The organism is Actinomadura sp. ATCC 39365 (genome assembly GCF_054392275.1).
Genome location: NZ_CP184335.1, coordinates 1,159,978 through 1,273,794, shown reverse-complemented (window position 1 = coordinate 1,273,794; position 113,817 = coordinate 1,159,978). Strand labels below are relative to the sequence as shown.

Annotated in this window: 97 protein-coding genes (2 of these 97 cut by a window edge); 52 read left to right on the top strand and 45 right to left on the bottom strand. The window is 72.5% G+C overall.

The annotated features are described in order from the left end of the window. Both ACNF49_RS06650 and ACNF49_RS06645 read left to right on the top strand, forming a co-directional pair. A protein-coding gene (locus tag ACNF49_RS06650; RefSeq protein WP_482943101.1) for an APC family permease crosses the window boundary here: on the top strand, positions 1-493 show its 3' end. 992 nt of this gene lie to the left of the window's left edge; only the last 493 of its 1,485 coding nucleotides appear in the window; its start codon lies off the left edge, out of view; its stop codon occupies positions 491-493. Further along, a complete protein-coding gene (locus ACNF49_RS06645; RefSeq protein ID WP_482943100.1) occupies positions 490-1,098 on the top strand; it encodes a GNAT family N-acetyltransferase in 609 nt (202 codons plus the stop codon). Before ACNF49_RS06650 ends, ACNF49_RS06645 begins: the two co-directional genes overlap by 4 nt. Here ACNF49_RS06645 and ACNF49_RS06640 read toward each other — a convergent pair. Further along, positions 1,088-3,058 carry a hypothetical protein gene (locus ACNF49_RS06640; protein ID WP_482943099.1) on the bottom strand — a complete coding sequence of 657 codons (1,971 nt, stop codon included), beginning with the start codon at positions 3,056-3,058 and terminating at the stop codon, positions 1,088-1,090. The two genes, ACNF49_RS06645 and ACNF49_RS06640, sit on opposite strands and share 11 nt — an antisense overlap. Before the next feature lie 229 nt (positions 3,059-3,287). Between ACNF49_RS06640 and ACNF49_RS06635 the strand changes: the two genes are divergently transcribed. Together ACNF49_RS06635 and ACNF49_RS06630 are read left to right on the top strand one after the other, a co-directional pair. Then, positions 3,288-4,418: an alkaline phosphatase PhoX gene (locus ACNF49_RS06635; RefSeq protein ID WP_357975451.1), complete on the top strand. Its 1,131-nt coding sequence runs from the start codon at positions 3,288-3,290 to the stop codon at positions 4,416-4,418. A gap of 76 nt (positions 4,419-4,494) precedes the next feature. Further along, complete coding sequence (locus tag ACNF49_RS06630; RefSeq protein WP_357974977.1) at positions 4,495-5,349, top strand: SGNH/GDSL hydrolase family protein; 855 nt, start codon at positions 4,495-4,497, stop codon at positions 5,347-5,349. A 50-nt stretch (positions 5,350-5,399) separates the two neighbouring features. Here the strand turns inward: ACNF49_RS06630 and ACNF49_RS06625 are convergent, their stop codons facing one another. Both ACNF49_RS06625 and ACNF49_RS06620 read right to left on the bottom strand, forming a co-directional pair. After that, entirely contained in the window at positions 5,400-6,605 is a 1,206-nt protein-coding gene (locus tag ACNF49_RS06625; RefSeq protein ID WP_357974980.1) for a PucR family transcriptional regulator, read from the bottom strand. Between the two features lie 85 nt (positions 6,606-6,690). Beyond that, on the bottom strand, positions 6,691-7,185 hold the full coding sequence (locus ACNF49_RS06620; RefSeq protein WP_357974983.1) for a hypothetical protein: 495 nt from the start codon (positions 7,183-7,185) through the stop codon (positions 6,691-6,693). 167 nt (positions 7,186-7,352) lie between these two features. Between ACNF49_RS06620 and ACNF49_RS06615 the strand changes: the two genes are divergently transcribed. From ACNF49_RS06615 to ACNF49_RS06570, 10 genes are all read left to right on the top strand, one after another. Next, positions 7,353-10,979 (top strand): ATP-binding protein, encoded by a 3,627-nt coding sequence (locus tag ACNF49_RS06615; RefSeq protein ID WP_482943098.1) that lies wholly within the window; start codon positions 7,353-7,355, stop codon positions 10,977-10,979. A gap of 195 nt (positions 10,980-11,174) precedes the next feature. After that, a complete protein-coding gene (locus tag ACNF49_RS06610; RefSeq protein WP_482943097.1) occupies positions 11,175-13,703 on the top strand; it encodes a glycoside hydrolase family 9 protein in 2,529 nt (842 codons plus the stop codon). A 111-nt stretch (positions 13,704-13,814) separates the two neighbouring features. Continuing rightward, positions 13,815-14,138, top strand: coding sequence for a PadR family transcriptional regulator (locus tag ACNF49_RS06605; RefSeq protein ID WP_189651648.1), 324 nt, complete (start codon positions 13,815-13,817; stop codon positions 14,136-14,138). 14 nt (positions 14,139-14,152) lie between these two features. Then, positions 14,153-15,040: a hypothetical protein gene (locus ACNF49_RS06600; protein WP_482943096.1), complete on the top strand. Its 888-nt coding sequence runs from the start codon at positions 14,153-14,155 to the stop codon at positions 15,038-15,040. 33 nt (positions 15,041-15,073) lie between these two features. Continuing rightward, a complete protein-coding gene (locus ACNF49_RS06595) occupies positions 15,074-15,967 on the top strand; it encodes a hypothetical protein (RefSeq protein ID WP_357974994.1) in 894 nt (297 codons plus the stop codon). A gap of 7 nt (positions 15,968-15,974) precedes the next feature. Further along, on the top strand, positions 15,975-17,735 hold the full coding sequence (locus tag ACNF49_RS06590; RefSeq protein ID WP_357974997.1) for a peptidoglycan-binding protein: 1,761 nt from the start codon (positions 15,975-15,977) through the stop codon (positions 17,733-17,735). Continuing rightward, positions 17,728-18,402 (top strand): ABC transporter ATP-binding protein, encoded by a 675-nt coding sequence (locus ACNF49_RS06585; RefSeq protein WP_482943095.1) that lies wholly within the window; start codon positions 17,728-17,730, stop codon positions 18,400-18,402. Before ACNF49_RS06590 ends, ACNF49_RS06585 begins: the two co-directional genes overlap by 8 nt. Continuing rightward, positions 18,402-19,580: an ABC transporter permease gene (locus ACNF49_RS06580; protein WP_482943094.1), complete on the top strand. Its 1,179-nt coding sequence runs from the start codon at positions 18,402-18,404 to the stop codon at positions 19,578-19,580. Before ACNF49_RS06585 ends, ACNF49_RS06580 begins: the two co-directional genes overlap by 1 nt. A 30-nt stretch (positions 19,581-19,610) precedes the next feature. Continuing rightward, positions 19,611-20,864, top strand: coding sequence for a sensor histidine kinase (locus ACNF49_RS06575; protein ID WP_357975008.1), 1,254 nt, complete (start codon positions 19,611-19,613; stop codon positions 20,862-20,864). Beyond that, a complete protein-coding gene (locus tag ACNF49_RS06570) occupies positions 20,861-22,915 on the top strand; it encodes a sensor histidine kinase (RefSeq protein WP_482943093.1) in 2,055 nt (684 codons plus the stop codon). The genes ACNF49_RS06575 and ACNF49_RS06570 overlap by 4 nt, the downstream gene beginning before the upstream one ends. On the opposite strand, the gene ACNF49_RS06565 is transcribed toward ACNF49_RS06570, so the two are convergent. Then, positions 22,912-23,556, bottom strand: coding sequence for a hypothetical protein (locus tag ACNF49_RS06565; RefSeq protein ID WP_357975014.1), 645 nt, complete (start codon positions 23,554-23,556; stop codon positions 22,912-22,914). The genes ACNF49_RS06570 and ACNF49_RS06565 overlap by 4 nt on opposite strands. 221 nt (positions 23,557-23,777) lie before the next feature. Between ACNF49_RS06565 and ACNF49_RS06560 the strand changes: the two genes are divergently transcribed. The 6 genes from ACNF49_RS06560 (at position 23,778) to ACNF49_RS06535 (ending at position 30,360) form a co-directional block, all read left to right on the top strand. Then, a complete protein-coding gene (locus tag ACNF49_RS06560) occupies positions 23,778-25,784 on the top strand; it encodes a sensor histidine kinase (protein ID WP_482943092.1) in 2,007 nt (668 codons plus the stop codon). Beyond that, positions 25,777-26,433 (top strand): response regulator transcription factor, encoded by a 657-nt coding sequence (locus tag ACNF49_RS06555; protein ID WP_357975020.1) that lies wholly within the window; start codon positions 25,777-25,779, stop codon positions 26,431-26,433. The genes ACNF49_RS06560 and ACNF49_RS06555 overlap by 8 nt, the downstream gene beginning before the upstream one ends. Before the next feature lie 31 nt (positions 26,434-26,464). Continuing rightward, positions 26,465-26,884 (top strand): hypothetical protein, encoded by a 420-nt coding sequence (locus tag ACNF49_RS06550; RefSeq protein ID WP_482943091.1) that lies wholly within the window; start codon positions 26,465-26,467, stop codon positions 26,882-26,884. Between the two features lie 61 nt (positions 26,885-26,945). Then, positions 26,946-27,575, top strand: coding sequence for a TetR/AcrR family transcriptional regulator (locus ACNF49_RS06545; protein ID WP_357975026.1), 630 nt, complete (start codon positions 26,946-26,948; stop codon positions 27,573-27,575). Continuing rightward, the gene (locus ACNF49_RS06540) at positions 27,572-28,942 is read left to right on the top strand and encodes an MFS transporter (protein WP_482943090.1); all 1,371 of its coding nucleotides are present in this window, start codon (positions 27,572-27,574) and stop codon (positions 28,940-28,942) included. Before ACNF49_RS06545 ends, ACNF49_RS06540 begins: the two co-directional genes overlap by 4 nt. Continuing rightward, complete coding sequence (locus ACNF49_RS06535; protein ID WP_482943089.1) at positions 28,939-30,360, top strand: pyridoxal phosphate-dependent decarboxylase family protein; 1,422 nt, start codon at positions 28,939-28,941, stop codon at positions 30,358-30,360. The genes ACNF49_RS06540 and ACNF49_RS06535 overlap by 4 nt, the downstream gene beginning before the upstream one ends. Positions 30,361-30,365: 5 nt before the next feature. Here the strand turns inward: ACNF49_RS06535 and ACNF49_RS06530 are convergent, their stop codons facing one another. After that, positions 30,366-30,500 carry a DUF397 domain-containing protein gene (locus ACNF49_RS06530; RefSeq protein ID WP_482943088.1) on the bottom strand — a complete coding sequence of 45 codons (135 nt, stop codon included), beginning with the start codon at positions 30,498-30,500 and terminating at the stop codon, positions 30,366-30,368. Between the two features lie 66 nt (positions 30,501-30,566). After that, the gene (locus tag ACNF49_RS06525) at positions 30,567-30,848 is read right to left on the bottom strand and encodes a Scr1 family TA system antitoxin-like transcriptional regulator (protein WP_498703795.1); all 282 of its coding nucleotides are present in this window, start codon (positions 30,846-30,848) and stop codon (positions 30,567-30,569) included. A 64-nt stretch (positions 30,849-30,912) separates the two neighbouring features. Here ACNF49_RS06525 and ACNF49_RS06520 point away from each other — a divergent pair, with 64 nt between their 5' ends. Further along, on the top strand, positions 30,913-31,518 hold the full coding sequence (locus tag ACNF49_RS06520; RefSeq protein ID WP_357975037.1) for a TetR/AcrR family transcriptional regulator: 606 nt from the start codon (positions 30,913-30,915) through the stop codon (positions 31,516-31,518). Between the two features lie 5 nt (positions 31,519-31,523). Then, positions 31,524-32,012 carry a cupin domain-containing protein gene (locus ACNF49_RS06515; protein WP_357975040.1) on the top strand — a complete coding sequence of 163 codons (489 nt, stop codon included), beginning with the start codon at positions 31,524-31,526 and terminating at the stop codon, positions 32,010-32,012. Between the two features lie 4 nt (positions 32,013-32,016). On the opposite strand, the gene ACNF49_RS06510 is transcribed toward ACNF49_RS06515, so the two are convergent. Next, positions 32,017-33,987, bottom strand: a complete 1,971-nt coding sequence (locus ACNF49_RS06510; RefSeq protein ID WP_482943086.1) for a family 10 glycosylhydrolase — start codon at positions 33,985-33,987, stop codon at positions 32,017-32,019. Between the two features lie 227 nt (positions 33,988-34,214). On the opposite strand from ACNF49_RS06510, the gene ACNF49_RS06505 reads away from it, so the two are divergent. From ACNF49_RS06505 to ACNF49_RS06475, 7 genes are all read left to right on the top strand, one after another. After that, positions 34,215-35,735 carry a golvesin C-terminal-like domain-containing protein gene (locus ACNF49_RS06505; RefSeq protein ID WP_357975046.1) on the top strand — a complete coding sequence of 507 codons (1,521 nt, stop codon included), beginning with the start codon at positions 34,215-34,217 and terminating at the stop codon, positions 35,733-35,735. Positions 35,736-35,920: 185 nt separating this feature from the next. Beyond that, the gene (locus tag ACNF49_RS06500) at positions 35,921-36,928 is read left to right on the top strand and encodes a LacI family DNA-binding transcriptional regulator (protein WP_352358770.1); all 1,008 of its coding nucleotides are present in this window, start codon (positions 35,921-35,923) and stop codon (positions 36,926-36,928) included. After that, entirely contained in the window at positions 36,925-38,427 is a 1,503-nt protein-coding gene (locus ACNF49_RS06495; RefSeq protein WP_482943085.1) for a sugar ABC transporter ATP-binding protein, read from the top strand. The genes ACNF49_RS06500 and ACNF49_RS06495 overlap by 4 nt, the downstream gene beginning before the upstream one ends. Further along, positions 38,417-39,394: an ABC transporter permease gene (locus ACNF49_RS06490; RefSeq protein WP_352358766.1), complete on the top strand. Its 978-nt coding sequence runs from the start codon at positions 38,417-38,419 to the stop codon at positions 39,392-39,394. Before ACNF49_RS06495 ends, ACNF49_RS06490 begins: the two co-directional genes overlap by 11 nt. Before the next feature lie 18 nt (positions 39,395-39,412). Continuing rightward, positions 39,413-40,357: a substrate-binding domain-containing protein gene (locus tag ACNF49_RS06485; protein WP_352358764.1), complete on the top strand. Its 945-nt coding sequence runs from the start codon at positions 39,413-39,415 to the stop codon at positions 40,355-40,357. Continuing rightward, entirely contained in the window at positions 40,354-40,743 is a 390-nt protein-coding gene (rbsD, locus tag ACNF49_RS06480; RefSeq protein WP_357975052.1) for a D-ribose pyranase, read from the top strand. The genes ACNF49_RS06485 and rbsD overlap by 4 nt, the downstream gene beginning before the upstream one ends. Positions 40,744-40,811: 68 nt before the next feature. Beyond that, positions 40,812-42,107, top strand: a complete 1,296-nt coding sequence (locus ACNF49_RS06475) for an MFS transporter (protein WP_482943084.1) — start codon at positions 40,812-40,814, stop codon at positions 42,105-42,107. A gap of 1 nt (position 42,108) precedes the next feature. Here ACNF49_RS06475 and ACNF49_RS06470 read toward each other — a convergent pair whose 3' ends face one another. The 5 genes from ACNF49_RS06470 to ACNF49_RS06450 are packed head-to-tail and all read right to left on the bottom strand — an operon-like array spanning position 42,109 to position 44,985. Further along, entirely contained in the window at positions 42,109-42,861 is a 753-nt protein-coding gene (locus tag ACNF49_RS06470; protein WP_357975057.1) for an SDR family NAD(P)-dependent oxidoreductase, read from the bottom strand. 24 nt (positions 42,862-42,885) lie between these two features. Beyond that, entirely contained in the window at positions 42,886-43,464 is a 579-nt protein-coding gene (locus ACNF49_RS06465; RefSeq protein WP_352320698.1) for a TetR/AcrR family transcriptional regulator, read from the bottom strand. Between the two features lie 42 nt (positions 43,465-43,506). Beyond that, entirely contained in the window at positions 43,507-43,890 is a 384-nt protein-coding gene (locus ACNF49_RS06460; protein ID WP_357975060.1) for a hypothetical protein, read from the bottom strand. Further along, positions 43,883-44,332, bottom strand: coding sequence for a glycosyltransferase family 9 protein (locus ACNF49_RS06455; RefSeq protein ID WP_482943083.1), 450 nt, complete (start codon positions 44,330-44,332; stop codon positions 43,883-43,885). Before ACNF49_RS06455 ends, ACNF49_RS06460 begins: the two co-directional genes overlap by 8 nt. After that, the gene (locus tag ACNF49_RS06450; protein WP_482943082.1) at positions 44,299-44,985 is read right to left on the bottom strand and encodes a glycosyltransferase family 9 protein; all 687 of its coding nucleotides are present in this window, start codon (positions 44,983-44,985) and stop codon (positions 44,299-44,301) included. The genes ACNF49_RS06455 and ACNF49_RS06450 overlap by 34 nt, the downstream gene beginning before the upstream one ends. A 191-nt stretch (positions 44,986-45,176) precedes the next feature. Between ACNF49_RS06450 and rfaE2 the strand changes: the two genes are divergently transcribed. Continuing rightward, entirely contained in the window at positions 45,177-46,640 is a 1,464-nt protein-coding gene (gene rfaE2, locus ACNF49_RS06445; protein WP_482943081.1) for a D-glycero-beta-D-manno-heptose 1-phosphate adenylyltransferase, read from the top strand. Here rfaE2 and ACNF49_RS06440 read toward each other — a convergent pair. The 6 genes from ACNF49_RS06440 to ACNF49_RS06415 form a co-directional block, all read right to left on the bottom strand. Then, positions 46,612-47,382 (bottom strand): hydrogenase maturation protease, encoded by a 771-nt coding sequence (locus tag ACNF49_RS06440; RefSeq protein WP_357975069.1) that lies wholly within the window; start codon positions 47,380-47,382, stop codon positions 46,612-46,614. The genes rfaE2 and ACNF49_RS06440 overlap by 29 nt on opposite strands. 1 nt (position 47,383) lies before the next feature. Next, entirely contained in the window at positions 47,384-48,277 is an 894-nt protein-coding gene (locus tag ACNF49_RS06435; RefSeq protein WP_357975071.1) for a hypothetical protein, read from the bottom strand. Then, positions 48,265-48,681 (bottom strand): NifU-related iron-sulfur-binding protein, encoded by a 417-nt coding sequence (locus ACNF49_RS06430; RefSeq protein ID WP_482943080.1) that lies wholly within the window; start codon positions 48,679-48,681, stop codon positions 48,265-48,267. The genes ACNF49_RS06435 and ACNF49_RS06430 overlap by 13 nt, the downstream gene beginning before the upstream one ends. Before the next feature lie 247 nt (positions 48,682-48,928). Continuing rightward, positions 48,929-50,038 carry an L-dopachrome tautomerase-related protein gene (locus ACNF49_RS06425; RefSeq protein WP_357975077.1) on the bottom strand — a complete coding sequence of 370 codons (1,110 nt, stop codon included), beginning with the start codon at positions 50,036-50,038 and terminating at the stop codon, positions 48,929-48,931. Between the two features lie 39 nt (positions 50,039-50,077). Next, complete coding sequence (locus tag ACNF49_RS06420) at positions 50,078-50,926, bottom strand: alpha/beta fold hydrolase (protein ID WP_482943079.1); 849 nt, start codon at positions 50,924-50,926, stop codon at positions 50,078-50,080. A gap of 55 nt (positions 50,927-50,981) precedes the next feature. Beyond that, on the bottom strand, positions 50,982-52,571 hold the full coding sequence (locus tag ACNF49_RS06415) for an IucA/IucC family protein (RefSeq protein ID WP_357975082.1): 1,590 nt from the start codon (positions 52,569-52,571) through the stop codon (positions 50,982-50,984). Positions 52,572-52,652: 81 nt separating this feature from the next. Between ACNF49_RS06415 and ACNF49_RS06410 the strand changes: the two genes are divergently transcribed. Both ACNF49_RS06410 and ACNF49_RS06405 read left to right on the top strand, forming a co-directional pair. Further along, entirely contained in the window at positions 52,653-54,254 is a 1,602-nt protein-coding gene (locus ACNF49_RS06410; protein WP_482943078.1) for an IucA/IucC family protein, read from the top strand. A gap of 104 nt (positions 54,255-54,358) precedes the next feature. Then, entirely contained in the window at positions 54,359-55,444 is a 1,086-nt protein-coding gene (locus ACNF49_RS06405) for a PAS domain-containing protein (protein ID WP_482943077.1), read from the top strand. Here the strand turns inward: ACNF49_RS06405 and ACNF49_RS06400 are convergent. The 3 genes from ACNF49_RS06400 to ACNF49_RS06390 form a co-directional block, all read right to left on the bottom strand. Then, on the bottom strand, positions 55,430-56,194 hold the full coding sequence (locus ACNF49_RS06400) for an SDR family NAD(P)-dependent oxidoreductase (protein ID WP_357975092.1): 765 nt from the start codon (positions 56,192-56,194) through the stop codon (positions 55,430-55,432). The two genes, ACNF49_RS06405 and ACNF49_RS06400, sit on opposite strands and share 15 nt — an antisense overlap. A 14-nt stretch (positions 56,195-56,208) precedes the next feature. Beyond that, positions 56,209-57,318 (bottom strand): alanine racemase, encoded by a 1,110-nt coding sequence (locus ACNF49_RS06395; protein ID WP_482943076.1) that lies wholly within the window; start codon positions 57,316-57,318, stop codon positions 56,209-56,211. 243 nt (positions 57,319-57,561) lie between these two features. Then, on the bottom strand, positions 57,562-58,521 hold the full coding sequence (locus ACNF49_RS06390; RefSeq protein WP_482943075.1) for an endo alpha-1,4 polygalactosaminidase: 960 nt from the start codon (positions 58,519-58,521) through the stop codon (positions 57,562-57,564). 159 nt (positions 58,522-58,680) lie between these two features. On the opposite strand from ACNF49_RS06390, the gene ACNF49_RS06385 reads away from it, so the two are divergent. From ACNF49_RS06385 to ACNF49_RS06375, 3 genes are read left to right on the top strand one after another with little or no spacing between them, the layout of a single operon-like run. Next, positions 58,681-59,967 carry an ABC transporter substrate-binding protein gene (locus ACNF49_RS06385; RefSeq protein ID WP_482943074.1) on the top strand — a complete coding sequence of 429 codons (1,287 nt, stop codon included), beginning with the start codon at positions 58,681-58,683 and terminating at the stop codon, positions 59,965-59,967. Then, positions 59,964-60,884 (top strand): carbohydrate ABC transporter permease, encoded by a 921-nt coding sequence (locus ACNF49_RS06380; protein ID WP_358004000.1) that lies wholly within the window; start codon positions 59,964-59,966, stop codon positions 60,882-60,884. The genes ACNF49_RS06385 and ACNF49_RS06380 overlap by 4 nt, the downstream gene beginning before the upstream one ends. Beyond that, the gene (locus ACNF49_RS06375) at positions 60,881-61,696 is read left to right on the top strand and encodes a carbohydrate ABC transporter permease (protein WP_357975107.1); all 816 of its coding nucleotides are present in this window, start codon (positions 60,881-60,883) and stop codon (positions 61,694-61,696) included. Before ACNF49_RS06380 ends, ACNF49_RS06375 begins: the two co-directional genes overlap by 4 nt. Here ACNF49_RS06375 and ACNF49_RS06370 read toward each other — a convergent pair. The 3 genes from ACNF49_RS06370 to ACNF49_RS06360 form a co-directional block, all read right to left on the bottom strand. Further along, positions 61,686-62,516 (bottom strand): SMP-30/gluconolactonase/LRE family protein, encoded by an 831-nt coding sequence (locus ACNF49_RS06370; protein ID WP_482943073.1) that lies wholly within the window; start codon positions 62,514-62,516, stop codon positions 61,686-61,688. The genes ACNF49_RS06375 and ACNF49_RS06370 overlap by 11 nt on opposite strands. A 188-nt stretch (positions 62,517-62,704) precedes the next feature. Further along, on the bottom strand, positions 62,705-63,463 hold the full coding sequence (locus tag ACNF49_RS06365; protein WP_357975113.1) for an IclR family transcriptional regulator: 759 nt from the start codon (positions 63,461-63,463) through the stop codon (positions 62,705-62,707). Between the two features lie 142 nt (positions 63,464-63,605). After that, a complete protein-coding gene (locus tag ACNF49_RS06360; protein ID WP_357975115.1) occupies positions 63,606-64,700 on the bottom strand; it encodes a sialidase family protein in 1,095 nt (364 codons plus the stop codon). 178 nt (positions 64,701-64,878) lie between these two features. Between ACNF49_RS06360 and ACNF49_RS06355 the strand changes: the two genes are divergently transcribed. After that, entirely contained in the window at positions 64,879-66,285 is a 1,407-nt protein-coding gene (locus ACNF49_RS06355) for a dihydrolipoyl dehydrogenase family protein (RefSeq protein ID WP_482943072.1), read from the top strand. On the opposite strand, the gene ACNF49_RS06350 is transcribed toward ACNF49_RS06355, so the two are convergent. The 4 genes from ACNF49_RS06350 to ACNF49_RS06335 all read right to left on the bottom strand — a co-directional run bounded on the left by ACNF49_RS06350 (position 66,273) and on the right by ACNF49_RS06335 (position 70,375). Then, positions 66,273-66,683: an STAS domain-containing protein gene (locus ACNF49_RS06350; protein WP_357975121.1), complete on the bottom strand. Its 411-nt coding sequence runs from the start codon at positions 66,681-66,683 to the stop codon at positions 66,273-66,275. The genes ACNF49_RS06355 and ACNF49_RS06350 overlap by 13 nt on opposite strands. A 126-nt stretch (positions 66,684-66,809) precedes the next feature. Beyond that, complete coding sequence (locus ACNF49_RS06345) at positions 66,810-67,808, bottom strand: hypothetical protein (RefSeq protein ID WP_357975124.1); 999 nt, start codon at positions 67,806-67,808, stop codon at positions 66,810-66,812. Further along, positions 67,805-68,974 carry a hypothetical protein gene (locus ACNF49_RS06340; protein WP_357975126.1) on the bottom strand — a complete coding sequence of 390 codons (1,170 nt, stop codon included), beginning with the start codon at positions 68,972-68,974 and terminating at the stop codon, positions 67,805-67,807. Before ACNF49_RS06340 ends, ACNF49_RS06345 begins: the two co-directional genes overlap by 4 nt. 105 nt (positions 68,975-69,079) lie before the next feature. After that, positions 69,080-70,375, bottom strand: a complete 1,296-nt coding sequence (locus ACNF49_RS06335; RefSeq protein ID WP_357975128.1) for a cytochrome P450 — start codon at positions 70,373-70,375, stop codon at positions 69,080-69,082. A gap of 204 nt (positions 70,376-70,579) precedes the next feature. Between ACNF49_RS06335 and ACNF49_RS06330 the strand changes: the two genes are divergently transcribed. The 3 genes from ACNF49_RS06330 to ACNF49_RS06320 all read left to right on the top strand — a co-directional run bounded on the left by ACNF49_RS06330 (position 70,580) and on the right by ACNF49_RS06320 (position 75,205). Next, the gene (locus tag ACNF49_RS06330; protein WP_482943071.1) at positions 70,580-72,772 is read left to right on the top strand and encodes a transglycosylase domain-containing protein; all 2,193 of its coding nucleotides are present in this window, start codon (positions 70,580-70,582) and stop codon (positions 72,770-72,772) included. A 227-nt stretch (positions 72,773-72,999) separates the two neighbouring features. Beyond that, positions 73,000-73,971 (top strand): LacI family DNA-binding transcriptional regulator, encoded by a 972-nt coding sequence (locus ACNF49_RS06325; protein ID WP_357975132.1) that lies wholly within the window; start codon positions 73,000-73,002, stop codon positions 73,969-73,971. Then, a complete protein-coding gene (locus tag ACNF49_RS06320; protein WP_482943070.1) occupies positions 73,958-75,205 on the top strand; it encodes a serine/threonine-protein kinase in 1,248 nt (415 codons plus the stop codon). The genes ACNF49_RS06325 and ACNF49_RS06320 overlap by 14 nt, the downstream gene beginning before the upstream one ends. Positions 75,206-75,243: 38 nt before the next feature. On the opposite strand, the gene ACNF49_RS06315 is transcribed toward ACNF49_RS06320, so the two are convergent. Beyond that, complete coding sequence (locus tag ACNF49_RS06315) at positions 75,244-76,608, bottom strand: glycoside hydrolase family 12 protein (RefSeq protein ID WP_482943069.1); 1,365 nt, start codon at positions 76,606-76,608, stop codon at positions 75,244-75,246. A 270-nt stretch (positions 76,609-76,878) separates the two neighbouring features. On the opposite strand from ACNF49_RS06315, the gene ACNF49_RS06310 reads away from it, so the two are divergent. Beyond that, complete coding sequence (locus tag ACNF49_RS06310) at positions 76,879-77,952, top strand: lytic polysaccharide monooxygenase (RefSeq protein ID WP_482943068.1); 1,074 nt, start codon at positions 76,879-76,881, stop codon at positions 77,950-77,952. Beyond that, the gene (locus tag ACNF49_RS06305) at positions 77,949-78,470 is read left to right on the top strand and encodes a hypothetical protein (RefSeq protein ID WP_482943067.1); all 522 of its coding nucleotides are present in this window, start codon (positions 77,949-77,951) and stop codon (positions 78,468-78,470) included. Before ACNF49_RS06310 ends, ACNF49_RS06305 begins: the two co-directional genes overlap by 4 nt. A gap of 232 nt (positions 78,471-78,702) precedes the next feature. Here ACNF49_RS06305 and ACNF49_RS06300 read toward each other — a convergent pair whose 3' ends face one another. From ACNF49_RS06300 to ACNF49_RS06290, 3 genes are all read right to left on the bottom strand, one after another. Further along, positions 78,703-80,292, bottom strand: coding sequence for a cellulase family glycosylhydrolase (locus ACNF49_RS06300; protein ID WP_482943066.1), 1,590 nt, complete (start codon positions 80,290-80,292; stop codon positions 78,703-78,705). Between the two features lie 67 nt (positions 80,293-80,359). Beyond that, positions 80,360-83,119 (bottom strand): glycoside hydrolase family 9 protein, encoded by a 2,760-nt coding sequence (locus ACNF49_RS06295; protein ID WP_482943065.1) that lies wholly within the window; start codon positions 83,117-83,119, stop codon positions 80,360-80,362. 11 nt (positions 83,120-83,130) lie between these two features. Then, on the bottom strand, positions 83,131-86,076 hold the full coding sequence (locus ACNF49_RS06290; protein ID WP_482943064.1) for a glycoside hydrolase family 48 protein: 2,946 nt from the start codon (positions 86,074-86,076) through the stop codon (positions 83,131-83,133). 309 nt (positions 86,077-86,385) lie between these two features. Between ACNF49_RS06290 and ACNF49_RS06285 the strand changes: the two genes are divergently transcribed. Continuing rightward, positions 86,386-88,698 (top strand): glycoside hydrolase family 6 protein, encoded by a 2,313-nt coding sequence (locus tag ACNF49_RS06285; protein ID WP_357975153.1) that lies wholly within the window; start codon positions 86,386-86,388, stop codon positions 88,696-88,698. Between the two features lie 130 nt (positions 88,699-88,828). Here the strand turns inward: ACNF49_RS06285 and ACNF49_RS06280 are convergent, their stop codons facing one another. The 5 genes from ACNF49_RS06280 to ACNF49_RS06260 form a co-directional block, all read right to left on the bottom strand. Further along, entirely contained in the window at positions 88,829-89,227 is a 399-nt protein-coding gene (locus ACNF49_RS06280; protein ID WP_482943063.1) for a DnaJ family domain-containing protein, read from the bottom strand. A gap of 14 nt (positions 89,228-89,241) precedes the next feature. After that, positions 89,242-90,141 (bottom strand): dihydropteroate synthase, encoded by a 900-nt coding sequence (gene folP / locus ACNF49_RS06275; protein ID WP_482943062.1) that lies wholly within the window; start codon positions 90,139-90,141, stop codon positions 89,242-89,244. A 68-nt stretch (positions 90,142-90,209) separates the two neighbouring features. Beyond that, positions 90,210-90,674, bottom strand: a complete 465-nt coding sequence (locus ACNF49_RS06270; RefSeq protein WP_482943061.1) for an ATP-binding protein — start codon at positions 90,672-90,674, stop codon at positions 90,210-90,212. 97 nt (positions 90,675-90,771) lie between these two features. Further along, a complete protein-coding gene (locus ACNF49_RS06265) occupies positions 90,772-91,821 on the bottom strand; it encodes an NAD-dependent epimerase/dehydratase family protein (RefSeq protein WP_357975166.1) in 1,050 nt (349 codons plus the stop codon). 41 nt (positions 91,822-91,862) lie between these two features. After that, entirely contained in the window at positions 91,863-93,044 is a 1,182-nt protein-coding gene (locus tag ACNF49_RS06260) for a zinc-dependent alcohol dehydrogenase (RefSeq protein ID WP_357975169.1), read from the bottom strand. 165 nt (positions 93,045-93,209) lie between these two features. On the opposite strand from ACNF49_RS06260, the gene ACNF49_RS06255 reads away from it, so the two are divergent. Together ACNF49_RS06255 and ACNF49_RS06250 are read left to right on the top strand one after the other, a co-directional pair. Next, complete coding sequence (locus ACNF49_RS06255) at positions 93,210-93,386, top strand: hypothetical protein (RefSeq protein ID WP_482943060.1); 177 nt, start codon at positions 93,210-93,212, stop codon at positions 93,384-93,386. Next, complete coding sequence (locus ACNF49_RS06250) at positions 93,383-94,588, top strand: carbohydrate-binding protein (protein WP_482943059.1); 1,206 nt, start codon at positions 93,383-93,385, stop codon at positions 94,586-94,588. Before ACNF49_RS06255 ends, ACNF49_RS06250 begins: the two co-directional genes overlap by 4 nt. 113 nt (positions 94,589-94,701) lie before the next feature. On the opposite strand, the gene ispG is transcribed toward ACNF49_RS06250, so the two are convergent. Next, a complete protein-coding gene (gene ispG, locus ACNF49_RS06245; protein ID WP_357975175.1) occupies positions 94,702-95,805 on the bottom strand; it encodes a flavodoxin-dependent (E)-4-hydroxy-3-methylbut-2-enyl-diphosphate synthase in 1,104 nt (367 codons plus the stop codon). Further along, complete coding sequence (locus tag ACNF49_RS06240) at positions 95,793-97,541, bottom strand: 1-deoxy-D-xylulose-5-phosphate synthase (protein WP_482943058.1); 1,749 nt, start codon at positions 97,539-97,541, stop codon at positions 95,793-95,795. Before ACNF49_RS06240 ends, ispG begins: the two co-directional genes overlap by 13 nt. Before the next feature lie 128 nt (positions 97,542-97,669). On the opposite strand from ACNF49_RS06240, the gene ACNF49_RS06235 reads away from it, so the two are divergent. From ACNF49_RS06235 to ACNF49_RS06215, 5 genes are read left to right on the top strand one after another with little or no spacing between them, the layout of a single operon-like run. After that, positions 97,670-98,713 carry a polyprenyl synthetase family protein gene (locus ACNF49_RS06235; protein WP_357975182.1) on the top strand — a complete coding sequence of 348 codons (1,044 nt, stop codon included), beginning with the start codon at positions 97,670-97,672 and terminating at the stop codon, positions 98,711-98,713. An 11-nt stretch (positions 98,714-98,724) separates the two neighbouring features. Then, positions 98,725-99,666 (top strand): 4-hydroxy-3-methylbut-2-enyl diphosphate reductase, encoded by a 942-nt coding sequence (locus ACNF49_RS06230; RefSeq protein ID WP_482943057.1) that lies wholly within the window; start codon positions 98,725-98,727, stop codon positions 99,664-99,666. Between the two features lie 27 nt (positions 99,667-99,693). After that, positions 99,694-101,103 (top strand): family 2B encapsulin nanocompartment shell protein, encoded by a 1,410-nt coding sequence (locus tag ACNF49_RS06225; protein WP_357975188.1) that lies wholly within the window; start codon positions 99,694-99,696, stop codon positions 101,101-101,103. A 43-nt stretch (positions 101,104-101,146) separates the two neighbouring features. Continuing rightward, positions 101,147-102,517, top strand: a complete 1,371-nt coding sequence (locus tag ACNF49_RS06220) for a family 2B encapsulin nanocompartment shell protein (RefSeq protein ID WP_482943056.1) — start codon at positions 101,147-101,149, stop codon at positions 102,515-102,517. Continuing rightward, positions 102,517-104,712: a terpene synthase family protein gene (locus ACNF49_RS06215; RefSeq protein WP_482943055.1), complete on the top strand. Its 2,196-nt coding sequence runs from the start codon at positions 102,517-102,519 to the stop codon at positions 104,710-104,712. The genes ACNF49_RS06220 and ACNF49_RS06215 overlap by 1 nt, the downstream gene beginning before the upstream one ends. Here ACNF49_RS06215 and ACNF49_RS06210 read toward each other — a convergent pair. Together ACNF49_RS06210 and ACNF49_RS06205 are read right to left on the bottom strand one after the other, a co-directional pair. Next, a complete protein-coding gene (locus ACNF49_RS06210; protein WP_357975197.1) occupies positions 104,679-105,026 on the bottom strand; it encodes an STAS domain-containing protein in 348 nt (115 codons plus the stop codon). The genes ACNF49_RS06215 and ACNF49_RS06210 overlap by 34 nt on opposite strands. A 411-nt stretch (positions 105,027-105,437) precedes the next feature. Beyond that, positions 105,438-105,704 (bottom strand): hypothetical protein, encoded by a 267-nt coding sequence (locus ACNF49_RS06205; RefSeq protein WP_352322994.1) that lies wholly within the window; start codon positions 105,702-105,704, stop codon positions 105,438-105,440. A gap of 415 nt (positions 105,705-106,119) precedes the next feature. Here ACNF49_RS06205 and ACNF49_RS06200 point away from each other — a divergent pair, with 415 nt between their 5' ends. Beyond that, on the top strand, positions 106,120-106,590 hold the full coding sequence (locus tag ACNF49_RS06200; protein ID WP_482943054.1) for a C40 family peptidase: 471 nt from the start codon (positions 106,120-106,122) through the stop codon (positions 106,588-106,590). Between the two features lie 280 nt (positions 106,591-106,870). Here ACNF49_RS06200 and ACNF49_RS06195 read toward each other — a convergent pair whose 3' ends face one another. The 3 genes from ACNF49_RS06195 to ACNF49_RS06185 form a co-directional block, all read right to left on the bottom strand. After that, positions 106,871-107,137, bottom strand: a complete 267-nt coding sequence (locus ACNF49_RS06195) for a hypothetical protein (RefSeq protein ID WP_352322992.1) — start codon at positions 107,135-107,137, stop codon at positions 106,871-106,873. Between the two features lie 622 nt (positions 107,138-107,759). Next, a complete protein-coding gene (locus tag ACNF49_RS06190; protein ID WP_357975454.1) occupies positions 107,760-108,200 on the bottom strand; it encodes a MarR family winged helix-turn-helix transcriptional regulator in 441 nt (146 codons plus the stop codon). A 95-nt stretch (positions 108,201-108,295) separates the two neighbouring features. Continuing rightward, complete coding sequence (locus ACNF49_RS06185; protein WP_357975204.1) at positions 108,296-108,913, bottom strand: type 1 glutamine amidotransferase family protein; 618 nt, start codon at positions 108,911-108,913, stop codon at positions 108,296-108,298. Between the two features lie 61 nt (positions 108,914-108,974). On the opposite strand from ACNF49_RS06185, the gene mads6 reads away from it, so the two are divergent. Next, positions 108,975-110,321 (top strand): methylation-associated defense system protein kinase MAD6, encoded by a 1,347-nt coding sequence (gene mads6, locus ACNF49_RS06180; protein WP_357975207.1) that lies wholly within the window; start codon positions 108,975-108,977, stop codon positions 110,319-110,321. Positions 110,322-110,329: 8 nt separating this feature from the next. Here mads6 and ACNF49_RS06175 read toward each other — a convergent pair whose 3' ends face one another. Continuing rightward, positions 110,330-113,011: an AfsR/SARP family transcriptional regulator gene (locus ACNF49_RS06175; protein WP_482943053.1), complete on the bottom strand. Its 2,682-nt coding sequence runs from the start codon at positions 113,009-113,011 to the stop codon at positions 110,330-110,332. Positions 113,012-113,126: 115 nt separating this feature from the next. On the opposite strand from ACNF49_RS06175, the gene ACNF49_RS06170 reads away from it, so the two are divergent. After that, on the top strand, positions 113,127-113,817 hold the 5' portion of the coding sequence (locus ACNF49_RS06170) for a M23 family metallopeptidase (protein WP_357975212.1). The gene runs 218 nt beyond the window's last position; 691 of the gene's 909 nt are visible here — the first part of the coding sequence; the start codon lies at positions 113,127-113,129; its stop codon lies beyond the right edge, outside the window.

Sequence of the window (113,817 nt, the reverse complement as noted above, 5' to 3'; positions counted from 1 at the left end):
GCCCGCCTTCTTCGGCCGCACCCGGCCGCGCAGCGGCGCGCCCCGGTCGGGCTCGATCGCGCAGACCGTGCTCGGGCTGGTCGTCATCGTGGTCTACGCGGTCCTGGGGCTCGACCCGCTGGTGCAGCTCTTCTTCTACGGCGGCTCCTTCGGCGGGTTCGGGGTGCTGCTGCTGGTGTTCGTGACCTCGATCGCGATCGTCGCCTTCTTCGCCCGGCAGCCGAGCGGCGAGAGCGTCGTGCGGCGCTTCGTGGCCCCCGTGCCCGCCGCGCTGGCGCTGGCGGTGATGGTGTGGCTGGCGCTGGACAACTTCTCGACGCTGCTCGGGGTGCCCGAGGGCGATCCGCTCGCCTGGATCCTGCCGGTCGTGTACGCGCTGGCCGCCCTGCTCGGCGTGGGCTGGGCGCTGGTCCTGCGCGCGGGACAGCCGAGCGTGTACTCGCTGGTGGGCATGGGCGCCAAGGCCGCCGCCACGCCGGAGGTCGTCCGTTGACGCGCGCACAGGACGTAGCGGCGCACGGCGTCCGCCGGGCGGCGGCCGGTGACGCCGACGCGGTCGCCGAGCTGATCGCGACCGCGTTCGCGCGGCTGCCCGCGGCGTCGTACCTGGTGCCCGAGCCGGCCGGGCGGCACGAGATCATGGTGGCCGACTTCCTGATCCTCGTCTCGCACGCCATCGAGCACGGCGAGGTGGACCTGCTCGACGAGGGCCGCGCGGTCGCGGTGTGGCTGACGCACACCGCCGACGCGCCGCTGCCCGAGCCGCCCGACTACGACCGCCGCCTGGCCGCCGCCACCGGCAGGTGGGCCGACCGCTTCCGGCTGCTGGACGAGCTGTTCGAACGGCACCACCCGGAGCCGCCGTACCACCACCTGGCGTTCCTGGCCGTGCACCCGGACCACCAGGGCCGGGGGCTCGGCTCGGCGCTGCTGCGCCGCCACCACGCCCTGCTGGACGGCGCCCCCGCCTACCTGGAGGCCAGCAGCGCCCGCAGCCGCGACCTGTACGCCAGGCACGGCTACCAGGCCGAGGAGCCGTTCGCGCTGCCCGACGGCACCCTGTTCTGGCCCATGTGGCGGCCCGGCGTCACTGGGTGACGCAGGGCCCCTCGCAGACGTCGGCGACCACGCCGGTCCTGAGGAACACCGACTTCTGGAGCTGGGCGGCCGGGGTCCTGCGCGGTTTCTCGTGCGGGTCCTCGCCCTGCGTGGGCGGGGTGTTGGTGAGCGGCGGCGCGGGGGCGCCGCTGTCCCACATCACCAGGGCCGAGCCGGGATGGGCCCGGCCGCGGATGGCGGGGATGCCCCAGAACGGCACGGCGTCCGGGCTGCGTCCCGGGGCGAGGGCCGGGGTCAGCAGCCGGGCGCCCACGGTGCGGGCCTCGACCTCGGCCGTGACCGTGGCCACCTGGTGGTCGCCGAAGGCCACGTGCATGAGCACCCGGTGCCGCGGCGTCCCCGGGTAGGGGCGGTCGGTCAGGTGGGCGGCGTAGCCGTCGGCCTCGCCGCGGTCCCACAACATCTGCATGAGCGCCAGGATGAGCTGCTGGTCCAGCTTGTCGGGGTAGGCCCGGTCGAAGGCGGCCTGGAAGGGGGCCGCGTCGGCGCTGCGGTTGAACAGGGTGCTGTAGTTCATGCCGGTCACGCCGAGCACGCCGCGCTCGATGTCCTTCGACAGCGCGACCAGTGCGCCGCCCAGGATGCCGCCCTGGCTGTTGCCGTCGTACACCAGGCCGTGCCGCAGGTCGATCAGCGGGCGGCCGCGGTCGGTGCGGAAGGCGGGGTGCGCGGCGAAGCCGTCGGGGCCGGTCATGGCACGGCCCAGGAACATGAAGTCGAGGAACCCCTGCAATGTGCGGTCAGGGATCGTGCCGAACCGGGAGATGTCGGTGAAGACGGAGGCGACGTGCGGGATGTCCTCGTCGGCCATGCCGATCCACTTGGTGGCGCAGAAGAGGAAGCCGTGCTCCTGCGCCATGGTCTTCACGTTCGACGCGCCCACCTCGGAGTGCCTGCCGAGCAGGCCGTGGCCGTACAGGGAGGGGCGGGCGGGGCGGTCGAAGGCGACGCGGGGGATCTCGCAGCGGAAGGGCGCCACCTGCTCGTTGCCGGGCAGGCGGGCCGGCAGGCCGTCGGGGCCGCGGTTGAGCGCCGACCCGGGCGGGCCGCCGGGCCGGTCGAGGTAGCTCGGCACCCGGAAGGTGCCCTCGACCCGGCGAGCGATCTGGGCGTCCTGCTCGGGGGTGAGGTCGGTGACCGAGGTGACCTCGAAGGCGGGCGCGCGGCCGCGCAGCGTGCGCAGGGCGTCGTCGCGCATGGCCAGCGCGGGACCGGCCAGGCCGCGCGCACTGGCGACGGTGAAGTCCCAGGCCAGGTAGAGGCCGCGGGTGCCGACGCCGGCGCGGCGCAGCGCGGACAGCGCGGGCTGCAGGCGGCGCTGACGGTCGTGCAGCTCGTGGTCCGGCGGCAGGGGCGGCCCGGCGACCGCGGCGAAGGCGGGGTTCGGCGGGATCGGGGCGCCGGCGGCGTCGCGGAGGTCGCGCAGGGCGACGGCGTACCGGTGGCCCTCGCTCAGGTTGCGGGCCGGGCGGACGATCAGGGCCTGGCGGCCGGCGGGCGCGTTCGCGTCGAGCTCGGCCCAGTACGGCCACCGCTCCCCCGTCACGGTGTCCAGCAGCACGACGGGCGCGTCCCGGTCCAGCGACCGGCCGATGTCGGTGATCGGCGCGGCGCCCGTCCTGGCCAGGTCGAGCCCCGGCACCCTGGCCAGCACCATCGAGCCCGGCGAGAAGCCGTCGTTCCTGTTCCACTCGGCGGGCGCGATCGGCACGCCGGCGACCGAGACCGGCATGGACGCGGCCGCGAAGGCCACCCGGCGGCCCGTGTCGGTGCGCCGGTCGGCGACGGTGAACCAGTCGTTCGGGAACGGCAGCAGGCAGGCCGCCGGGTCGATCGGATCGCAGCCGGACGGTTCGGGGACCGCCGAAGCCGGTGACGCCGGCTGGGCCGCGAGCGTCGCGCAGGCCAGGGCGAGGGCGGTGAGGAGACGGGGAAGCACGCGCACGGGCACCTCGGGAGCTGATCGAGGCCGGGGGTTCGGGCCATGGTGGATCGCGCCGGGGCCGCCGTCAATCGGCTTCGCGGAATGCCGCCCAGATTTGTGAGGCGTCACAGATTTGACCGTCCGGATTTACTGCCCTGTCCAGTTCACAGAAGGACGAGCAGGGCTCATCGTCATGTCTGCGAATTCAAACGACATCGAACGACGCGAGCCACGTGGAGTGATGATGCGCCGTCGTACCTTTCTCAGGACCGTCTCCGCGGCGGTCGCCTTCTCCGGGGCGATGTGGCACGACGCCGTCGCCTCAGCGGCGGGCGCGGGCGTGAGCCCGTACGGGCCGCTCGGCGCCCCGGACGCCAACGGCATGGCGCTGCCCGCCGGTTTCACCAGCCGGGTGGTGGCCAGGTCGGGCCGGGTCGTCGGCGGCACGCTGTGGCACCCCGCTCCTGACGGCGGCGCGTGCTTCGCCGACGGCTCCGGCTGGATCTACGTGTCCAACTCCGAGGTGCCGCTCGTGGGCGGGACCTCGGCGATCAAGTTCAGGGCCGACGGCTCGATCGACCGGGCGTACCGGATCCTGAGCGGCACGAACCTCAACTGCGCGGGCGGCGCGACCCCGTGGGGCACCTGGCTGTCCTGCGAGGAGATCTTCCGCGGCAAGGTCTACGAGACCGACCCGTACGGCAACCGCTCCGCCCAGCAGCGCCCCGCGATGGGCAAGTTCAAGCACGAGGCCGCGGCCTGCGACCCCGACCACAAGGTCGTCTACCTGACCGAGGACGAGGGCGACGGCTGCTTCTACCGCTTCACCCCCACCACCTGGGGCGACCTGTCCAGCGGCCGGCTCGACGTGCTCTGCGGGCTCGGCGGCGACAACGTCGAGTGGCGGCCCGTGCCCGACGCGACGCCCGGCGTCTTCGACACCCAGACCAGGCACCAGGTCTCCGCGGCCCGCCACTTCGGCGGCGGCGAGGGCTGCCACTACGCCGCCGGGATCTGCTACTTCACGGCCAAGGGCGACCGCAAGGTCTGGGCCTACGACACCGCCAGGCAGACGGTCACCGCGATCTACGAGGGCGGCGGCACCCTCGACGGCGTCGACAACATCACCGGCCGCCCGTCCGGCGACCTGTACGTGGCCGAGGACGGCGGCAACATGGAGATCAACATCATCACCCCCGACCGCGTGGTCGCCCCCGTCATGCGCCTCGACGGCCAGGCCAAGTCGGAGATCACCGGCCCCGCGTTCTCCCCCGACGGCACCCGGCTCTACTTCTCCTCCCAGCGCGGCACCAGCGGCGAGACCGCCGGGACCGGCGGGATCACGTACGAGGTGACCGGGCCCTTCCGCCGCTGACCAGCACGGCTTCACCCCACCGGAGCCGGTGACCGGCACGGCTTCCGCACCCCCACCCCCGCCGAAGGAGTCCTCCATGGTCCGACGGTTGCTCGTCCTGCTCTCCGCGACCGCCCTGGCGCTCGGCGTCGCGCCGCCCGCACACGCCGCCCAGGGCGAGGTGTACGTGGCGCTCGGCGACTCCGCCGCGTCGGGTCCCCTGGTGCCCAACCAGGTCGTGCCCGACCTCGGGTGCTGGCGTTCCGACCACAACTACGCCCACCTGACCGCCCAGGCCATCGGCGCCGCCACCTTCAGGGACGTCACCTGCTCCGGCGCCAAGACCCGCGACATGTACAACCCCCAGGGCACCGACCTCGGCAGCGTCGCGCCCCAGCTCGACGCCCTCAGCTCGGACACCACCCTGGTCACGGTGCAGATCGGCGCCAACGACGTCGGCCTGACCGGCTTCATCGAGGACTGCCTCAACCTGCTGCCCCCGCCCATCGGCGACGCCTGCAACGACGACTACATCGTCAACGGCCAGGACTCCTGGCGGGTCAAGACCGACGCGCTGCGGCCCAAGCTGACCACGCTGGTGACCGACATCCGCGCCCGCGCCCCGCGCGCCCGGATCTTCATGGTCGGCTACGCCACCTACGCGCCGCCGAACGGCTGCTACCCGACCGTCCCGATCATCAAGGCCGACGCCAACTACATCCGCGCCACCCTCCAGTACTTCAACCAGATGCTGGCCGAGCAGGCCGCCGCCGCGGGCGTGTCGTTCGTCGACCTGCAGACGCCGAGCGTGGGCCACGACCCGTGCAAGGCCCCGAGCGTGCGCTGGATCGAGCCGTACGTGCCGGCCTCGCCCGCCGCCCCGTTCCACCCCAACGGTCTCGGGATGCGGAACTTCGCCACCGTGGTGACCGCCGCGGTGTCCTCGGTCTGAACGCTCTGAATCGTGCGACGGGAGCCGTCCCCGCCGGGGGCGGCTCCCGTTCACTTGCGGTGCTGGCGCCTGGCGGCCAGCGCCGCGCCGATGCGTTGCAGGTGGGCCGGGTCGACGGGGTCGAGGCCGGTCAGGCTGACGGCCCTGCGCAGGCGGTAGTCGACCGTGTTGGGGTGCACGTGCAGCAGCTCGGCCGTACGGCGGCGGTCGAGGCCGGTGTCCAGGTAGACCGTGAGCGTCCTGAGCAGGTCGGGGTTGTCGAGCAGCGGGTCGAGCAGGCCGGCGAGCACGGCGGTGGCCTGGCTCGGCCTGGTGAGCTGGTACTCCAGCAGCACGTCGGCCAGCCGGTAGGCGCCCGGCGGCTGCTCGAAGACCCGCACCACCTCCAGGACCTCCTCGGCCAGCTTGACCGCCTCCGGCACCCCGGTCGGCGGGGCGATCTCGGCCGCCGCCCACACCGGCACGCCGGCCGCCTTGGCCATCGCGGCGGCCGTCTCGCCGACCTCGTACCAGTCGGGGTCCTCGCCGGTGATCGGCACGAACACCAGGCCGCCCGTCGTGTCCAGCACCGACAGCACCGGCTCGGCCGCGCCCCGCTGCAGCGCCGTCCTGATCCGGTGGAGCTTGCGGCGGCCCGCGATCGACCCGCCCGGCTCGTCGCTCTCCTCGTCGGGATGCCGGCCGACGGAGAGCGCCAGCACCAGGTAGCGCGGGGCCAGCCGCACCCCGGCCAGGGCCGCCCGGTCGCCGCCGAGCAGCGCGGACACGGCGGCGTGCAGCGCGTGCTGCTCGTGGCTGAGCATCCCCTCGCGCTCCTCCAGGTACGCCGTGCACACGGCGGCCGTCACCGACTCCGTGTAGAGCAGGATGAGGCGGTTGGCCGCCAGCACGTCCTCGAAGTCGGCGGGCGTGGCCGCGGCGAACAGGTGCTCCCACACCTTGCGCGCGCCCAGGTGGTAGGCGGCCAGCAGGGCCTCCAGCGGCACGCCCTCCTGGGCGCGGCGGGCCGCCGACGAGCGCAGCGGGGCCAGCTCGGCCCTGGTGGGCGGGCGGCGGTCGCGGAACATGCGGGCGATCAGCCGCAGGTTGTGCTCGGTGATGACGGTGATCTCGCCGTCGAGCTCCTCCTTCGGCAGCCGCCGGTAGAGGGGGATCTCCTCGGCGAAGCCGCGGACGAGCTGCCTGGCCAGCTTGGCGGTCTGGCGTTCGAGCAACTCGTGCGCGACGCACCCGGCCAGGGTGAGGGCAGGGACCACGTTCCGAACCCTCCCAGAACATCCGGCGTCAGTGAAGGCCCCGCCGGCGTGCGACGGGGCCTTGCGCAGGTCAGGTCACTTCGCGTCACTGCCTGGTCAGCTTGAGCCGGACGGTGTAGGTGTAGTCCGTCTCGTCGGTGCCCTCGACGATGGTCGTCTCGGTCGTGTCCGCGCCGACGGCCAGGCCCGCGCAGACCGAGCCGTGCGCGGTGGCCTTGCCCAGGCTGTCGCCCTCGCCCACGATCGGCGGGGTGACCTCGCGCAGGTCGAACTTGACGTCCTCGCTGCCCACGAGGAGCGTGGACGGGTGCTCGAAGTCGGCCGGGTCGCCGTCGCCGCCGGTCTTCATCGAGAAGTAGTTCGCGCTGAACTTGGGGAACAGGTTCCCGTCGACCTTGAAGCGGAGCTCGTCCTTGCCGTCGCGTTCGGCCACGTTGTTGGCGTCGATGTCGTACAGGGTGATGACGCAGGAGGCGGTCGTGGCAGTGGTCGTGGCGGCGGCCGGGCCGGCGGTCAGGGCCGCGGGGGCGGCGACGCCGGCGGCCAGGGCGAGCGTGGCGATCAGTCGGTGAGCGTGCATGCTGTCGTGTCCTTCGGTCCGTGCCTCGCGGCTCTCGCGAAGCCGGTCCCAGAGTGCGGACGGCATCGTGAGCACATCGTGAGAGCACAGGTCAGTGGCGCGGAACACGCGCTTTCTGTGGCTTTTGGCGCAGTCTGTCCGGGCGGGCGCGCCTACTGTCGTCCGCCATGGGAGAGTCGCTGACCTTGCTGCTGCTCGGCCCGCCCGACCTGGCCGTCGGGGGCGCGCCCGTGGGCCTGCGTTCGGCCAAGTCCAAGGCGCTGCTGTGCTACCTCGCCACCACGACCGGGCCGCGGTCGCGGTCGGAGCTGGCCGCGCTGCTGTGGGGCGAGCGCCCGGACGCCAACGCGCGCGGCAGCCTGCGGCTGGCGCTGTCGGAGCTGCGCAGGGAGGTGGGCGGCTGGCTCGACATCACCCGCGACCACGTGCGCTTCCTCGGGGACGGCGACGGCTGCTTCGTGGACCACCGGCAGCTCACGGCGGCCTCGACGGTCACGCAGGCGCTGCGCCTGTGGCGCGGGGAGTTCCTGGACGGCGTCTGCATCGGCGACGCCCCCGCCTTCGCGGGCTGGCTGGCGGAGGAGCGCGGCCGGCTGCGGACGGTGCTGCGCGACCTGCTCACACAGGCCGGGGCCGACGGTTCCGCGCAGGTGGTGCGGCTGGCGCGGATCGTGGCGGGGCTGGACCCGTTCGACGAGGAGGCGCACCGGCTGCTGATGGCGTCCCTGGCCGGGACGGGGAACCGGGCGGCGGCGCTGGCCTGCTACGACGACCTGCGCCACCGACTGGCCGCCGAACTCGGCGTCGCCCCCGCCCCGGAGACCCGGGCCCTGCGCCGCGACCTGCTCCCCCGCCGCACCGCCGCCGCGACGGCCGGGGCCGGGCGGGCGGCCCTGCCCGTTCCCGGTTCAGAGCTGGTCGGGCGCGCGGACGAGGTCCGGCGGGTGCGCGCGCTGGTGGCGCGGCGGCGGCTGGTGACGCTGGTCGGGCCCGGAGGGGTCGGCAAGACCCGGCTGGCCGTCGCGGCCGCCGCCGTTCGCGACGGCCGGGAGGTGGCGTTCGTCTCGTTCGTAGGGGTACGTCCCGAGGCCGCCGTGACCACGCTGGCCCGCCGCCTCGGCGTGGACCTCTCGCCGCCGCGTCCCGCCCTCGACCTCCTGCTTTCCGCCCTCGCCGGACGCCGGCTCCTCCTCGTCCTGGACAACCTGGAGCACCTTCCCTGCTTCGACGCGGTCGTGGGCGAGATCCTGCGCGCCACCCCCGGCGTACGGGTCCTGGCGACCAGCCGGCGGCGTCCCGACCTGCCCGGCCAGGTGGCCGTCGAGGTGGCGGGGCTGCCGGGGCCGGCCGCCGAGGAGCTGTTCGCGGCCAGGGCGGTTCGGGCGCAGCCGTCCTTCGACACCGACGCCGAAGCCGCCATGGTGGCCGCGATCTGCGCAGCCACCTGCGGCTTCCCCCTGGCCATCGAGCTGGCGGCCGGGCTGCTGCGCGCCGTCCCGTGCGCGGAGCTGGCCCGGCGGCTCGGCGTGGACCTGGAGCTCCTTTCGGCCGGAGGTCCCGCCGTGCGCCCGCGGCACGCGTGCATGAGGACGGTCTTCGAGACGTCCTGGAGCCTGCTCGGACCGCCGGAGCGGGCGGCGCTGGCGGCGCTGTCGGTGTTCGGCGGCGGCTGCACGCTGCCGCACGCGCTGGAGGTCACCGGCACGACCCCGCGGGTGCTGGTCCGCCTGGTCGACCAGAGCATGCTGCACCTCACCCCGGTCGGCCGGTACGCGGTCCACCCGCTCGTCCAGCAGTTCGCCGCCGCCCGCCTGGCCGAGGACCCGGCGACCCGGGACGCGGTGCGCGGACGGCACGCCGCCTGCTTCGCCCGCCTGCTCGACCGGCACGCCGCGGCGCTCCAGGACGCGTCGGACACCGAGGCCGTCCGGGTGCTCGGCGCCGACCTGGACAACATCAGGACGGCCTGGGCCGCCTCGGGCGACCCCGCCTTCCTCGACCACTACTGGACGTTGTGCCTGCGGTTACGCCTGTACGAGGAGTCGGCGGCCGTCGTGGGCCGCCGGCTGGAGAGCGGTGTGGACGTGCCGTACCTGCGGGCGCGGTGGTTGCGGATGGCGGGGATCAGCGCGTACCAGCTGGCCCGGGAGGGGGAGGCGGCCCGCCTGGCCAGAGCCGCACTGACCGCCCTCGGCGAACCACTCCCCACCGGACCGACCGGGCCTGACACGGGCCCCCTGAGCGCCACCGTGCCCGCCGTGTCTGGCGGGTCTGTCGTGGGCGTGCCGGCCGCCGTCCGGCGGGCCGGGCTTGTCGTGGGCGGGCTGGCCGCCGCCGTCCGGCAGGCCGTCCATCGCGTGGTGCCGCCGCGACGGACGGATGCGGCCGGGCCGGAGGCCGCCCAGGCGCTCACGTTGCTGGCCCGGCTCGCCTACCACCAGCAGGATCTGCCGACGATGCTGGTGGCCTCGCTCCGCCAGCTCAACGCCGCCGAACGCGCGCCGGACCCCGCCCTGCGGGCCGAGGCGTACGCGAACTTCGCGACGATCGCCCGGATCGCCGGCCGCCACGGACTCGCCGCCCACTACGGCGGACTCGCCGACCGGGCACTGGACGGCGTCCCGCACCCGACGGAGGCGGCCAGCCGGGCACGGCTGGCGCGCGGGCTGGACCAGCTCCACTCGGGCGCGTTCGGCGCGGCCCGCCGGTCGTTCGCCGAGGGACGGACCCGGACGCTGGACCCCCGGATGGCGGAGAACTGCGCGGGCATGCTGGCCGAGACCGCCTTGTGGGAGGGCAAGTTCGCCGAGGCGGCGGAGCTGTTCGCCGAGACCGAGGAGCTGTCGGTCACGCGCGTGGGCGGGGACGACATCGGCCGCCACTGGTGCCTGACGGGCCGCGCGGAGGCGCTGCTGCGGCTCGACGGCGTGCCCGCCGAACGGATCGGGGAGGTGCTGGCGGCGGCCCGCGCGTCCACGGAACGGCGGCGCGCCCTCGCCGCCCGGCTCGGCCTCCATGACAGCCCGTCCCTGCACACCATCCAAGCCCTACGCCTCCTGACCGCCACCACCCGCCTGACCACCGCCACCACCCCTCCCCACCAACCAACGCCCACCCGCACTGCCGCCACACCTGCCCTCCGAACGACACCCGTCCCCACCACCGCCACCTCTGTAGACCGGCTGGCGCCCACCCCGGCTGGCGCGCCTCTCAACCGGCCGGCAACCACTAGTGCCATCCCGGCCACGCTCACAGTCCAGGCCACCCCCACCCTCTCCGCGTTCCCGGCCGCATCGGGCGCGGCGGGCGCGGCGGGCGCGGCGGGCGCGGCGGGTCTGGAGGTCCGGGTGGCCCTGGGGGGTCCGACAAGCGCGGCTGGTCCGGTGGGCACGGCGGGTCACGGGGGCCCGGTGGTGGTTGACGTTGCCGAGGTGCGGAGGGTGCTGGTTCGGGCGCTCGCGCTGGCGGACGGGTTGCCGTCGGCGCAGCCCGGCATGCTGGAGTGCTGGTCGGGGCTGGCGGAGCTGCTGTGGCACGTACGCGACCACGTGGACCGCGCGACCGCCCGGCGCCTCCACACCCACCTGACCCGTTACCTGGCCCGCAACCCCGGCGCGGCGGCCAGGATCGGGTGGGCACGCGCCCTGGTGCTGGCCGCCGCGGGCAGGAGAAGGGCCGCCGTCCGGGCCGCCGAACAGGCGCTGGCCGCCGCCGACCGCCTGGCCGTCGCCTACGACCGCCGCAGAGCCGCGGACCTCATCCGACACCTGACACCCGATCCCCCCACCACGTGAGGGCGTCAGGGCCCTCGCGCTCCCCCTGGCATGTGAGAGGCACGGCCGTCGCGCTGCGGCGCTGGAGCGGCGTCGGGTGTGAAAGTTTCAGGGTCTTCGGGGCTCGATCGGGCGCACCCGTTGACGGGGCAGCGGTGGGCAAGGAGGATCGGGATCGCGCCATTGGGAGCGCTCCCATCCCCCCGAAGGACCTCCATGACCCGATGCCGGGCCGCGCTGCTGGCCCTCCTCACCATGGTCGCCCTGTCCCCCGCCGCGTCAGCCCGCGCCGCCGACGAGGGACCCGAGCAGATCGTGAACGGCACCTTCGACGCCGGCACCGCCCCCTGGTGGAGCACCGGCAACACCACCCTGACCGTCGACGGCGGCAGGCTGTGCGCCGACGTCCCCGGCGGCACCGCCAACCCCTGGGACGTCATCATCGGCCAGGACGGCGTCCCGCTGGTCGCCGGCGACACCTACGCCTACAGGTTCTCGGCCTCCGCCACCCCCGCCAAGGTCGGCAAGGCCCTGATCCAGCTCCCCGTGGACCCGTGGACGCAGTACCTGTCGGCCGCCCCGGAGCTGAGCGTCTCGGGCAACGACTACTCCTACACCTTCACCGCCCCGGTCTCGCTGCCGAACGCCCAGGTGGCGTTCCAGCTGGGCGGCAGCGCCGAGCCCTGGAGGTTCTGCATGGACGACGTGTCGCTGAAGGGCGGCGCCGAACCCGAGGTCTACGAGCCGGACACCGGCCCGCGCGTCCGGGTGAACATGGTCGGCCACCTGCCCTCGGGCCCGAAGAAGGCCACCCTGGTCACCGAGGCCACCACGCCCCTGGACTGGGAGCTGCGCGACGCGGCCCAGAAGCGGGTGGCGAACGGCCGTACCAGCCCCAAGGGCATGGACGCGAGCTCCGGCCAGAACGTGCACACCATCGACTTCGGCGCCTACGCCAAGCCCGGCGAGGGCTACACGCTGACCGCCGACGGCGAGACCAGCAGGCCGTTCGACATCGGCGCGGACGTGTACGACTCCCTCCCCACGGACGCGCTGAAGTTCTACTACACCCAGCGCAGCGGCATCGAGATCCTCGACAGCCTGCGCCCCGGCTACGGACGCCCGGCCGGCCACGCGGGCACGTCCCCCAACCAGGGCGACACGGACGTGCCCTGCCGGCCGGGCGGCTGCGACTACACCCTGAACGTCAAGGGCGGCTGGTACGACGCCGGCGACCACGGCAAGTACGTGGTCAACGGCGGCATCGCGGTCCACCAGCTGATGGCGGCCTACGAACGCGACCGGGCCGCCTTCACCGACGGCCAGCTCAAGATCCCCGAGAGCGGCAACGGCGTCCCGGACGTGCTGGACGAGGCCCGCTGGGAGCAGGAGTTCATCCTGAGCATGCAGGTGCCGGACGGCAAGCCGTACGCGGGGATGGCCCACCACAAGGTGCACGACCAGAACTGGACCGGCCTGCCGCTGCTGCCGCACCTCGACCCGCAGAAGCGCGAGCTCCACCCGCCGTCCACGGCCGCGACGCTCAACCTGGCCGCGACGGCGGCGCAGGCGGCCCGGCTGTTCGCGCCCTACGACGCGGCGTTCGCGACGAGGAACCTCACGGCGGCGCGCAGGGCGTGGGCGGCGGCGAAGGCGAACCCGGCCCGGTACGCCGACCCCGCCGACGGCGTGGGCGGCGGCGCCTACGACGACGCCGACGTGACCGACGAGTTCTACTGGGCGGCGGCCGAGCTCTACCTCACGACGGGCGAGAAGGAGTTCGCGGACTTCGTGCTGGCCTCGCCGCACCACACCGGCGACATCTGGCGCGAGCGCGGCTTCGACTGGGGCAACACCGCCCAGCTCGGCCGGCTCGGCCTGGCGACCGTGCCCAACGCGCTGCCTGGCCGGGACAAGGTGCGGCAGTCGGTCGTCGAGGGGGCGGACAAGTACCTGGCGGTCCAGCGGGCGCACCCGTACGGGCTGCCGTACGCGCCGGCGGACTTCGACTGGGGCTCCAACAACCTGGTCCTCAACAACCTGGTCGTCCTGGCCACCGCCTACGACCTGACCGGCCAGGAGAAGTACCGGGCCGCCGTACGGGAGGGCATGGACTACCTGCTCGGCCGCAACGCGCTCAACATCTCCTACGTCACCGGCTACGGCGAGGTCTCCGCCCAGAACCAGCACAGCCGCTGGTACGCCCACCAGCTCGACCACGCGCTGCCCCACCCGCCGCGCGGCTCGCTGGCCGGCGGCCCCAACTCCGCGATCCAGGACCCGGTCGCCCAGCGGCTGCTGCGCGGCTGCAAGCCGCAGTTCTGCTACGTCGACGACATCGAGTCCTGGTCCACCAACGAGCTGACCATCAACTGGAACTCGCCGCTGGCGTGGGTGTCGGCGTTCCTGGCGGACAAGGGCGAGCAGTCGGCCTGCCGGGTGCGCTACTCGGCGCACGGCTCGTGGCCCGGCGGCTTCACCAGCCAGATCGTGATCGAGAACACCGGCAGGGAGAGCGTGAACGGCTGGACCCTGAGCTGGTCGTTCCCCGGCGGCCAGCGGATCAAGGAGGGTTGGGGGGCCGAGTTCACCCAGTCCGGCGCGGTGGTGACGGCGGAGAGCCTCGGCTACAACGGCCGGATCAGGCCCGGTGGATCCGTGACGTTCGGCTTCGTCGGCACGCACGCCTCGGGGCCCAACCCCGCCCCGGAGGTCTTCCGTCTCAACGGCGACCGCTGCCGGTGACGCGCGACGCGGGCGGCCTTCACGTCTGGTGAGGCGCGACGCGGGCGGTCGTTCCGGTCCGGTGGCCGTCCGCGTTGCCCACACTCCGTTGAACGGAATACTGTCTCCCCCATGCCCAGGGGAACCTCAGAAGTCAGCGAGCCGATGTACTTCGTGCTCGCCGCGCTGCGTGCCGGCCCGCTGCACGGCCACGCGATCAGCAAGTCGGTCAAGGAGCTGTCCGGCGGCCGGGTCCAGCCCTCCGTCGGCACGCTCTACGGCATCCTGGAACGCCTCAACGAGCGCGGCGTCATCACCGTAGACCGTGAGGAGACGGTCAACGGGCGCAACCGGCGCTACTTCCGCATCACCGACGAGGGCCAGGCGCTGGTGGAGGCCGAGGCGAGACGCATGCAGGCGGCCGCCTCACTCGTCCTGCGGCCGTCGGCCGGATGACGGCCGTCGGGTCCGTGCGAGCCGCGTCCGCGCTCGAACGGCGTTACCGCAAGCTCCTGCTCGCCTATCCCAGGACCTACCGAGCGGCCCATGGTGACGAGTTGCTCGACGTGCTGCTCGAATCGGCCGCGCCGGGGCGGCGCGTCCCGGTGCCGCGCGAGGCGTGGGGGCTGCTCAGGGGCGGGGTGCGCAGCCGGATCGTCCACCTGGCGACCGGCAGCCCCTGGGCGGACGGCGTGCACCTCGCCGTCACCGCCGTCGCGGCGGCGAACCTGGCCGCCCTGCTGCCCTACGCCGGCATCCTGCCGCTCTGGACGCTGCTGTCGGCGCTCACTCTGCTGGCGACCGTGCGGGGACGGCTGCGCACGGCGGCGGTGCTGACGCTGCTCACCGGGACCAAGGCGGTGGCACTGGCCGGCGGGTGGCAGCTGTTCGACGCGACGCTGTTACCGGTCTATCCGACGTTCCTCCAGGCCCGGCCGTTGTTCATGGACAGCGACCCCTACCTGGTGGCGGGCACCTACACGGTGGCGCTGGCCGGCCTGCTCGTCCTGCGGCGGGCGCCGCGCACGAGGTCGTGGTGGTGGTGGTGGGCGGCGGTCGTCGCGGCGAGCTGGGCGGGCCCCGAATGGATGGAGGACTCCTCGGCGCTCCCGATCAGCCTGAGCAGGCTGGTCGTGGAGGTGGTGGCGTTCGGGCTGGCGGCGGGGAGCGCCTACCTGGCCCGCGACCACCGGTGGACGCTGGCGGCGGCGATCTACCTGGCGACGACGTCGGGCGAGCTGGTGCTGCACTCCAGCGACCTGACCCGGCAACACCTGGCCTACTGGGGGGTGCTCGCGCTGCTGATCGTGGGGGCCGCCTTCGCGCCCTTCCGCCAGCGGCGGCATTGCCTGGATTGACCATACTCCGTTGAACGGAGTATGGTCTCCGCCATGCTCAAGAGATCCCGCCTGGCCATCGCCATGTCGCTCTCGGCGGCCGTGCTCTGCGGCTGCGGGGGCGCCGCCGGGACGACCGGCGCCGCCGAGACCGCCCGGCCGTCGCAGGCCGCCGCCAAGGACAGGAAGCACCAGTTCGAGGCGGCCAAGGCCGACTGCATGAAGCAGAAGGGCTTCACGTACGTGCCGTACGTGAAGCCCGAGGACAAGAGCGAGGACGAGCGCAAGCGCGCCTCCGGTGACTACCAGGCGATGAAGAAATACCGCGCAAAATACGGATTCGGCGTGTTCGCCCTGCAGGCCTACCCCGGGGAACTGGACGGTCCGGGCGGCAAGGCCGACCCGGATCCCAACATGAAGATCCAGGCAGACCTCTCCACCGCCCAGCTCACCGCCTACCACAAGGCCAAGGACGCCTGCGTCGTCACGGCCGGCAACCAGGTCCTCGGCCTCACCCTGAAGTCGAACATCGACTACTTCTCCCAGTTGGCCACCGCCCACAAGCGGGCGAAGGCCACCGAGCTGGACGGCGACCCCCAACTGGTCGAGCTGGCCGGTCCCATGGCCACCTGCCTCAAGGCCAAGGGCTACTCGGTGGCCGACACCAAGCCGTCGGCGCTCAACCAGCGCGGCGAGCGGGAGTTCATGCGCCGGCAGGACAAGCTGGGCCGCCGGCAGCAGAAGAACCTCCCCGAGACCCCGAAGATGACGAAGGACACCGAGCAGTTCCACATGCCGGAGCTCACCCCCGACGCCGCCAAGCCGTACCTCGTCCAGGAGGTCAAGGCGGCGCTGGACGACCTGGAGTGCGGCAAGGACTTCTACGCGGCCTACACGCCGAAGGAGACCGCGGTCCAGCGGAAGATCAACGAGCAGTTCGCGTTCTGACGTCCTCATGAGATCTCCACGCAGGCTTCTGGCCGTCGTGCTCGCCGGGGTCGTGCTCGTCGCCTTGGCCGGGTGGGCGGTGAGCACCCGGCTGCGCTCGCCGGCCGACGAGGCGAGCAGGCGGGCCGCGCCCGCACCGTCCCTGGTCACCGCAGCTGTCGAGCGCCGCAGGCTGGTCAGCACCGTGGTGGTCAACGGCACCCTCGAATACGGCTCGCCGTTGCCGGTCGGCCTGGCCGGGGCCGTCGGCGGCGCGTCCGAGCTGCAGCGGGCCACCAGGGCGCCGCGTCCCGGCCGGATCGCCGAGGGCGGGGTGCTGATGGAGGTCAACGGCCGGCCGGTGTTCGTCCTGCGCGGCTCGGTGCCGATGCACCGCACGATCACGCCGGGCAGCGAGGGCGACGACGTCACCCAGTTGCAGCGGGCGCTGCGCAGGCTGGGCCACCGCGCGCCGTCCACCGGCGTCTTCGACCGGGCCACGGTCGCCGCGCTCACCCGGCTCTACGCGGCCAAGGGCTACCAGGCCCAGCGGCCCACCCTCGCCGACCGGCAGACCTACGAGACCCTGCGCAAGGCCGTACGGACCGCCAAGGAGACCCTGGCGGCCGAGAAGCAGACCCTCGACCGGGGACGTGACGTGCTGCCGCTCAAGCTCAGGCTGAAGAACGCCAGGACCGGGCTCACGGCGGCCCGCCGGGCACTGACCGAGGCCCAGGCCCAGGAGCTGCTGCCGGCCGACGAGGCCCGGCTGTCGGCCGCCGACTCGGCGGTGCGGGCCGCCGAGGAGCGGCTGCTGGAGGCCGAGCAGGCCCTCGCCGCCGCCCGGACCCGGCCCACGAGCGCGCCCACGACAGCCGCCACCGCAGCCCCCACCGGCACGCCGGCGCCGACCATCACGGCCGCTCCCCAGCCCACGACCTCACCCGCCGACACGCGGCTGCTGGAGCTGCGGGTGGCCAACGCCCGCGCCGACCTGTCGGCCGCCCAGGAGTCCCGCGACCTGATCCTCAAGGAGGCCGAGCAGACCCGCGCGGCCCGGACCGAGCAGCTGCGCGCGGCCGTGCGCACCGCCCAGGAGACGCTGGCGACCGCCGAGCAGGCGCTGCGCCAGGCCAGGCAGCTCTCCCCCGCCCGGCTCAAGGTGACCGGCGCCCGCGCGGACGTGGCGGCGGCCGAGGAGATGCTGGCCGAGTACTCCCGCACGTACGGGGTCTCGATCCCGCCCGGCGAGGTGGTGTTCCTGCCGAAGCTGCCGGCCCGCGTGCGCAAGGTGTCGGTGAAGGCGGGGCAACGCGTCGAGGGCGAGGTCGCCACCGTGACGAGCTCGTCGTTCGCGGTCACGGCGTCGGTCGAGGCGGCGGAGTCCGAGCTGCTGCGTGCGGGCATGCCCGCGACCGTCGAGCTGGACACCGGCCGGTCGTACCCGGCCCGGCTGACCGCCGTGGGCGACAAGGCGAAGGTCCCGGGCTCCGCGGCGGTCGAGGCCGGGGCGCAGCCCGTCCTGATCACGCCGGGCTCGGCGAAGGGGCTCAAGGCCGGCACCGCGGTGACGACACGGATCACCGTGGGGGCGACGAAGGACCCGGTCCTGGTGGTGCCCGTGGCGGCCGTGATCACCTCGGCCGACGGCCGGGCCCGGGTGCGGGTGGAGTACGCCGCCGACCGCACCAGGGACGTCGAGGTCCGCACGGGCCTGTCCGCCGACGGGAACGTCGAGGTCACCGGCGCCCTCAAGGAGGGTGAAAGGGTGGTGGTCGGCGATGCCTGAGCCGGTCATCGAGCTGGTCGAGGTGGGGCGACGCTATCCAGCGCAGCCGCCCGTCCGGGCGCTCGACGCCGTCTCGCTGCGGGTGCTCGGCGGCGACTACGTGGCCGTCATGGGCCCGTCCGGGTCCGGGAAGTCCACCTTGCTCAACGTGCTCGGCCTGCTCGATCGGCCGGACGCGGGCAGCTACCGCCTCGACGGCACCGAGACCACCACGCTCCCCGACCGCGCCAGGACCAGGTTGCGCGGCGAGCGGATCGGCTTCGTCTTCCAGTCCTTCCACCTGCTCGCCCACCGAAGTGTGGTGGAGAACGTGATGCTCGCCGAGCTCTACACCCGGCAGCCACGCAAGGGCAGGCGGGAGCGGGCCCTGGCGGCGCTCGACCGCGTCGGCCTCGGACACCGTACGGCGTTCGCGCCCGGCCGGCTGTCCGGGGGCGAACGTCAGCGCACGGCCATCGCCAGGGCCCTCATGGGCTCCCCGTCGCTGCTGCTGTGCGACGAGCCCACCGGCAACCTCGACAGCCGCAACACCGAGGCGGTGCTCGACCTGTTCGGCGAGCTGCGGCGGCAGGGCCTGACCATCATGGTCATCACGCACGAGCAGGAGGTCGGCGCACGCGCCGAGCGGCGGGTGCGGATCACCGACGGCGTCCTGGTGGAGGAGTGATGGACCTGCGTGACCTGGCCGGCGAGGCCGTCGCCGGCCTGCTGGCCCGGCCGCTGCGCACGGCGCTCACCACGCTCGGCACCGTGCTCGGCATCACCACCCTCGTCGTGACGCTCGGCGTGGCCGCCACCGCGGGCAACCAGGTCGTGGGCCACTTCGACGCGCTGGTGGCCACGGCCATCACCGTCGAGGTGCCCGCCTCGCCGGGCGCGCCCCTGGTGACCTGGGACGCGGTGGACCGGCTGACCAGGCTGCGCGGCGTGGAGTCGGCCGCCGCGCTGTCGGAGAACGACGACGCCGCCAACCTGTCCGTACGCTCCAACGACATCGTCGATCCGGCGCGCATCACCACGCAGTCGCTGCCCGTGGTCGCCGCGACCACCGGCCTTCCCGGGGCCCTGCGCGGCACGATGCTGCACGGCAGGTTCTACGACGCCGGGCACGTCCGGCGCGGCGACCGGGTGGCCGTGCTCGGCGACCAGGCCGCCAGGCTGCTCGGGATCACCCGGCTCGACGGGGCGCCCGCGGTCTTCATCGGGAGACACGCGTACACGGTGATCGGCGTGCTCGGCGGGCTGCGCCGGGAGCGCGACCTGGGCGCGGCGGTGTTCGTGCCGCCGACCGCCGGGGCCCGGTTCGGGCTGCGGACGGTCACCAGGGTGCTGGTCAACACCGGCCTGGGCGCCACCGCGCTGGTCGCGGGCCAGACGCCGGTCGCGCTCAGCCCCGGCAACGAGGACCTGCTCCAGGTGGTCGCGCCGCCCGGCCCCACGCGGGCCCGCGACGCCGCCCAGGACGACGTCAACGCGCTGTTCCTGATCCTCGGCCTGGTCTCGCTCGTGGTGGGCGCGGTCGGCATCGCCAACGTCACGCTCGTCACCGTGATGGAACGGGTGCCCGAGATCGGGCTGCGCCGGGCGCTCGGCGCGGCGCGGCGGCACGTCGCCGCCCAGTTCCTGCTGGAGTCGACGATGGTCGGGCTGGCCGGCGGCGTGATCGGCGCGAGCCTCGGCGTGGTCGCCGTCGTCGCCGTCTCGGCGGCCAAGCAGTGGACGCCGCTCCTCGACGCGCGGCTCGCGCTGGCCGCGCCGGTGGCCGGGGCGGTGGTGGGGTTGCTGGCCGGGCTCTATCCGGCGCTGCGGGCGGCGAAGATGCAGCCGGTGGACTCTCTGCGATAGCGGTTCCGCCACTTATGATGTGCCCGACATATGGCGAAAAACGTCCGGCGGGTGCTGCTCAGAGCGGTCAGACCGCTGCTCGTCAAGGCAGCGGTCCTGTCCGGGCTGCGCGGACGCGAGCGGACCCTCCTCCTGCTCAACCGCGCCCTGGTCTACCTCGCGCTGACCGCCGTGGTCGGCACCGTCTATTTCGGGGTCGGCGCGCTCGACGGCCTGCTCGGCACGTGGTCCGACCTGATCGCCGCCCTGGCCGCGGGCGCGCTGTTCCAGCCCGTACGGCTGCGCCTGCAGAGCGCGGCGGACCGGCTGTTCAGGTGGGAGCGCGACCCGTACCGGCTGGCCGACCGGGTGAGCCGGAGCGTTCAGGAGGCCAGGGGGCCGGCCGAGGCCCTGGCGTCGGCGGCCCACGCCGTCCGGCTGGCCCTCGGGGCGCCCGGCGTCGCGGTCGAGGTCGTCCTGCCCGGCGGACGGGTGCGCAGCGTCATCGCGGGCGAGATGGACCCGGCCCCCTCGGTCGAACGCCTGGTCTGGCACGGCAAGTCGATGGGCTGGCTGTCGGTCAGCGGCGAGCCGCGCGACCGGGCGCTGCTGGACATGCTGGCCAGGCAGCTCGCCGAGGTGGCCCACGCCGTACGGCTCAGCGCCGACCTGCAACGCTCGCGCGAGCGCATGATGGTCACCCGCGAGGAGGAACGCCGCGAACTCCGCCGCAACCTGCACGACGGCCTCGGACCGGCGCTGACGAACCTGGCGATGAGCGTCGACCAGGCCCGGCTCAGCCTGGCCAGCGACCCCGGCTCGGTCGAACCCCTGCTCAGCACGGCACGCAGGCAGATGACCGAGGCCATCGTGGACGTCCGCGACCTGGTGTACGGCCTGCGTCCGCCCGCGCTCGACGGCGCCGGGCTGGACGAGCTCGGCCTGGAGGGCGCCCTGCGGCTGCTCGCCGACGCGCCCGGCCCGAGGGTGGACGTGGTGGTCTCGGGCTCGCTGGCCGACCTGCCGGCCGCGGTGGAGGTGGCGGCGTACAAGATCGCACATGAGGCGGTGGCGAACGTGCGCAGGCACGCCCGCGCCACCACCGCCCTGATCAGGGTGGAGCGGCGCGACGGGCTCCGGCTGACGGTGTCCGACGACGGGATCGGGCTGCCCGAGCAGCGCCGCCAGGGGGCCGCCCTGATGCGCGGGCGGGCCGAGGAGGTGGGCGGCGTCTGCGAGCTGGACGTCCGCCCCGGCGGCGGCACCGAGGTCGTCGCGGAACTGCCGGTCAAGGAGCCACGATGACCCCTGCCGACCACGACGATCCCGGTCCCGGCGCGGACGGGCCCGGCCGCACGCGGGTGTGGCGGCGGCTCGTGCTGGCGGGGGTGTGGGCGGCGGCCGGGGCCTCGCTCGCGGCCGTGGTGACGGCGGCGGTGCTGGCGGCGCAGCTCGGCGGGCTGGCCGAGACGCAGGGGCTCGACCCGATCGGGCTGATGTTCCCGCTCGCCGGCGCGTTCCTGATCAGCCGGCGGCCCCGGCTGCCGGTCCCCTGGCTCATGTGGGCGACGGGCGTCGTCTGGTCGGCGTACTCGCTGCTGTTCGCGCTGACCGGCTGGATGTACTTCCACGCGCCCGGCCCGCTCCTGCCCTACGTCGCCTGGCCGGCCATCTGGCTGTGGCTGCTGCCGGTGCCCACGTTCACGGGGATCATGCCGCTGCTCTTCCCGGACGGGCGGCTGCCGTCGAGGCGCTGGCGGCCGGTGCTCTACGGCAACCTGGTGCTCATGGCCGGGCACTCGCTGCTGCTCGGCCTGTCCCCCGACCCGTCGTTCGAGCTCGGGGTGCCGGTGGGCAACCCGTTCGGGGTGGCGGCGCTGGGCAGGGTCCCCGAGGTCGTGGAGTCGTGGATCGGGTTCCCGATGATCCTGCTGTGCCTGCTCGGCGTGGTCTCGCTGGGCTTCAGGTACCGGGCGGCGACGCCCGAGGTGCGCCGCCAGATCACCTGGTACTTCCACGCCATGGTGATCTTCGTCGTCTACTGGATCGCCAGCGCGGGCACCCAGGACACCTTCATCATCGCCGTACGGGTCTTCCTGGCCGCGGGCATCCCCATCTCGATCATCGCCGCCGTGCTGCGCCACCAGCTCTACGGCATCCGGCTCATCCTCAACCGCACGCTGGTGTACGGCACGCTCGCGGTCGGGGCCGGCCTCACGTACTCGGCGCTCATCTGGACGTCCAACAGCCTGGCGGACGGCTACGGCGCGGCGGCGGGGCTCGCCTCCGCGATGGTCACCGGCGCGGCCTTCCATCCCGTCCGCCTGCGCCTTCAGCGCTCGGTGGACCGGCTGTTCAACGTGGAACGCGACCCGTACCGGGCGGCCGACCTGCTCAGCCGTACCGTGCAGCGGGCCGGGGACCCGGCGGGGGCGCTGGCCGAGGCGATCTCCGTCGTGCGCACGTCGCTGGTCGCCCGCGGGGTGGGCGTGGAGGTGCCGGGCGAGCCCGCGCTGTCGTTCGTGGACGGCGAGCTGGGCGCCCGGTCCCGGTCCGTCGAGCTGACCTGGCACGGCGAGCCGGTCGGGCGGCTGCGGATCGCCGGGGCGCGGCCGGGCCGCGAGCCGCTGGACGTCATGGCCAAGCACCTGGCCGAGCTGGCGCACGCCGTACGGCTGAGCACCGACCTGCGGGACTCCCACGAGCGGATCACCGCCACCCGCGACGAGGAGCGGCGCCGGCTGGGCAGGGAGCTGCACGACGGGCTCGGCCCCACGCTGACCAGCGTGACGATGACCCTGGACGAGGCGCGGCGGCGGCTGGAGCGCGACCCCGAGTCGGTGGAGGAGCTGCTGGTCCGGGTGCGCGAGGAGATGACCAGCACGCTGATGTCGGTGCGCGAGCTGGTGGACGGCCTGCGCCCGCCGGTGCTGGACGAGCTGGGCCTCGCCGGCGCCCTGCGCGCCTTCGGCCGGGCCCCGGGCCCCCGGGTCGAGGTCACCGTGACCGCGAGCCCCGACCTGCCCGACCGGCCCGATCGGCCCGAGGGCGCGCTCGGCGGGTTGCCGGCGGCGGTCGAGACGGCCGCGTACCGGATCGCGCAGGAGGCGCTGACGAACGTGCGCCGCCACGCCCAGGCCACGTCGGTGCTGGTCACGTTACGGCGGGAGGCCGCGGCGCTGCGGGTGTCGGTCGCCGACGACGGCACCGGCCTGCCCGACGAGCCGTCGCCGGGCGTGGGCCTGACGTCGATGCGCGAGCGCGCGGCCGAGATCGGCGGCACCTGCGCGATCGGCCCCCGGCCGGGCGGCGGCACCGAGGTGACCGCCGTTCTGCCGCTCACGCCACCGGCCTAGGAGGTCAGCCGCGGGCGCAGGGCGAGCAGCGCGCCGAGGGTGGCGTACCCGACGACCAGGTGGATGCCGCCGATCCAGTTCGAGATCGACTCGCCGAACAGCACGTACGCCGGCACCGTCACCACGGCCCAGCTCTCGGCGACGAGCGGCCACCACCGCAGCGCGCCGCGCCAGCGCCCGGCGAAGGCGATCTTGATGCCGATGGCCATCATGCCCAGCATGGACACCGGCCAGAACACGTCGAGCGCCTGCATCACCGGCCCGTCCTGGAGGTCGTCGGGCAGGACGCCGTGCAGCAGGGACCAGACACTGGCCAGCCCGAGCAGCACCAGCTCGACCTTGAGCATCATCCTGGCGAAGCCGGACGTGCCCGTCGCGCGGGTCGGGATCTGCACGGCGAGCAGGGCGAAGAGGCCGAGCTGGAAGAGCAGCCCGGTCAGGTCGCCGACCCGCCCGCCGAACCCCTGGGCCTGCGTGCCGTAGACGAAGATGCTGGCCGTCCAGGCGAGCGTGCCGGCGCTCAGCGCGAGGCCGAGCCTGCGGACGGCGGCCGGGGCGATGGCGGGGCCTGCGGATGGGGGCGGGGCGGCGGGCACGTCGGTGCGGGCCCGCGCGGGGGTGGTGGTGATCTTGCCGTCCACGGGAGGTCCTCTCTCCTCGAGGGGATGTCGTGCCTCCAGGTTTCCGGCGGGCCGCCCCGGGCCGGCAGAGCCGCCGGTCCCGCCACCGACGGGACCCCTGTCCCGGGACATGAGGACACGGCGTCGGGTGTAATACGTTCCGTGCCAGAAAACGGACCTTCCGCCCCCTAGCGGCAGCGGCGTCCCCTGCCGCCGCAGCACGCGGGTGGTGGGCCGTCGGCGTGGCGGTCGCCGGGGTCGCGATCGCGCTCGCCACGGTGGCGCTGGACGTGGCCGCCCGGGACGTGCGGTTGCCCACGGCGTCGGAGCTGGAGCCCGGCTGGCCGGCCGCGCTGACCGGGCTCGCCCAGCTCGTCCCCGGCGCGCTGCTGCTGCGCCGGCTGCCGCGGCATCCGGTGGCCCGGGTCCTGGTGGTGTTCGGGCTGCTGTGGCTGCTGGACGGGCTCGCGGGAAGCTGGGCGACGTACGCCGCCTACGTCTCGCCCGGCCTGCCGGGGGCCGCGGCGGCGTACTGGTCCTACTCGCGGTTCGGGGCGTCGCTGCTGCTCGGGCTGCCGCTGCTGATCCTGCTGTTCCCGGACGGCCGGCTCCCGCCGGGGCGGGTGTGGCGGGCGCTGTCGGTGACGAGCCTGGTGCTGACCGGCCTGCTCACGGCCCTGCTGGTGACCGCGCCGACGGCGGTGATGGAGCGTTACCACGACCAGGCGATGCCGCCGGAGATCGCGCGGCTCGGCCTCGACTTCCTGTCCGTGGACCTGCCGTACGCGTTCTGGGAGCCGGCGCTGGCGCTGGCGTACGCGTCCGTCCTGGTGAGCCTGGTGGTGCCGTTCGCGTCGATGGTGCGCAGGTACGTGGTCGCCGACGCCGAGCGGCGGGCCCAGATCCGCTGGTTGATGTGGGCCGCGCTGGTCGACATGATCGTGCTCCTGCTGCCGCTGTCGTTGTCCCCGCAGATCCCGGCGGTGCTGCTGACGCTGGCCATCGCGTTCACCGCGGCGGCCGTGGTGGTGGCGGTGACCAAGTACCGCCTGTACGACATCGACCGGCTGCTGTCGGCCACCGTGGCCTACGGCCTGCTCGCCGCGCTCGTGGTGGTCATGGACGTGGTGGTGTTCACGCTGGTGGGCAGCGTCCTCGGGGAACGGGACTCGGCGCTGGCCGCCATCGCGATCGTCGCCGTCCTGTACGCCCCGCTGCGCACCTGGCTCTGGCGGGCGGTGCGCAGGCTGGTGCGCGGCTCCAGGGACGACCCGTACGCCGCGGTCTCGACGCTGGCCGAGCGGCTGGAGCTGGCCACGGACCCGGACGAGCAGCTGCTCGCGGTGGCCACGACGCTGGCGGAGGCGTTCCGGCTGGCCTACGTACGGGTGGAGATCGAGCGGCCGGGCGGGGAACGTTCCGTGGTGGAGCACGGGTCGCCGCGCGGGCCGTCGGTGTCATTGCCCGTGGCCTACCGGGGCGAGACCGTGGGGCGTCTGGTGCTGTGCCGTACCGATCTGACCGAGCGGGACCAGCGGCTGCTCGGCGACCTCGTACGCCAGGCCGCCGCCGCGGCGCGGGCCGTCGAGCTCAGCACCGACCTGCAGCGCATCCGCGCCCGGCTGGTGCTGGCCCGCGAGGAGGAGCGCCGCAGGCTCCGGCGCGACCTGCACGACGGGCTCGGCCCGAGCCTGGGCGCGGTGGCGCTGCGCATCGAGGCGGCCCGCAACCTGGCCGGCAGCGCGCCCGAGCAGGCCGACCGCATCCTGGAGCAGACGGCCGCCGAGGTCGGCGGGGTGCTGGCGGACGTGCGCAGGCTCGTCCACGACCTGCGCCCGCCCGCGCTCGACGAGCTGGGCCTGCTGCGCGCGATCGAGCAGCAGGCCGGCCGGTTCCGCACGGCCGCCCTGGACGTCCGCGTCACCGGCGACGGCCTCCTGAGCGCGCTGCCCGCGGCGGTCGAGGTGGCGGCCTACCGTATCGTGTCCGAAGCGCTGGCCAACGCGGCCAGGCACGCGGGCGCGGCACGCTGCGACATCACGCTCACCGCGCGGGAGGGGACTCTTGAGGTGGCGGTACGCGACGACGGCGCGGGCATCGGCCCCGACGTGGCGGCGGGCGTGGGCATGCTCTCGCTGCGCGAGCGCGCGGCCGAGCTGGGCGGCGACTGCCAGGTGAGCTGCCCGCCCGGCGGCGGCACCCTGGTCCTGGCCCGGCTGCCGATGCGGGTGGAGGTCGCCGATGTCTGACCAGGAGCCGATCAGGGTCCTGCTGGCCGACGACCACCCGGTCTACCGCGACGGGCTCGCGCTGCTGCTCGGCTCGATCCCGGGCATCGAGGTGGCCGGCACCGCCGCCGACGGCCCCGAGGCGGTCGAGCGCGCCGCCGACCTCCAGCCGGACGTCGTGGTGATGGACGTCCGCATGCCGGGGCTCGACGGCATCGAGGCCACCAGGCGCATCGTGGCCGACAGCCCGCACGTCGCCGTCGTCGTGCTGACCATGTCGGAGGAGGACGCCACGCTGTTCGCCGCGATGCGCGCGGGGGCCCGCGGCTACCTGCTCAAGGGGGCGGGCCAGGGCGAGATCGTCCGGGCGATCACCGCGGTCGCGCACGGCGAGGCGATCTTCGGCCCGGCGGTGGCGCTGCGCGTCGCCGAGTTCTTCCAGGGGGCCGCCGCGGCCCCCGGTGACCCGGTCTTCCCGCAGCTCACGCCGCGCGAGCGGGAGATCCTGTCGCTGGTCGCGGCCGGCCGTTCGAACGCGCAGATCGCCTCGGCCCTGTTCCTGTCGCCGAAGACCGTGCGCAACAACGTCTCCAACATCTTCGCCAAGCTCCACGTCGCCGACCGCGCCGAGGCCATCGTCCGCGCCCGCGACGCGGGCCTCGGGAAGTGAGCCGTTCGGGGCTCCCGTACGTCATAGAGGTATGAAGATCTGGCGAATCGTGCTTCTGCCGGCGCTCGCGCTGGCCGTCACGGCCTCCGCGCTGCCCGCCGCGGCGGTGACCACGCAGCGGAAGGTGCTGGTCGACCTGCGCGAGGAGGGCGGCTTCGCGGGGCTGCAGAACCGCGTGACGGTCTACACCGACGGCTGTGTGCGGCTCAGCCGCCGTACCGGGCCCGTGGTGGCCAAGTGCCTCACGGCCAAGGAGGAGCGCCAACTGCGCGGCTACCTCAAGAAACTGAAGATCGGCCGCTCCGAACGCCCGCCGCAGGGCGCGGACTTCCTCAGCTACACGCTGGCGTACAAGGGCCATCGCGTCACCCGCTACACGCTGCCCCCCACCTGGAAGCCGGTCGTGGCGCACCTGGACAAGGCCCTCGTCAAGTACTGGGCTCCGGACTGACCGTAAACCCTCTCCATCAAGCGATTGACCAAGGGGGCGGGACGGAACTACGGTCGGTCGTATGAGACCTGCCGACAGCGGACAGCCGGCCGTGATCCTCAAGGCGGCCACCCAGCTCTTCGCCGCGCTCGGCTACGACGGCACCTCGACGCGCCAGATCGCCGACGCGGCGGGGATGAACATCGCCACCGTCAACTACCACGTGGGCGGCAAGCGCGAGCTGTACCTGGCCGTCATGGAACGTGCACACCGGGCGGAGAAGGCGGCGCTGGACAAGGCGCTCGCCCATCTGCCCGGTGACGACCCGGCCGCCTCCATCCACCGCCTGGTGGACGACTACCTCGACTTCTGCGCGGACAACCCGGAGATCCCCGCGCTGTGGATGCACCGCTGGCTCTCCGACGCGAGCGACATCACCGAGCTGGAACGCCAGTACGTCCAGCCCCTGGTCTCCGCCGTCACCGGCGCGCTGCGCCCGGCGGTCGAGGCCGGCGTGATCGACGGCACGGTCGACCTGGAGTACGCCATGTGGACCGTCATCTGGTCGATCCACGGCTTCGCCAAGGGCGGCGTGCTCGACGCCGAGGGCCGCCGCAGGGGCGCGGGCGACCGGGCCGCGCTCCGCCGCTTCCGCGCCCACCTTCACCTCACCCTCCACCGCACCCTCGCCCTTCCCGGCGACCCCCGATGACCGATGCCCGGCCCTCCGTGCCGGCCCCGACGGGCGCCGGACGGCTGAGCCGCGGACGGCTGCTCGGTTACGGCGTCGGCTCGGTCGGCACCGGCGTGTTCTCCGCCGTGCCCGGCCTGCTGCTGCTCTACTACCTGACCGACATGCTCGGCGTGCCCGCCGCCGTCGCGGGCGCCGTCCTGGTCGCGCCGAAGATCTGGGACGTGCTGCTCAACCCGCTCGTCGGCGCCGCCAGCGACCGCGAGGCCGTGCGCACCGGCCACCGGACGCGGCTGCTGGCGGTCGGCGCGGCCACGCTGCCGGTGGCGTTCGCGCTGATGTTCGCCGTGCCCGGCGGCGTCCCGGGCGCCGTGTGGTCCGGGGTGGCGTTCCTGCTGGCCGCGACCGCCTTCGCGAGCTTCCAGGTGCCGTACGTGGCGCTGCCGGCCGAGATGTCGGCGAGCCCGGCCGAGCGGACCAGGATCATGTCGTGGCGGGTGGTCTGCCTGACCGTCGGCATCCTGGTCGCGGGCGGCCCGGCCCCCGCCGTGGTGGACCTGGCGGGCAGCGGCCGGCCGGGGTACGCGGTCATGGGCGTCGCGATCGGCCTGGTCATGGCCGCCGCCCTGGTGGCCGCCACGCTGGGCACGCGGTGGGTGTCGTCGCGTCCAGGGCCCCGGCAGCTCGGCCCGGCGGCGGCCTTCCGGCTGGCCCGGGGCAACCGGCCGTTCTTCGCGCTGCTGGCGGCGTTCGTCACGCAGGCGCTCGGAGTGGCGGTGATGCTGGCGGGCGCCCCGTACGTGGCCTCGTACCGGCTGGGCGACTACGGGCTGACCTCGGTGATGTTCGTCTGCCTGGTGGGCCCGAGCATGCTCGCCGTGCCGGCCTGGGCCCGGCTGGCCCGCGCGTACGGGACCGTGCGCTGCTACCTGGCCGCCTCGGCCGGGTTCGCCGTCGTGGCGCTCGCCCTGGTCCCCGCCATCGCGGCGGGCAGCCTGGCCGCCACGCTCGCGCTGACCGCGCTGGCCGGGGTCTGCTACGCCGCGCTGCAACTGCTGCCGCTGTCGCTGCTGCCCGACACCGTGCACGCCGACGCCGCCCGTACCGGCCACGCCCAGGCCGGCGCGTTCACCGGCCTGTGGACGGCCGGCGAGACCGCCGGGCTCGCGCTCGGCCCCGGCCTGTTCGCGCTGGTCCTGGCGCTGTCGGGGTTCGTCTCCGCGCCCGTGGAGTCGCCCGTCGCCCAGCCGGCCGGCGCGCTGACCGGGCTGCTGCTCGGCTTCACCGCGCTGCCCGCCCTGCTCATGCTGATCAGCCTGCCGTTCGTCGTCCGCTACGGCAGGCTCGCCCTCGCCCCCGCCTTCGCCCCCGCCAAGGAGACCGTGTGACCCTCCCCCTGTCCGGAAGAACCGCCGAGGACCTGCTGTCCGAGGTGGCCAGGATGAAACAGCACGACCTGCCGGTGCGGGGCGGCCAGGTGACCGCGTACGTCTACGACACCGGCCGGCCCGAGGTGCACGAGGCGGCGGCCCGCGCGTACGCCGAGATGCTGGAGGTCAACTGCCTGGACCCGACGGCGTTCCCGAGCATCGTGGAGATGGAGAAGCAGGTCGTGGGCGCGGTCGCCGACCTGCTCGGCGGCGGCCACGGCATCTTCACCAGCGGCGGCACCGAGTCGATCATGCTGGCGGTCAAGGCGGCGCGGGACGCGGCCGGGCGGCCCGCCGCCAACCTCGTGCTGCCGGTGACCGCCCATCCGGCCTTCCACAAGGCGGCCCACTACCTGGGCCTGCGGGTCAAGGCCGTGCCGGTGGACCTGGAGACGTACAAGGTGCGGGTGGAGGACGTCGCGGCGGCGATCGACGAGGACACGGTCCTGGTGGTGGTCTCGGCGCCGTCGTACCCGCAGGGCGTGATCGACCCGGTCGCGGAGGTCGCCGCCGTGGCGGCCGAGGCGGGCGTGGCCTGTCACGTGGACGCGTGCGTGGGCGGCTGGCTGCTGCCCTGGCTGCGGGAGGCGGGGGCCGACGTGCCGCCGTTCGACCTGTCGGTGCCGGGGGTCACCTCGCTCTCCTGCGACCTGCACAAGTTCGGCTACGCGCCGAAGGGCGCCTCGGTGGTGCTGTTCGCCGACCCGGCGACGCGGCGCCGGGCGTACTTCGCCTCGGCCGCCTGGCCCGGCTACACGATCATCAACGCCACCGTGCAGAGCTCCAGGTCGGCCGGTCCGCTCGGCGGCGCGTGGGCCACGCTCCAGGCGCTCGGCCGGGAGGGGTACGTGGAGCTCGGCCGCACCACGCTCAAGGCGGCGGCCCGGCTCAGGGAGGGCATCGCCGCGATCCCCGGCCTGCGGGTCCTGGGCGCGCCCGAGTCCTCGCTGGTGGCCTTCGCCGGGGACGACGTCGACGTGTTCGTGCTGGCCGACGCGGCCCGCGAGCGCGGCTGGTTCCTGCAACCGCAGCTCTCCTACGCCGGTATCCCCGCGAACCTGCACGTCACGGTCACCGGCGTGACGCTGAACGGCGTGGAGGCGATGCTGCGGGTGATCGCCGACGCGGCGGAGGCGGCCCGGCGGCGCGGCCCGGCCGTCGTCCCGGACGGCCTGGTCGAACTGATCGCCGGCCTGGACCTGGACGCCCTGGACGACGCGACCTTCGCCGAACTGGCCGCCTCGGTGGGCGTGGACCTGGGTCCGGGCGCGGGCCAGCCGGGGATGGCGACGGTCAACGCGGTCCTGGACGCCCTCCCGGCCGAGACCAGGGAAGCCCTCCTCCTCCGCTTCCTGTCGGTGATGTACGCCTCCTGACGGGCTCAGGTCAGGTCGAACTCCCCCTTGGCGGCCCCGTCGAGGAAGGCGAGCCATTCGTCCCGGGTGAAGGCCAGAACCGGGCGTTCACCCCGGTCCTTGGTGTCCCTGACGAGAACGCCGTCATCCGGTTGCCGCATCAACTCCCGCCGTGTCCCCCCGACGCCGTCGCCTTGCCCCATACGCCCGTCCGGAGACCGCTCGCGTCACTCATGGCTCTCCATCACCTCGCCGATGATCTCGCGGCTCCTGTCCACGGGAAACGCCATCCCGGACAGGGCCTCCCATCGCACGACAAGCGCTTGCTCGGCGCTCTCCAGGTAGGCGTGATCGGGTCCTCCGTCCAGGAGCGTCGTCACCTCGAAGGCTCCGAGGCACCCCACGGCGAGCCCCGCCTTCAACGGGACGATCCGTAGCGTGACATAGGGAGGGTTGACCACGTCGAGCAGCTTGGCGAGTTGTTCCCTCATCACCTCCGGAGTTTCGATACTTGGGTTGCGAAATGCCGCCCTCCGGGATTACGCTACTCAGGTAGCGAAAAGGAGGCAGGGCATGGTGGGACGGCCGCGCAGGAGTGACGTCGACGAGAGTGTGCTCAGGGCGGCCACCGAGGTGCTGCTCGCACGCGGCTACGCCGGCCTGTCCCCCGACGAGGTCGCCGAGCGGGCCGGCATCGCCAAGACCACGCTCTACCGCCGCTGGCCGACCAAGGACCACCTGGCCCTGGCCGTCGTCAACCGGCTCCAGGACCACGACGAGATCACCGACACCGGCGACATCCGCCGCGACCTGCCGGCGTACCTGGAGAAGATCGCGGCCGGGCTCAACCGGATGCGCGCGGCGGGCCGCGCGCCCGGCGACGACGACGCGTCGGCGGGCACGGTGGCCGAGCTCGTGGCCGCCGCCGCCCGCCACGCCGACGTCGGCGAGCTGGAGCGGCAGATGTACGCCCGCCGCAACACCCTGGCCCGCGCCCTGCTCGAACGGGCCAGGGACCGCGGCCAGCTACGCGCCGACCTCGACGTGGAGGCCCTGTTCGACCAGCTCGCCGGGGCCCTGTACTACCGCGTCCTGATCACCGGCTCCCCCGTCGACCGCGCCTACGCCGAACGCCTCGTGGAGACAGCACTCCGCGGCGCCCTCTCCGAGAACGGATAAACACCATGTCGCTCATCGACCCCCGCAGCACCGCCGTCATCCGCTCCGTCGACGCCGAGGTCATCGGCGGCCCGCCCAGCACGGGCCGCATGCTCCTCGACTCCAGCGCCACCGGCGGCGCCCTGAGCACCATGCGCATCACGCTCGGCGCGGGCGCCGACGGCGCCGTGCCGCACACCCACACCACCGCCTCCGAGATGTTCTACGTCCTCGACGGCCGGGCGCAGGTGCTGGCCGGCGACGAGGTGATCACTCTGGAGCAGGGCGACGTCGCCGTCGTGCCGCCCCACGTGGCCCACGCCTTCGCCGCGGCCCCCGGCGCCGAGGCCGACCTGCTGATCGTCATCACGCCGGGCGTCGAGCGGTTCGAGTACTTCCGCCTGCTGGCCCGGCTCAAGGCCGGCGAGGCCACGCTCGAAGAGCTGCTGGCCTCGCAGGACCGCTTCGACAACCACTTCATCGACAGCCCCGCCTGGGCGAAGGCCCGCTCCTGAAGGGTCAGACCTTGGTGATCCGGACGGCGTCGGCGATCACGTAGCCGGTCGCCGAGGTCCACCGGCTCACCCCGACCACGTTGTACGTCCCGGCCGCCAGCGTGTACGTCCCCAGCACCCGCCAGGCCCCGCCGCCGGTGCGCTGGTCGACGTTGACCGTCTGGTTGCCGCCCGAGGCCGCCACGATGTGCGGCGCGGAGCCGTTGTACCCCGCGTTGGCGGGATACCAGACCTCCACCCGGTAGCTGCCCGCGCTCGGGATCGCCGCCCGGAACCAGGCCGGGTCGCTGGCCGCGACCGGATCGGCGAAGCGGTAGTCGGCGCCGTTGGCCTGGGTGGAGTAGCTGGAGGTGCCCCAGGAGGAGGAGGCCGTGAAACCGGCGTCGGCGTTGTCGATCACGACGCTGAAGCCGCCCGTGCCGCCCACCGCCCGGCCCGCGCTCGGCGCGCTCTCCTGGTGGGTCCTGCTCAGCGCGGTCACGTAGTAGGTGGACGCGCCGCCGCCGGGGTCGGTGTAGGACTTCTGCCGGGTCGTGCCGATCAGGTTGCGGGCGTCGGCGAAGAAGCACGGATCGGCCGAGGGCGGAGACCCGGCCACGCGGTAGACCGCGTACGCCGTGCCGGAGCCGGTCCAGGTGAGCTGGACGCCGTTCGAGCCCGCGGTGGCCGCGGTGATCGTGGGCGCGGCGGGCGCGGCCCCCGAGCCCCGGGCGGGCAGCAGGGCGGGCTTGGCGTAGTGGTCGGTGACCAGCTTGGTGATCGCCCCGATCCGGTCGGCCTTGACGTCCTTGGCGCTGAAGTACACGTCACCGGCGATCTCGGGATGTTTCCTGTTGTCGTACAGGTGGTCGCTCAGCTCGGCCGGGTCCTGCCAGGCGGCCTCCTGGCCCGAGGCGCCGGCCCGGTACGCGGCCTGTCCCACGACGAGTTGCACGCCGGTGCCGCGCACGACGTCCGACCACCACGCGGTCAGCACCTCGTAGGCGGCCGTGGAGAACCCGATGTGCCAGTAGATCTGCGGCGCCAGGTAGTCGATCCAGCCCTGCTTGACCCACTGCCGGCTGTCGGCGTAGATCGCGTCGTAGGACTGGAGGCCGGAGGTGCGCGAACCGAGCGGGTCGGTCGAGGAGTTGCGCCAGATCCCGAAGGGGCTGATCCCGAACGACACCCACGACTTGGCGGTGTGGATGCGCTGGCCGAGCTCGCGGACGAGCAGGTTGACGTTGTCGCGCCGCCAGTCGGCGATGTTGGGGAACGCGCCGCCGTACTGGGCGTAGGCGGCCGAGTCCGGGATGGCCTGGCCGCTGACGGGATAGGGGTAGAAGTAGTCGTCGAGGTGCACGCCGTCCACGTCGTAGCGGGTGACGGCGTCCATGATCGCGTCCTCGATGAAGTCGCGGACCGCTGGGATGCCCGGGTTGTAGTAGAGCTTCCCGCCGTAGGCGAAGCGCCAGTCGGGGTGCTGCCGCGCTGGGTGCGTGGAGATCAGCTTGGTCGGGTCGTCGTTGTTGGCGACCCGGTACGGGTTGAACCAGGCGTGGAACTCCAGGTTCCGCGCATGGGCCTCGCCGACCATGAACGCCAGCGGGTCGTAGCCGGGGTTCGTCCCCTGGGTGCCGGTCAGCCATTGCGACCACGGCTCGTACGGGGACGGCCAGAACGCGTCCGCCGTCGGCCTGACCTGCACGATCACGGCGTTCATGCGCTTGGCGACGGCCAGGTCGAGCCAGGCGCGGAACTCGGCCTGCTGGGCGGAGACGCTGAGCCCGGTACGGCTCGGCCAGTCGATGTTGGCGACCGAGGAGATCCACATGGCCCGGAGCTGCCGCTTGGGCGTCGCGGGGTCGGTCGCGCAGGCGGCTGCGGAGGCGACTGCGGAGTCGGAGGTGGGGGCTGCGGAGGCGGGGGCGGGAGCCACGGCGGCGACGACGGCGGCGGTGAGCGCCGCCAGGACGGTACGCAGGAGCGCGGTCACGAAAGGAAGTTTCAGTCCCCTGACCGCAGAGCGCAATAGTTTTCAGGGGCCCAACTTTCCCGCCACCCTCCGGTCGGCGGGCGGAAAGTTTCACCTAACACGTCTGTAATGTCAATTATCGACATTGTGTCAGAGGTGACATACGTTGGGCCGCATTCGGCGGCCAAACGCGGGCCGCGGACACGCGCCCGCGTTCCACCCGTCACCCCCCAACGAGGAGCATCCCCATGATTCTCGCCCGCACGCGATTAGCTGCCCTCGCCACCTCCGCCCTGACCGTCGCCCTGATCACCGCGGGCCAGCCCGCCGCCCAGGCCGCCCGGGAGCCCGCGCTGCCGTCGGCGTTCGCCAAGGCCGCCTCGGCCAGCGACGTCCCCCGCGATCTGCTGGTCGCGCTCGCCTACGCCGAGACCCACCTCGACGACCACCAGGGCAAGCCCAGCGCCAGCGGCGGTTACGGCCTGATGCACCTGGTCAGCAACCCCACGACCCACGCGCTGGAGAAGGCCGCCGAGCTCACCAGCCTGCCGGTCGAGAAGCTGCGCTCCGACAACGAGTCCAACATCCTCGGCGGCGCCGCCCTGCTCCGCTCCTACGCCGACGAGCTCGGCCTCGACGACGCCGGCCGCAAGGACGCCGGCCGCTGGTACCAGGCCGTCGCCAAGTACGGCAACGCCTCCTCGCCGGAGATCGCCCGGCTGTACGCCGACTCGGTCTACGAGCAGCTCGGCCTCGGCATCACGGCCCGGGGCGTGACGGTCAAGCCCCAGGAGGTCACCGCCGACCGCGGCGACTACGCCAAGGCCCCCGACCTGAGCGCGCGCTCCGACGTCGGCGTGCTCAGCACCGACTACGGCCCGGCCGCCTGGGTCCCGGCCAGCTCCAGCAACTACACCGCCTCCAGCCGGCCGTCGAGCTACGCGATCGACCGCGTGGTCATCCACGTGACGCAGGGCTCGTACGCCGGGACGATCTCCTGGTTCCAGAACTCGGCCGCGCAGGTCTCGGCGCACTACGTCGTGAAGTCGTCCAGCGGCGCCATCACCCAGATGGTGCGCGAGAAGGACGTCGCCTGGCACGCCGGCAACTGGACGTACAACACCAGGTCGATCGGCATCGAGCACGAGGGCTACGTCAGCGAGTCCTCGTGGTTCACCGACGCCATGTACCGCGCGTCGGCGGCCCTGACCAAGGCCATCTGCGACAAGTACGGCATCCCGAAGGACCGCGCCCACATCATCGGGCACAACGAGGTTCCCGGGGCCGACCACACCGATCCGGGGCCGTACTGGAACTGGACCACGTACATGAACTACGTGACCGGCGGCGGCACGCCCTCGTGGTCCACCACGGTGGACAACGCCACCTCCGGCAAGTTCACCGCCAGCGCCAACTGGGGCACCTCCGCCTACTCCAGCCAGCGTTACGGCGCCGACTACCGCTTCGCCGACCCGGTCGCCTCCAGCGACCCCGCCTGGTACCAGGCCGCGATCCCCAGCGCGGGCACGTACAAGGTGGAGGTCTGGTACCCGTCCGATCCGGGCTACAACAGCTCGGCGCCGTACATCGTGGCGGCCTCGGGCGGCAACCAGACCGTCTACGTGGACCAGCGCTCCGGCGGCGGAGGCTGGCGCAGCATCGGCACCTTCTCGCTGAACGCCGGCACCTACAACGCCGTCGGCATCAGCCGGTGGACGGCCGGCACGGGCCTCGTCATCGCCGACGCGGTCCGCATCAGCAAGGTCTGACGGACCCGGACCCGGACCCGGACCCGGCGGTCCGGGCAGGTCCGGGCAGGTCCGGGCAGGTCCGGAAGGCCCGAGCCATCGAAAGCCGGCTCACACCCTCTCCCCCGGGGGTGTGAGCCATTTCACTTTGCCAACCATGTAATCGATTTCATAAGCTGCCGTGTAATCGATTACACGGAGGAACGATGGCAAGGATCAAGGACGTCGCCGCGCAAGCCGGTGTCTCCGTCGCCACGGTCTCCCGCGTGCTCAACGACAACCCCTCGGTCAACGAGGAGACCCGGCGCCGAGTTTACGACGCGATGAGCGCGCTCAACTACGTGCCGAACGCCGTCGCCCGCTCCCTGCGCACCACCGCGACCAGGACGATCGGCCTGATCATCGGCGACGTCCTGAACCCGTTCTTCACCGAGCTGGCCAGGAGCGTCGAGGACGAGGCCAGGCGCGAGGGCTTCACGGTCGTCATGGGCAACGCCGACGAGCGCGCCGACCAGCAGGACCACTACGTGCGCACGCTGCTGGAGCAGCGCGTCGACGGGCTGCTGATCTGCCCGACCGCCGAGGTCACGCCGCTGGTGCAGCAGCTCGCCGAGGCCGGCCGGCCGGTGGTCTTCCTCGACCGCACGATCTCCGGGCTCGACGTGCCCTCCGTGCGCTCCGACGGCGCCGCCGCCATCGCCGAGCTGGTCCGCCACCTGCGCGAGCAGGGCCACCGCCGGATCGCGCTGGCCTCCGGCCCGGCCACCCTGTCCACCGGCCGCGAGCGCACGGCCGCCTTCGCCGCCGCCATGGCCGCCGAGGGCCTGGAGGTGCGCCCCGAGTACGTGCGCCCCGGCGACTTCCGCGAGGGCAGCGGCCGGCGCATCACCGCCGAACTGCTCGACCTGCCCGAGCCGCCCGAGGCGATCTTCTTCGGCGACAACCTGATGACGCTGGGCGGGCTGGAGGAGATCCAGGCCAGGGGCCTGCGCATCCCCGCCGACGTGGCCGTCGCCTCCTTCGACGACGTGACCTGGTTCAAGCACACCGCCCCGCCGATCACCGCCATCGCCCAGCCGACGGCCGAGATGGGGCGCCTGGCCGTGCGGCTCGTGATCGGCCGGATCCAGAGCGGGCAGGCGGCCGACTCGCACGTCCTGCCGGCGCGCCTGGTGATTCGCCGATCTTGCGAGCGGAAAGGGATCATGGAGTGAGCGCGGAGATACTCAAGGCCGAGGGCCTGCGCAAGGTCTTCCCCGGCGTCGTGGCACTCGACGGCGTCGATCTGAGCCTGCGCGCCGGCGAGGTGCACGTCCTGCTCGGCGAGAACGGCGCGGGCAAGAGCACGCTGATCAAGATCCTGTCGGGCGCGTACCGGCCGGACGGCGGGCACGTCACCGTCGACGGGCAGCCGGTGGACATCCGGTCGGCGGGCGACGCCCAGCGGCTCGGCATCGCCACCATCTACCAGGAGTTCAACCTGGTCCCCCAGCTCACCGTCGCCGAGAACCTGGCGCTCGGCCGCCCGCCGCGCCGGTTCGGGCTGGTGGACAAGAAGCGCATGGAACGGCAGGCCAGGGCGCTGCTCGACCGCGTCGGCGTGGACGTCGACCCGACGACGCCGATCTCCCGGCTCGGCATCGCCCGCATGCAGATGGTGGAGATCGCCAAGGCGCTCGCGCTCGACGCCCGCGTGCTCATCATGGACGAGCCCACCGCCGTGCTCACCTCCGGCGAGGTCGCCAAGCTGTTCACGATCGTCCGCCAGCTCCGCGACGAGGGCGTCTCGATCGTGTTCATCACCCACCACCTGGAGGAGATCGCCGAGATCGGCGACCGGGTGACCGTGCTGCGCGACGGCAGGTCCGTCACCGAGATCCCCGCCGACACCGCCCAGGACGAGCTGGTCAGGCTCATGGTGGGCCGCCCGATCGACCAGCAGTTCCCGCGGCAGGCCGCCGAACGCGGCGAGGCCCTGCTCAAGGTCTCCGGCCTCGGCCGCAGGGGCGTCTTCGACGACGTCTCGTTCGAGGTGCGCGCGGGCGAGGTGGTCGGGGTCGCCGGGCTGGTCGGCGCCGGCCGCACCGAGGTCGCGCGGGCCGTCTTCGGCGCCGACCGCTACGACACCGGCGAGGTGGTCGTGCGCGGCACGCGCCTGGCGCCCGGCGACGTGCACGCCGCCATGGAGGCCGGGCTCGGCCTGGTCCCCGAGGACCGCAAGGGCCAGGGCCTGGTGCTCGGCGCGGACGTGGCCGAGAACCTGGGCCTGGTCACCATGCGCGCCGCCACCCGCGCCGGCTTCGTCGACCGCGCCGGCCAGCGCAGGGCCGCCGGGAAGGTGGCCGAGCAGCTCGGTATCCGGATGACCGGCCTGGACCAGGAGGTCCGCACGCTGTCCGGCGGCAACCAGCAGAAGGTCGTCATCGGCAAGTGGCTGGTCGCCGACGCGGGCGTGCTCATCCTCGACGAGCCGACCCGCGGCATCGACGTCGGGGCCAAGGTCGAGATCTACCAGCTCATCAACGCGCTCACCGCCTCCGGGCACGCCGTGCTCATGATCTCCAGCGATCTGCCGGAGGTGCTCGGCATGAGCGACCGCATTCTGGTCATGGCCCGCGGCCGGCTCGTCGGCGAGCTGCCCGCGGCCGGGGCCACGCAAGACGACGTCATGGCCCTCGCGGTCACGGATGTGGAGGGTCCCCGTGCCAAGTAGCACCGTTCCGAACAAGCTCACCGGCCGCCGGTCGCCCGCCGCGGCCTGGTTCGCCGAGAACGGCGCGCTCGCCGCGCTCGTCGTGCTGGTCGTGGCGCTGTCGTTGTTGTCCTCCGACTTCCTCAGCGTGACGAACCTGCTCAACGTCGGCGTCCAGGCGGCCGTCACCGCGATCCTGGCCTTCGGGGCCACGTTCGTGATCGTCACCGGCGGCATCGACCTGTCCGTCGGCTCGGTCGCCGCGCTGTCGGCGATCGTGCTGGCCTGGACGGCCACCAGCGCCGGGCTGCCGTGGCCGGTCGCCGTCGTGGTCTCGCTGGCCGTCGGCGTCGTGTGCGGCCTGGTCAACGCCGCCCTGATCGCGTACGGCAAGCTGCCGCCGTTCATCGCCACGCTGGCCATGCTCGGCATCGCCCGCGGTCTGGCGCTGGTCATCTCGCAGGGCAGCCCGATCGCGATGCCCGACTCGGTCTCGCACCTGGGCGACACGCTCGGCGACTACCTGCCGATCCCGGTGCTGGTGATGCTGGTCATGGGCGTGATCGCGGCCGTGGTGCTCAACCGCACGTACCCGGGCCGGGCCATGTACGCCATCGGCGGCAACGAGGAGGCCGCCCGGCTGTCCGGCATCAAGGTCAACCGGCAGAAGCTCATCACGTACGCGCTGTCCGGCGTCTTCGCGGCGGTGGCCGGGATCGTCCTGGCCAGCCGGCTGGCCTCGGCGCAGCCGCAGGCCGCGGCGGGCTACGAACTGGACGCGATCGCGGCCGTCGTCATCGGCGGCGCGAGCCTGTCCGGCGGCAAGGGCAGGGCGCTCGGCACCTTCGTCGGCGCGCTCATCCTCGCCGTGCTGCGCAACGGGCTGAACCTGCTGTCCGTCTCGGCGTTCTGGCAGCAGGTCGTGATCGGCGTGGTGATCGCGCTCGCGGTCCTCGTCGACACCCTGCGGCGCAGGGGAACGAACTAGGAAAAGGAAGTAAAGATCATGCGGATTCCCGCGATTGTCATGGCCGGCGCCGCGCTCACGCTCGGCCTGGCCGCCTGCGGCTCCTCCGGCGACGGGGGCTCCGGAGGCTCGTCCTCGGGGGGCGGGGACATCAAGATCGGCATGTCGGTGTCGACCCTGAACAACCCCTACTTCGTGCAGCTGCGCAGCGGCGCGGAGGCGGAGGCCAAGAAGGAGGGCGTCACGCTGACCGTCACCGACGCCCAGAACGACGCCTCCCAGCAGGTGAACCAGGTCCAGAACTTCACCAGCCAGAACATGAAGGCGATCATCGTCAACCCGGTCGACTCCGACGCGGCGGCCCCGGCGGTCAAGGCGGCGGACCGGGTCAAGATCCCGGTGATCGCGGCCGACCGCGGCGTCAACGGCGCGGAGGTGGCCCAGACCGTGGCCTCCGACAACGTGGCCGGCGGCAAGCTGGCCGCCCAGGAGCTGGCCAAGCAGCTCGGCGAGAAGGGCAGCGTGGTCGTGCTGCAGGGCACGGCGGGCACGTCCGCCTCGCGCGACCGGGGCCAGGGCTTCGCCGAGGGCATCGCGGCGTACCCGAACATCAAGGTCGTGGCCAAGCAGCCGGCCGACTTCGACCGCACCAAGGGCCTGGACGTCATGACCAACATGCTCCAGTCCAACCCCGGCATCACCGGCGTCTTCGCCGAGAACGACGAGATGGCGCTGGGCGCGATCAAGGCCCTGGGCGCCAAGGCGGGCCAGCAGGTCAAGGTCGTCGGCTTCGACGGCACCCCCGACGGCCTGAAGGCGGTGCAGGCGGGCACGCTGGCCGCCAGCGTCGCCCAGCAGCCGTCGCTGCTCGGCCAGCAGGCGGTGCAGGCCGCGGTCAAGGCCGCCAAGGGCGAGACCATCGACAAGACGGTGGCCGTGCCCGTCAAGGTGGCGACCAAGGAGAACGTCGCGGACTTCCAGTGAAACGCGCGGGGATTCTGAACGCCGAGCTGGCGGGGGCCATGGCCCGGCTCGGTCACACCGACCAGGTGCTGGTCTGTGACAGCGGGATGCCCGTGCCGCCCGGCGTGCGGGTCGTCGACCTGGCCTTCCTGCCGGGCATCCCGGCCTTCGCCGACGTGCTCGACGGGCTGCTCGCCGAGCTCGTCGTCGAGGGGGCCACGGCGGCCGAGGAGGTGCGCGCGGGCAACCCCGGCTGCGCCGGGCTGCTCGCGGCCCGGCTGCCGGGGCTGGCGTACGTGCCGCACGAGGAGCTGAAGCGGCTGTCGGCGGGCGTGCGGCTGGCCGTCCGCACGGGGGAGGCCACGCCGTACGCGAACGTGATCCTGCGGTGCGGGGTGGCGTTCTAGGGGACGCCTGCCCAGGGCCACTGGGAAGCGGGCGGAGGAAGATCTACTCTGGCGTCGAGGGAGGCGCCATGAGCCACGAGGCAGCAGAGCCGGATCCCGCCCAACTCCGTCGCGTCGCCATGGCGAGCGCGGTCGGCACCACGATCGAGTGGTACGACTACTTCATCTACTCCACGGCCGCCGCGCTGGTCTTCGGCTCCCAGTTCTTCTCCCCGCTCTCGCCCGCGTCGGGCACCCTGGCCGCGTTCGCCACGCTCGGCGTCGGGTTCCTGGCCCGGCCCGTGGGCGGCCTGGTGTGGGGGCACTTCGGCGACCGGCTCGGGCGCAAGGCGATGCTGGTCGCGTCCCTGCTGCTGATGGGCGCGGCCACGGTCGGCGTCGGGCTGCTGCCCGCCTACGACCAGATCGGGGTGGCGGCCCCGATCCTGCTGCTGGTCCTGCGGTTGCTGCAGGGGCTCAGCGCCGGGGGCGAGTGGGGCGGCGCGGCGCTGCTCGCCGTCGAGCACGCCCCGCCCGGCAAGCGCGGCCGCTACGGGCTGTACTCCCAGGTGGGCGTGCCCGCCGGGCTGATCCTGGCGCAACTGGTGTACGTCGCGGTGACGGCCGGGCTGTCGGAGGCGCAGTTCGCGAGCTGGGGCTGGCGGCTGCCGTTCCTGTTCAGCGTCGTGCTGGTCGCGGTCGGGCTGTTCATCAGGCTGCGGGTGGCCGAGACGCCGGTGTTCCGGGCGCTCTCCGCCGAGCGGGCCCGCAGCAGGCGGCCCGTCCTCGACGTCTTCCGCGAACGGCCGCGGGCGCTGCTGCTCGCCTCGGCCAGCTTCGTCGCCAACACCGCGATCGGCTACGTGTTCCTCGCCTACCTCCTGTCCTACGGCACCCAGGTGCTGAAGGTGAGCAGGAACCTCATGCTCGTCGTGGTGATCATCGGTAGCCTGACCTGGCTGGCCGGGATCGTGGCCACGGCGATCTGGTCCGACCGGATCGGCCGCAAGCCGGTCTACCTGGCCGGCTCGGTGCTCCTCGTGGTCTGGGCCGTGCCGTTCTTCCTGCTGGTGGACACCGAGGTGGCGGCGCTGATGGTGGTCGCCGTGGTGGTGCTCAACTTGGGGCTCGCCGCGACGTACGGGCCGCAGTCGGCGCTGTTCGCCGAGATGTTCGAGCCCCGCTACCGCTACAGCGGGGTCTCCTTCTCGTACGCGGTCGGCGCGCTGCTCGGCGGCGGGTTCGCCCCGCTGGTCGCGGCGGCCCTGCAGAAGTCGACCGGCACGTCGTTGTCGGTGTCGGCGTACATGGCCGGCGTCGGGCTGATCAGCCTGGTGGCGGTGCTGGCCATGAAGGAGACCCGGACGCCGGCCGCCGCCGGCTGAGTCAGGCCGTGGCGCCGCCGTCGATCACGTGGTCCTGGCCGACGACGAAGCTGGACTCCGGCGAGGACAGCCACAGCGCGGCCGCGGCGATCTCCTCCGGGGTGGCGACCCGGCCGATCGGCAGGGCGTGCCGCATGCGCTCGTCGCGCTCGGCGGGCGTCTCGCCGGGACGCGTGGACATGGGCGAGTCGATGGGGCCGGGGCTGACGGCGTTGACGCGGACGCCGTCGGCGATGTGGTCGCGGGCGGCGGTGCGGGTCAGGTGGCTCACCGCGGCCTTCGAGGCGGCGTAGGCGGCGGCCCCGGGCAGTCGCCAGTGGGCGCCGAGGTTGCTGGCCACGTTGACGATCACGCCGCCGCCGTGCTCGCGCATGTAGGCGATCTCGTGCTTCATCGACAGGAACACGCCCTTGAGGTTCACCGCGAGCACGGTGTCCCAGGTGTCCTCGTCGTAGTCGGCCACCGGGGCCAGCATGCCGAACACACCGGCGGCGTTCAGCGCCACGTCGAGCCCGCCGTAGCGGGTGACGGCGGCCTCCACCATGGCGGCGACGGAGGCCGAGTCGGTGACGTCCGCGGTGAAGCCGGCGGCCCGGCCGCCCGCCGCCTCGATCTCCTTGACCACCGCGCCGAGCCGCCCGGTGTCCCGCCCGGCGGCCAGCACGGACGCGCCCTTCCTGGCGTACGCCAGCGCGGCGGCCCGGCCCACGACCCCGGTGGCCCCGGTGACCAGCACGACTTTTCCTTCGAACACGACAAACTCCTAGAACGATCGGTCTCAAATTTGCACGGCGACCATGGCCTGCTCGACCGCGTCGCGCAGGCGGCGCGGGTCGGGGTCGGCCCGCCCGAGCACGCGCAGGCCCTGGAGCAGCACGAGCAGGAACCTGGCCAGCGCGTAGGGGTCCTTCGACTCGGGGATCTCCCCCTGGGCGCGGGCGCGCACCAGCGCGGCGGCCAGCGCGGTCTCCAGCTCGGCCCAGCTCGCCGTCACCCGGCGCGCCAGCTCGGCGTCCCGGGAGGCGAACTCCACGGCCGTGTTGACGACCATGCAGCCGCGCCGCAGCTCGTCGGCGAGGATCTCGGCCACGTACGCGTCGAGGAAGGCGCGTACGGCCGGCACCGCGGGCCCAGGCTGGGCCAGCGGCTCGACCACGTTGCGCCGGGCCAGGTAGCGCTCCAGCGCCTTGACGTAGAGCTCCCGCTTGCCGCCGAAGGTGCCGTAAATGCTGGCCCGCGCCAGCCCCAGCCGCTCCACCAGGTCGGCCATCGAGGTCGCCTCGTAACCGCGCTCCCAGAACAGGTCGAGCGCCCGGTCGAGCGCGACCTCGGGATCGAACTCCTTGCTCCGTGCCACGCGGTGAAGCTACCACATTCAAGAACGAACGGTCTAATTAGACTACGCGCCCGGTTCGCGGAACTCCGGGGCCTGGCCGTCGTCCGGCGGGTTCTGGGGCGGGTTGAGGGATTCGAGCGGCGTGTCGTCGGCGACGGCCCGCTCGGCGGCGGCGGTCTCCTCCACCGGCCGCTGCCGCGGGATGCTCAGCAGGCCCAGGCTGTCCTGTTCGCCGCGCCGCCTGATGACGTCGTTGATCGCCTCGGCCATCTCCTCCCTGGAGTAGCTGCCCTCGGGCACCTCGTTGAGATGGGCCAGCATGTCGGCGGGGATGTGCACGTGCGCGGAGACCCGCGCGTACACCTCGCGCATCGCCACCCGGTCCCGTCCCTGGAACGCCTCGTCCAGGGCTTCCTGCAGTTCGTCCAGCACGGCCTGGTCAGTCATCCCGGTTTCCCTTCAGTAGGTCTTCTGCCTGTTCTGTCACGTCGTCCACCGAGACGTCGGCGACCCACGTCCCGTCGTGCTCGCAGCGTTCGGCCTCCACGTCCACGCCGCTCGCGCCGCAGGTCGGGCAGCGGGTGGTCCAGGAGATCAGCGGCCGGTGCGCGGTCCTGCTGAGCGGCCCGGCGTTGATCAAGTTGACGCACGAGTAGACCGCGACCGTGGGCGTGCCGACGGCCGCGGCGAGGTGGCGCGGGCCGGTGTCGTTGGCGACCACCAGGTCGCAGCGTTCGTACAGGGCGGCCAGGCCGCCGAGGGTGAGCGTGCCGACGACGGGGAGCACCGGGTGCGCGCGCCCGCGCATGGCCGCGACCGTCGCCTCCACCAGGTCCTTCTCGGCCCAGCTGCCGGTCACCGCGACGGGCCGGGCCAGCCTGTCGGCCACCTCGGCGAAACGTTCGGGGGCCAGCGCCGCCGCGGGTCCGTCGCCCCCGGATGCAGCGCGACCAGCCCGGCCGGCGGCTCGCCGAACGACTCGGCCAGCTCCGCCCGGTCGCGGCCGGTGACGGCGACCACCGGTTCGAGCTGTCCGGCGACCCCGCCGACGAGCTCGGCGACCTGGAGGAAGCGCAGCGTCTCGTGCTGGAAGTTCGTGTAGCGCACCCACCGGTCCAGCTCCTCGGCGTCCGGGGAACGCAGCCCGGCGGTCACCCGCGCCCCGAGCGAGCGGAGGAACGGGTTGGAGAAGCGCCCGCCGCCGTGGATCTGCACCGCCAGGTCGAACGCCCGTTCCCGCAGCTCGGCGCGGGCCCCGCCGGGCACCGCGTAGCCGGTCTCCGACGTCGAGACCCCCGTGATCGGCGGCAGCGCCACCACGTCGTCCACCGGACCGGGCCGCCCGGACAGGAACTCGGCGTGCCACGGCGTGCCGAGCAGGGTGAGCCGGGCGTCGGGGTAGGCCAGCTTGATCGCCTCGATGGCCGGCAGCGCGACCAGGTAGTCGCCGATCGCGTTGGCCCGCAGGACGGCGATGCTCCGCACGCCCTCGACCAGGCCGGGCCGGGCCGTCATGGGGTCCCCGGCATGTAGTCGTAGCATTCCGCGCTCCTGTCCGCGACAGTGGTCGGCAGCTCCAGGTGGCAGGCCCGCCTGGGCAGCAGCCCGGTGTCCGAAGGGCCGTACATAGCGGCCGGGCTACCCGGCAGGGATGGCCCATAACTTCGGTTATCGGACGAACCTATTTGAGCCGTTATGCGTTTGATCTGGGCTTCTACAGGTACTCGCCCTCTATGGGCACCCTGAGGGAAGAGACGGTCAGCGCGGTCGTCGTCGGCGACGTCATGCTCGACTCGTGGCTGCACGGCTCGGCCAAGCGGCTGGCCCAGGAGGCGCCGGTGCCCGTGATGAGCCTGGAGGCGGTCGAGGACGCGCCGGGCGGGGCCGGCAACACCGCGGCCAACCTGGCGGCGCTCGGGGCCCGCGTCCGGCTCGTCGGCGTCGTGGGCGACGATCCCTGCGGCGACCAGCTCGTCCAGGCGTTGCGCCTGCTCGGCGTGGAGACGGATCTGCAGGCGGTGCCGGGGCGGCGTACCGCGCACAAGCGGCGGCTGGTCACCAGCGGCCAGCTCACCGCCCGCTACGACGAGGAGGACCTCGACGTCATCCCGCCCGAGGCCGAACGCGAGCTGCTGGCCCGCGTCTCCGCGGCCGTGGCGGGCGCGGACGTCGTCGTGGCCTGCGACTACGGCGGCGGCGTGTTCACCCCGGCGGTGCGCCGGGCGCTGGCCGGGCTGCCGCTGCTCGTGGTGGACGCGCACGCGGTCGCGCCCTGGGGCGAGTGCGCGCCGGCGGCGGTGCTGCCCAACTACGCCGAGGTGGTGGGCCTGCTCGGCGAGGTGGACGCCGCGGCCGACCGGCCGGCGTACCTGATGGCGCGGTCCGCGCAGATCCTGGCCGCCACCGGGGCCCGGATCGTGGTGACCACCCTGGACGGCGAGGGCACGCTGCTGCACCGGGCCGGCTGCCCGCCGTACCGGACCTACGCCCGGCCCGCGCCGCAGCACATGGCGACCGGCGCGGGCGACACCTACACCGCGGCCTTCTCGCTCTGGCTGGCCGCCGGCGCGACGCCGGAGGAGGCCGCCGAGGCGGGCCAGGCCGCGGCCGGCGTGGTCGTACGCCGCGCGGGCACGTCCATCTGCACCCGCTACGAGCTGCTGCGCGCCCTGCGCCGCCAGGAGGGCACCGTGCAGGCGGCCGAGCGCCTGGCCCAGCTCCTGGACGAGCACCGGCGCAGGGGCGAGCGCATCGTGTTCACCAACGGCTGCTTCGACGTGCTGCACCGGGGCCACGTCAGCTACCTGGAGCAGGCCGGGCAGCTCGGGGACGTGCTCGTGGTCGCGGTCAACAGCGACGCCAGCGTGACCCGGCTCAAGGGCCCGGGACGCCCGCTCAACCCGTGCGAGGACCGCATGTCGGTGCTGGCCGCCCTGAACGACGTGGACTACGTGACCGAGTTCGACGAGGACACCCCGGAACGCCTGCTCAGGCTCATCAGGCCGGAGATCTACGTCAAGGGCGGCGACTACACCCCGGAGATGCTGCCGGAGGCGCCGCTGGTGCGCTCGCTCGGCGGCGAGGTGCTGGTGCTGGACTACCTGCCCGACCGCTCGACGACCGCCATCATCGGCCGTATGCGCTCGGTGCCCGGCGAGCCGGACGGGGTCAGGCCCGTTCCGCCAGCACGTCCATGACCAGCGAGCGCACCATCCGGACCGCCTCCTCGACCGCTCCGCGCACCGGCTCGCTCAGCTCCACCAGCACGTCGTCGGTGACCAGCCGGGCCGGCTCGCAGCACAGCACGAGCACCCGCGCGGGCACCCGGCCGAGCTCGCGCGCCATGCGCAGCACCTTGACCGGGTCGAGGCCGTGGCTCTCGGCCGCGATGCCGCCCAGGCCGGGCATGTCCGGTTCGAGCAGGGTCAGCGTGCCCGGCGGCTCGCCGCGCGGCGCGGCGTCCACGAGGATCGCGGCCTCGTAGTCGCGCTGGAGCGCGTAGGCCAGGTCGAGGCCGCGGCTGCCGAAGTCGAGCACGTCGGCGGGCAGGTCGTCGTCGGCCAGCCGGCGCACGACCTCGACGCCGAAGCCGTCGTCGCCGAGGAAGACGTTGCCGATCCCGGCCACCAGGACGCGCGGGCGGCAGCCTCCTCCGACGGGTTCGAGCTCCTCGGCCGAGTAGAAGAACCGGTGGCACGGCAGCCTGGACTCGCCCAGGTCGCGCAGCGGGTCGCCGGCCAGGGTGACGCCGACGTGGAAGCCGCCGTCGTCGTCCCGCTCGACGCTCTCGATCACCGCGAGGCGGCCGTTGAGCGCGAGGTCGAGGATGTCGGCGCGGCTCTTCGGGCGCAGGCGCACCCGGCTGCCCGGGGCCAGCCGCACGCCGTCGACGATCGCCTCGGCCGGGCCCGGCCGTTCCGTCGGGTACCGAGTGTCCATGTCACGTCTCCCGCATGGTGCCGTGCAGGCGCATGAGCTCTTCCGGGGTGAGCGCGGCGCAGTGGTCGAGGAGCTGGTCGATCTCCATGTCGTCGAACGTGCCGCCCTCCGGCGCGACCTTGGGATGGTCGTAGAGGATGACCGGGGCCGACAACATCGTGTGCCGCTCGCCCTCCTCGCCCACCAGCACCGGCCAGGTGCCGATGTTGTGGCAGCCCGCGGCGAGCGCGCGCAGCCCCTCGGGCGGCTCCGTCAGCGAGACGAACCGGCCGCCCGGCGAGCTCACGACCGTGTGCGCGGAGATCAGGGTGTGCTTCATGGCCTCCGCGCGCGAGTCGCCCTGCCACGCGCTGGTGTTCGCCACCCGGACGGTGAGCCGGAACAGGCCCTCGCGCAGCCGCTCGGCGAACACCTCGGCCCGGCCGCTCAGCGCCTCCCAGCCGCGCAGCAGCACGCCCTCGCCGTCGAGCCATTCGGCCCGCTGGCCCGGCGGCACGTGGATCTCCATGCCGGCCGGGCAGGCCAGCAGGTCGGCCAGGCGCAGCCCGGTCTCGGCCACCTCCCGCTCCTTGGCCTCCTCCCTGGGCAGGTGGCGGGCGCCGCCGACGGTCAGCTCGGGCACGCAGACCAGCTCGCCCTCGCGCTGCACGGCCACCTCGCAGGTGACCAGGTGCAGGAAGCGCACGTGCACGTCCACGACGTCGTCGCCGCCGGCCTCCAGCAGGCACTGGGTCTGGGTCAGCCACGGGTTGCCCTCGTGCGCCCGGCCGTACGACTCGGGGTGCACGCCGCCGAACGTCCAGCGCCGCCGGTCGGGCGGGGCGGAGTGGCGGCTGGGCCACAGCAGGTAACCGCCGTAGAGGACGGCGCGGGCGATGCGCCTCACGTGGTCCATCTGCCGGCCCCCACGCCGGACGCCGACCGGACGATCTCGACCTGCTCGACCTCGGGGGCCGCGTCGCGCACTGCCCGGCGCACCGCGTCCGCCGAGCCGTCGCCGTCGGCGAGCCGCAGGCGTACGAGGTCGCCCTCGACCGCGATCACCTCGGCGCCGGTGCCGCGCAGGGCGTCCTCGACCCGGGTCCGCACGTCGATCGGGTGGAGGTCGTGCAGCAGCAGCAGGTGTGCGACCACGTCGTCGGCGGCCAGCCGGGCGGCCAGGTCGTCGTCGGCCGCCGCCATGATCCGCGTCAGGCCCTCGCCGTAGAGGTCGAGCAGGGCCTGGGCCAGCTCGACGGCGGGCGGTTCGGCCCGTTCGAGCAGGCTCTCGATCCTGCCGATGCGTGCGTTCAGCGACATGACGCCCCCAGGACGGTCACGCCGTCGGGAAACCTGTCGTATTTAGCGGCATTCATCGGCCTTAAGCCCCCCATGTGGCCAGTGCAGAGGTTTAGCGATGGCGTCGTTCGGTATCTGATCAGTACCTCTACGTAGCGGGCATACCGCGTCGACGAAGGCGGCAAACCATGACCCAGACCCTGCCCACGCGCCCCGGGCTGTCCGAAGAGGCTCAGCCGGCGCAGGAGAGGCGCGGCCACCCGCGCCGCTAGACCAGCCGGACCGGGCCGGCGTCGATCGGCACCCGGAACAGCGCGTACGGGTACCGCCGCCGGTCCCGCCCCTCCTGGTACCTGGCCTGCCGGTGCAGTTGGTTGGCGGTCACGTACAGGTGGCCGTCGGCGACCGACAGCGTGTCCGGCCACAGCAGGCGGGCGTCGTGCACCAGGGTGTCGATCGTGCCGTCGGGCATCCGGCGCAGCACCGCGTTGTGCTCCCAGTCGGTCAGGTAGATGTGCCCGGCGTCGTCGGCCTCCAGGCCGTCGGCCGAGCCGCCCTTGTCGCCCTCGTCCCTGACCGTCGCCGCCACTTCGGCGTCGTCCAGCGTGCGGTCGACCAGGGCGTCCGTGGACACGCTGTACCAGCGGCGGGAGAGCAGGGGGCAGTACCAGAGCCGCTCGCCGCCGGCCGGGAGCGCGATGCCGTCCGACCCCATCAGGACGGGCGACGGCGGCCCGTCCTGCGGTCGTTCCAGGAACGGCCGGCCCTCCACGACCGGCACGAAGTCCGGCGGCCGCTCCGCCTTGGTGCTCGGGTGGTCGTGCAGCCGGCGCCACGCCTGCCCGCTGGCCAGGTCGACCACGACGATCCCGTTGGGCCCCTTGTCGGCGGAGTCGGTGAGATAGGCGACCCCTTTGCGCAGGTCGAACCGCACGTCGTTGAGGTAGGACGTCTCCAGGGCGACACCGCGGTCGAACATGATGACCTTGACCACGGTGTCGGTCTCCAGATCGACGCAGACGAGCTTGGGGCCGCCCTTCCTGGTGGGCCGGAACATCGGGCTGCCGGTGTCGAGGATCCACAGCCTGTCCATGGGATCGACGACCACGCTCTGCACCGAGACCAGCCACTTCGACGGCTCGTCGGCCTCGGTGTTCCACTCCTGGTCCGGGTAGGGGACGGCGTCGCCGTCCCGCAGCTCGACCACGGTCGCCGGAACGTCGTCACCCCATTTGGGGAAGTTCACGAAAATCCGGCCGGCACGGGAGACCGTGACGCCGGTCGGCATCGGACCGGACTCGAAGGCGTGCACGAGCTCCAGCTTCCCGATGGGCTCATCGACCGGCTGAACGCCGTCGCGGCCGCTCCCCTTCGCCATGTTCCCCCCGTTCCCGGACCCGCCGGGCATCTGCCCAGCTCAGGCCGGGAGAAACAGCGCCTTCTCCAGCCACGGCCGCAGGATCGGCAGCACGTTCGCCGCCTGCATGGCCCCGGCGTGGTCGAGCCCGTCGAGCACCTCGACGTCCCAGCCCAGCGCCTCGATGGCGGCCCGCTCACGGAGCACCGGACCGGCGATGCTGACGTGGGTGCCGCCCCACCGCTCGTCGTAGACGATCTCGTCGGCGGAGCCGACGAAGCACAGCCGGGGGCAGGACAGGCGCACCTGGCCGTCGTCGAACCCGCGCAGCGCCCGGTACAGGGTGGCGAACTGCCTGGCCTGCCCCTCGCTCAGGGTCACCTCGGTCGACGACCAGTCGCCCGGCTCGCCCGTCCCCGTGGCCGGCGGCGTGGCGGTCCTGGGCGCGACGGCCATCCGGTACGTGGCCTCGGTGACCTTCAGCATCTCGGCGTAGGGCCCGCCGAGCGGCGGGTAGCCGCCCATGACCAGCGCCGAGAGCCGGTCGGTGCGCAGGGCGAGCTGGAGCCCGCTGAGCGCCAGCCAGGAGTAGCCGTAGTAGGCGAACCGGTCGGCCCCGACCGCGTCGGCCACCGACAACATGTCGGCCGCCACGTTGTCGGGGGTGAGCGTGTCCGGCTTGGGATGGGCGAGGACGTGGCCCTCGTAGTCGAAGGCCACGACGCGGAAGCCGTCGGAGAGGCCGTCGATGAGCGAGCGGCCGAGCGCCGGGTCGGCCCCCCACTTCCGCATCTCCTCGGCCGCCTCGCCCTCGATCGGCTTGGGGTTGACGGCCAGGAGCAGCACCGGCCCCGACCCGTGGACCTCTGTCTCGATGGTGCTTCCGTCGTGCAGCTTCGCCGTGGTCACCGGTGGCCTCCGTGAATTCGATACACCGTAAACGGTTGTCCTCGGCGAGGATAGCTTATGGCGTAAAGAGTCGCAAAGGGCTGGGCATCGGCACGCACCGCATGTCCGCGCCGTCCGCCTCCAGCCAGCGCAGCAGCAGGTTGGCCTTGGCGGGCACGTACGCGCCGGCGAGCAGCTCGCGCAGCTCCTCGGGCTCGCCGTGGTCCTCGGCGCAGCCGGCGAACACCGACCTCGCCCCGGCCCACAGCTCGGCCCGCAGCTCCGGGTGCCGCTCGGCCACGGCTCCGGCGATCTCGCAGAGGTTGTTGACGACCAGGCAGTACAGCAGCCGTTCCCAGCCGTAGGCGGGGCTCACGACGGGCGTGCGGGCGCCGGGCAGGCGGTGGCGGTCCGCGGTCAGCTTGACCCCCTCGTGGTCGCGGAAGATCGCCTGGCCGGGCAGGCCTCGCCCGTCCACGCCGATGAGCACGTTCTGCAGGTGGCATTCGAGCACGACGCCGTGGCGGAAGTAGGCGTGCAGGACCGGCGGCACGACGTGGTCGAGGTAACGCCGCCACCACACGAGCGCCTGGCCGGCGTCGAGGCCGTCCAGCGGGTTGCCGGGGAAGCCCTCGCTGACCCCCGCGGCCAGCAGCGCCGTCAGCCCCGGCCGCAGGTGCCCGCCCAGCCCGTCGCGGACGATCACCGCCAGCGCCTCGCCGCCGTCCCCGCCCAGCTCCAGGCTGCGGTAACCGCGGTCGCCGAGGACGGCGGGCCGCGGCCGGTGCTCGGGCAGGTCGTCGAACGCCACGCCCAGCAGGTCGTCGATCAGGCCCAGCCAGCGCAGGTCGTGCAGCCACAGGCGGCGGATGTCGTTGGTGATCCGCACGTCCAGGCTGAACTTGCAGAACAGGTCCGCCTCCGGCAGGTACACCGTGCGGATCGAGGCCGTCGCCACCGCCCGCGCGGGCGTGGCGCCGAGGTGGCGCAGCTCCTTGAGCCCGCCCAGCAGCTCCACCTGCCAGGGGTGGGCGGGCAGCAGCGTCAGTCCGTCGGGGGCGGGCGGGCCGAGCCGGTCGAGCGCGCTCGCGTCGCCCTGCTCGACCAGCGCCTCGGCGGGCACCCCGAGCAGCGGCAGGGCGAAGCTCGCGCGGGCCTCCGGCGAGTAGGGCAGCCACGCGTCCGGGCCTGATCCGCCGCGCGCCTTGGGGGCCGGGTGGTAGCGGTGACCGGCGACGAGCGCCTGCTCCGAGCGCAGGTACAGGTCGGCGGGCGGGGTGGTGGCGCGCTGGGCCGACAGCAGCGCGGCCATGACGTCCCGGCTCTCCATGATCTCCTTGGCCAGGGACGGGTTGGCGTGGCCGGTGCGCGTCCGCAGCTCGTCCTCGGTCAGCGCCACCAGGGCGGCCAGGGAGAGCGGGCGCGGGCCGCCCGGGGTGCGCAGGGCGGGGGCGCCGGGGTACCGTCCGGGGCGGACGTGCAGGATGTGCCCGGTCGCGGGCAGCACCCACACGCCGTCCTCGGCGGTCGCGGGTTCGGCCACCTCGCGGAGCAGGCAGTTGAGCAGGGCCGTCACCGCGAGGTCCGCGGCCCCGTCCGCCGCCTGGTGGTCTTGCGCCTCGGATGCCGGGCCGGCCGGTGGGAGGAGGCCGTCGATATATGCCATGGCGACCTGTCCTACCCTTTTGTACCGATCAGTGTCCACAGGGTGCTCACCTGGGCATGTTCCTGGATACGGGGGGGGTTCATGCGGCATTCTGCGGCGCGGTTCGCGAGGGAGCTGGCCGCCGTGCGCCCGGACCTCACGCCCGGCTACGCCGCGGCCCTGCCGGGGGCGCGGGCCGCCGTCATGGGACGGCTGTGGCGGGGCCTGCTCTGCGAGCCCCTGCCGGGCCTCGCCGAGCCGGTCGCCGTGGGTGCCGACCTGCGCGTACGGCTCTCGGACGGCCGCGAGCTGACCGGCCGGGCCCGGCTGCCGTACGACCTGGCCGACGAGCCGGTGCTGCGGCTGGACGGCGTCCCGTACACGGACCCGGCCGAGCTGCTGGCGGCGCTCGGCCTGCCCGGCGCGGCGGGGCTGGTCGCCGACCTGGACAACAGCGTCGCCTCCCTGGCGTTGTCCCGGGCGGGCGCGGCCTCCCCGCTCCGCGAGCCGGGACCGGAACGGTACGAGCAGAGCGTGGTCGACGGCCATCCCTACCATCCGGGCTGCCGCAACCGGCCGGGGGTGTCGGTGGCCGAGCAACTGGCGTACATGCCGGAGCACCGGCCCGTCGTCGCGCTCGACCTGGTGGCGGTGCCCGCCGCCGAATGCCTGGTCACCGGGCCGTGGCCGGGCTCGCTCATGGACGGCGACCGGCTGCTGCTGCCCGTCCACCCCTGGCAGACCCGGCACGTGCTGGCCGGGCTGGGGGTGCACCCGTACGCGATCGGGGCGTTGCCGTGCCATCCGCTGATGTCCGTACGGACCCTCGCGCCCCTGGACGGCGGCCCGCACCTCAAGACGGCGTTCACCACCCGGATGACCTCCGGCGTCAGGGACATCTCCCCCGGCTCGGTACGCGACTGCGTCCCCCTGTCGGACCTGCTCACCGCCCTGTCGGCGCGGCTCGGCGGACGTCCGCGCATCGCCCGCTACCTGTCCGGCGCCGCGGGGGCCGTGCGCGGCGAGCACACCGCCGACCTGTCCGTCATGCTGCGCGATCCGACGCCCCGCGTGCCCGGCCACACCGTGCTGCCCGTCGCCGCTCTCACCGCCCCCGCCCAGTGGGACGCGCCACGAGGCGAGCGGGCCGGCGAGTGGCTGGCGGCCTTCGCCGGCGCGGCGACGGCGGCGGCGCTCGGCCTGCTGGCCCTCGGGGTCGCGCTGGAGGCCCACGGCCAGAACCTGCTGGTCGTGCTGGACCGGCGGGGCCGCCCGGTCGAGCTGGTCTACCGCGACCTGGCCGACGTCCGGATCAGCCCGGCCCGGCTGGCCCGCAACGGCTTCGGGACGCCGCCCGTCAGCCCCCGGCTGCTCAGCGACGACCCCGGCGTCCTGCACGCCAAGCTGTTCGGCTCGCTCGTCGGCACCACCTTCGGCAGTCTCGTCTCCCTTCTGGGGGAGGGCGACCGTACCGCCGAGTCACGTCTGTGGGCCGTCGTGGCGCGGGCCGCGCGGCGGGCGTTCGACGCGCTCCCCGACACCCCCGACGTGCGCGCCGACCGCGAGGCCCTGTTCGGCGAGCGGATCCGGGTGAAGGCCCACCTGCTCGCCCAGCTCGCGGGCGCCCCGCCCGGCGACAGCTGGACGACGCTGCCCAACCCCCTCACCCAGGGAGCCTGCTGGACCCTCGCTCACGCACGGTGAGCGCCTGGCTCTTTTCCCGCAGGAGGAGGAGTATGGGGCATGCAGCCGGACCCTGCGGCGCGTCGATCTCCGATCACGCAGAGTTCAGGGAAGGAGCGAATCCGATGATGCAGCTCTCAGTACGGCTCGTGCCCGTGGGCGACACCACCCTGGTGGTCGCCCTGGCGGGCGAGCTCGACTCGACGACCAGCCCCATCCTGGCCGCCTTCCTCGACCCCCTGCCGCGCTCGCGGGTGAAACACGTGATCGTCGCGGCGGGCGACCTCTGGTTCTGCGACCTGAACGGCGTCGAACAGCTGGCGATCACCCACCGCGCCATGTTGGAGAAGGGCGGCCACCTGGCCGTCGCCGAGGCCCAGCCCGCGCTGTGCCGCCTCATCGCGCTCATGACCGAGCACGGCGGCACCGCGATCCCCCTGTTCGGCACGATGCCCGAGGCCCTGGCCGGGACCGGCGTCGAGATCTACGAGCAGACCGGCCCGCCCAGGCCGGTCAACCGCCATCTGGCCTGCTTCCGCCGGGCCCGCGACCCCCGCTCCGAGCAGCACCACGGCACCCGCCGGCTGCGGCCGCAACGGGACGAGACGCCCATCACCCCCGACCGCCAGGAGAACCTGCCGCCACCCGGCCGCTGGTCCGCGATCGTCGGCCGGCTGCGCTCGGCCAACGCCGACCTGGAGCGCGCGAACGACGAGCTGCGCTCGGCCAACGCCGAGCTGCGCCACGCCAACGACGCGCTCACCGCCCGCGCCGCCGAGCTGCGCCGCGCCAACGACGCGCTGGTCGCCCGCGCGGCCGAGCTCGACGCGGTCGGCCGGATCACCGCCTCGCTGCTCCACGGGCTGGGCGACGTGGTGGTGGTGCTCGACGCCGACATGCGGGTGCTCATCTGGGGGGCGGGGGCCGAGGAGTTGTGGGGGGTGCGGGCCGGCGAGGCGGTGGGGCGTCCGCTGGCCTCGCTGGGCACGGGGCTGCCGGTGGAGCGGATCGTCCCGCTCGTCCGGGACACACTGGCCGGGGGCACGACCAGGGCCGGAGCCAGGAGGGTCGCGCTCGACGCGGTCAACGGCCGCGGCCGGCCGACGCAGCTCACCGTCGAGCTGTCCCACCTGCGTACCGACGACGACTCGGGGCACGGCCTGATCATCGCCATGAAGGTGCCGCGCCCCGGCGACTCACATGATCGCTAGCTGACCGCCGTCGATCACCAGCTCGGTGCCGTGGACGAACGCGGCGTCGTCCGAGGCGAGGAAGGCGTAGGCGGCGGCGACCTCCTCGGCGAGCCCGGCCCGGCCCAGCGGGATGTGGTCGCGTTCGTAGGCGGAGACGAAGTCGTCGGCGAGCCCCGACGAGATCGAGGCGTTCAGCGGGGTGCGGATGTAGCCGGGGCACAGGGCGTTCACCCGGATGCCGTGCTTGCCGAGCTCGACGGCCATGGTCTTGGTCAGCAGCAGCACGCCGCCCTTGGAGGCGTTGTAGTGGGCGTAGTCGGCCTCGCCGCCGAGGCCGTTGGTCGAGGACATGTTGAGTATCACGCCGCCCGTCCCCCGTTCCACCAGGTGGCGGGCGACGGTCTGGGCCATCAGGAACATGCCGCGCAGGTTCACCGAGATGATCCGGTCCCAGTGGTCGGGGGTGATCTCCAGGAACGGCTCCCGCCAGGCGGTGCCGGCGTTGTTGACGAGCACGTCCACGCCGCCCATGGCCTCGATCGCGCCCGCGACCAGCCGTGCGACGTCGTCCGCCGAGCTGACGTCGCCGGCCAGGCCGCTCACCTCGCCGAGCGGCGCGAGCTCGGCGACGGCGCGCCCGACCTCGTCGCCGTCCAGCCCGGTGAGCACCACCCGCGAGCCCTCCTCCAGGAACCTGCGGGCGGTGGCGGCTCCGATGCCGCTGCTCCCCCCGCTGATCAGCACCCGCTTCCCGGCCAGTCCCCGCATGACGCCGTCCTTCCTCAACGCACCGCGCCGCGTGCCGCGACGCGCAGACCTGTGGTGACCTGCCCGTTCTCGACGCCGTGCGCGACGTCGAAGAGGTTCACGACCGAGCAGGCGTGGCTCGGGACGAGCTGCACGCGCGTGCCGACGGGCAGCTCCCCGACGTGCTCGGGGTCGAGGCGGGCGACGGCGTGCTCCTCGTTGAGGAACACCATGTGCGCGTACGGCCGCCCGGCCACCCTGATCCAGTCGGGCATGCCGCTGCCGTCTGAGGCCAGGCACTTGGTGCCCGCGTCGAACACGACCCGTTCCGGCGTCGGCCTGGCGATCACGGTGGCCAGCACGCGGGCCGCCGTGGTGCCCTCCGTGGCCACGCCGAGCCGCATCATCGAGGCGTCGTTGAAGATGTAGGTGCCGGGCCGGATCTCGGTCACCCCCGCCACGCCCGCCACGTGCCGGGCGGTGGGGGTGCAGCCGACGCTGATCTCGCGCAGCTCGATGCCGTCGCGGGCGCACAGCTCGGCGGTGGCCACCAGGTCCTCGCCCTCGCGGCGGGCGGTCTCGGCCAGCTCCTCCGGGCTGCTTGCGTGGTACGCGTGCCCGGCCAGGGTGAGCAGCCCGACGACGTCCACGCCGGGGACCAGGGCGATCTCGGTCACCAGGTCGGCGGTGGGACGGCCCGGCGGGCGGCCCAGCCGGTGCTGGCCGGTGTCCACCTCGACCAGCACCTCGATCGGCGGCCCCGGCAGCCGGCCGAGACCGGCCGCCACCTCCGGCGAGTCGAGGCTGACCCGCACCCGGGCCCGCTCCCGCAACGCGGCCAGGCGGCGCAGCTTGGCCTCACCCCAGATCGGGAACGCGAGCAGGATGTCGTCGATCCCGGCGTCCGCCATGATCTCGGCCTCGCCCAGCTTGGCGCAGGTGATGCCGGTCGCCCCGGCTTCGAGCTGCAGCAACGCCAGCTCGGGCATCTTGTGGGTCTTGACGTGCGGACGCAGGCGCACGCCGTGCCGTGCGGCGGCCTTGGCCATCTCGGTGACGTTGTGTCTGACCACGTCGAGGTCGATGACCAGCGCGGGGGTGTCGATCTCGGGGTACATGCGTGGTTCGCCCCTCTCGAAGGTCATCAGAAAATAGCATTGGTTCCGTATCCCGCACTATCATTCCGTCAAGCGGAACTAGACGGCCATGTCAGGGCCTTCGGAACTGCATTCTGTGACGAGAAAGAACCCGATGCGCGACCGTGGAGCAGGAAGGCGTCCAGAGCGTCGCACGGCCGGCCACCCGACGCGTAGGGGGTGCCGCGGCCCGGCGAACGGCCGCGACACCCCCCAAGGGTCCCGCTCAGCCCGTGACGGGCAGGGCTCCTGTTACTTGCACGGCTTGTACGGCGTGTCCTTCAGCGAGTAGTCCACGGCCTTCTTGATCGCGTTGATGCCGAGCTTGGCCGCCTTGGGGCAGAAGGACGACGGCGCCGTCTCGTACTCGACCTGGAACACCGGCTTGCCCGCCTTGACGAAGACGCTCAGCTGACCGCACTCGTCGTACTGGAAGCACTCCTCGTTGACGGCGTAGTCGAAGCTGGACACCAGCTCGGCCGCCTGGCTGAGGTCGTTCTTGAGCGCCGCGGACAGGCCCTTGCGGTGGGCCAGGTCGGCCAGCGCCTTGTTGTAGATGAGCTGGGTGGCGGGACTGACGGTCCAGCCGGTGACCGACTTGCCCTCTTCGTGGGCGTTGACGACGTCGAACTCGACCCCGTCGAAGCCGGCCTGGGCGCACTTGTCGACCCGGGCCTCCATCATCTTCAGCAGGAAGTCCCGCTGGCCCTGGTCGTTGCTGATGTTGGCCCAGCGCTCGTTGGGGAACTCGGCGCTGAACGGCTTGCCGAGCAGGGAGTTGCCGTGGCTCTTGTGCCAGGCGACGAACTGCTGGTAGTCGGGCCGGTACTCCTCGATCGAGCCGGCGTCGACGTAGCAGACGGCCTTCGCGCCGCGGGCGTGGACGGCCTTCACCGCCGCGGTGTTGAGCGTGGTGTTGTTGCCCACCACGTCGCCGTCGGCGTAGAGGTCGATGTCGAACACCGCCGGCCTGACGCAGGCGCCGCCCGACTGGGGGGCCACGCAGATGTCGACGTTGACGCCGCCGGTGGCGGCGTACTTGGCGTTGCCCTGGAGCTGGTACTGCCAGCGGCTCTGCAGCGGCGGCTTCCACGGTCCCGCCTGCGCCGTCTCCGCCGTCTCCGCCGTCTGGGCCGTGGCGGGGGCGGCGAGCGCCGCGAGCGGCGCGCAGCTCAGGGCCGCGACCGCGGCCAGCCGGACTAAAAGGGTCAAGGTTCGCACGTTCGCGCCCTCATTCCGTCTAGTGGAACTCTAGTCTGCATCGTGGATGCGTGACTATACTCGCCGCACGCAGCGGGCCGCCACGCCCGCCGTGCTCTGTGGAGGGAACCCCATGGCACGACCCATTCACCACATCCGTGAGACCGCCCGATGAGGCCCCGTACGACCCTGGCCGTCGTCGCCCTGGCTCTGGCCGCGGCGAGCTGCGGCGGCGGAGGACAGGAACGGGCGAACGGCCCGGTCGAGATCACCATCTGGCACGGCCAGGAGGACACCTCGGCGAAGTCGATCGAGAAGCTGGTCGCCCGGTTCAACCAGAGTCACCCCGACATCAAGGTCAGCACCGAGTCCGGCGGCGCGACCGCAGACGGCATGCTACCCAAGATCACTGCCGCGCTCACCTCGGACGCCTACCCCGACATCGCCTACCTGTACGGCTCCTGGGCCCCCAACGTGGCCAGGAACCCCAAGACCGCCGACCTCACCTCCCACGTCAAGGACCCGACCGTCGGCTGGGACGACTTCTGGGCCAACGAGCGCGAGGCGGTCACCGTCCAGGGCAAGGTCATCGGCTTCCCCGCCGTGGTGGACAACATGGTCGTCCTCTACAACAGGAAGCTGCTGGCCAAGGCGGGCGTCAAGGCCCCCGGCCCCGACTGGACCTGGGACGACTTCCGCGACATCGCCAGGAAGACCACCGACGCCCAACAGGGCGTCTTCGGCACCACCTGGGCGATCAGCGGCGGCGAGGAGGCCGTCTGGGGGCTCTGGCCGCTGCTGTGGCAGGCGGGCGGCGACATCCTCACCCCCGACCACAAGAAGTCGGCGTTCAACTCCGCCGCCGGGCAGCAGGCGCTCGGCCTGATCCGGGGCATGGCCGTGGACGACAAGTCGGTCTACCTCGACTCCAGCCCGGCCGAGAAGGGCCAGAAGCTGTTCGAGTCCGGACGGCTGGCCATGTTCCTCTCCGGCCCCTGGGTCCTGCCCGACCTCCAGGCGGCCAAGGTCGACTACGGCGTCGCGCGGCTGCCCGGCACCAACGGCAACCACGAGACCGTCTCCGGCCCGGACAACTGGGTGGTGTTCGAGCACGACGAGCGCCGCGTCAAGGCGGCGACCACGTTCCTGAGCTGGCTGACGGCCGCGGAGCAGCAGCTCGTGTGGATGAGCGACACGGGCTCGCTGCCCATCAGGGAGTCGATCACCAAGCTGCCCGGCTACCAGGACTATCTGCGGAAATACCCGGGCATCGAGGTGATCTCCGGGAACCTGGCCAACGCCAAGCGGGTCAGGCCGCCGACCACCAAGTACCCCCGCGTGTCGTCCTTCGTCGCCGAGGCCATCGCGCAGGCGCTGCTGGGCAAGGCCGACGCCAGGACCGCCCTGGACGAGGCCGCGGCCAAGTCCGACGCGGTGCTGGCGGTGCCGGGCTCATGAGCAGCGCCGCCGTCGGCGCGCCCGCCGCCCGGCACGCCAGGAAGAGCCGCGGGCTCGGCGACCACGTCGCGGGCTGGTCGTTCGCGGGCCCCGCCACGCTGATCATCCTCGGGTTCGCGCTGGTGCCGATGGCGTGGGCGCTGGCGCTGTCGTTCACCGACTCCGACCTGATGAAGACGCCCGAGAACGTCGGCCTGGACAACTACCGGGCGCTGTTCCAGGACCCGGTGTTCTTCCAGGCGGTGCGCAACACCGGGCTGCTGCTGGTGCTCTACATCCCCGCCTCGCTGGTCTTCGGGCTGGTGGTGGCGGTGCTGCTGAACAGGAAGGTGCGCGGGATCGGGTTCTACCGGACCGCCTTCCTGGTCCCGTACGTGGCCTCGGCCACCTCGGCCGGCCTGCTCATGGGCTACATCTTCGACCGCGACTTCGGCCTGATGAACGGCGTGCTCGGCCGGCTCGGCCTGCCGCTCCAGGGTTTCCTGAGCAGCCCGTCACAGGCCATGTACGTGCTCACGCTGATCTTCTTCTGGACCAGGTTCGGCTTCGCCGTGGTGATCTACCTGGCGGCCATCCAGGAGATCGACAAAGCGGTGCTGGAGGCGGCCTCCATCGACGGCGCGGGGCGGTGGGCCACGTTCCGGCACATCATCGTCCCGTCCGTACGGCCGATCACGGTCTTCCTCGCGGTCTGGGGCGTGATCGACGCGCTGCAGTTCTTCGACCTGGTCATGACGACCACCCAGGGCGGCCCGGCCAGCGCGACCGTGACCATCGTCTACTACGTCTGGCAGCTCGCCTTCCGCTACTCGGCCGCCGGGTACGGCGCGGCCGTGGCGTACACGCTGTTCGCCGGGACGCTGCTGCTGATCGTCGTGGGCCTGGTGGTCGCGCGGCGGAGAGGGGCCGTGCGATGAGGCGACGCCTGCCCAGCAAGTGGCACCTGGTGCTGGCACCGATGTCGGTGGTGACGCTGCTGCCGTTCGTGTGGCTGGTGCTCAGCTCGGTCATGACGCAGGCCGAGCTGAACAGGTTCCCGCCGCCGATCCTGCCGGAGGGCATCGACCTCGGCGGCTACCGCACGGTCATGGAGCGCTCCGAATTCCCCCGCTGGTTCCTCAACAGCGTGCTCGTGTCGAGCGCGATCGTGGCGGCCCAGGTCGTGCTCTGCAGCATGGCCGGGTACGCCTTCGCCCGGATCCGGTTCATCGGCTCCCGGCTGACGCTGGTCCTGATCATCGCGACCGCGCTGATCCCGTTCCAGCTCACCGTGATCCCGACGTTCCTGATGTTCAGCCAGGCCGGGCTGGTGGACACGCTCGGGGCGCTGGTGGTCCCGCAGCTCAGCTCGTCGGTCGGGATCTACCTGATGACGTCGTTCTTCCAGTCCTTCCCGAGGGAGCTGGAGGAGGCGGCGCGGATCGACGGGTGCACGCGGGTCGCGCTGTTCTTCCGGGTGGTGCTGCCGGTCGCCAAGCCGGCGCTGGCGGCGCTCGCCGTGATCACGTTCATCACGGCCTGGAACGACCTCTTCTGGCCGCTGGTGGTGATCAACTCCGAGGCGAACTACACCGTGCAGGCGGGGCTGACCACGTTCCAGGGCCAGCACCGGGCCGACTGGCCCGCGATCATGGCGGGCACGGTGCTGACCACGCTGCCGGTGCTGGCCGTGTTCCTGTTCGGCCAGCGCCGGTTCGTGCAGGCGCTGACCGGGGCGGTCAAGGGGTGAGGCCGCGGTAGGGATTGGCGGGCAGGCCGGTGTGGGGCGTGCGGCAGCGCCACAGCTCCCCGCCGGCGCCGCCGTCCCAGGCGGTGGTCACGTAGAGCACGTCGAGGTCGGGGCCGCCGAAGGCGCAGCTCGTCACGTTGGCCGCGGGGACCTCCACGGTGAGGTCCGTACGCCCGTCCGGCCGCAGCCGTACCACCGCCGCGCCGCCCCACAGCGCGACCCACACGTGGCCGGCGGCGTCCACCGTCAGGCCGTCGGGGCCGGGGAGGGCGGCGAACGGCCGGCGGCCGTCGAGCGTGCCGGTCGCCGGGTCGTAGTCGAAGACGTCGATCCGGTCGGTCGCGGTGTCCACGTAGTACATCAGGCGCTCGTCGGGGCTCCAGCCGACGCCGTTCGAGATCGTGACGCCGTCCAGCACCTTGTCGCACGTACGGTCCCGGGCCAGGCGGTAGAGCGAGCCCGCGCCGGGGGTGTCGTCCTCGGCCTTGGTGCCGGCGAAGAAGCGGCCCGCGCGGTCGCAGGCGCCGTCGTTCATCCGGTTGCCCGCGGGCTCGGGCGGCCGGGCGACGAGCTCGGTGCGGCCGTCCGCGTGCCGGGCGAAGCCGTCCCTTAGGGCCAGCATGAGGCCGCCGGAGGCATGGGGCACGGCGACGCCGACCGGCTGCCCCAGCTCGATCGTCTCCCGCTCGTCGCCGGCCGGGTCCAGCCGGTGCACGTGGCCGGCGGGGATGTCGACCCACAGCAGGGTGCCCGTGGCGGCGTCCCACCTCGGGCCCTCCGCGAGGGTGGCACGGGGGACGGGGACCTTCTCCAGCTTCATGCCCTGTGTCCTTCTGGTCCGTGATACGGAATGGGATTCCGCATTCTTTCCGACCGTAGCCGGTCGGGGTCCCTTTGGGGAGAGGGGGACGAGCCGGCGCCACCGTACGGCGGGGAGCCGAGCGCCCGGCGCTGCGGGGTGTCGGGGGGCGGCGGTGCGGGGGGGCGGCAGGCGGGGTGTGGGTGGGGTCAGACCTGGGCGGAGATGGCGCGGCGGAGGCCGTGGCCGACCTCTTCGAGGCGGGCGACCGACATGCGGTCCTTGATCGCGGTCACGCTCACCGCCGCCACCGGCGCGGTCTTGCCCAGGAAGACCGGCGCCGCCACGCACCGCACGCCCGGCTCGTTCTCCTCCAGGTCGAGCGCGTACCCCCGCTGCCTGACCTGGTCGAGGTGGACGGCCAGCTTGGCGGGGTTCGTGATGGTGTTCCTGGTCCTGGCGGACAGCGGCCCGTAGCGCTCGGCCCACGCCTTGACCGCCTCGTCCGTCGGGTACGTCCAGGCCAGCAGCGCCTTGCCCACCCCCGTGCAGTGGGCCGCGTTGCGCCCGCCGACCACCGAGGTCATGGTGATCGACCGCACCGCCTCGACCTTGTCCAGGTAGACGACCTCGCCGCCGTCGAGCATGGCCATGTGCACGGTCTCGGAGAACTCCTCGCTCAGCCGCAGCAGCAACGGCCGGACGAGCGTGCGCAGGTCCATCGTCTCGTAGAACCGGAAGGCCGTGGCCAGCATCTCGGTGCCGAGGAAGTACGGCCCGCTCGGCTCCGGCTGGGCCGCGAAGCCCCGGTGCTTCAACGCCCCGAGCAGGCGGTGGAGCGAGCTCTTCGGCAGCCGCAGCCTGGTGGCCAGCTCGTCGAGCGTCACTCCCCTGCTGTGTCTCCCGATCTCCTGCAGGATCAGCAGGGCACGATCGACGCTCCCCACAGGGGACTGGGTCTCAGCCACTGAACTCTCCCTCGCCTGTTCCGCTGATCGGAATGCTAGCGCGTAATGCGGAACACTCCGCACACGCGGTCGCACAGTGGTTGTCTCAGCGTAGTCAGCACAGCCCTGTGTCAGCACAGGGCTCAGGGAAAGGAACGGGCGGCTACGCCCGGCGGGGGTCGAGCTCGGCGACCGGGAGGCGCCGGAAGGCGATGCTCTCGTACGGCCCGAAGTCGCCGGTCTCGAACAGCAGCCCCACCGTGTCGTCGTCCACCCTGACCAGGTCGGAGTAGGCGGCGGGCAGGCCCGACACGGTGTGCACGGGATGCCAGGTGACCCCGGCGTCGGCGCTCGCCCGTACCGTCATCAGCGCCCGCGCGTCGGGCGCGGCCGGGCCGGAGAACAGCAGCACGCCGGGCGGCTCGCACCACAGCACGCTGCCCTCCACCACCGGCCCCACCAGCCCGGCCTGCGGGCGGAAGGGCAGGTCGAGCCGCTGGCCGCCGTCGGAGGAGCAGGCGTCGGCGCGGGTGCCCGGCGCGGCGGAGTCCGTCCTGGCGTTGAGGTAGAGGCGGCCGTCGGGCAGCTCGGTCGCGGTGGTCTCGTTGACGTTGACGTAGCCGTCGGGGTTGTCGTCCACGTAGCCGATGCGCCAGGTACGGCCGCCGTCGTCGCTGAGCAGCGCGTGGCCGCCGTTGTACCGGCCCTCGGTGCCGTCGTCCGAGCCGGACGGGGGCAGGGAGTGGTTGCCCGGCACCACGACGCGCCCGCTCCGGAGCCGGACGGCGTGCCCGGGGCCGGTGGCGTACCAGCGCCACTCGGGGCGCTTGACCTGCGCGGTGATCTCGCGCGGGGCCGGCCAGGTGACCCCGTCGTCCGTGCTGACCTGGACGAACACCCGCCGCCCCGCGGCCGCAGGCACCTGGCCGCGCCTGATCTTCTCCTCCGTCGCCGACGGGCCCTGCCGGACGGTGACGAGCAGGATCCGGCCGTCGTCCAGCACCACGGGCGCGGGGTTGCCGACCGTGCCGCGGTTCGGTTCCGTGGCGACCACCTGGAGCGGGCCCCACGTCAGGCCGCCGTCGGACGACCGCCTGAGCACCAGGTCGATGTGCCCCGAGTCCCCGGCCGACCCCCGCCGCCCCTCGGCGAAGGCCAGGACGGTCCCCGCCGCCGTCACCACGGCGGCCGGGATGCGGAAGGTGTGATAACCCTCGGACGCCGCCCGGTACACCACGGACGTGGGGTGCGCAGTCATGCGGGCACGCTAGGCCCTCGGGGTTAACGCCGCCCGACCACCGGCGGAACATCTCCGGCACCGGGCCTCTGCCTGGGCTTTCCGTTGTCCCCCGAAAGGGTTGCGGCCCGTGGCCGACGCCGCCGCCTCGGGCGGGACATGAAAGAGTGCGAATCGACGACGAGTGTGGGGAGGCAGCGTGGCTGAGGAGTTCGACGTCATCGTGATCGGGGCCGGTCCGGCGGGCGAGAACGTCGTCGCGCGGGCGGTGCGCGGCGGGCTGAGCGCCGCGATCGTCGAGGAGCGGCTGGCCGGCGGCGAGTGCTCCTACTGGGCGTGCATCCCGAGCAAGGCGCTGCTGCGGCCGGTCGACCTGGCCGGCGAGGTGTCCCGGGTGCCCGGGCTCTCGCTCGGGCCGATCGACGTGGCCGCGGTGCTCGCCCGGCGCGACGAGGCGGTCTCGCGTTATGACGACTCAGGGCAGGTGGGCTGGGTCGAGGGCGTGCCCGCGGAGTTCGTCCGCGGCAGGGGGCGGCTCGACGGCGAGCGGCGGGTGGTCGTCACCACCCCCGACGGCGGCGAGCGGGTGCTCACGGCCCGGCAGGCGGTCGTGCTCGCCACCGGCAGCACGGCGGCGGTCCCGCCGGTGCCGGGCATGGCCGAGGCGAAGCCGTGGACCAGCCACGAGGTCACCGCCGCGAAGAAGGTGCCCGAACGCCTGGTCGTGATCGGCGGCGGCGTGGTCGCCTGCGAGATGGCGCAGGCCATGCACGGGCTCGGCGCGCGGCAGACGACCGTGCTGGTGCGCGGTGGCGGGCTGCTCGGCAGGATCGAGCCGTTCGCGGGCGAGCTGGTCGCGCGGTCGTTCGGCGAGGCGGGCATCGACGTGCGCCTGCACACCGACGTGGTCAGGGTCGAGCGGCCCGAGCCGGGCGGCAAGGTGACCGTGCACCTGTCGGAGGGACCGCCGCTGGAGGCCGACGAGCTGCTGGTGGCCACCGGCCGCAAGGTCGCCACCCGCGGGGTCGGGCTGGACACGGTCGGACTGCCCGACGACGCGCCCGTCGAGGTCGACGACAGCATGCGGGCCACCGGCGTGCCGGGCGGCTGGCTCTACGCCGTCGGCGACGTCAACGGCCGCGCGCTGCTCACCCACATCGGCAAGTACCAGGCCAGGATCTGCGGCGACGTGATCGCGGCGCGGGCGCACGGCGACGACCTGCCCGCCATGCGCGACCTCGCCGACGGCTTCGGCGTGCCGCAGGTGGTCTTCACCGACCCGCAGGTCTGCGCGGTCGGCCGTACGGAGGCCGAGGCCAGGAAGGCCGGCTTCCGGGTGCGCGCGGTCGAGTACGACCTCGGCGCGGTCTCGGGCGCGTACCTGCTGGGCGACGGCTACCGGGGCCGGGCCAAGGCCGTGGTGGACGAGGACAGGAAGGTGCTGCTCGGCGTCACCTTCACCGGTCCCGGCGTCGGCGAGCTGCTGCACGCCGCCACGATCGCGGTCACCGGCGAGGTGCCGCTCGACCGGCTCTGGCACGCCGTGCCGTCGTTCCCGACCGTGAGCGAGATCTGGCTGCGGCTGCTGGAGACCTACGGCCTGTAGGCGACGTCCGACGTCCCCCCGGGCCAGGGCGGGGGGACGGGCGGCGGGATGGTGCCCACCGTCAGCTCCGCCACGGTCTCGTCGACGCTGCCGCGCAGCTCGACGTGGGAGAGCAGGTCCGTCAGCCGCAGCACCGACAGCAGGTGGTCGGACGGGCTGACCACGATGATCCGGCCGCCCGGCTCCGCCTCCATCCGCTGGATCGCCGTGGCCAGCACGCCGATGGCGGAGGAGTCGTAGAAGACCAGGTCGGCCAGCTCGAAGACGAGGACGGGACCGGGCGACCAGTCCCACACCGTGTTGATGTGGGCGCTGAACCGGACCCGTCCCGCGTGGTCGAGCTCGCCCGTGGCGCGCATGACCGTGCACTGCTGATGCCGGATCGTCTCGATGCTCAAACCGTTCCCGCCCACCCATGACAACTGCCCTCTGAGCGGCGTTATCACAGGTGATCGCCAGTTTTCCCGCCAAAACGGCGGACTTTCACCGGCTGTCGCAGGTCACACGGGTCAAGGAAGCTCCCGCTAGTCCGAGGTGCCGGACTCCAGCGTCGGCAGGACACCCGGCACCCGCTCGATCACCACGAGGAACGGCGAGACCGTCGGGCTCGGCAGGACGAGCTCGGTGACGTTCCCGTGGACGGTCTGCCCGAAGGGCCCGGCCACGCCGTCCCTGAGGCTGTAGACGCGCTCCACCGTGGGGGCCGCCGTGCCGAGGAGCTTCCTGGTGGCGTGCCGCAGCCAGCGCAGCTCGCTGTTGACCCGCCGCCAGGTCGCCGGGATCATGCTGGCCGCCTCCGCCTTCGTGCCCAGCCGCAGCGTGATCCGCCCGCTGGCCCCGAACGTGTCGCGCAGCACCGGGTTGACCAGGAACATGCCCGACCGCAGGACGCGCACGCCCTGCCGGTTGACGTTGGCCAGGCCGCCGCCGCTGATCAGCGAGGACAGCTCGCAGCGGGAGCCGTCGAGCGTGTCGGGGTCGTAGTCGACGGCGGGCGGCTCCTCGAACACGATCTTGTCCAGCCGCAGCCCGGCCGCCCCGTCGGCCTGGACCCTGCCGGACAGGAACGTGCGCACCTCGTCGCCGACGCCGTCGCCCTCCATGATGTCCAGGGCCTCGACGCAGATCAGGCCGTCGTCCGGGATCTCCTCGGGGGTCAGGTCGAAGGCCACGCGGGCGTGCGGGTTGCGGCCGCGCAGCAGCACGCACTGGCGCAGGCGTCCCTGGGAGCGGATCTGGACGCATCGGGGCGTCGTGAAGTCGGGGCCCGTCCTGCCGGTGTGCCAGCCGCTGACCGACCGCTCGTCCATGGACAGCGACATCTGCACCCGCAGCGGCCGTCCCTGCGCGGACACCTTGAAGCCGACCAGCCCGGACGTCTCGAACCTGCCCACGATCTGGCTGCCCCGGTGCAGCCGGTCGATCACCTGCAGCGCGGGGAACCGCCCGCTGGTCACGTGGGCGGGCGGGATCGCGGGCAGGATCACCGGGTCGAGCTCTGTGCTGGGTCCTGTTCCGGTCATCGGGCGCTCCTCGCGGGGGTCAGTGTGGCCTTGGCCAGGTCCTGGAAGTCGAATCGGGTGAGTACGGGGTCGCGGCGCTCCCACATGCGGCGCACCGCGTCGAAGAGCGGGTCGCCGTCGCGCTCCGCGTGCCGCAGGGCGACCGCCAGGGCCCGCGGATAGTCGGGGCCGAGCTCCCAGCGCGGCAGGATCTGGGTGGGCACGTCGGCGCCGCAGCGTCGCAGCCACAACCACAGGCGGGCGCGCTCGCGCTGCTCCGGGCCGAGGATCGTCTCCGCCTTGCCGTGCACGGCGACGGCCTCGCCGAGCCGGTCGCGCAGCTCCTCCGGCGTGCGCGCGAGGTGGGTGGCCCCGCAGGCGGCGCCCTCCGACCAGCCGGCCTGGATGACGGGGACGCCGAAGGCGGGCAGGTCGCTGCCGCCGAACGTGACCGCGACGTCGGTCATGCTCCACAGGATGTTCGGCGACAGCAGGCCGGAGCGCAGGCGGTCGAGGAACAGCCAGTTGGCCGACTCCTCGGCCTCCGCGTACCGCTCGGCCTCCTCGAACAGCTCGGTGTCGCGGCCCGGCATGTGGCCGAACACCGTGACCGTGGGCCGGCCGGGGTCGAGGCGCAGCCTGGAGCAGCCGTAGAGGCGGAGCTGGCGGCGTTCGGTGTCGGTGCGGACCTGGTAGCCCTCCTTGGCCCGCCAGGCCGTACGCTCGGCGCTCGGCCGGATCGCCTCCCTGTTGGGCCAGACCTGGCGTTCGAAGAACTCCGCGACCCGGCCGGGCAGCTCCTCGCCGAAGGAGACGGGGGTCTGCCCCGGGAACAGCGCGTACGCCTGCAACGACCCGGTGCCGTGCACGTGCACGACCGGGATGTCGGTGCGCACGCCGGGATCGATCCGGCTGGTGACGAGCGCGTCGGGCGGCCCCAGATCGGCGGCGGCCCCGAACGCCTCGGCCAGCGGCCGCCACCGCGGGTCGGTGAGCACGACCAGCCGGGCCGACAGCAGCCCGCACACGGCCTTGGCGACCAGGACGGTGCGCACCACCACCCGGACGTCCTCGTCGAACGCCTCGGCCACCACGCAGCCCGTGTCGCCCGCGCCGTCCCCCCAGTACGCCCTGGCGGCCGCGACCAATTGATCGACCTGCTCCTCGTCGTCCACGACACGACGCATGAAACCCTCCACCAAGGCCGGAAGAATCGCCCTGGTGAACGTTGCCAGACCCTCGCGCGCGCACCCGCGCGACAACACGCTTCTTTGCCCGGCGCTGGCCGAATCTCAGACGGCCTCGACCTGGTCGATGACGAAACGGCTGTTGGGGATGGCCGGGGCGCGCCACGACGGCATGCGCAGGTCCTGGGCCGGCACGCCGTACGTCATCCAGCGGGTCAGCGCGGTCACCGCCAGCTTCATCAGGTCCACGGTGATCCACTCGCCGGGGCACCGGTGCCCCTCGTAGTGGTCGCCGCCGCCCTGGGGGACGAAGTCGTACTCGCCGCCGTCCCATTCGGCGAACCGTTCCGGGCGGAACTCGCCGGGGCGGTCCCACAGGCGCGGGTCGTGGTCGATGCCGTACAGGTCGAGCAGCGTCCGCCGGCCCTCGGGGAAGTGCTCGCCGTTCCAGGTGAACGGCTTGGCCACCTTGGCGGCGACGAACGGGAAGAACGGATAGAACCGGCGTACCTCCTGGACGAAGTGCTCGACGAACTGCTCGTCGCCCTCGCGGACGCGCTCGTAGTACTCCGGGTGGGCGTGCAGGGCCATGGCCGCGAACGTCACGAACCTGGCCACCGCCACCGTGGGCCGCAGCACGTTGTGCAGCTCGACGGCCGCGGTCCTGGCCGGGAGCAGGGTTCCGTCGGGGTCGCGGTAGCCCGCGATCAGGCCGGTCACCGTGCCGGCGAAGCGGCCGGGGTCGTCGCGGGCGAAGCGGATCAGGCCGGACAGCCACAGGTCGCCCTTGATCCTGGCGTACCGGCCGCGCAGGTAGCGGGCGCCGAGCCCGCCCGCGCCCTCTATGGCCGCCTGGAGGGTGGCGGTGACCTCGGGCACCCGCGCGGGCGGCAGCGGCACGCCCGTCCAGTCGCAGACCGCCTGGCACAGCAGCCTGCTGACCTCCTCGTACAGGACGACCCGCGGCATGCCCTCCCAGGCGCGGATGCGCTCGCGCCAGCGGCGGCCGGCCAGCTCCGCCAGCCGGTCGCGGCCCTCCCGGCCCATCAGCGACATGAACATGGCCTTGCGCGCCCGGTGGGTCTCGCCGTCGAGCGCCTGCACGCCGTTCCTGCCGAACAGCGTCGCCTGGAGCCGCCGGGGGGCGGCGCCGTCCCGGACGAACAGCTCGGAGTCGTAGAAGACCTCGGCGGCCTGGGCGCCGGTCATGCAGATGGTCGGCTGGAGCAGGAGCCGCGTCTCGAAGACGTCGGAGCCGAGCCGCCGCGCCCGGTCGCCGATGAAGCGGTACGGGTCGAGCAGCACCGTCAGGGTGTCGTCCAGGACCGGCCTCCGGCGGGGAGCGGTGACCGGCTCACGGACCCGCGCCTGCTCGCGTGGCAACACTCGGTGAGAAGTCATGACCACGCCCTATCCCCGCAGACCCACAGGAAACGAATTCGACGGGAAACCCGGCGAACCAAATCCCGTGCTTCGGCGTCTCACCCGGGGTAGAAGCATCCACCGCCGGCGCGCGCTTCGTCTTTTTACAGAGAGCAGGTCATGGGCGGGTTTAGGATGCACCCAAAAGCCGAGATGGGGAGGTTTTTCCGCATGGGTTCCCGAATGTCGAGCATCGTGCGCCTGACCGGGGCTGCGATGGCCGCGGGAGTGGTGGCCGCGGCCATCGCATTGCCGGCGGTCGGCGGCACCGGAGCGATGTTCGTCTCGGCGTCCGAGGAACTGAACATCAAGCCGGAAGACCTCAAAGAACCGCCGCTCGCCGAGAAGACGACGGTCCTCGACGCCAAGGGCAACCAGATCGCCCAGTTCTACGAGGAGTACCGCGAGAACGTCTCGCTCGACCAGGTGGCCGACATCATGAAGACGGCCATCATCTCCATCGAGGACTTCCGCTTCTACCAGCACGGCGCGATCGACATCGAAGGCACCGCGCGAGCCCTGGCCAAGAACCTCACCTCGGGCGGCATCGCCCAGGGCGGCTCCTCCATCACCCAGCAGTACGTCAAGCAGGTGCTGCTCAACTCGGCCGTCACCAAGAAGGAGAAGAACGCCGCCCTTGAGGCCAGCTACGCGCGCAAGCTCAAGGAACTGCGGTACGCGATGGCGGTCGAGGAGAAGTACAGCAAGGACGAGATCCTCGGCAAGTACCTCAACATCGCCTACTTCGGCGCCGGCGCGTACGGGATCGAGGCGGCGGCCAAGCGCTTCTTCGGGGTGTCGGCCGCCGAGCTGACGCTGCCCCAGGCGGCCGCGCTGGCCGGCGCCGTCCAGGACCCGAACAGCACCGACCCCAACCTGGGCAAGGAGGCCCAGGCGCGGCTGCTCCAACGGCGCAACGTGGTGCTCGACAGGATGCTCGAACTCAAGAAGATCACGCCTGAGCAGCACGACGAGGCCAAGTCCAAGAAGCTCGGCTACAAGGGCACCCCGCTGCCCGGCGGCTGCGGCGCCAGCCCGTACCCGTACTTCTGCATGTACGTGCGCAACGAGATCCTCAGCAACCCGGCCTTCGGCAAGACCAGCAAGGCCCGCACCCAGTTCCTCAACCGGGGTGGCCTGACGATCAAGACCACGATCGATCCGAAGATGCAGAAGGCCGCCGAGGAGGCCATCAAGAAGCACGTCTACGCCTCCGACAACCCGGTCGCCTCCGAGGCGCTGGTCAAGCCGGGCACGGGCGAGATCAAGGCCATGGCCGCCAGCCGCAAGTACGGCAACTCCAAGCGCAAGCACGAGATGTCGTACAACGTGGTGGCGGACGCGGTGCACGGCGGCGGCGTCGGCTTCCAGGCCGGCTCGACGTTCAAGACGTTCACCCTGCTCACCGCGCTCAAGCAGGGCATGAAGATCAACGACGGCTTCAACGTGGGCAGCGGCTACACCGCCCCCAACTACTGGGCGTTCAAGAACTGCAAGGGCCAGAACGTCGGCGACCCGAGCCACACCGTCACCAACGACGAGGGCGGCGGCGGCTTCAAGTCGCTGGCCACCGGCACCTGGGGCTCGGTGAACACGTTCTTCATGACGCTGGAGCAGAAGGTCGGCCTCTGCAAGGTGGTCGAGACCGCCAAGTCGCTCGGCATCAAGCGCTCCGACGGCGGCAAGCTCCAGGAGTTCGAGACGTTCACGCTCGGCATCAACGAGATGGACCCGGTGACCGTGGCCACGGCCTACGCGGCGATCGGCGCGCGCGGCAAGTACTGCCCGCCGACGGCCATCACCCAGATCACCGACCGCAACGGCAAGGTGACCGAGTACAAGCCCAAGTGCACGCAGGCGTTCGACCCCGAGGTCGCCGACGCGGCGGCGAACATCCTGTCCGGCGTCTTCACCAAGGGCACGATGCGCGCGGTCGGCGGCATCGGCCGTCCGGCGGCGGGCAAGACCGGCACCACCGACGACCAGGCCACCGCCTGGTTCGCCGGGTTCACCCCCGACCTGGCCGGCGCGGTCAGCATCGGCGACCCGCGCGGCTCGACGACCCACAAGCTGAACGGCATCACCATCGGCGGCCGGTACTACTCCTCGGTCTTCGGCGCCTCGATCCCCGGCCCGATCTGGAACGCCACCATGAAGGCCGCGCTCAAGGGCACCCCGGCGACGGCCTTCACCCCGGTCGACTCCTCCCGCTTCGGCGGCTGCGGCCAGGGCTGTGCCCCCCGCAGGCAGGAGCCCGACGACAGGGACCAGGGCTTCACCGACGTCAACCCCAACCCCGACGGCGACTTCGGCCCCGGCCAGGGTTACCAGAACGGCGACGGCAACGGTCACGGCCGCGGCCGTGGCAGGCGCTAGGGACAGGCGACAGGGGTATCCGGCGCGTCCCGGATACCCCTAACGGATGGTCAATATGCCGTGATCCACCTGCGGCGGGAAAACCTCCGGCGGTGACCACCGCCCCCACCTGAGCAGATTCGGCGGGCGTCCGCACACGCGGGCGCACCCCCTGCAAAGGCCCTATTAACAGCGGCGAAACATTGGTAACGTGGGAGCGCTCCCAGGATCTTTCCGCGAGGTGCTCCATGACCGAGCAGCCCACACTGGCACAGGTGGCGGCCGCTGCAGGGGTTTCCCCCGCGACCGCATCTCGAGTCCTCACGGGCTCGGTGCGGGTCAGTACCTCGACCCGCCGGCAAGTCTACGACGCCGTCTCCCGCATGGGCTACGTCCGACAACGCGCGCCCAGGGGCAGCGCCGCCAAGACGCTGACCGACGGCGTCACGGCGGTGATCTGCGACCATCTCCCCCGCCTGTTCTCCGAGCCCTACTACGCCAGGCTCCTGTCCGCCGCCGGAGCGGTGATCGCCGAGCACGGCACCCACCTCATGGTGACGACCGTGACGCCCACCTCCTCCACGCTCCCCTCGCTCTCGGGCGCCGTCCTCATCGTCGGCGCGCGCGAGCGCCATCCGCTGGCCATCAAGCTGTCCACCGCCGGCATCCCGGTCCGCAACATCGGCCGGCCGCCCCACGACCTCAAGCTGCCCTACGCCGACGTGGACAACCTCGACGGCGGCCGGCAGGCGGCCGAGCACCTGCTGTTACAGGGCCGCAGGAACGTGGCGGCCATCGGCGGCCCGCCCTCCCTGCCCGCCGCCCGGGACCGGCTCGAAGGGCTCGTCCGCACCCTGCAGTCGGCCGGCGCCCCCGACGTGCCCGTGGCCTACGGCGACTTCACCGCGGCCTCGGGCACGCACGCCATGCAGTGGCTGTTACGCCACGCGCCCGGCCTCGACGCCGTCTTCGTCGCCTCCGACCTGATGGCGGCCGGCGCGATCCAGGCCCTGCGCCGAGCCGGGCGCAAGGTGCCCGCGGACGTCGCCGTGATCGGCTTCGACGACGCCCCCGTGGCCCGGCACACCGTCCCGGCGCTGACCACCATCCGCCAGCCCGTCGAGGAGCTCGCCACGGTCGCCACCCGCCTGCTCCTGACCGGGGCGACGGGGATCGACCCCGTCCTCCCCACGGAACTGGTCATCCGTGAGTCAGCTTGAACCGGGGGACGTGCTGGCCCGGCGGTACCTGCTGCTGGACCCGCTGGCCCACGGCGGCATGTCGGTCATCTGGCGTGCCTTCGACCAGTCGTTGCAACGGCTGGTCGCGGTCAAGGTGCTGACCGCCTCGCTCCACACCGACCACGGCGAACGCGTCCGGGTGCGCAGCGAGGCCCGCGCCGCGGCCCGGTTCATCCACCGGGACTCGATCGAGATCTACGACTACGGCGAGACCGTCACCGCGAAGGGCGGCGTGGCCGCGTACGTGGTGATGCCCCTGCTCGACGGCACCCCGCTGGCCGAGCGCATCGCCGAGGGGCCGCTGCCGTGGACCGAGGCGGCGGCCATCGCCCTGCGGCTGGCCCGCGTGCTGATGGCCGGGCACGCCCGCGGCCTGGTCCACCGGGACGTCACCGCCGAGAACGTGCTGCTCACCGCCGACGGCCCCAAGCTGCTCGACTTCGGCATCGCGGCCTGGGCCGGCGACCCCGACGACGACCGCGGCACCCCTCCCTACGTCGCCCCCGAACGCCTCCTCGGCGTCCCCACCCACCCGGCCGTGGACGTGTACGCCCTGGGCGTGCTGCTGTTCGCCATGCTCACCGGGCGCACCCCGTACCCGGAGACGACCTGGGAGGAGATCGAGGCGGCGCGCCGGACCGATCCCCCGCCCCGGGTGACCGGCGTCCCGCACGGCGTCGCCTCGCTCTGCCAGAGCTGCCTGGCGCACCTGCCCGAGGAGCGGCCCACGGCCGAGGAGATCGTCGCCGCGCTGACCTCGGCGCTCGGCACGGCCGGGGTCGCCCGGCAGGTGCGACGCGGGCTCACGGTGGCGGGGTCGGCGCTGCTGGCGCTCACCGTGCTGCTGTGGTTCCAGCGGTCCGAGCCGGAGCCGGTGCTGTCGCCGCAGGTCACACCCTCCTCGGCGCGGTCCCCGGCGCCGTCTTCCGCGCCGCCGGCCTCCCGGGCCACGTCGGTCACCGTCGAGCAGGCCGTGGACGGCTTCCACGACTCGCTCGAAGATGGCGAACCGTGCGACGCGACCGACGCGGACGTGGTGCTCGACCTCAAGCAGGTGCTCGACTCGCTGGTCCGCGGCCCCGCGGTCACCGGCACGGCCGCGGTGCGGCGCAAGGTCGCCGACCGGGCCAGGGAGGGCCGCCCGGCCCCCGCCTGCCGGGCGGAGCTGGAGGCCAGGCTCAAGGTGATCGACCGGGCCATGAAACCCGGCTGAGGGGTACGGCGGTATCCGCACCCCTCACGACCGCCGGGTCAGGCGCAGGCGTACCCCGAGGGCACCCGCGTGTCGCCGTCGGGCCGGCCGGCCTGGAAGCCGAACGTCGTGCTCGCGTTCGGGGCCAGGGTGCCGTTGTAGGGAAGGTTCCGCACGGTCACGGTGCCGCCGGTGACGGAGACGTTCGCGCCCCACGAGCCGGTGATCGTGTGGCCCTGCGGGAGCGTGAAGGTGACGGTCCAGCCGTTGAGGGTGGCGGTGCCGCGGTTGGTGACGGTGACCGGCTGGATGACGTAGCCGTTGCTCCAGGCGTTCTGGGTGGTCGCGGTCACGGCGCAGCCGCCGCCTCCGCCGCCGCTCTGGGTGGTGACCGTGACGGCCGCGGACTCGGGTGAGAGGTTGCCGGCGCCGTCGCGGGCCCTGACGCGGTAGCGGTAGGTCGTGGCGGGGGTCAGGCCGGTGTCGGTGTAGGAGGTCGTGGCGCTGGTGCCGACCGGGGTGAAGGTGTCGCCGGTGGCGCGCAGGATGTCGTAGCCGGCCAGGCCGCTGCCGCCGGTGTCGGTGGAGGCGCCCCAGGTGAGCGTGGTGGCGGTGGCGGTCGTGCCGGCGGCGGCCGGGGTGCCCGGCGTGGTCGGCGGCGTCCGGTCGGTCGTGCCGCCGCCCGAGCCGAAGGAGAAGGAGTCCACGGCCAGCCCCGCGCCGCCCACCCAGGGCTCGAACCCGGCCTGGACGCTGGTCAGGTACCACGACCGCTGGGCGTAACCGCGGCCGACGGCGTCGGAGTAGAAGGTGTCGACGGCGAAGTCGAGCGAGGAGGTCGCCGAGGTGCGCACGTAGGAGACGACGTTCCAGCCGATGTTGCCGTACCAGACCTGCCAGGTGCCGCCGGCCAGGGTCGCCGTGCCGACCTGGGAGCCGACCGGCTGGATCGGGCCGCGCTTGTTGAGCCAGATCATCACCTCCGCGCCGGTGTTCTGGCCGTCGGTGCGCGGGGTGGGGTCGAACCAGATGTCGTAGGCGGCGTCCCAGGTTCCGGCGGCGGGGTAGGTCATGGCGACCGTGGACCTCAGCGCGCCGAAGCCCGGCGAGCTCGCCTGCGCGGGCAGGCCGCTGCCGGTGGTGCAGGCGGCGTAGTGGCAGCCGGCGTAGACGGCCGGGTAGGCGGCGGGGGCGCCGTTCGTGGCCTTGTCGTGGTCGGACCGGGTGACGGTGAAGCCGCCGTTGCTGTTGACGTCGACGCACTGCGCGGTGTCGGCGCCCCAGACGTTGTTCATGACGATGTAGCGGCCGTTCTGGACGGTGGTAGAGCCCCACTTCTCGCACAGCACCGGGGCGGCCTGCGCCGGTGCCGCGAACAGGCCGGCGCCGAGTAACGCCGCGACGGCCAGGATGATGATCTGCACGCGCCTCATGGCATGTTGCTCCCGCTTCTCTGGTCGAGGGAGGTGCTGGGAGCGCTCCCATCATCCAGCCTCCCGGCGTCGCCCCTCGTACGGCAAGCGGCCGGTCCCGCGCCCGCCGGCCCGGTGCCGGGCCACCAGGGCAACCGTGACCAAGATCGGCTGAAAGTTTCACACCGCGTTGTCGGGACGGCGCCCCCCATGGTTCAATGCGCTGGCCGGGCGGGCTGATCGTGGGCAGATTCCTGTGTTCCCCTGCGCGAAGGAATCCCCATGAAACACTTTCGAACGGCGGCGCTCACCGCCGCCCTGGTCCTGCTGGCCACCGTCCTGATCGCGCCGCCGCAGGCGCAGGCCCACGGCGTGTCCATGTTCCCCGGCGCCAGAACGTTCCTGTGCTGGCAGGACGGCCTGCGCGAGAACGGCCAGATCCAGTCCTACAACCCGGCCTGCGCGGCGGCCGTCGCCCAGAGCGGCGCGACCCCGCTGTACAACTGGTTCGCCGTGCTGCGCTCCGACGGCGCCGGGCGTACCAGCGGCTTCATCCCCGACGGCCAGCTCTGCAGCGGCGGCACCGGCGGCCCCTACGACTTCACCGCCTACAACGCCGTACGCTCCGACTGGCCGCAGACCCACCTGACAGCGGGCGCGAGCATCCAGATGCGGCACAGCAACTGGGCCCAGCACCCCGGCACGTTCGTCTACTACGTCACCAAGAACGGCTGGAACCCCGACGGTCCGCTCAAGTGGTCGGACCTGGAGTCGTTCGGCAGCGTCACCAACCCGCCCGCCAGCGGCGGCCCCGGCGGGCTCAACTACTACTACTGGAACGCCCAGCTCCCCTCCGGCAAGACCGGGCGGCACATCATCTACACCCACTGGATCCGTTCCGACAGCAACGAGAACTTCTACAGCTGCTCCGACGTCGTCTTCGACGGCGGCAACGGCCAGGTCACCGGCGTCGGCCCCGGCGGCGGCACGCCTTCGGGCACGCCCACGTCCACCCCGACGGTCACGTCGACGGTGACCCCGCCCCCCGGTGGCTGCACCGCCACCTGGAAGGCCACCGACACCGGCTGGGCCGGTCACTTCCAGGGCGAGGTGACGGTGAAGAACACCGGCACGGCGTCGCTGAACGGCTGGACGGTCAAGTGGACGTACTCCGGCGGCCAGGGCTTCGACGGCGCACCCTGGAACGGCGTGCTGTCCGCCCAGCCGCCGAACGTCTCCGTCAGGAACGCCTCCTACAACGGTCAGCTCGCGCCGAACGCGTCCACCACGTTCGGCTTCAACGCCACCGGCTCGATCCCGAGCCCCGCACCCGCGCTGACCTGCACGAGCCCGTGACCGGAACACGTCGCGGGAAGATCGCGGCAGGCGTCGCCCTGGCCGGCCTGGCGCTGGCCGGGGCGACGCTGTTCGCCGCCCACCAGGAGTCGGCGCGGCTCGACCAGGAGCTCGCCGCCCAGGTGACGTTGATCCTCGAACGGGCCACGCCCGAGGAGCACCACGACCACGGGCACGGGTTCGGGTCGCGGGTGGTGTGCGCGGTGGAGCCGTTCGGCACGGACCCACCCGACGCCGCCGGCCTGGCCGAGGTGCGCTGGGTCTACGCCCGGCACCTGTGCGCGATCGTCGGCGAGAGCCGCGACTGGGCGATGTCCGTCCGGGCCTCGGGGCCCATCGCCGTCCGGCTGGGCGTGCCGCCGCAGGTGAAGGTGCCTGCCGCCGGGCCCGGATATCCGGAGCGGGTCCGGGCGCTGATCCCCGCCCGCTACCACGACGAGGCGTTCGCCGACTTCTCGGACGAGGCGGCCATCGACGCGGCCCGCGATCGTTTCTCCCACGCCCAGGACCCACGCTGACGACCGGGATGGGCGGGCAGCGACCACGACGGACCGGGGACAGCCGACGGGGACCGCGCGCGGGGACAGCCGATGGGGCCGCGCCGGGACGGCCGACGGAGGCCGCGCCGGGACGGCCGGTGGACGGCGCAAACGGACGCGGCCGGCTGGGGGTTCGCCGGCCGCGTCCGTCCCATCCGGGCGGGATGGTGTCGCGGGCAGGATCAGTTGATCGGCCTCACCTCCTCCTTCTCTAGCCGGCGCAGGTGTAGCCGGACGGAACGGACGTGTCGCCGTTCGGACGGCCGGCCTGGACCCCGAAAGCGGTGGCGGCGCCGGGCGCGAGCGTGCCGTTGTAGCTCAGGTTCCGCGCGGTCACGGTCCGCCCGCCGACCGTCACCGCGGCGTTCCAGAAACCGGTCACGGTGTGGCCCGCGGGCAGCGTGAACGTCACCGTCCAGCCGTTCCTGGCGGCCGTGCCGGTGTTGGTCACCGTGACGGGCTGCAGGACGTACCCGTTGCCCCACTGGCTCTGGACGGTCCCCACGGCCGTGCAGCCGCCGTCGCCGCCGCCGGCCAGGGTGGTGAAGGAGGCCGTGGGCGAGGCGGCCGACTGGTTGCCCGCGGCGTCCCTGGCCTTGACGTGCACCTGGTAGGCGGTCGAGGGCGACAGGCCGGTCAGGGTGATCGAGGTGGTGGCCGTCGTCCCGAGCGGGACGCCGGCCGAGGTGTAGACGTCGTACCCGGTCACGCCCACGTCGTCGGTGGCGGCCGGCCAGGTCAGGGTGGCGCCGGACGAGGTGACGTTCGAGGCCGCCGGGGTGCCGGGAGCGCTCGGCGGGGTCGGGTCGGTGGTGCCGCCGTAGACGGAGGCCGGCCTGGCCGTCGCGGCGATGCCGTTGGCGCCGTTGAACAGCCGCTGCCCCCACGAGGTGAGCCGGGTGACGTCGAAGCCGGTGACCTGGTCGAGGTACTCGACGCCGCCGCCGTTGCCGCTCCACGACCAGCCGAGGTAGCCGAGGCCGCGGCCCACGGCCTGGGCCATGATCGTGTCCTCGTCGGGGTCGCCGTCGGAGTGGTTGAACCCGAACTCGCCGATGACCAGCGGCAGCCCGGCCGTCCGGAACGCGTCCAGGTACGACGTGATCTCGGCGGCGGTGTCGTAGACGCCGTACATGTGCACCGAGAAGATCGTGTTCTTGTCGGGGTCGGCGGCGAAGACGGAGGCGGCGTTGTCCCGCATGACGTTCTGCCAGTCCTGGCCCCAGGCGGGGGCGTCCACCATCAGCGCGTGGTGGATGCCGTTGGCACGCAGCTTGGCGATCGCGGCCTTGGTGGCCTCGGCCCAGCCGGGCGTGGTGGCGTTGTTGCCGATCGGCTCGTTGCCGATGTTGACGACGACGTAGTCCTCCTGTCCGGCCAGGGCGCTCTTGACGCTGATCCAGTAGTCGGCGGCCTGGTCGAGCGTGTACGCGCCGCTCTGCTCGCCGTACCCGGTGGTGTCGTGGTCCTCCAGCACGCAGATGAGCTTGTTCTGCTTGCACAGGGAGACCACGCCGGCCACGTCGGAGGCGGAGTTGGCGCTCCACCGGCCGCCGCTGAGCACGACGCGCACGGTGTTGGCCTTCAGCGACTTGATGTCGGCGAACGCCTTGGTCTGGGCCGGGTACCAGGTGTGGGCGTGGCTGGTGCCGCGCATCACGAACTCCTGGCCGTTGCCCTCCAGGATCTTCGTGCCGCTCACGTGGATGCCGGTGGCGGCCTGCGCCGCGGTGCCCGGCAGGATCAACGAGGCGGCCACCAGCGCGGCGGCGAGGGCCGGCGCGGTGAACAGTGATCGCATGGGCTGCCTTTCACTGGGCCGGGGAACCCCGCCCCCGCCGTCGTCGCGGCGGGGGCGGGGGCTCGGCTCAGGCGGGAGTGCAGGTGAGGTCGGGGGTGGACGGGGTGCCGTTGGCGATGAAGCCGAACGTGGTCGTGGCGCCGGCGGCGAGCCCGCCGTTCCACGCCTCGTTCCTGACCGACACGTACGAGCCGGTCTGGGTGAGCCTGCCGCCCCAGAGCTGGGTGATCTGGTTCGCGGACGTCCAGGCAGCCGTCCAGCCCGTGATGGCCGCGGAGCCGGCGTTCTTGACGGTCACCTCGGCCTGGTAGGCGCCGCCCCAGGAGTTGGTGACCTTGAACGTGGCCGCGCAGCCGCCGGTCGGCGTGTTCGCGGTGGTGAACGCCGTGCCGTCGGAGGCCGCCGAGCTGTTGCCCGCCGCGTCCCTGGCCACCACCGAGACGGTGTACGCCGTCGCGGGGCTGAGCCCGCTCAGGTCGTACGACGTGCCGGTGGCGCTGCCCGCCTTGGCGGACCCGAGGTAGACGTCGTAACCGGTCACCCCGACGTCGTCCGTCGAGGCCGCCCAGCTCACCTTCGCGCCCGAGCCGGTGATGCCGGAGACGGAGGGTTTGCCGGGCTTGGTGGGCGGTGTCCTGTCCGCGGTGCCGGTGGTGGTGAACGTCGTCTCGTCCGAGGCCGCCGAGGTGTTGCCCGCCGCGTCCCTGGCCACCACGTGGGCGGCGTAGGCCGTGGCAGGGGTGAGCCCGCTCAGGTCGAAGGAGGTGCCGGTGGCCGTGCCTGCCTTGGCGGACCCCAGGTAGACGTCGTAACCGGTCACTCCCACGTTGTCCGTGGAGGCCGTCCAGCTCAGCTTCGCCGCCGTGCCCGTGATCCCGGAGACCGCGGGCCTGCCCGGCTTGCCGGGCGCTGTCGTGTCCTGCTCCTCCGGACCCGGGGGCTCACCCCAGATCTTGGTGGCGCCGCTGTGGAGGGTGATGTTCTTCGTCCGCACCGGCGTCGCGCCCGGCGTGGCCGGGATGCCCTGGTACGACCAGTCATCGGCCGGGTTCCAGGTGCCCGCGCTGGTGATCCTGAACTGCACCTCCCTGCGGTGCTGCGACTGCCCGGCCGGGGCGATGGCCTGTCCTGAGCAGTCGATGTCCACGTAGAGCACGCTCCCGCCGGCCGAGCCGAGCGTGGGGGCCTTGCACTGCGTGTAGGCCGACGACACGCTGATCTGCGAGGCGGTCGTCGAGCCGTCGAGGGTGAAGTAGTAGCGGAACGAGCCGTCCGACAGGACCCTGGCGGGCCAGGCCGACTGGTTGCGCACGATGGCCTTGATCTCGGTGAAGTTCGTGCCGGAGGCGTTCACGCCGGCCTCGACGAAGATCTCCGGGCCGTCCGGGGTCTCGGCGGGCGGGAAGTTCGCCGCGGGCGCTCCCCCGTACTCCTTGTAGAGCCGGGCCAGGGCGCTGGTGAAGCCGGCGTTGTAGTCGGTCGCGACCTCGTTCATGACGTAGTCGTCGCGCTTGTCGGCGTAGACGTCGTCGGGGTCGGGCGGGCCGCCGACCAGCGCGCCGTAGAGGGTGTGGCGGCTGGCGACCGGGTTGGTGATCTGGTCGGTCCACGAGCCGTGCGCCGTACGGTGGTGCGGGTTCTTCGGCGGGTTGGCCCCGAACCCGATCAGGTACGAGGAGTTGCGCGGGTTGTCGCCGAGCGCGTAGTCGATCTGCCGGACCGCGAAGTCGTGGTAGCGGGCCTTGCGCTCCGGGTCGGTGATCGAGTCGCTGTGCACGAGCGCGACGAACGAGGTGTTGGCCGCGTACCGCAGCGACCCCCACCGGTCCAGCACGGCCTGGCCGCCCGGCGAGTACCTGACCTTGGAGCCGTTGACGCCGACCGTCCACCAGTCGAGCCAGCGGTCGGCGTCGTCCAGGTACCTCTGCTTGCCGGTGAGCTTGTGCAGCAGCACGTACGCGCCGTACGACTTGTCGTCCCAGGCGATCGTCCACTTGTACGACTTCGTCGTGGTCTGCGGCTCGTTGCCCAGGTTGTCGTAACCGGCCTCGGCCTTGGCCAGGTAGGCGGCGTCGTTCGTGGCCCGGTAGAGCCAGATCGCCCCCCAGACCAGCTCGTCGTTGTAGCCGCTCCAGGAGTTGTAGTAGCCCTGGGCGTCGCTGATGCAGTCGCTGTACTTCTTCCTCACCGTGTCGGCGAAGGAGTAGAGCTGCCTGGCGTGCGTCACCAGCTTGTCGGCATACGCCGGATCGGTCGGACGGAAGACGATCGACGAGGCCGCCATCGCCGCCGCCGTCTCCCCCGCCAGGTCCGAGCCGCCGCAGGACGCGTCGATCCTGTAGGCGGGCCGGTTCATCTGCATGGCCTCGGCCGGGCCCCACCAGGCGTGGTCGGCGCCGCCGTTGCCGACCTGCCCGTACAGCACGTCGGCCGACGGATGGGCCTTGACGAAGTAGTCGTTGACGAACCTCAGGTTGTTCAGCAGGTGGGTGAGCTGGCCGGAGCCCGCGTAGGCGTCGCGGTACTCCACGCCGCCCCAGGCCAGCATCGTGGCCGAGAAGGCCATCGGGAAGCCGAACTTGACGTGGTCGCCCGCGTCGTACCAGCCTCCGGTCAGGTCCAGCCCGGCGTCCTTGCCGTCGTTCAGGCCCGAGTCGCCGCGCCAGGAGACGCGGTTCCAGGCGGGCAGGTCGCCCGACTGCTGGGCCTCGTAGAACCACAGCGACTTCTGCAGCGCCTCACCGTAGGCGAAGGCGGGCGCGGCCGCGTGGGCCACCGGCCCCGCCCCTGCGAGCAGGGGCAGGACCAGCGACGCCGCGGCGATCATCGCCGCCGTTCTCACGGGAAGAGCCGCCCGTACTCGGCCAGGGCCACGGCCACGTCCACCTGCGCCCAGAAGCGGTGGTAGTTGAACGTCGGCGCGGGGCCGGTGCCCTGGAGGTAGGCGTTCACCTCGGGCCAGTCGGGGTCGTTCTTGTAGAACGACCTGATCGACATGAACGTCGAGCTGGAGTTGATCGTGTCGCCGTTCGGCATCTTGCCGGTCCAGCCCGAGGGCACGTAGACCGGGTCGTTCAGCCGCTTGTAGTCGGTCTTGGTCTCCGACACCGACACGCCCTTGGCGTCGCGGTTCTTCCACACGCCGTCCAGCAGCGCCTTGGCCATGGTCCTGGCCGCGGCGTTGTTCGCCTTGGCCGCGTAGTACATCAGGGTCTTGGCGTACGAGCCGGCCACGCCGACGTCGTTGGTGTAGTCGGCGACCGTCACGTGCAGGCCGGGGTTGGCCGGCGGCATGCCGCTCGTGGCGCTGAAGTCACCGACGGGCTGGCCGGTCCACTTCAGCGTCGACGGCATCTGGTACGTGCCGTCCGCGTTGATCGTGGTGTTGGCCATCGCCCAGGTGACCCACTTGTCCAGCAGCGCCTTGGCGTCGGCGTTGCCCGAGGCGTAGTAGAGCTCGGCCACCCGCTCCATGGTCCACGCCTGGAACCCGAACCACTGGTTGGACGGCGGGTCGTGGTAGACGGGCTGCCAGTCGTAGGTCATGCCGTGGAACTTCGGCAGGCCGGCCGGCGGGGTGGCGTAGTGGCCCTCCCAGCTGTTGGTCGCGCCGCCCGCGATGGCGCCCTCGGCCGACTGCAGCCACGTGTAGAACTGCAGCTGCCGGGTCAGGCTGGTGCTCCAGTCGGCCGCGCCGGTGCCGCTCTTGGGCTTCAGCTCGGCCACGTTGGCCAGCGCCCAGGCCGCGAGCGGGTTCTGGTAGCCGGAGTGGTTGTGGCTGGAGCCGATGCGCCAGGCCCAGCCCGCGCTGGAGTCGGTCGCGCCGCCCCAGGCGTAGTACCAGGACAGCAGGTAGTTGGAGGCGTCCTTGCCGGTGCCGGGGGCGCACGAGGTGCTGGTGCAGCCGGGCTTCTTGAAGTACTTGTCGTACATCGCGTAGCGCAGGTAGTCGCCCATCTTCGCGGCCTTGGCGACCGACGCCGAGATCTGCGACTCCTTGCCCTGCTGCTTGGCCCACGTCTGCGCCCAGTACGCGGCCTGCACGGCCCTGGCGTCGGCGTCGGGGGCGTTGGTGTACTTCCACTGCTTGGCGTACGAACTGTCCTTGATGAACAGGTCCAGGTAGCCGTTCGGGCCGCCGTGCTTGAAGGTGTCGCAGGACGGCTGCGGGATCGTCTCGAAGACCGACTCCTCCGGCCCGCGCTGGTAGGTGTTGATGTAGGCGGGCCTGGTGGTGCCGTCGCCGCAGCGGCCGAAGCCGTAGGTGTTGTCGACGTCGAGCAGCCAGTGCATGCCGTAGACGTCGCCGGTGCCGTACGCGCTCTTCAGCTCGTTGGCCAGCGGGTCGGAGCCCACGGAGACGCCGGAGTCGATCTGCGTCGGGTACTGCTTGATGTCGTTGTACTCGGCGGCGTACGTGGCCGGCTTCGATGGGTTGTAGAAGGAGTTCGTCGGCTGGTCGGCGGTCGAGGGGATGATGTACTTCTCCATCGAGGCCCACGCGTTGTTGAACTTCGCCCAGTCGCCGGTCACCTGCCCGTAGGTCGCCTCCAGCCACAGGTAGTAGCTGTAGGCCTCGGACGTGGTCTCGTGCCCGTGGTCGGGCGCCTCGACCATGAACGTCTCCACCGAGTGGTACGGCACGCCCTCGGGCGAGAAGTACCCGTTGGCCGGGTCGTGCAGCTCGTTGTACATCTCGACGAAGCGCTTGACGTACTCGTTGTCGCCGCCGAGGTCGTCGTCCGCCTCGCTCGCGGTGACCTTGACCGGGGTGTAGCCGGTCGCGCTCACCGTGAACTCGGCGGTGCCGCCGGTGGTGTCGGCGTCGTCCGCCGCCGCCAGGGTGACGTTCTGGACGGTGTTCCAGTTGGCCGGCGTGAAGGCCAGCGAGCCGCCCGAGCCGACGGTCAGGTCGGCGTCGCCGCTGGTGCGGGCGGTGGTGACGGTCACGTTCGCGGCGGGCGCCTGCGAGAGCTTCACGCCGAAGCCCGCGGTGCCCTTCTCCGGCACCGAGATCGTGGTCGGGCTCACCACGAGGGCGGGCCCGGTGTTCTGCGAGACGGTGATCCCGACGGGGGCCGAGGTCGTGCTCGCGCCCGCGTTGTCGGTGGCCTTCGCGGTGATCGAGTAGCTGCCCGCGGCCACGTTCTGCCAGGTGTAGCCGTACGGCGCCGAGGTGTCGGTGCCGAGCAGCGTGGAGCCCTGGTAGAAGTCGACCTTGGAGACCGTGCCGTCGGCGTCGGCGGCGTTCGCGGCGATGGCCACGGTGGCCGGAGCGGTGTACGTCTGGCCGGCGGTGGGCGAGGTCAGCGCGACGGTGGGCGGGGTGTTGGCGCCGCCGCAGGTCACGCCGTTCACGGTGAACGCGGTCGGGCTCGGGTTGCTGCCCGTCCAGGTGCCGTTGAAGCCGAGCGTCGTCGAGGCGCCGGTGGCCAGGCTGCCGTTCCACGGCATGTTGGTCGCGGTGACGTGCGTGCCCGACTGCGTCCAGTTGGCGCTCCAGCCGGTGGGCGTGTACTTCTGGCCCGCGGTCGGGAAGTCGAAGCCGAGCGTCCACGAGGTGATCGGGTCGCCGGTGTTCTTCAGGGTCAGGTTGGCGGTGAACCCGCCCTGGCCGGGGCCGCTCGTCCACTGGTTGGCGGCGTACGTGACGTCGCAGGCGACGGCCGCGTGCGCGGGCGGCGCCGCGAGGGTCGTGGTCGTGCCCGCCGCGAGGACGAGCGTCGCGGCTCCGGCGAGCCGCCTCGACAGGCGGGCAAGGCGGGAAGGAGGTCTGTGTTTCAAGGGATCTCCATGGGAGTAGGAGGTGTGGGAGCGCTCCCAAGAGGGATTGTGGGTGACCGGCGGCGTATGTCAACGGATCGCCCGCCCACCGCCCCCCGCGTTTCCTCTCACCAGGCTGCCGATGATGAAAGTTTCATCCACCTTCCGGGGCATTCGGCGAGCATGCGGCCCGGGAACGCCCGCCGCACGGCCGTCCTCATTTACAGGGCCGGAAGGGCGTCTCACTATGGGAGCGCTCCCAGCCAACTGACGTTCTGGAGATGATCGCTAGTGAGACTCCACAGCGGCCCACGCCGATGGGCCGTGACCATGACCGCCGCGAGCGTCGCGGCCCTCGGGCTCGTCGTCGGCCAGACCACGGCCGCCAGCGCCGCGGTGAACTGCGACGTGACCTACTCCGCCAACTCGTGGACGAGCAGTCCCGGTCAGGGCGGTTTCACCGCGAACATCACGTTGAAGAACACCGGCGACCCGATCACCTCGTGGACGCTGGGCTTCGACTTCCCCGGCACCGGCCAGAAGTACACCCCGACCGGCTGGAGCGCCAACTGGACGCAGTCGGGCACGCACGTCACCGCGACGAACATGCCCTACAACGGCAGCCTGGCCACCGGCGCCTCCACCACCATGGGCTTCAACGGCACCTGGACGGGCAGCAACAACCCGCCCACCTCCTTCACGGTGAACGGCGTGACCTGCGGCGGCGTCACCCCCACCACCCCCTCGGTGGTCACCTCCGCCAGCTCGGTGGCGGTCAACGAGGGCGGCACCGCCACCTTCACCGCCAAGCTGTCCGCCGCCCCCTCCTCGAACGTCACCGTCACCACCCAGCGGACCAGCGGTGACAGCGACCTGAGCGTCAGCGCGGGCGGCTCGCTCACCTTCACCCCCGCCAACTGGAACACCGCCCAGACGGTCACCCTGGCCGCCGCCCAGGACGCCGACACCACCGCGGGCACGGCGGCCTTCTCCGTCGGCGGCACCGGCGTCACCTCGGCCACCGTCAACGCCACCGAGGTGGACGACGACGCGGTCGTGGAGCAGGCGCTGCTCGTGACGCCCACGTCGGTGACCGTGCCCGAGGGCGGGACGGCGGCGTACACGGTCAAGCTGGCCGCGCAGCCGTCCGCGAACGTGACCGTCACCTCGACGGCGGGCAGCGGGGACGCCGACCTGACCGTCTCCGGCGGCGGCAGCCTCACCTTCACGACGGCCAACTGGAACACCGCCCAGACGGTGACCCTGGCCGCCGCCCAGGACGCCGACACGACCAACGGCACCCGTCCCTTCACGGTCGCCGCCACCGGCCTGACCGGCAAGACGGTCACCGCCACCGAGGCCGACGACGACGGCCAGCCGCCCACCGGCCACGTCGAGAACCCGTACGCCGGCGCCACCGGCTACGTGAACCCGCAGTGGAAGGCCAAGGCCGCGGCCGAGCCCGGCGGCAGCGCCGTCGCCAACACCTCCACCGCCGTGTGGATGGACCGCATCGCGGCCATCGCCGGCTCCTCCTCCGCCATGGGCCTCCAGGCCCACCTGGACGAGGCCGTCGCCCAGGACGCGCTCAACGGCTCGGCCCCGCTGACCGTGCAGTTCGTCATCTACGACCTGCCCAACCGCGACTGCTCGGCGCTGGCCTCCAACGGCGAGCTGCTGATCGCCGAGAACGGCTTCAACCGCTACAAGGCCGAGTACATCGACGTGATCGCGAACATCCTGCGCGACCCCAAGTACGCCAACCTGCGCATCGTCACGATCATCGAGCCCGACTCGCTGCCCAACCTGATCACCAACATCAACAACTTCCCGAAGTGCGCCGAGGCCAACGGGCCCGGCGGCTACGTCGACGGCGTCCGGTACGCGCTCAACAAGCTGCACGCCATCACCAACGTCTACACCTACGTGGACGCCGCCCACCACGCCTGGCTCGGCTGGGACTCGAACTTCACCCCCGCCGTGAACCTCTTCTACAACATGGCCGCGGGCACCACGGCCGGCGTGGACAGCGTGGACGGCTTCATCGTCAACACCGCCAACTACTCCGCCACCAAGGAGCCGTACTTCACGATCAACACCATGGTGAACGGCCAGACCGTCCGCCAGTCCAAGTGGGTCGACTGGAACTACTACGTGGACGAGTCCACCTTCGCCACGGCTCTGCGCACCGCGCTGGTCAACAAGGGCTTCAAGCCGGGGCTCGGCATGCTGGTCGACACCTCGCGCAACGGCTGGGGCGGCACCGCCCGTCCGGGCGGCGCGAGCACCTCGACGGACGTGAACACCTTCGTCAACCAGTCACGCGTCGACCGCCGCATCCACGCCGGCAACTGGTGCAACCAGAGCGGTGCGGGCCTCGGCGCCCGGCCGACGGCCAGCCCCGAGGCCGGTTTCGACGCCTACGTCTGGATCAAGCCGCCGGGCGAGTCCGACGGCGCCAGCACCGACATCCCGAACGACGAGGGCAAGAAGTTCGACCGGATGTGCGACCCGACCTACACCGGCAACAACCTCAACGGCAACAACATGTCGGGCGCCCTCGGCGGCGCCCCGCTGTCCGGCCAGTGGTTCTCCGCCCAGTTCCAGGAGCTGGTCAGGAACGCCTACCCGCCGGTCAGCTGACTCACCGAGCCGGCCGGGGGCTCCGGGGCCCCCGGCCGCCGACCGAGGGGCCCGCCTGACCCGGGCCCCTCGTCCGGCGAAGGGGCCCGGGCCGGAACCCGGGCCCCTTCCGTATCTGCCGGTGTGCGACTCAGCGGCTCTCGCGCCACTCCGACACGACATGATCGACGTCGAAGGGCATCAGGTTGAGCGGCGGCCCCGGCAGGCCCTTCCTGATCGCCTCGCGGATCTTGTCGTTGACCTCTTCGAGGATCTGCCGCACCTCGGTCTCGGACCGGGCCCCGCGGGCCTGCCGCAGCGCCTCCTCGGCCTCCTTGCGCAGCGCCAGCGTCGGGGGCAGCGGCATGGACAGCCCCTCGCTCTCCAGCTTCTGCTTGATCCACCACATCTCGTCGTGCCGCCGGTCGAGGCCGGGCAGCGGCTTGCCCGCGCCCGGCAGGTCGTCGAACTCCCCACGCTCGGCCGCCTCGCGGATCTGACGGTCGATCCAGCTCTCGAACGGCATGCCCACCGGCTTGCGGTCGGTCACGGACGCGGCTCCTCTCACGCCAGGTTGTGGCTCGGCGCGACCGGCCCGCGCCAGCCGAGCACGGCCTCGGTCATGCGCACGGACGCGACCGCCGCGGCCACGTCGTGCACCCGCAGGATCCGGGCGCCCTTGAGGATGGAGACGACGTTCGCGGCGATCGTCCCCTCCTTGCGCTCCCCCTGCGGGCGGTCGATGGTCTCGCCGATGAAGTCCTTGTTCGACAGCGCGACCAGGGTCGGGTAGCCGATCGCGGTGATCTCCTCCAGCCGCCGGGTCAGCTCCAGGGAGTGGAAGGTGTTCTTGTTCAGGTCGTGGCCCGGGTCGATGATGATCCGGTCGGGGGCGATGCCGGCCTTGAGCGCGAAGGAGACCCGCTCGCGCAGGAAACCGGCGACCTCGGCGACGACGTCGTCGTAGCTCGGGCGGAAGACCCGCCGGCCGGGGCCGCCGAGGCTGTGGGTGACGACCACGCTGGCGCCGGTCTCGGCCGCGACCTCGGCCAGGCCGGGCTCGCGCAGGCCGTTGGTGTCGTTGATGACGTCGGCGCCGGCCTCGACGGCCGCCCTGGCCACCTCGGGGCGGTGCGTGTCGACCGAGATGACGGCGTCGGTGGCGGCCCTGACCTCGGCGATCACCGGGACCACCCGCTCGATCTCCTCCTCGACGCCGATCGCGGCCTGGGCGGCGCTGAAGGCGAACCCGCCGATGTCCACCCAGTCGGCGCCCGCCTCGACCGCCCGCACGCAGGCCGCGACCGCGCGGTCGAGCTCGTACGTGCGCCCCTGGTCGTGGAAGGAGTTGGGGGTCCTGTTGACGATGGCCATGATGGCGATCTGGCGTTCGAAATCGAACTCCCGCCGCCCGATGCGGCGGACCGGGGAGATGATCTCGGGGGGATTGTTTCCGCCGCTCACGTAGTGGCCCCTTCCGTCTCCTGCCGAGCCTACCCGGGGGCCGTGGCATGGCGGTCGGGCGCCCGCGCTCAGACCTGGAAGTGCCCGGACGACCCGCCGCCGCCGCTGACCCGGATCCGCTTCATGGAGCTCGGGGAGACGGACGGGTGCGGCAGGCGCATGGTGAGCCGGACCGTGGTGCCCTCCGGGCCGGTGCGGAAGTCCACGACGTCGCACAACCGCTGGATCAGGTAGATGCCGCGGCCGGTGTAGGAGAGGCTGGACGGCCGGACGGCGCCGTCGAGGTACGCCTGCGGGATGCCCGTCCCCTGGTCCGTCGTCTCCGAGCGGATGACGCCGTCGACCGTCCACAACGTCAGATGCCCGCGCCCGCCCGCGTGCTCCACGGCGTTGACCACGCTCTCGTGCACGGCGAGCACGAAGTCGTCGAGCCGGCCGTCGCGCAGCCCGCAGCTCTCCGCCTGCTCGGCGACCGCACGGCGCAGCTTGGTGAGGTCGTGGAGGGTGAAGACCTGGGTCAGGAGAAGGGCCATGGCGCTCCTTCGTGTCGTCACGACACGCAGGCCACGCCTCTGGACCTTGCGTAGAGAACCGTCCCCTTCCCCGGCCGGGCGGTATTACACCTCCGGATCAGGGGTGGGCGCCGACCCCCGTGGCCAGCTCCTTGACCCGGCCCAGCGGGCCGCCGTCGGGGGCGAGCGGCGGGGTCTCCATGCCGGCGCCGTCGTGCAGGCCGTCCAGCAGCTCGCGCATGGCGTCCCAGGAGGAGTGCCGTGGGCGCCAGCCCAGGACCTCCCTGGCCTTGTCGGTCTTCATGACGGGGATGCGCAGGGCCAGTTCGAGCAGTCCGGGCGAGGCGGGCACCAGCCGCAGGTGCCAGCCGGCCGACATGAGCGTCCTGGCCAGCCAGGGCGTGACCGGCATCGTCCGCGTGCCGAGGAGTTTGGCCAGGTCGGCGGGGTCGAGCACGGGTTCGGCGGCCAGGTTGAAGGCTCCTGACACCGTCCTGGTCACCGCCAGCCGGTACGCCTCGGCCGCGTCGTCGGCGTGCAGCACCTGAAGCCGCAGTCCGGGCACGTCGGGCACGAACGGGATGCGGCCGGGCCGGATCAGCCGGCGCGGCAGGAACGGCCCGGCGAACAGGCGGCGCTGCTCGGTGGCCGCCGCCCGCTGGAAGATGAACCCCGGCCGCATCCGCACCACGCGGATCGCCGGGTGGTCGTGCTCGAAGACGTCGAGCACCCGCTCGACGTACGCCTTCTCCCGGCCGTACGCGGCGCCCGGCCAGCCGTGCGTGGGCCAGCTCTCGTCCACCGGCCGGTCCTTGGGGCCCGGCGAGTACGCGCCGACCGAGGAGGCGTGGACCAGCGCGGGCACCCCGGCCTCGGCCACCGCGCGGAACACCCGCATGCTGCCCAGCACGTTAGCCCGCCAGGTCACGGCCGGGTCCCTGGTGGGCTGGAACAGCCACGCGAGGTGCACGACGGCGTCGGCGCCCTCGAAGATGCGGGACAGGTCGCCGGTGGCCACGTCGGCCTGGCGCCACTCGGTGCGGTCGATGCGCCACCCCGGCAGCCGGCGGGCCACGCCCACGATCGACGTCACGCTGTCATCCGCGGCGAGCGCGCGTACGACGCTCGTGCCGACATTGCCGGTAGCCCCGACCACCACGACTCTCATGCCCGCACCGCTGCCCGCGCTCCGGAGGGTGAAACCCCTGCTCAGGGCTGTAGCAGGATCTTGATCGCGCCGTTCGCCTTCTTCTGGAACATCTCGTACGCCTGCGGCGCGTCCTCCAGCCGCATGCGGTGGGTGGTGAGGTCCATGACGCCGAGCGGGTCGGAGTCGTCGGTGACCAGCGGCATGAGCCGGTTGATCCACCGCCGCACGTGGGCCTGGCCCATCCGCAGCGTGATGCCCTTGTCGAACATGCGCAGCATCGGCATCGGGTCGGTCATGCCGCCATAGACGCCGATGACGGAGATGACGCCGCCCCGGCGGACGGTGTCGATGGCCTGGTTGAGCGCGGCGAGCCGGTCGACGCCCGCGTGGGACATCAGCGGCGCGGCCACCGCGTCGGGCAGCAGCCCGGTGAGCGTCTGGGCGATCTTGGCGGCCGGGGAGCCGTGCGCCTCCATGCCGACGGCGTCGATCACCGAGTCGGTGCCGCGCCCCGAGGTGAGCTCGCGGATCGCCCCGGGCACGTCGGAGGTCTCGCTGCCGTCCACGACCTCGATGCCGTGGCGGCGGGCCATCTCCAGGCGTTCGGTGACGCCGTCCACGCCGATCACGCGGTGGCCGAGGTGGCGGGCGATGCGGGCGCACATCTGGCCGATGGGGCCGAGGCCGAAGACGGTGACGCTGCCGCCGTCTGGGATCTCGGCGTGGTCGACGGCCTGCCAGGCGGTCGGCAGCACGTCGGACAGGAACAGGAAACGCTCGTCCGGCGGGCCCTCGGGCACCTTGATCGGCCCGAACTGGGCCTCGGGCACGCGCAGGTACTCGGCCTGGCCGCCGGGCACCTGGCCGTACAGCCTGGTGTAGCCGAACAGCGCGGCACCCATGCCCTGCTCCTTCACCTGCGTGGTCTCGCACTGCGCGTACAGCTCCAGGCCGCACATGTGGCAGTGGCCGCAGGAGATGTTGAACGGGATGACGACGCGGTCGCCGGGCCTGATGTCGGTGACGGCGGCCCCGACTGCCTCGACGACGCCCATGGGCTCGTGGCCGAGGATGTCGCCCTCGGCCATGAAGGGCCCGAGCACCTCGTACAGGTGCAGGTCCGAGCCGCAGATGCCGGAGCTGGTCACCCTGATCACCGCGTCGTTGGGCTCCTTGATGGCCGGGTCGGGGACCTCCTCGACCCGTACGTCGCGCTTGCCGTGCCAGGTGACGGCCTTCATGACGCCTCCAGATGGGATTCGGACGGCACAAATCCCGCATACCCCCACATAGAGCTCCAAACGGTTTGCCCCATAACACCGTGATAGGGGTGTTTTGAGACGACCACTCCTCGTATTCGGGCTCGTACCGTGCAGACACCCCCCTGTACGCGAGGAGACGTGCACATGCTCCCCAGGAAGACCGTGACGGCGGGCATCGCGATCGCCGTCACCATGATCAGCGTCCCGGCCCTGGCCTTCGCGGCGAAGGGCGCCACGGCCCAGGACGAGACCCCCTACTCCATCGCCCGCACCAACGCCGAAGCCGTCGCCGACCCCCGCAGGGCCTGGTCGACGCCATGAGCCGGGACCTCGGCATCACCGGCCAGCAGGCCGAGGCCCGCCTGGTCAACGAGGCCGCGGCGGCCGGACTCGAACCCACCCTGCGCGCCCAGTTAGGCGCCTCCTACGCCGGCTCCTGGGTGACCGGCCCCACCTCCACCCCGATCACCGCCACCACCGACCCGGCGCAGGTGGCCGCCATCGCCAAGGCCGGCGTGCAGGCCCGCGTGGTCGCCCGCTCGCTGGGCAGCCTCGACCAGGTCAAGGCCAGGCTCGACGCCGCGTCGGCCAAGGCCCCGAAGACCGCCCCCGTCTGGTACGTGGACGTCGTCAGCAACTCCGTCGTCGTCCTCAGCTCCAGCCCCGCCAAGGCCGCCGCCTGGGTGAAGGCCAGCGGCGCGGACACCTCCGCCGTCCAGGTCGTGCGCTCGGCCGAGAAGCCCACGCTGTTCTACGACGTCCGCGGCGGCGACGCCTACTACATCGGCTCCGGCACCCGCTGCTCCGTCGGCTTCTCGGTCACCAAGGCCGGCTCGCAGGGCGGCTTCGTCAGCGCCGGCCACTGCGGCAACGCCGGGTCCAGCACGTCCGGCTCCAACCGGGTCGCCATGGGCACGTTCCGCGGCTCGTCCTTCCCGGGCAACGACTACTCCTGGGTCGAGGTCAACGGCCAGTGGACCCCGACCGGCGTGGTGTACGGCTACAGCGCCGGCATCCTGCCCGTACGCGGCTCGACCGTGGCCCAGGTGGGTTCGGCCGTCTGCCGCGCCGGATCGACCACCGGCTACCACTGCGGCTCGGTCCAGCAGCTCAACGCCAGCGTCACCTACCAGGAGGGCACCGTCTCCGGCGTGACGCGGACCAACGTCTGCGCCGAGCCCGGCGACTCCGGCGGCTCGTTCATCTCCGGCGACCAGGCCCAGGGCGTGACGTCGGGCGGCTCGGGCAACTGCAGCTCCGGCGGCACGACGTACTTCCAGCCGGTCAACGAGATCCTGTCCACCTACGGCCTGACCCTCGCCACCCAGGGCGGCGGCCCCGGCCCGACCAGCACGCCGACGGTCACCACGACCGTCCCGGGCGGCACGTGGGCCGCGGGCACGACGTACACGGCCGGCTCCACGGTGACGTACGGCGGCTCGACCTACCGCTGCCTCCAGGGGCACACCGCCCAGCCCGGCTGGGAGCCGCCGAACGTGCCGGCTCTCTGGCAGCGCGTCTGATCCCCTAGACGTCCAGGGCGGAGATACCCCCTCACGACCTGGACCGCGCGGCCGGACGATGTCCCACTCCTCCGTCAGGGACATCGTCCGGCCAATGCGTTCCCCCCCGCCCGTCAGGACGCCTCCCCGGCCAGCCGCAGGGCCTCCTCGACCAGCGTCTCCACGATCCGCGACTCGGGGACGGTGCGGACCACCTCGCCCCTGACGAAGATCTGCCCCTTGCCGTTGCCCGAGGCCACCCCCAGGTCCGCCTCCCTGGCCTCGCCCGGCCCGTTGACCACGCAGCCCATCACCGCCACCCGCAGCGGGTGGGGGAACCCGTCGAGCGCCGCGGTCACCCGTTCGGCCAGCCCGTACACATCCACCTGGGCCCGCCCGCACGACGGGCAGGAGACGATCTCCAGCCTCCGCCGCCGCAGCCCCAGCGACTCCAGGATCCCGATCCCGACCTTGACCTCCTCCACCGGAGGCGCCGACAGCGAGACGCGGATCGTGTCGCCGATGCCCTCGTCGAGCAGGATCCCGAACGCCACCGCCGACTTGATCGTGCCCTGCATGAGCGGCCCGGCCTCGGTGACGCCGAGGTGCAGCGGGTAGTCGCAGCTACGGGCCAGCATCCGGTAGGCGGCCGTCATCACCTGCGGGTCGTGGTGCTTGACGGAGAGCTTGATGTCGCGGAAGCCGTGCTCCTCGAACAACGAGCACTCCCACAGCGCCGACTCCACCAGCGCGGCCGGCGTGGCCCTGCCGTGCTTGGCCAGTAGCCGGGGGTCGAGCGAGCCGGCGTTGACCCCGATGCGGACGGACACCCCCGCGCCGGACGCGGCCCGCGCGATCTCGCCCACCTTGTCATCGAACTTCTTGATGTTCCCGGGATTGACCCGGACCGCCGCGCACCCCGCCTCGATGGCGGCGAAGACGTAGCGCGGCTGGAAGTGGATGTCGGCGACGACCGGGATCTGCGACTTCCGCGCGATCTCCGGCAGCGCGTCGGCGTCGTCCTGGGTCGGCACCGCGACGCGGACGATCTGGCAGCCCGCCGCCGTCAGCTCGGCGATCTGCTGCAACGTGGCGTTGACGTCGGCCGTCACCGTCGTCGTCATCGACTGCACCGAGACGGGCGCGTCGCCCCCCACCGGCACGGAACCCACCATGACCTGCCTGGACGCCCTGCGCGCCCGATGTCGCACCGGCAGTCCGAGATCTACAGCGGCCACCTGTCCAGCTCCCTTCGAACGGTGTGCGCGATGCCCTGGCCGGTGAGCCCGGCCTCGGCGAGCAACCCGGCCCGGCTCCCGTGCGCGACGAACTCGCGCGGCAGGCCGAGGTTGACGATGTGCTGCCGGGGCCCGCACTCCTGCCGGAGCAGGGCGCCGGCCCCGCAGGCGGCCAGGCCGTCCTCGACGGTCATCACCAGCCGGGCGGCACCGGCCGGCCCGCGCAGACCGGCCGGGACCGGGATCACCCAGCGGGGATCGACCACGGTCACGCCGATCCCGGCGGCCGACAACATGGCCGCCGCGCCCAGGCACGGCCCGGCCATCGGCCCGACCGCCACCAGCAGCACGTCGGGGCCGCCCGCGAAGAGCACGTCGGCGTCGCCGACCCGCCCCACGCGCGGGAGCTCGGGACCGGCGACCGCCTTGGGGAAGCGCAGCGCGGTGGGCCCTGGGTGCTCGACCGCCTCCTCCAGCAGCTCGCACAGCCGGCGGGCGTCGCGCGGCGCGGCCACCCGCATGCCGGGCACCATGGCCAGCGCCGCCAGGTCCCACATGCCGTGATGGCTGGGCCCGTCTGGGCCGGTGAGCCCGGCCCGGTCGAGCACGAGCGTCACCGGCAGCCGGTGCAGGGCGACGTCCATCAGCACCTGGTCGAGGGCGCGCCCCAGGAACGTCGCGTAGACCGCGACCACGGGGTGCAGGCCCGCCATGGCCAGGCCCGCCGCCGAGGCCAGGGCCTGCTGCTCGGCGATGCCGACATCGAACATGCGGCCCGGGAAACGCCGCCCGAAGCAGGCCAGCCCGGTCGGCCCCGGCATCGCGGCGGTGACGGCCACCAGGTCGTCGCGGCGCTCGCCGAGCACGCACAGGTGGCGGGCGAACGCGTCGGTCCAGGTGGCGGGCCCGGCGGTGAGGGGGCGGCCGGTGGCCGGGTCGGTGGCCGGGATCGCGTGCAGGTGCTCGTCGTGGTCGCGCTCGGCCGGGTCGTAGCCGCGGCCCTTGCGGGTGACGCAGTGGACCACGACGGGGGCGCGCAGCTCGCGGGCGGCCCGCAGGGCCGCTTCGAGCGCGGCGATGTCGTGGCCGTCGACCGGGCCCAGGTAGCGCAGGCCGAGCTGCTCGAAGACGGTCACGTCGGCGGCCGTGCGCAGGCGGGCTAGGTGGTCGGCGATGCCGCCGTGGGTGGGGGCGTAGGAGCGGCCGTTGTCGTTGAGCACGACGACGACCGGCCGGTGGCGGCCGGCGCCCAGGTTGTTGAGCGCCTCCCAGGCCATCCCGCCGGTGAGCGCGCCGTCGCCGACCACGGCGACCACCGCCCGGTCCGCGTCGCCGGTCAGCAGCCGCGCCTTGGCCAGGCCGTCGGCGTAGGCGAGTGCGGTGGAGGCGTGGGAGTTGTCGACGTGGTCGTGCACGGACTCCTCCCGGCTCGGGTAGCCGCTGAGGCCGCCGCGGCAGCGCAGGGCGTCGAAGGAGTCGCGCCGCCCGGTGAGGATCTTGTGGACGTACGCCTGGTGCCCGGTGTCGAAGACGATGGCGTCGCCGGGCGAGTCGAACACGCGGTGGAGGGCGATCGTGAGCTCGACGACGCCGAGGTTGGAGCCGAGGTGCCCGCCGCGGGCGCTCACCTTCTCGACCAGGAAGTCGCGGATCTCGCGGGCGAGGCCGGGCAGCAGCTCGGCGGGCAGGGCGCGCAGGTCTTGGGGAGTGGAAACGTACGGCAACAGGGTCGTCATGACATCCCCTGACGGTGTTGCGGTGAGCCAAAAGAATAGTTGAAAGGCCCAAGACACTTTACACGCTCTGTATTCAAGTAGTAACTATTGGTAGTGCGTCCCGACCAGAAGGAGCCGAGCGGATGCCGGTGAGCTTCACTCAGCACTACCTCGGATCACGGATCGAGCGACGCCTCGCCGACTTCCTCGAGACGTGGCAGGCGCCCGTCTCCGATCCCGACGTGCAGACGGCCTACCGGTTGCTGACCGAGTTCATCCTCGGCGGCGGCAAACGTATCCGCCCGCTGCTGTGCTACTGGGGCTGGCGGGGCGCGGGCGGCGCCGACTGCGACGAGATCGTCAGCGCCGCGGCGGCCCTGGAGCTGTGCCACGCCGGGCTGCTCATCCACGACGACATCATGGACGGCAGCGAGCTGCGCCGGGGCCGGGCGACCATCCACCGCAACCTCGCCGACCTCCACGACGGCCCGTCCGCGGAGGCGTTCGGGCACGCGGGCGGCATCCTGCTCGGCACGCTCAGCCTGGCCTGGTCCGACACCCTGCTGTCGTCGTGCGGCGTCGAGCCCGTCCGCCTGCGCGCCGCGCACCACCTCTTCGACGCCATGCGCACCGAGGTCATCAGCGGCCAGTACCTCGACATCCTCGCCCAGCTCCGCGCCGGGGCGAGCGTGACGGAGGCGCTCACGGTGATCCGCTACAAGACGGCCAAGTACACCGTCGAGCGGCCGCTGCAGATCGGCGGCGCCCTGGCCGGCGCCTCGCCCGAGCTGCTCGACGCCTTCTCCCGGTTCGGCGTGCCGCTCGGCGAGGCGTTCCAGCTGCGCGACGACGTGCTGGGCACGTTCGGCTCGGCGGCCGAGACCGGCAAGTCGGCGCTCGACGACCTGCGCGAGGGCAAGCACACGGTGATGATCGCGCACGCCATGGCGCACGCCTCGCCCGCGCAGCTCGGCCACCTGCGCGCCTGGCACGGCAACCCGGCTCTCACCGAGGAGCAGGCCGCCGGGCTGCGCACCATCCTCATCGACACCGGCGCGCTCGACCAGGTCGAGTCGATGATCGACGAACGCGTGGGCGAGGCCACGGCCGCCCTGGCACGGGCGCCGATCGGGCCCGAGGCCGGCAGCGCGCTGTCCGTCCTGGCCGACCAGCTCGCGCACCGTACCAAGTAGGGGGCTCTCCGATGGGACGCGTACTGCTCGCGGCCCCGCGCGGTTACTGCGCGGGCGTCGAACGGGCCATCTTCTCCGTGGAGGAGGCGCTGCGGCGCTTCGGGCCACCGGTCTACGTGCGCAAGCAGATCGTGCACAACACGTTCGTGGTGGCCGACCTCACCGAGCGCGGGGCGGTCTTCGTCGACGAGCTCGACGAGGTGCCGGACGGCGCGCTGGTGATCTTCTCGGCCCACGGCGTCTCCCCCGCGGTCCGGCAGGAGGCCGGGGGCCGCGGCCTGCGCACGATCGACGCCACCTGCCCCCTGGTCACCAAGGTGCACAAGGAGGCGGTGCGGCTGGCCGAGGCCGGCCACGAGATCGTGCTCATCGGCCACGCCGAGCACGAGGAGGTCGAGGGCACCCTCGGCGAGGCGCCCGGCCGCATCCACGTCGTCGATCCGGCCAGGCCCCACGAGGTCACCGCGAGCGGCGCGGCGCACATGACCTGGCTGTCGCAGACCACCCTCTCGGTCGACGAGACCATGGGCGCCGTCGCCGAGCTGCGCGACCGGTTCCCCCAGCTGGCCGACCCGCCGAGCGACGACATCTGCTACGCCAGCCAGAACCGCCAGGAGGCGATCACCAGCATCGCCCCCCGCTGCGACCTGGTCATCGTCGTCGGCTCGGCCAACTCCTCCAACTCCCGGCGGCTGGTCGAGGTCGCGCTGCACGCCGGCGCCCCCGCCGCCCACCTGGTCGACCGCGCCGCCGACGCCGACCCGCGATGGCTCGGCGGAGTTGGGACGGTCGGGGTCAGCTCCGGCGCGTCCGTTCCCGACGTGCTGGTCGACGACCTGCTCGGCTGGCTCGCCGGCCACGGCTACACCGACGTGGAGCCCGTGACCGTGACCGAGGAGACGCTCACCTTCTCCCTCCCCCTGGAACTCCGTTCCTCCCGCAACCCCGGCTAGACCCCACACCGAGATTGGCGGTGCACCATGACAGAAACCACCGACTCCAGCGCGCCCTTGAACGGCAACGGGCAGCTCAGCCTCAGTACCGAGGCCGCCAAACAGCTCGCGACCACCACCAAGACACCGCCGCAGATGCAGGAGATCACCTCCAGGTGGCTGCTGCGACTGCTGCCGTGGGTGCAGTGCTCGGGTGGCGTGTTCCGGGTCAACAGGCGCCTGACGTACACGCTCGGCGACGGGCGCATCACCTTCTCCACGACCGGCTCCGACGTGCGGGTCATCCCGGCCGAGCTGACCGAGCTGCCCATGCTGCGCGGCTTCGACGACATGGACGTGCTCGAAGCACTGGCCGACCGCTTCCAGCAGCGCGAGGTCGAGCCCGGCGAGGCCATCGTCAGGGAGGACGACCCGGCCGACCAGCTCGTGCTGATCGCCCACGGCCGGGTCGGCAAGGTCGGGCAGGGCGCCTACGGCGACGAGCAGAACCTCGGCGTCCTGGCCGACGGCGACCACCTCGGCGAGCAGGCGCTGACCGGCGGCGGCACGTACGACTTCACCGCCACGGCCAAGACGCACACCACCGTGCTCACCCTGTCCAGGCAGACCTTCGAGCAGCTCGCCGAGCAGTCCCCGGCGCTGCGCGAGCACATCCAGAACTGGCGCGCCTCCGGCGACCACGCCCAGAACGCCTACGGCGAGGCCGCGATCGACATGTCCTCCGGCCACTCCGGCGAGGTCGCGCTGCCCGGCACGTTCGTGGACTACGAGCAGTCCCCCCGCGAGTACGAGCTGAGCGTCGCCCAGACGGTCCTGCGGGTGCACAGCCGGGTCTCCGACCTGTACAACCAGCCGATGAGCCAGCTCGACCAGCAGCTCCGCCTCACGATCGAGGCCCTGCGCGAGCGCCAGGAGCACGAGCTGATCAACAACCGGGAGTTCGGCCTGCTGCACAACGCCGACTTCAGCCAGCGCATCCGCACCCGTTCCGGCCCGCCGACGCCCGACGACCTCGACGACCTGCTGGCCGTGGTCTGGAAGGAGCCGGCCTTCTTCCTCGCGCACCCGCAGGCCATCGCCGCGTTCGGCAGGGAGTGCAGCAAGCGCGGCCTCTACCCGCAGGCCAGCGAGGTCAACGGCCACCGCATCCCGGCCTGGCGGGGCGTGCCGATCTTCCCGTGCAGCAAGATCCCGGTCACGGGCAAGCGCACCACGTCGTTCCTGCTCATGCGGACGGGCCAGGAGAACCAGGGCGTCGTCGGCCTGCACCAGACCGGCATCCCCGACGAGTACCAGCCCAGCCTGTCGGTGCGCTTCATGAACATCAACGAGAAGGCGATCATCTCCTACCTGGTCAGCGCCTACTACTCGGCCGCCGTCCTGGTGCCCGACGCGCTCGGCGTCCTGGAGGACGTCGAGCTCGGCAGGAACGGCTAGCAGCCCCTTCGTCCGTCCGGTCCAAGAATTGGTGGTGTTTGTGTTGACGGAGTCGGATCAGCGGCTGAGCCTGGATACCGCCGCGGCGCGGAAGCTCGCCACGACGACCAAGACGCCTCCGCAGATGCAGGAGATCTCCTCCCGCTGGTTGCTGCGGATGCTTCCGTGGGTGGACACCGCCGGCACCTATCGGGTGAACCGGCGGCTCACCTACATGGTCGGCGGTGGCCGGGTGAGCTTCTCGCGCACCGGCGCCCGGGTGCGGGTGGTGCCGCCGAGCCTGACCGAGCTGCCGCCGCTCCACGGGCTCGACGACGACCGCCTGCTCGACACCCTCGCCGGGCTGTTCGAGCAGCGGGAGTACGCCCGCGGCGACACGATCGCGCGGGCCGGACGGCCGGCTGACGAGATCATCCTGGTCGCCGACGGCCGGGTCACCCGGTTCCAGCCGGGCGACTACGGCAACCGCCTGGTGCTCGGCACCCTCGGCGAGGGCGACCACGCCGGGACGGAACCGCCGGGCGAGCGGGCCGTACGGCACGACACGCTGGAGGCCGGCACCAGGTGCACGGTGCTGGCCCTGCCGTGGGAGGAGCTGCGCGCGCTGGCCGAGAGTACGCCCGCCCTGCGCGACCGGCTTGAACGCCACCGCGCCCGGCGGGCGGCCCCCCAGACCAAGCACGGCGAGGCGGCCATCGAGCTGTCGGCCGGCCACCGGGGCGAGCACACGCTGCCGGGCACGTTCGTCGACTACGACCCGGGCCCGCGCGAGTACGAGCTGAGCGTGTCGCAGACCGTGCTGCGCGTGCACACCCGGGTCGCGGACCTGTTCGGCGACCCGATGGACCAGACCGAGCAGCAGCTCAGGCTCACCGTGCAGGCGGTGCGCGAGTCGCAGGAGCGCGAGCTGGTCAACAACCGCGACTTCGGCCTGCTGCACAACGTCGACCCGAGCCAGCGCATCCGCACGCTGACCGGGCCGCCCACCCCCGACGACCTGGACGACCTGGTCAGCCGGCGCAAGAAGTCGCGGTTCTTCCTGGCCCACCCGCGGGCCATCGCGGCCTTCGGCCGGCAGTGCAGCGCGAGGGGCGTCTATCCCGACACCATCGAGATCGAGGGCGTGCCCGTGCAGTCGTGGCGGGGGGTGCCCATCCTGCCGTGCGACAAGATCCCGATCAGCCGGGCGGGCACCACCTCGATCCTGTGCATGCGCACCGGCGAGAAGGACCAGGGCGTCGTGGGCCTGTTCCAGACCGGCGTGCCCGACGAGCGGGAGCCGGGGCTCAGCGTGAAGCTCGCCGGCATCGACCCGAAGGCCGTCATGTCGTACCTGGTCAGCGCCTACTACTCGTGCGCGGTCCTGGTGCCCGACGCGCTCGGGGCGCTGGAGGACGTGGAGGTCGCGAGCTGATGGCTCAGCCGTTCGAACTGCCCGACTTCTACATGCCGTACCCGGCGCGGCTCAACCCGCACCTGGAGGAGGCCCGTACGCACGCCAAGCAGTGGGCGCGCGACATGGGCATGCTGGAGGGATCGGGCGTCTGGGAGGAGGCCGACCTCGACGGCCACGACTACTCCCTGATGTGCGCCTACACCCATCCCGACTGCGACGGCGCCGAGCTGTGCCTGATCACCGACTGGTACGTCTGGGTGTTCTTCTTCGACGACCACTTCCTCGAGGTCTTCAAGCGCTCCGGTGACATCCGGGGCGGCAAGCGGCACCTCGACCGGCTGCCCCGGTTCATGCCGATGGGCGCTGACCTGTCCATGCCGGAGCCGGCCAACCCGGTCGAGGCGGGCCTGGCCGACCTGTGGCTGCGTACGGTGCCGGGCATGTCGGCCGACTGGCGGCGGCGCTTCGCCGAGAGCACCCGCCACCTGCTCAACGAGTCGATCTGGGAGCTGTCCAACATCAACGAGGGCCGGATCGCCAACCCGGTCGAGTACATCGAGATGCGCCGCAAGGTGGGCGGCGCGCCGTGGTCGGCGGGGCTGGTCGAGCACGCGGTGGGGGCCGAGATCCCCGCGCGGCTGGCCGGCACCAGGCCGTTGCGGGTGCTGAAGGACAGCTTCTCCGACGCCGTGCACCTGCGCAACGACCTGTTCTCCTACGAGCGCGAGGTCAGGGACGAGGGCGAGCTGAGCAACGGCGTGCTGGTGCTGGAGACGTTCCTCGGGTGCACGACGCAGGAGGCCGCCGACGCCGTCAACGACCTGCTCACCTCGCGCATGCAGCAGTTCGAGCACACCGCGCTGGCCGAGCTGGGCCCGCTCTTCGTCGAGCACGCCGTCGATCCGCTGTCGGCGATGGACGTGCTCGCCTACGTCAAGGGGCTGCAGGACTGGCAGTCCGGCGGGCACGAGTGGCACCTGCGGTCGAGCCGCTACATGAACAAGGGCGCGAAGACGGCCCGGCCGCTCGGCGCGAAGTCGCTGATCGACGCCACGGGGGCCAAGCGCCTGCGCAACTTCGCCCACACCGGGCGGCAGCGCGTCGGCCCCTCGCAGATCCCCGAGCTGTACGTGCCCTTCGAGCTGCGCCTCTCCCCCCACCTCGACCGGGCCCGGCGCAACGCGGTGACCTGGTGCGCGTCCATGGGCCTGCTGGAGGCCCAGCCGGGCGTCGTGGGCTCGGCGGTCTGGGACGCCGACAAGCTGGCCGACTACGACCTGCCGTTGTGCGCGGCGGGCCTGCATCCCGACGCCACCTCCGAGGAACTGGACCTGGCCTCGTACTGGCTGTGCTGGGGCACCTACGGCGACGACTACTTCCCCGTCGTCTTCGGCCGGTCGGGCAACCTGGCGGCGGCCAAGGTCACGGTGTCCAGGCTCGCGGCGTTCATGCCGCTGGACGGCACGCCGGCGCCGCCGCCCGTGAGCGCGCTCGAACGCGGCCTGGCCGACCTGTGGGCGCGTACGGCGGGGCCGATGCCGACCGGCGCCCGCGCGCAACTGCGGCGGTCGGTCGTGACGATGTGCGAGGGCTGGCTCTGGGAGCTGGGCAACGAGGCGGCCGGGCACATCCCCGACCCGGTGGACTACCTGGAGATGCGCCGGCTCACCTTCGGCTCGGAGCTGACGATGAGCCTGTGCCGGCTGCGGCACGCGCACGCGCTGCCCGAGGCGCTGTACGAGAGCGGCCCGATGCGGGCGCTGGAGAACGCGGTCATGGACTGCGGGATGTTGATGAACGACATCTTCTCGTACCAGAAGGAGATCGAGTTCGAGGGAGAGCTGCACAACTGCCTTCTGGTGGTCCAGAACTTCTTCGACTGCGACTACCCGGCCGCGCTGGGCATCGTCAACGACCTGCTGACCTCGCGGATGAAGCAGTTCCAGCACATCGCCGCGCACGAGCTGCCGGTCCTGTGCGACGACCTCGGGCTCGACTGCGCGGCGCGGCAGGCGCTCGACGCGTTCCTGGCCGACTGCCGCCACTGGCTGACCGGCATTCTCAACTGGCACCGCGGCTGTCTGCGCTACGACGAGCCGTCCCTGCGCCGGCACCACCGGCCGCCGGCCTTCCGGCTGTCCGGCCCCCACGGGCTCGGCACGTCGGCGGCGACCCTGGTCTACAGCGGCACGTCGTACGGGCGCGGGGCGTAGAACCAGCCCATCATGCGCAGCAGACGTCGCAGGTGCGGCGTGACGTTGTGCAGCCGGATCCACCGTTCGTCCGGGGGCAGCGCGGGCATCGCCAGGACCCGCAGCCCGGACAGGTCGACGAAGGTCAGCTCGCCGGTGTCGACCACGATGTACGTGCTGCCCCCGCGCGAGTCGGACAGCGTGCTGGCGAGCGCGGGGCTGTTGGTGACGTCGACCTCCCCGGACAGTGCGACGGCCGGGGCTCCGGGAGCGACCCGCAGCGTGATGCTGAGCTGCCCGTCCTGATAGAGCAGCCGCTCTTCGAGACCGTTCACGACGTGCGCACCCCCCAACAGCTATGGACAGGGGGTTGCCGGTGGGATGACCGTCAAGTTCCTCCCGGCCGTGGTGGCCGCCCTGAGGAGGTCGCGGCTCCTTCGCCGCGCTGACGATTAACCCGAAACCAGGTTACACGAAGTATGTTTCGCTATGTAATGTTCAGGAGAAAATGACCGATTTGCAGCCCAATAATGAAGAGTTGCACCGGTCCCCGCAGACGCACGAAGCCGGCCCAGCACGCAGGGCTGGGCCGGCTTCGGACCGTCCTCGCGGCGGGGCCCGCACGCGTCCCGCCGCGGCCGATCCGGGGGCGTTCGGCAAGGTGCCGCCACGAGGGGTCGTGGCTGCCGGAACGCCTTCAGATCAGCCTGACGGGCGCGCGGACGGGCCGCCGCCGATCAGCGGTCTCAGTTGTTGTCGCCGTAGTTGCTCTGGGCGTCCAGGACGTTGAGCTCGATGTCCTGGAGGTGCAGGGCGGTGAGGACGTCGATGTACTTGACGGAGTCGTTGAGGACGTCGTTGGCCAGCGTCAGGTCGTCCAGGATGGACAGCTGGCTCAGGATGGCCTTGCCACCGTTGTAGGCGTTGGGACCGACGTCGGCCGAGGCGCTCGTGGCCGTGAACCCGAACAGCGCGCCGGCGATGGCTGCACCGGTGAGAATGCGACGCATCATTTTTACTTCCCTTTCATCGGAATCGGCGCAGCGGTGCGCGTCATCATTTATTTCCCGCCTCCCGAGTGGCAGGATTTTCGCGAATAACGATCTCGTGGGACTGCGGTGGGCCGCAAGGAAAATTTGCTAAGCCAAAGTCAAGTACCCGCACTTATTCCTTGGCCGTCGATCGGGCGAAAGTCATCCCGAAATGGCCCGAAATAATGTGACTCGTCGGGCACGGCAGGTTGTTTTATCCCCATACTCCCGGAGCAGGTAATCGGGAGAAGTCGCTTGAAACGCCGTGCCATAACGACGGCCCGGCCGGTCACGCGGGGGTGCCGAATATGCCATGAACGGACTACTGCGATTGTTGGCAACAGCATTGGCGCACATCATTGTGTGCGTTTCCCATTCGATTCCCGCGCAGGGCGCCGTGGGCTGCCAGCCGCACGGGTGCCGCGCGCAGGCTCCGGCCGTCCGGTCGGCGGCGGGCTCGATCGCGCTGCGGGCGGCGATAGAGATGATCGGCGTCCCGTACTCGTGGGGCGGCGGCGGTCCGGGCGGCCCCGGCTTCGGTATCGGCAAGGGGGCCAGGACCTGGGGATTCGACTGCTCGGGCCTCACCGAGTACGCGTGGGCGCGGGCCGGCGTGGCCATCGGGACGACGACGTACGAGCAGTGGCGGTCCGGGATCCGGATACCGCGGGAGGAGATCCAGCCCGGGGACCTGGTGTTCTACGACAGCGACGTCGACACCCCCGGTCCCGAGCACGTGGCGCTCGCGGTGGACGGGACGCAGATCGTGCACGCGCCTTTCAGCGGCGAGTCCGTACGGCTCGACGCGCTGGAACGGCCGCGCCTCCTGGGCGTCGTACGCCCGAGCCCGAGCCGTTCCGACGCCTAGGCCGAGCCCGCCGGGCCGAGTTCGCCGGGCGGGTCCGGGCACGAAGCCGGGTGCGCTTACGCGTGAGCCCCGCGGCCCAGGTCGTCCTGCAGTGATCGACCTGGGCCGCGAGGCGTTCAGAGCTCGGTGCGCACCAAGCCCGTGCCGTGGCCTCGCGAAATGCCACGGCCCGTACTTTCGGTCCACCTCAAGGCACCAGGAAGGCGACCTTGGCCGGGCGGCTCCGCGATATTCCCCACGGGTCGCCGATCGTCTTCCTGCCTACGCCACGCGAGGAGGCTCAGTTGTTGTCGCCGTACTTGTCCTGGTTGTTGAGGACGTTGGCCTCGATGTCGTTCAGGTGCAGCAGGGTGAGGATGTCGATGTACTTGATGGAGTCGTTGGCGACATCGTTCAGCGCCGTCAGGTCGTCGAGGATGCTCAGCTGGCTCAGGATGCTCTGCCCGTTGTTGTACGGGTTGGGGCCGACGTCCGCGGACGCGGCGGAGGCGGAGAAGCCGAGAGCGGTGACCGCGATAGCTGCACCGGCCAGAATGCGACGGATCATGTTTGCTTTCCTCCATGGATCGGCGCTGAATTTGTGCGCCATGGTCGTTTGTGCAGGGCTGTGAGGTGCCGCAAATAACCATCGCGGCAGGCAGCGAAAATCGCAACTCGGAATGCCCTAACGAAGGTCAAGGGGACGCCTCGATTTCTTGGCACTCGGTTTCCGCGCTCATCGACGGGGCACTGCATATATCCCGGTCGGGCTGCCCGGCGAACGGGATTCTTTTGGCCTTCCGGCGGCGATGTTGGGGCGTTCGTGCACTGCCGTTCAGGCAACGATCACCCGAAACTTGAGGAACGACCTACGGCGCCGGGCCCGAATTCGGCGAATTTGGAGACCAGGTGAGTGGTTATCCAGGTGATCGCCTCAGGGGGCTGTTCCGCTATTACCGGACGGCGGTCGAGCCAGATGTCCCGTCCCCGGCCGGACGGCAATGGGAGGCGCAGGCGCAGGTCGTCATGCCGGCGCTGCCCGTGTTCAATCCCGCTGACCTGCGAGAACGCCCCCGAACCAAAACCGCCCCCTCCCGCCGAAGGACCGGGAGGGGGCGGGACGCGATGCGGCGGGAGGAGCACCGGGCAGCGCCGAGCGGGGGCGGTTCAGGGCAGGGCGGTCGGGTGGTTCAGGGTGGAGTGGTCAGGTGGTCCAGGGCGGTGGTCAGGCGGTGGAGGGCGGTCAGGGATTCGCGGGCGGCGTCGAGGCCGAGCGCGTCCACCAGGCGGTCGGCGAAGTCGCGGTGGCCCGGGACGATCCTGGCGATCGCCGCGCGGCCCGCCTCCGTCGGCTGGAGGAGCTTGGCGCGGCGGTGGGCCGGGTTGGGCCGGTATTCGGCCAGGCCCCTCTCCACCAGCAGGTCCGCGATCCGCTGCACCCCCTGACGGGTCATCCCCATCACCCGGGCGATCCCCGCCACCGGCAGCGGCTCCTCCAGAACGGCGCCCAGCACCTGCCACCAGGCCGCCGTCATGCCCGCCGGCTTGGCCAGCTCCTCCGCCACGTGCAGGAACTGGCCGTTGAGCCGGAACGACGCCAGCGCCAGACCGGACAGCAGCTCGGCCGCCACACTCCCACCGCCGTCACCGCTCCCGCCACCGCTCCCGGCAACGTTCGCGTCGCGCCGGGAAGGGTGGTCGTCCGGGACGGGGCTGCCGCCGGGGGTCACGCGGCCATCAGCACCTCGAACGCCGAGGCGTCGCTCTTGCCGAACAGGCGGTACCAGGCGTCGAGGACGTCGGGCCGGTAGACGTCGAGCCGGCGGAAGATCTCCCGGGCGAAGGCGACGGGCTCGGTGGGGCCGGCGGTGACGAGGTCGCCGTCGAGCACGGCGTCCGTCTCCTGGTAGTGCCCGGCTCCGGCGTAACCCTGCTGGGCCCCCAGATACGGCAGCGCCGCGCTGGTGTGGCCGCGGTCGTCGAGCAGGCCCTCGCGGGCGAGGCCGGCCGTGGCGCCGCAGATGGCCGCGACCGGCACCCCCGCCTCCAGGAACTCACGCGCCTTGCGGGCGAACGGCGCCAGCTCGTCACCCGCGTCCCACAGGTCGGCCCCCGGCAGGATGAGCAGCGAGCTGCCCTCGGGCGTGAGCCGGTCGAGCGCCAGCCCGGGGGTGACCCGCAGGCCGCCCATGCTGACGACGGGCTCGCCGGTCAGGCCGACGTTGACGATCTCGTACGCCCCCGGCTCGCGCTGGAAGCGCTCGCTGCGCAGATGGGCGGTCGCGTGCCCGGTCTCCCAGTCGGCGAAGGTGTCGTAGACGGCGTGGTGAATGATTCCCTTCATGACAACATACTGTCATTTCGACAGCATGTTGTCAATGGAGAACCGTGGGAGGATAGGCGCCATGGCACAGATCGTCGGCGGAGGACGGCCGGTCAACGACGCCGAACGGCGCGTGATCTCCTACTTGCGCGACCACGCCCCCGCCGACTGGCTGCTGCTGCACAACGTCGAGGTCCCGCGCGGCGACGACGTGTTCGAGGTCGACCTGCTCGTGCTGACCGCCCACTCGCTCGTGGTCGTCGACGTCAAGGGCACCCGCGGCCGCATCGAGGTGTCCGGCACCCGCTGGTACCCGCCGCGCAGGGAGGCGTTCGGCTCTCCGGTGACCAAGCTGCGGGGCACGGCCAAGGCGCTCAAGGGCCTGCTGGTGTCGAGGGCCACCCAGCTCGAACGCGTCTACGTCGACAGCCTGGTCGTGCTCACCTCGCCCGACGCCGAGCTGGTCGACCAGGCCGGCCGCGACGCCCCCCACGTCACCGACCTGCCCGGCCTGGTGGCCACGCTGGGCGACGTCTCGCGGGTCAGGCGGGGGTGCAGCCCCGACGTGCGGCCCTACCTGACGGCGGTGCTCGACGCGCTCAACCACACCGTGCGCCGCAGCACCGCGCCGCCCAGGTTCGGCAACTGGGAGGTCGAGGAGCAGCTCGGCGGCGACGCCAAGGTCACCGAATACCGGGCGTTCAACGCCACGCTGCCGGGCAGCGAGACCGTGCTGCTGCGGGTCTACCAGGCCGACCCGCTGGCCGACCACGAGGCGCGGGCCGCCGAGCGCCAGCGCATCGCCAACGCCTACCAGTCGCTCGCCCGCATCCCGCCCCATCCGTGCGTCGTGCGCTCGCGCGACTTCTTCGCCATCGACGACGAGAGCCGGTTCGTGCTGGTGCTCGACGACGTCCACGGGGAGGCGCTGCACCTGTCGCTGGGCAAGGGCGCCAGGCTGGGCGTGATCCAGGACCTGCTGCGCGGGCTCGCGCACGCGCACGCCAACGGCGTCGTCCACCGGGCGCTCACCCCCGGGTGCGTGCTGGTCACCGACGACGGGCACGCGGTGCTGACCGGTTTCGACTACGCCAAGCCGGGGCCGCGCAACTACACGGTCGCCCACGAGCTGGGCAACGTGCTCGACGCCCATTACGTGGCGCCCGAGTGCCAGGAGCGTCCCGACCGGATGACCACCGCGTCCGACGTCTACGCGGCGGGGGCCATCGCCTACCAGCTGCTCACCGGCCAGCTCCCGACCAGCGCCGACGCCCACGGTCCCGACGTCCCCGACGTGGTGCGCCGGATGCTCGACCACGCCCCGGCCAAGCGGCCGAGCGCCGCCGAGGCGCTCGACGCGCTGCAGGGCGTGCCGTTGCAGCAGTCGCGGCTGCGGCGGCTGGTCCGCCGCCTGGTCTCCGGCCCCTGACGTCCCCCTCAGGCCGGCAGGCTGCGGCGCAGGGCGCTGGCGTGCCTGAGGTAGTCGAGGGCCAGGCCGGTGCGCCCGGCCGAGCGGTGCAGCTCGCCGAGCAGCTGGGTGGCCGACGCCTCGCCGCTGCGGTCGCCGAGCTCCTGGAAGACCTCCAGCGAGCGTTCGAGGCCGGTCGAGGCGCGGGTCAGGTCGCCGCGCGCCGCCTGGAGTCCCGCGAGGCTCTGCAGCGCGTACGCCCCGCAGTGGCGGTCGCCGAGCGACTCGAAGATCTCCAGGGCGTGCCGGTGGAACGACATCGCCTGGTGCAGCCGGCCCATCTGGAGGCACACGCAGCCCTCGCGGTGGGCGTCCCCGAGCTCCTGGGCCAGCCGCATGGCCTCGCCGAGCGACTCCGCCGCCTGGACGAGGTCGCCCGAGGTCAGGCAGGCCCGGCCGATGGCCTGCCGGGCGAACGCCTCGCCGTGCCTGTCCTCCGAGGCCACGAACATGGCCAGCGCCCGGCGCAGGTGCCCGAGCGACTGGAGGTGCCGGCCGCGGAACTGGCTCACGGCGCCGAGCCCGCAGACCGACGTCGCTTCGGCCCTGACGTCTCCTATTTCGTGAAATATCTGGCGGGAGAGGGTGAAGCCCTCGGCGGACTCCTCGTACCGGTCCTGGTAGAGGCTGACCTGGGCCAGGCCCCTGAGCATGGCGGCCTCGCCGTACCGGTCGCCGGCGGCGCGGGCGGCGGCCAGGGCGGCGGTGTGCGTACGGCGCCAGGTGCCGAGGTGGCAGTGCAGGTCGAGGTAGGGCACCATGGCGGCGGCCAGGCCCCAGGCCGACTCGGCCAGGCCAAGCTCGGCCGCCAAATCCACGGCTCCGGCCAGCGCCTCATGCTCCGACTCGAACCAGGTGATCGGGTCGGCGGTGAGCCGGTCGAGCGTGCGCGCGGGCAGCCGCCACCTGGCCGCCCTGGCGGCGGTGAGGCTGAAGACGGTGGTGGGCAGGCGCGCCATGGCGTGCTCGGTGGTGGCCGTCCAGGCCGCCAGCACCCGGGCCAGCGCGCCGCGGTCGGGGCCGCGTTCGCGGGCGTGCCTGCCGACCAGGTCGGGCACCCGGTAGCGCGGCTGGCCCACGTCGTCGGTGCCGACCGGGTCCAGCAGGTGGGCGTCCACGAGCAGGTCGGTGACGTCGTGCGCGCCGTGCCGGCCGAGGGCCGCGTCCACCACCCAGCCCGGCTGCGCCCCGGCGGCGGGCCCGAGGACGCCTAGCGTGCTCAGGGTACGGGCGGCCTCCGCCGGCAGCCTGCGGTACCCGGCGTCGAGGCAGGCCCGCACCTCCTTCAGCTCGGCCAGCCAGTCCTCCGCGAGCCGCTCGCGCAGCACCGACAGCGACCAGCCGGGCCGGCCGGCCAACCGGGCTCCGGCGGCCCTGACCGCCAGGGGCGACCCGCCGCAGAGCGTGACGACGGCCAGGGCGTCGGCCGGTTCGCGGGCCACCCGCCCGGCCCCGGCGATACCGCCGAGCAGCGCCAGCGACTCCTCCGGCGACAGCTCGCCGAGCTCGACGCGCAGCGCGCCGGGCAGCTCGGTGATCCGCCGCCTGCTGGTCACGATCACGGCGCTGTCGTTGCCGGGGAGCAGGGGGCGTACCTGGGCGGCGTCGCGGGCGTCGTCCAGCAGGACCAGCATCGGGCGTTCGGCCAGCAGCGAGCGCAGCAGCGCCGACCGCTCGCCGGGCGTCGGCGGCGCGCCGGTCACGCCGAGCGCCCGCAGCGCCTCGGCCAGCAGCTCGCCCGGCGCCCTGCCGCCCAGCTCCAGGTAGAGCTGCCCGGCGGGGAAGGCCGGGCGCAGGCGGTGGGCGGCGTGCACGGCCAGGGCCGACTTCCCCACGCCGGGCGGCCCGGAGATCACCGCGACCGAGAACGTCCCGCCCAGCGCGGCCAAGGGGGCGGCCCGGCCGATGAAGTCCGGCAGATCGGGCGGGAGCTGCCGCGGCACGGCCGGCGCCGCCCGGCCCTCGTCGGCCAGGATCAGCTCGTACGCCCCGCGCAGCTCGGCTCCCGGCTCGACGCCGAGCTCGTCCACGAGCTGGTCGCGGACGGCCGCGTACGTCCGCAGCGCCTCCGCCTTGCGGCCCCCGCGGTGCAGGGCGAGCAGCAGCCGGCCCCACAGGTCCTCCCGGTAGGGATGCTCGACCAGCAGGCCGCGCAGCTCGTCGGCGGCGCCGTCGTGGTCGCCGGCCTTCAGGCGCCGCTCGATCAGCGACTCGGCGGCCCGCAGCCGCAGCCGGTGGAGGTGCTCGATCCGGCGGTCCCAGACCGGGCTGCCCGGCAGGTCGCTCAGCGGCGCGCCGCGCCAGAGCGCGAGGGCCTCACTGTACTCGCCGCGACGCGCCAGCTCCTCGAACAGGCGCAGGTCGAGCGCGCCGTCGGCGACGTCGATCGTGTATCCGGCCCCGGCGGCGCGCAGGCCGACCGGGCCGAGCTGGGACCGCAGCGAGCTGACGTAGGTGCGCACGTTGGCCAGCGCCGAACGCGGCGGACGCCCCGGCCAGAGCACCTCGGCGAGCCGGTCGGCGCCGACCACCTGCCCCGCCTCCAGCAGCAACGTGGCCAGCAGCATGCGGGGTTTGCCGCCGGAGATCCGTAGGGGGCGGCCGGCGGAGCGGATCTCCAGCGGGCCGAGGACGTGGAAGGTGACCGTCATGACAGCATCAGCCCCTTTACGGGAGACCTGACAGCTCTTTGTATCGGTTCTGGATGATTCTTGTGCGGCCAATGCGGACTCTGGTGTCACAGATCCCACTGGAAAGGATCACCCCATGAAGCTCAGCCGATCAATGGTCGCTGGCCTCGCATTGTTACTCGGCCTCGGTACGACGACCCCCGCCTTCGCCGACCCGGAACCGGAGTCCGCGCAGGCGCAGCTCCTCGCGACGAACTTCCAGATGCCGTTCCCCTGCGGCCAGACCTGGACCGGCAACTCCAGCGCGAGCAGCGCCCACCAGTCGTGGGAGATCGACTTCAACAGGGGCAGCACCGCCGACGCCGACCTCGGCGACCCGGTTGTGGCCGCCGCCTCGGGAACGGTGGTGATCTCGGCGCACCAGGGCTCGACCAACGGCTACGGCAACCTCGTCAAGATCGACCACGGCGGCGGCTGGTCCACCTACTACGCCCACCTGAACACCCGGCTGGTCAGCGCCGGCCAGTCGGTCTCGCAGGGCCAGCAGATCGGCACGGTCGGCAACACCAGCAAGCCGGGCAACAACATCAGCCCCCACCTGCACTACGAGGTGCGCCTGGGCACCAGCTACCCGTCGAACATCCAGAAGGCCGTCTTCAACGGCGTCACCTTCGGCTACCCGGTGCAGACGCTGAGCTCGAAGAACTGCGGCGGGTCCAGCAACCCGTACACGCCGCAGGAGGCGTGCGGCGCCGGCTACGACGTGATCGACTCGGCCGGGCTCGGCACCGACGGGACCGTCTACCTGCTCTACAACAACTCCAACG

Bases quoted from the DNA above. Each gene is read 5' to 3' on its own strand.
- ACNF49_RS06225 (WP_357975188.1), top strand. From the start codon at position 99,694: ATGACAGAAACCACCGACTCCAGCGCGCCCTTGAACGGCAACGGGCAG.
- ACNF49_RS06545 (WP_357975026.1), top strand. From the start codon at position 26,946: ATGAGACCTGCCGACAGCGGACAGCCGGCCGTGATCCTCAAGGCGGCC.
- ACNF49_RS06555 (WP_357975020.1), top strand. From the start codon at position 25,777: ATGTCTGACCAGGAGCCGATCAGGGTCCTGCTGGCCGACGACCACCCG.
- ACNF49_RS06325 (WP_357975132.1), top strand. From the start codon at position 73,000: ATGACCGAGCAGCCCACACTGGCACAGGTGGCGGCCGCTGCAGGGGTT.
- ACNF49_RS06550 (WP_482943091.1), top strand. From the start codon at position 26,465: ATGAAGATCTGGCGAATCGTGCTTCTGCCGGCGCTCGCGCTGGCCGTC.
- ACNF49_RS06215 (WP_482943055.1), top strand. From the start codon at position 102,517: ATGGCTCAGCCGTTCGAACTGCCCGACTTCTACATGCCGTACCCGGCG.
- ACNF49_RS06610 (WP_482943097.1), top strand. From the start codon at position 11,175: ATGACCCGATGCCGGGCCGCGCTGCTGGCCCTCCTCACCATGGTCGCC.
- ACNF49_RS06340 (WP_357975126.1), bottom strand. From the start codon at position 68,974: ATGCGTCGTGTCGTGGACGACGAGGAGCAGGTCGATCAATTGGTCGCG.
- ACNF49_RS06435 (WP_357975071.1), bottom strand. From the start codon at position 48,277: ATGGACCACGTGAGGCGCATCGCCCGCGCCGTCCTCTACGGCGGTTAC.
- ACNF49_RS06520 (WP_357975037.1), top strand. From the start codon at position 30,913: ATGGTGGGACGGCCGCGCAGGAGTGACGTCGACGAGAGTGTGCTCAGG.
- ACNF49_RS06255 (WP_482943060.1), top strand. From the start codon at position 93,210: ATGCTCCCCAGGAAGACCGTGACGGCGGGCATCGCGATCGCCGTCACC.
- ACNF49_RS06345 (WP_357975124.1), bottom strand. From the start codon at position 67,808: ATGACCGGAACAGGACCCAGCACAGAGCTCGACCCGGTGATCCTGCCC.
- ACNF49_RS06415 (WP_357975082.1), bottom strand. From the start codon at position 52,571: ATGGCATATATCGACGGCCTCCTCCCACCGGCCGGCCCGGCATCCGAG.
- ACNF49_RS06580 (WP_482943094.1), top strand. From the start codon at position 18,402: ATGGACCTGCGTGACCTGGCCGGCGAGGCCGTCGCCGGCCTGCTGGCC.
- ACNF49_RS06595 (WP_357974994.1), top strand. From the start codon at position 15,074: ATGCTCAAGAGATCCCGCCTGGCCATCGCCATGTCGCTCTCGGCGGCC.
- ACNF49_RS06405 (WP_482943077.1), top strand. From the start codon at position 54,359: ATGATGCAGCTCTCAGTACGGCTCGTGCCCGTGGGCGACACCACCCTG.
- ACNF49_RS06500 (WP_352358770.1), top strand. From the start codon at position 35,921: ATGGCAAGGATCAAGGACGTCGCCGCGCAAGCCGGTGTCTCCGTCGCC.
- ACNF49_RS06440 (WP_357975069.1), bottom strand. From the start codon at position 47,382: ATGGACACTCGGTACCCGACGGAACGGCCGGGCCCGGCCGAGGCGATC.
- ACNF49_RS06370 (WP_482943073.1), bottom strand. From the start codon at position 62,516: ATGAAGCTGGAGAAGGTCCCCGTCCCCCGTGCCACCCTCGCGGAGGGC.
- ACNF49_RS06485 (WP_352358764.1), top strand. From the start codon at position 39,413: ATGCGGATTCCCGCGATTGTCATGGCCGGCGCCGCGCTCACGCTCGGC.
- ACNF49_RS06540 (WP_482943090.1), top strand. From the start codon at position 27,572: ATGACCGATGCCCGGCCCTCCGTGCCGGCCCCGACGGGCGCCGGACGG.
- ACNF49_RS06185 (WP_357975204.1), bottom strand. From the start codon at position 108,913: ATGAAGGGAATCATTCACCACGCCGTCTACGACACCTTCGCCGACTGG.
- ACNF49_RS06430 (WP_482943080.1), bottom strand. From the start codon at position 48,681: ATGTCGCTGAACGCACGCATCGGCAGGATCGAGAGCCTGCTCGAACGG.
- ACNF49_RS06300 (WP_482943066.1), bottom strand. From the start codon at position 80,292: ATGCGATCACTGTTCACCGCGCCGGCCCTCGCCGCCGCGCTGGTGGCC.
- ACNF49_RS06460 (WP_357975060.1), bottom strand. From the start codon at position 43,890: ATGACTGACCAGGCCGTGCTGGACGAACTGCAGGAAGCCCTGGACGAG.
- ACNF49_RS06635 (WP_357975451.1), top strand. From the start codon at position 3,288: ATGCGCCGTCGTACCTTTCTCAGGACCGTCTCCGCGGCGGTCGCCTTC.
- ACNF49_RS06395 (WP_482943076.1), bottom strand. From the start codon at position 57,318: ATGACCTTCGAGAGGGGCGAACCACGCATGTACCCCGAGATCGACACC.
- ACNF49_RS06615 (WP_482943098.1), top strand. From the start codon at position 7,353: ATGGGAGAGTCGCTGACCTTGCTGCTGCTCGGCCCGCCCGACCTGGCC.
- ACNF49_RS06585 (WP_482943095.1), top strand. From the start codon at position 17,728: ATGCCTGAGCCGGTCATCGAGCTGGTCGAGGTGGGGCGACGCTATCCA.
- ACNF49_RS06375 (WP_357975107.1), top strand. From the start codon at position 60,881: ATGAGGCGACGCCTGCCCAGCAAGTGGCACCTGGTGCTGGCACCGATG.
- ACNF49_RS06475 (WP_482943084.1), top strand. From the start codon at position 40,812: ATGAGCCACGAGGCAGCAGAGCCGGATCCCGCCCAACTCCGTCGCGTC.
- ACNF49_RS06285 (WP_357975153.1), top strand. From the start codon at position 86,386: ATGACCGCCGCGAGCGTCGCGGCCCTCGGGCTCGTCGTCGGCCAGACC.
- ACNF49_RS06335 (WP_357975128.1), bottom strand. From the start codon at position 70,375: ATGACTTCTCACCGAGTGTTGCCACGCGAGCAGGCGCGGGTCCGTGAG.
- ACNF49_RS06195 (WP_352322992.1), bottom strand. From the start codon at position 107,137: ATGATCCGTCGCATTCTGGCCGGTGCAGCTATCGCGGTCACCGCTCTC.
- ACNF49_RS06295 (WP_482943065.1), bottom strand. From the start codon at position 83,119: ATGATCGCCGCGGCGTCGCTGGTCCTGCCCCTGCTCGCAGGGGCGGGG.
- ACNF49_RS06360 (WP_357975115.1), bottom strand. From the start codon at position 64,700: ATGACTGCGCACCCCACGTCCGTGGTGTACCGGGCGGCGTCCGAGGGT.
- ACNF49_RS06400 (WP_357975092.1), bottom strand. From the start codon at position 56,194: ATGCGGGGACTGGCCGGGAAGCGGGTGCTGATCAGCGGGGGGAGCAGC.
- ACNF49_RS06270 (WP_482943061.1), bottom strand. From the start codon at position 90,674: ATGGCCCTTCTCCTGACCCAGGTCTTCACCCTCCACGACCTCACCAAG.
- ACNF49_RS06385 (WP_482943074.1), top strand. From the start codon at position 58,681: ATGAGGCCCCGTACGACCCTGGCCGTCGTCGCCCTGGCTCTGGCCGCG.
- ACNF49_RS06380 (WP_358004000.1), top strand. From the start codon at position 59,964: ATGAGCAGCGCCGCCGTCGGCGCGCCCGCCGCCCGGCACGCCAGGAAG.
- ACNF49_RS06240 (WP_482943058.1), bottom strand. From the start codon at position 97,541: ATGACGACCCTGTTGCCGTACGTTTCCACTCCCCAAGACCTGCGCGCC.
- ACNF49_RS06630 (WP_357974977.1), top strand. From the start codon at position 4,495: ATGGTCCGACGGTTGCTCGTCCTGCTCTCCGCGACCGCCCTGGCGCTC.
- ACNF49_RS06205 (WP_352322994.1), bottom strand. From the start codon at position 105,704: ATGATGCGTCGCATTCTCACCGGTGCAGCCATCGCCGGCGCGCTGTTC.
- ACNF49_RS06450 (WP_482943082.1), bottom strand. From the start codon at position 44,985: ATGCTACGACTACATGCCGGGGACCCCATGACGGCCCGGCCCGGCCTG.
- mads6 (WP_357975207.1), top strand. From the start codon at position 108,975: ATGGCACAGATCGTCGGCGGAGGACGGCCGGTCAACGACGCCGAACGG.
- rfaE2 (WP_482943081.1), top strand. From the start codon at position 45,177: ATGGGCACCCTGAGGGAAGAGACGGTCAGCGCGGTCGTCGTCGGCGAC.
- ACNF49_RS06260 (WP_357975169.1), bottom strand. From the start codon at position 93,044: ATGAAGGCCGTCACCTGGCACGGCAAGCGCGACGTACGGGTCGAGGAG.
- ACNF49_RS06530 (WP_482943088.1), bottom strand. From the start codon at position 30,500: ATGCGGCAACCGGATGACGGCGTTCTCGTCAGGGACACCAAGGACCGG.
- ACNF49_RS06230 (WP_482943057.1), top strand. From the start codon at position 98,725: ATGGGACGCGTACTGCTCGCGGCCCCGCGCGGTTACTGCGCGGGCGTC.
- ACNF49_RS06410 (WP_482943078.1), top strand. From the start codon at position 52,653: ATGCGGCATTCTGCGGCGCGGTTCGCGAGGGAGCTGGCCGCCGTGCGC.
- ACNF49_RS06570 (WP_482943093.1), top strand. From the start codon at position 20,861: ATGACCCCTGCCGACCACGACGATCCCGGTCCCGGCGCGGACGGGCCC.
- ACNF49_RS06605 (WP_189651648.1), top strand. From the start codon at position 13,815: ATGCCCAGGGGAACCTCAGAAGTCAGCGAGCCGATGTACTTCGTGCTC.
- ACNF49_RS06590 (WP_357974997.1), top strand. From the start codon at position 15,975: ATGAGATCTCCACGCAGGCTTCTGGCCGTCGTGCTCGCCGGGGTCGTG.
- ACNF49_RS06310 (WP_482943068.1), top strand. From the start codon at position 76,879: ATGAAACACTTTCGAACGGCGGCGCTCACCGCCGCCCTGGTCCTGCTG.
- ACNF49_RS06250 (WP_482943059.1), top strand. From the start codon at position 93,383: ATGAGCCGGGACCTCGGCATCACCGGCCAGCAGGCCGAGGCCCGCCTG.
- ACNF49_RS06175 (WP_482943053.1), bottom strand. From the start codon at position 113,011: ATGACGGTCACCTTCCACGTCCTCGGCCCGCTGGAGATCCGCTCCGCC.
- ACNF49_RS06515 (WP_357975040.1), top strand. From the start codon at position 31,524: ATGTCGCTCATCGACCCCCGCAGCACCGCCGTCATCCGCTCCGTCGAC.
- ACNF49_RS06505 (WP_357975046.1), top strand. From the start codon at position 34,215: ATGATTCTCGCCCGCACGCGATTAGCTGCCCTCGCCACCTCCGCCCTG.
- ACNF49_RS06425 (WP_357975077.1), bottom strand. From the start codon at position 50,038: ATGGCGAAGGGGAGCGGCCGCGACGGCGTTCAGCCGGTCGATGAGCCC.
- ACNF49_RS06575 (WP_357975008.1), top strand. From the start codon at position 19,611: ATGGCGAAAAACGTCCGGCGGGTGCTGCTCAGAGCGGTCAGACCGCTG.
- ACNF49_RS06265 (WP_357975166.1), bottom strand. From the start codon at position 91,821: ATGAGAGTCGTGGTGGTCGGGGCTACCGGCAATGTCGGCACGAGCGTC.
- ACNF49_RS06620 (WP_357974983.1), bottom strand. From the start codon at position 7,185: ATGCACGCTCACCGACTGATCGCCACGCTCGCCCTGGCCGCCGGCGTC.
- ACNF49_RS06330 (WP_482943071.1), top strand. From the start codon at position 70,580: ATGTCGAGCATCGTGCGCCTGACCGGGGCTGCGATGGCCGCGGGAGTG.